We start from the raw sequence: 115343 nt of genomic DNA on the forward strand, positions 1-115343 counted from the left end.
CTTTTGATAGAACCTTCCGCATCGGCAGCATTATGTGCACGATTCATCAGTCTCAAATCTTCGTCGAAGAAACTTTGCGTTCCGATTGACAGTCGATTAATTGGCGAATCTGACAATTGTTTTAAAAAGCTTTTATCCAAATCATCAGGATTTGCCTCTAAAGTAATTTCAATATCAGCATTAAAGCTAAAATATTTCAAAACCTCATCAATTAATGCCTTGATTTCATCACCAGAAAGAATAGAAGGTGTTCCACCACCGAAATAAAGAGACTGCAAATTTTTATTTTGAAGTTCATCCTTTCGCAGAAAAATCTCTTTTTTAATTGCAGCAATCATTTCATCTTTAAAATTCAAAGACGTTGAAAAATGAAAATTGCAATAGCTGCACTTCTGTTTGCAGAATGGAATGTGAATGTAGATCATAAAAAAAGCTCTGAAAAATTCAGAGCTCAAATTTATTTAAATTATATCAGATTAATATCTAAATCCTCTATGATTAATAAAGTTATCAAAGTTGTAACCTATACCAAGCATAAAGCTGTTTCCACCGTACTCCTGAATGTCAGACATTCCAAGGTTATAAGTAGCTCCTATCATAAATTTGTTGAATCTTACTTTCACAACTGGTGAAATACTCAACTGCTGGTTGTCAAATCTGTTTTGAACACCTCTGTAGCTTACTCCGAAAGAGAATGCGTTGATGTCATTTGAGAATGTAGCCATCAGGTTCAAATCCATCATTCTAGTAGAATTGGTATTCAAATTGATTAAAGCTGAAGGAGTAATGGCAATATTGTCTGCGATTTTCCAGTCGTATCCTAAATTCAAGAAGAATTTGATCGGCGATGGCTCGTAGTTATTAACGATAGATTCGTCATTGCTTAATGCAATATCGTTTACCGAAATGCCTCCGAATAATCCTTTATACGTTGCTGCTAAACCGAAGTTTGCATACGCCATAAAGATATTACTTTCGTTTCCTTGCAATAATGGATCGTAACCATCTTCAGTATTAATTTTAGAATAATCAAAATTCATATTGTAAAAGTTAACACTTGTACCAAAAGAAAACTGATCTTTTCTTTCACCATCGCTGCTTAGAGGGATGAAGTAAGAAGCTCCTGCTGTAATTCCTCCCGCAGAAATAGGGCCGTTGCTATCTCTAAAAACGGAAATACCCGCTCCCACTCTATCAAAAATGTTAGCATTAATCCCCACCGACTGAACGTTCGGAGACTCGCTAAATTTTGAAAATTGTTGTTGATAGTTTAGATTAAGCTGTACATAGTCCGTTTTACCATATTGTGCAGGGTTGAACAGGAACTCACCATCTAATAGATATTGCTGATAGTATGGTAATGATTCTTGTGCTTTGTACGCATTAGACAAAAGAGCTAAACATACGATAGCATATAGTTTTCTCATAACAAATCTTGATTTCAATTCAACAAATATAAAAAAATTCTCAATATATTTTTAGTTTTCTAAATAATTTCTCCATTTTTTTACGGCATCCGTCATATCTTGAGGCATTGGGCTCTCAAAATACAATTCCTTTTTTGTAGTCGGATGTATAAATCCTAAAGTATGGGCATGAAGTGCATGTCTCGGCAGAATTTCAAAAACATTTTTCACAAAGTGCTTGTACTTAGGTAGGTTAACTCCTCGAAGGGCGATGTTTCCTTCATATCTTTCATCATTAAACAGCGTATGTCCGATGTGTTTGAAGTGAGCACGAATCTGGTGAGTTCTTCCGGTTTCTAGTTTACATTCTACCCAGGTCATGTATCTGAATCTTTCTAAAACTTTATAATGCGTCACAGCATGCTTCCCTTGGCTTCCGTCTGCATAAGTATACATCTGCATCCTGTTTTTGGGATGCCTGCCTATATGACCAGTTATGGTACCTGTGTCTTCTTTTACATTCCCCCAGACAAAAGCCCAATACAATCTTTTGGTTTTTCTTTCGAAAAATTGCTTGGCAAGAAAACTCAATGCATACTCATTCTTAGCAATCACCAAGAGCCCTGACGTATCTTTATCGATTCTGTGGACTAAACCTACCCGGTCCAAATCAGATTTTTCTCCCTTCTTATCAAAATGGAAAGCTAAGGCATTAACTAAAGTTCCGTCCCAGTTTCCGAATCCCGGATGCACCACCATTCCCGGATCTTTATCTACCACAACCAAATCATCATCTTCATACACAATATTGATAGGTATATCCTGCGGAATGATCACATTCAATCTCGGAGGATGTGCAAGGAGTAATGAAATATGATCTCCCGGCTTTACGCGGTAATTTTGCTTTACAGGAATTCCGTTGACCACAACATTTCCTGCTCTGCACGTCTGAGAAATTTTATTTCTTGAAGAATTCTGACGGAAATTTAAAAGAAATTTATCGATTCTTAAAGGTTCCTGCTTGCCGTCAACTGTAATATTCACGTGCTCGTACAACCCTTTGTTTTCCTCATCAATATCAACATTGTTAGGGTCTAATATGTCTTCGTCTAAAAAATCTTCGTTATCGTCTGTCATCCTGTTCTTTTTACATAAAAGGCTCCAACAGTTTATAGTTGAAGCCTGAATTTTTATAATAAAGTTATTAATTAATTTATGATAGCTTTCTTAGCTTTTGGTTTTTCTGTCGGCGTTACAGTTTGTTTTCCTGTATTGTCTGCCGAACTTGTTTTAGGCTTCACATCTGTAGCTTTAGCAGTGCCTACAGGTTTTGAAGTCGAAGTTCCTGAAGGTTTTAAAGTTTCAGTCTTTGGAACTTCTCTTTTAGGAGTTACCGGCGGCGGAGTTTCATTTACCGGTGCATCCTGAAAGTTAGGAACTTCTTCATATCTGATAGGAGGCAATGTAGTATCTACTTGCATTCGGTAAATAGAATTCAACTGATCTATTCTTCCCCGTAATTCTGCTGGCGTTTTCTTACTTGCCCATAGATCGATCTGCATTCCCTGGTCTCTTGCATCACCTGCTGCCGGATCCTGATAATATACAATGTCAGATTCGTCGCTGCTTCCATCTTCGTGTTCTACAACACCTACTTCAAAGAGGTTTCTGGCAATATATGCTTTGGCTTCTTTTACTGTAAGACCCACCACATTCGGTATGGTAATATTTCTCATCGGCCCGGAACCAATCACTACATCAATAATTGAAAATCTAGGTATTAATGAGCCTGGTTTTATAGTGTTTCCTTTGAATAAAACTCTGAGAACAGCATCTTTCTGAATACTCGGCTCAAAAATAGTATCTCCTACTTTCAATCCCACCTGGTCTAATCTCTGGAATGCCAAACCTGAATATTTATTGATTACATCAGGAACAGCTACAGGAGCCCAGCTTCTTGGGTTCACTTTCAACTGAATGGCTCTTCCGTCTTTCACACGAGATCCCGGTGACGGATATACCTGAAGTACCTGAAAAGGCCTGTATTTCGGATTATAGGTAGCACTGTCTACTTCGTAGTCTAGTCCGGTGTCTTCTAATATTTTGACAGCATCGTGTACAGACTTATTCACAACGTTTGGAACAGGAATTTCCTGACCATGATTGGTATGATACTCCAACCAGCGAAATGTAAGCCATACCAATCCCATGAAAACTGCGACTGCTACTACCAAATTAATTAAAACTTTCCAATTGAAAAGTGATTTAAGCATACTTAAAAATACTTGAATTATACGGCAAATATAGCTAATAATTTTAGAATGCACTTTTTATTTGGCAGAATTAGTATTTGATTTCAAATTTTCTGAAATTCAATTCATGCATGATATAATTTCATTAAATTTGCCTTAATTGATATAAACTTATATGAGCAAAAAACACGTTGCCGTAGTGATGGGGGGCTATTCTGACGAATATGTAGTTTCCTTAAAAAGCGGACAATTGATCTACGATTCTTTAGACCGAGATCTCTATAATGTATATAAAGTAGTCATTCTGAAAAACGAATGGTATTTTTTAGATGAAAACGAAACTAAGCTTCCGATTAATCAAGGAGATTTTTCGGTGACATTACAAAATAATGAGCAATTAAAATTTGATGTCTGCTTCAATATCATCCACGGAACTCCCGGTGAAAATGGAATTTTGCAGGCGTATTGGGATGCTATCGGGCAATCTTATACCGGCTGCGATTTTTACCAGAGTGCTTTAACGTTTAATAAAAAAGATACTTTAGCCGTTTTATCCAAATACGGAATTCCTTCTGCGAAAAGTGTTTATTTAAGAAAAGGTGAAAACATCAACGTTGATGAAATCATTGAACATCTTGGGCTTCCACTGTTTGTAAAACCCAATCAGTCGGGTTCTTCACTGGGGATTTCAAAGGTCAAAGAAAAGTCTGAGTTGATCGCTGCGACTGAAATAGCTTTTAAAGAAGATGATGAAATTTTAATTGAAAGTTTTTTAGACGGAATGGAAGTTTCCGTGGGCGTAATTGATTTTAAAGGTGAAACGATCGTGTTAGGAATTACAGAAATTGTTCCACAAAATGAATTTTTTGATTATGAAGCCAAATATGAAGGGGCTTCGGAAGAAATTACCCCCGCCAGAATTGATGCTGAGACTACCCAAAGAGTAGAAGAAATTGCAAAAAGAGCCTACGAATCTTTAGGAATGAGCGGCTTTTCGAGAAGTGAATTTATATTGATGGACGGCGTTCCTTATATGTTGGAAATGAATACCAACCCGGGATTTTCACCGGCAAGCATCCTCCCCCAGCAGGCAAAAATTTATGGCATTTCGATTAAAGATCTCTGCGGAAATGAGGTTGAAAAAGCTTTACAAAAAAGAACTAGATATTAGAAGTTAGATATTAGAGTAGATAATAACTCAGAATTGATAACCCACAACTTATAACTTTATTTGCGCATGAAAATTGCTGTTTTTCCGGGATCTTTTGATCCTATTACATTAGGACATTACGATATTATTGAGAGAGCTGCGGCACTATTCGACAAGGTAATAATTGCAATCGGGCAGAACTCACAGAAAAAATACATGTTTCCGCTTGAGAAAAGAATGGAATTTATACAAAATTCTGTCGCTGAGTTTGCAAATGTTGAAGTAGACCATTTTGAAGGTTTGACCATTGATTTCTGCTTTGAAAAAAATGCCCAGTTTATCCTCAGAGGATTGAGAAATCCTGCCGATTTTGAATTTGAAAAAGCAATTGCTCATACCAATCGTACTTTAGCCCACAAAAAATTGGAAACCGTTTTTCTGTTGACCTCATCAGGAAAATCATTCATCAGCAGCAGCATTGTGAGAGAAATCATCAATCACGGCGGAGAATACGAATTGCTGGTTCCGGATGCTGTGCGAGTTGAAAAATAATCGATAAATGATCGCTGATATTTGATTCTCAAACCTCAAATTTATCAACTATAAATAATCAATCATCACCTATATACGATGCACGAACAGCTCAATTTTGCCATAGAAATTCTCGGTACAATATCGTTTTCGATGTCGGGAAGTTTTGCTGCAATGCAGAAACGGCTTGATCCGTTTGGCGTATTGATTATTGCATTCGTCACTTCAGTCGGTGGCGGTACGGTGAGAGATTTATTGCTCGATATTCCTGTTTTTTGGATGCATGACTTGTTGATGTGCGGTTTAATTTTAGCGACCAGTGTTTTTTCGATGGTATTTAAATCGATTGAGAAAAATTTCAAAGTCACTTTATTTATTTTCGATAGTTTCGGGTTGGGATTATTTACGATTATTGGCGTTCAGAAAGGTCTGAATCTAGATATCCATCCTCTAATATGCATTGGGCTGGGCACGATTACCGGCTGTTTCGGCGGAATAATCAGGGATATTTTATTAAACAGAATCCCTCTGATCTTTAGAAAAGAAATTTACGCCAGTGCATGTATTGTTGGCGGATCAACGTTTTTGTTGTTTACACATTTTACAACCCTTTCTTATACCTTTATACAGATTTTCACGATATTAATGATTGTAAGCGTGAGAACTTTAGCCGTAAAATACCAGTGGCAAATTCCAAAATTCTATGGATATGAAAGTAATTCAGAAATGTAAATGACGCATAATAAAAATGCACCAAAACAATTTGGCGCATTTTTATTTCGTGTAATGGATGTTATTTTAAAACTTTCCTCTGTTTCTCATATGAGGATTGTGAATATGCTTCTGCATCGTTGGCATTTTCAGCTGTTCTTTCATCATTTTGATCTGATCGGTCATCATTCCTGCCGTGTCAAGTGCTTTTGCTTCATCCAAAAGTCTTTGCCCTTCCTGTCTTCTTCCTTTAGAGATTGCTCCTGCAGCTAGGTTTAAAGTAGCCATTGCTCTATCGTGCTTCATATTTAGACCATATTCTAACGCTTTTTTCATCAAAGGTTCTACTTTTGTTGGATGATCCTGAGCCAAAACCAAACCTTGCAAGTAATGGTAATAGCCATATTGGGTTTTATGAAGCTCTGTTTTATAATTCTTAATATTGTTTAAAAATTTTGAAGCTTTTAGCATATCCTGTTTTCTCAATTGCCAGAAGGCCAGAAGGATATTTTCATTTTTAAAGAAAAGAAAAATAGGTAAAGCTGCCAAAAGGAAGACAACAACTCCCCAACCTTTTTCCCTTGTGTAAATCATCATATATAAACCTCCCAAAATAAGAAGTGCCCCAACTACGATTTTTATGTATTTATTCATTATTAAAATTTAGAAGTGCAAAGATAAAGAATTTAGATATTAGAAGCTAGTTGTTAGAAGTTAGAATTACGAGAACTATTCTGTCTTTATTTTTTCATACGTTTGAAAACAGAAATCATATTGGTTTTTATCATCTTTCTCATGAAAAACTTCTTCAGACAGCTTCCACATTTTCGGGTCAATCTTCGGAAAAAAAGTATCAGCTTTTAATTCTGCTTTGACCAAAGTAACCTCAAGCTTATCGGTAATTTCGATGGTTTGCTCATAAATATTTCCGCCACCAATGATAAATATGTCTTCATCAATTTTTTTTGCAAATTTTACTGCTTCTTTTATACTTCCTACAATGAGAATTCCTTCCTGATACCAATCTTTCTTTCTTGATACAACAATATTGGTACGGTTTGGAAGTGGTTTACCAATACTTTCGTAGGTCTTTCTTCCCATAATAATCGGATGTCCCGATGTGAGATCTTTAAAATGTTTTAAATCTTTCGGCAGATGCCAAAGCAGCTTATTATCATAACCGATTTCATTTTTCTCCCCCATCGCAACTACAATTGTTGTCATTTTATTAATTTTCTGCAAAATTAGAACATAATTTGTATATTTGGATAGAACAACAGAACTAAAAAAACAAATAAAAAACTCATTTATGAAAAACAAAGGTTGCCTGAGCGCCGGAACCATCGGTATCGCTCTCCTTATTATCGTTGCTGTATTATTTTTCTGGGGGAAAAGCGGGTACAACAATTTCGTCACAAAAGAGCAGACTGTCAATACAAAATGGTCAAATGTAGAAACAGTTTATCAAAAGAGAGCCAATCTGATTCCTAATTTGGAAAGAACCGTAAAATCATATTCAAAATTTGAGCAGGAAACATTGACCAGCGTTATAGAAGCACGGTCAAAAGCTACATCAATCAATATTGATCCTACAAATATGACTGAGGCAGATCTTGCTAAGTTTCAGGCAGCACAGGGAGAATTATCTGGTGCTTTAAGCAGATTGATGGCCGTTGTAGAATCTTATCCAAATTTAAAGGCAGACCAACAGTATATAAACTTCCAAAGAGAATATACGGCTATTGAAAACAGCATCCGATCAGAGACTGTTTACTATAACAGTGCTGCTCAGGATTACAATACTTCAATCAAGACTTTCCCGAATAATATTCTGGCAAATTTCACTAACTTTAAAGAAAAGCCATACTTCAAAGCAGCGGCAGGTGCAGAAAAAGCACCGGAAGTTTTCACAGAATAATGAGCCAATTTCTTACAGATCAACAGATAGCTTCTCTAGTGGAAGCTATTCAGTCGGCAGAAAATCATTCCACCGGAGAAATTCGTGTGCATATAGATTCTACTACCGAAAATAATAATGCGGAAAAAGCTTTTGAAGTTTTTAACAGACTCTGCAAAGATCAGACAGCAGAGAAAAATGCTGTGCTCTTTCATGTGAATTTTGAAAAAAAATACCTTACCATTATTGGTGATACAGGCATTCATGTTAAGGTACATCAGTCTTATTGGGATCATCTTCATGATTATATCACTTCAGAATTTGCAAAGGGCAATTACTATAAGGCGTTGAAAAGTGCCATTCTCGAAACCGGTCTCGAACTCAAAAAACATTTTCCTGTAACAGGAGAAAACTACAACGAACTTCCCAATGAGATTACGTTCTCTTAAAATATTGCTGTCATTTTTATCGATATGCCTTTACGCTTTTGTATCGGCACAATACGCCATTCCAGCAAAACCATCAGTTTTATATCCTGTATATGATGAAGCCAATCTTCTCACTCAACAGGAAAAAACTGAACTCAACAACAAGCTCATTAAATTTGCAGATTCTACCTCGACGGAAATTGAAGTTATCATTATTCCTTCAACCAAAGGAGAAGACATCAATTATCTTGCAACGATGTTTGGAGAAAAATGGGGAATCGGCCAAAAAGATATAGACAATGGAGTTGTCTTCTTAATAGCCACTGAAGACAGAACCATGTCTATCCAGCAGGGACGGGCTGTTGAACAGTATTTAACTGCATCAGTTTCCGGGCAGATTTTAGATTATATCGTAACCCCAAATTTTAAACAGGGAAAATGGTATGAAGGAATCAATGGTGGAACAACTGCAATTATGGAGGCAGTGCAGGGGAAATTTAAACCTTTAGCCAATCAGAAAAAATCTGGTGACACCAGTACTTCAAAATTACTTCTAATCGGATTTGTCATCTTCATTATTCTCATTATTTTCTTCAGAAATAAAGGTGGCGGTGATGACGGAGACATTTTGTTAGGTCGAAGAGGGCGCAGAAATTATCCTGGCGGCTTCTTTCCGTTTCCGGGAAGTTTCGGTGGCGGAGGCTTTGGCGGCGGAAGTTCAGGCGGCGGCGGAGGTTTTGGCGGCTTCGGTGGTGGCGGAAGTTTTGGCGGTGGTGGAGCATCTGGTGGATGGTGATTACAAAAACATAATACACAATTCTATAAAATACAAACAATAAAAAAAATTATTTTAAAATGAAAAAAAGTATCAAATTATTAGTACTGCTTTTTTGTCCATTGGTTTTTAAAGCGCAGGTTGGGATTAATACTTCTGACCCGAAAGCAATGTTTCATGTTGATGGCAGCAAAGACAATGGTGCTACAACTAATGTTATTCAGCAGCTTAATGATTTTGTCGTTAAAAATGATGGAAAGGTAGGGATAGGAACTGCTAATCCTACAGATCTTTTAACTATTGTCGGAAACGGAGATGCGGACGTCAATGTAGGTCTTTTCTCGAATGGCAACATCAATCAGTTTATCGTTTATCACAATGTCTTATCTGATGGCACACCAGATTCGCCGCAAACTGTAGGTAATTCCAGAAGCATTTCAGCTTTTGAAGGGTATGCATATAAGCAAACAATTACACAACCTGATCTGATGGCATCTGTGGTTATGAGGACGGGAAGAAATTCCGGAGGAGAAATCTGGTTTGGAACTTCCCCCACCAACACAAGTAACTATACCAATCATTACAATTCGTCTATTGACAACAACGGAAACATGGCATTAGGCATAGACCCAACCTTAAGAACGGCAAAAACAAAACTTGAGGTAAACGGTGTCATCAGTTCTACCCCTCAGACATTGACGAGTAATGGATCACAGATAACGAGTACGGTGGTCAATGTACAGCCGGCAGCTCAAGATGATGATTTTATTTTGCCGGATCCAACAAAAACTCCTGGCGCCATTATTTTTGTGAGGAATATAACCACAACTACCGCTGAGATTATGACGCCAGTCGGATCAATCATCGATGCATCCAGAGTTGGCGGAAGTAACAATTTATATATGGTAGGACTTGATAACAATTCCAGCAAAACCAAAACGATGATGTTTATAAGTGACGGATCAAACTGGACAGCCTTTAAACCAAGTAATTAAAACTAATAAAACAAAGCCATAATAATTGTTATGGCTTTTTAATTATACGATTTACCCTTTTAAAAACTATTATTTTTCTTTATATTTACTGAAAACAGGTTATATGAAGAAAACGCTGGTAGTTTTTGCGCATCCTTATCTGGAACACTCAAATTCAAATGTGGAGTTGATCAACTTCTACGTTCGCCATCAGCATTATACCTTAAGGGACCTTTATGAAGAATATCCCGATTTTCATATTGCAGCTTTCCGTGAACGAAAACGCCTGCAAAATTATGACCGCTTTATCTTTCAGTTCCCAATTATTTGGTTCGGAATGCCACCATTGCTGCGACTTTGGATCGACGAAGTTTTTGACAGAAATTGGCTTAATGATGGAGAACAAAACCCTTTGGAAGGCAAAGAAGTCTATATTGTTGTCACAACTGGAGGAAAAGAAAGGTCTTTCAGCAAAGAAGGCACATATCAATATACCATTGACGAACTAATCAGCGGCCTGATTGTTTCTCTCAAAGTATTTAAGGCCAATATCAAAGACATCATCATTGTTTACGAAGCCAATAAATTATCAAAAAAAGAAATCATTTTACATAAACAAAAATTTATTCAACTTTTAAATCAATAGATGGAATCTACACTAGCCATGAATACCCTGCTCTTTCTCGGCGTTGCCATTATTATGGTACCGTTGGCGAGAAAACTGGGCCTAAGTTCTGTCATCGGCTATATTTTAGGTGGAATTATTATTGGCCCTTACGTTTTAAAATTAACAGGAAAAGATGTTGACGACATTATGCACGCCAGTGAGTTTGGGGTCATCATGCTTTTGTTTTTGGTCGGGCTGGAACTTGAACCGAGAAAATTTTGGGAGATGCGGAAGAAAATCTTGGGTCTCGGGATGACTCAGATGATCCTTACGATTTTACTACTGTTTCTCATCTTCATCACATTCGGCTGGAAAACCGATAAAGCTATCGCAATTGCTATGTGTTTTGCGCTGTCATCAACAGCCATTGTTCTACAAACATTACAAGAAAAAAATAATTTTAAAACCGTTGCCGGAGAAGCATCTTTTTCTACACTCTTATTCCAGGATATTGCCGTGATTCCTATTTTGGCATTATTGCCTCTTCTTGCCAACTCGAAGGTGGAACAGAATGAAAACGAAGTACAGGTTTTGATCCAGAAACTTCCTGAATGGCTGCAGGCAGGTACCGTAATCATGGGCGTTGTCATTCTTATTTTATTAGGCAGATATGTCTTCGTTCCATTTTTAAGATATGTTTCAAAAGCGGGAATGACAGAATTATTAACCGCCTCTTCTCTATTTCTGGTGATTGGGGTTTCAGAATTAATGATTTCCATTGGGCTTTCTCCCGCATTAGGAGCTTTTCTTGCAGGTGTAATGTTGGCTAACAGTGAGTTCCGGCACGAGCTCGAAGCACAGATTGATCCCTTCAAAGGATTACTCCTTGCCGTTTTTTTTGTAAGTGTAGGGTCTACGATGAATTTTAATGTGATCGCAGAAGATCCTCTGTTTATTTTCTCGACAGTTTTTGCTGTCCTTGCTGTGAAATTTGCTGTACTTTTTTCCATAGGCAAATTTTTTAAAATGGATAATCCGCAGGGTTTATTTTATGCTTTTGCACTTTCGCAGGTAGGTGAATTCGCTTTTGTATTGATCAATTACGCATCAGATTTATACCTTTTGAGTGCAGAACTGAATGCTCAAATGATGGCAGTCACTGCGATAACCATGTGTATCACTCCATTTCTTCTGATTATTAATGATAAGCTGATCACCCCTGTTTTCATCAAAGGAATTCCAGACGAAAAAAGCGATTTTGATATTTTAGAAAACAATATTGCGCATAAAAAAATCATCATCGTGGGTTTTGGTCATTTCGGAAGTACGGTCGGACGTTTATTAAAAGCAAATAAAATCACTGCCACAGTTCTAGACCGAGATTCTGACCGTGTGAAATTATTGAGAGGATATGGCTTTAAAGTGTATTATGGTGATGCCACAAGAATTCCTGTTCTAAGAGCCGCGGGAATTGAAGATGCCAAAATTTTAGTTTTATGCTTGGATAGCTCCGGTGACAATAAATTTATTGCCGAACTGGTAAGTGAGCATTATCCTGATGTGAAAATATTTGTAAGGGCAAAAAACAGAATTGATGCCTATTCATATCTGAATAATGGTATCGACAATATTTACCGTGAAACCTTAGGAACCGCCGTGGATATGGCAGTCGACGTTTTGCACGAAACAGGAATGAGAAAGTATGCTGCAAGACGGCTTGGCCAGCGTTTTATGGCGATTGATAAAGCTTCTATCAGGAAACTGGCAAAGGCTGATGATGAAGATGAAATTCGTTTATTCACAACAAAAGAGCTCCTCCAGCGCGAGGAAGAGCTTTTGGCCTATGACAATCTTAATTTTGATGGTAAAAACTGGGAAGGTTCGTCATCATCCGCAGAAGAAGACGATGAGGAAAACACCAATTAATTTATTGAATAGAAACGCTTCCGCCGCTGCTTTCTTCTTTTTTCACCATTGTTACATTACCTTTTTTATAAACGTTTACGCTGCCCCCAGAAGAAGCCTCTGCATCGACAGTTGAACTGGCGCTCACTTCTAAACTTGCCCCGCTTGAGGCATCTGCTTTAAGGTTTTCAACCGTAACTCCTTTACCGTCAATGCTGCTTCCTGAAGAAGAGCTCATCTCTGCATTTTTAGATTTCCCGGAAATGGCAATACTTGCAGCCGATGATGCATCAACATCAAGATCTACAGCCCATATTTTGCCTTCAAAACTGCTGCTGCTGTCAACAGATATTTCCATGTCGTTTGCTTCCAGATGACCTTTGATATTTGCGGCACTTGAGGCTTCGATATCTGTTTTTTCCTGAGTAAATTTATCTTTTACAGTAATACTTGCCGCAGAATTGGCAATCAACTTCATAAAATCTCTAGCATAGATTGTAGCTTTTACATTATTCGTATTCATCACACGAAATCCGGTTTTGTAATGAATATGCACTTTTCCGCCTGTTATTTCCACCAAAACTTCATCAATAATATTGGCAGGAGCAGAGATCACTACTTTTTCAATATCAGATTTAATAATTTCAGCCTCGATAGCCTGAGAAACTTCTATTTCGTCAAAGTCTCCATTAAATTCCTTTTGCTTCAGCGGTCCGTGGTCTTTGTTGGTAACATCGGGAAGCCAGTTAGATTTTTCACCTTTTTCATTGCAAGAAGAAAGAATAATCATTCCGGCAAGAAGTAAAATTGCTGTACATTTCATGTTTATTGCTTTTGGTAAGTTTAGTTTTTAATATCTTTATACTTTAATAACAACTAATGTATGAAATCTCTTACAATTAGCCACTAAAAAATAGCTAAGAGATTGAATATGAACAGCAAAAACAATAAGTAACTGCGTATGAAAAACATTTCATCAGTATTGTTAATTTCTGCTTTGGCATTTAATTACTCATGTACCACAATGAAAACAACCGATATCAAGCAGGAAATTCCTGTACCGGATTCCTCGCTTTCGTCAAATCCGTTTATGAAAAAAAGTAAGCTTCAGTATGAAGCTCCGGAATTTGACAAAATTAAAAATGAACATTTCAAACCTGCTTTTGAATTTGGTCTAAAACAGCATGACGCTGAAATTCTCAAAATTGCCAACAATTCTGAAGCAGCTACTTTTGAAAATACAATTGTAGCATTAGAAAAAAGCGGCGAAGTTCTAAAAAGAGCTGTTACCATTTTTTCAAATCTGACAAGCGCAAACACAAACCCTACTTTACAGGCTTTGGATGAAGAATTTGCCCCGATTTTTGCCGCGCATTCCGATAAAATGTATCTGAATGAAAATTTATATGAAAGAATAAAAGCTATTTCAGATAATGGCTTGGATTCTGAAAGCAAAAGATTATTAAAATTTTACAAACAGAATTTTGAAATCGCAGGAGCCAATCTTTCTGCTGCTGACAAAGAAAAACTAAAGCAATACAATCAGGAAATGGCTTCATTATCAACCCAATATTCCAACAAATTGCTTGAGGCAAGAAAAGAAGGCGGGATCATCATCGACAATGTAAAAGAACTGGACGGACTTTCTGCTGACGAAATTGCCGCAGCTGCTGCCGATGCAAAAACTGCAGGGAAAGATGGAAAATATCTTTTAGCACTTCAAAATACGACACAGCAACCTGTTTTACAAAACCTTACCAATAGAGCGACCCGTGAAAAAGTTTTCAAAGCTTCGTGGATGAGAGCCGAAAAAGGCGGGAACAGCGATACAAGAGAAACGATTGAAAAACTAGCAAAATTAAGACTGAAAAAAGCGCAGATTTTAGGCAAAAAAAGTTTCGCTGAATGGAAACTGCAGGATCAGATGGCAAAAAACCCTGATGCAGCGGTAAAATTAATGAATCAACTGGCAACTCCGGCTGTAGAAACGGCAAAACGTGAAGCAAAAGATATTCAGGATTTGATTGATCAGCAAAAAGGTGGTTTTAAATTAGAACCTTGGGACTGGAATTTCTATGCAGAACAGGTGAGAAAAGCAAAATTTGATTTAGATGAAAACCAGATCAAGCCTTATTTTGAAATTACTACGGTTTTGGAAAAAGGCGTTTTCTTCGCAGCTGAAAAATTTTATGGATTGACTTTCAAAAAAAGAACCGACCTTCCGGTTTATCATCCCGATGTAGTAACTTACGAAGTTTTTGACCATAATGGAAAATCTTTGGCAATTTATTATCTTGATTTTTACACCAGAGATTCTAAAAATGGTGGTGCTTGGATGAGTAATTTCGTTGAACAGTCTTATTTATTAGGAACAAAACCTGTAATTGTCAATTGCTACAACTATCAGAAACCGGCTCCCGGAAAACCTTCACTGATCAGCTATGATGATGTGACAACAATTTTCCACGAGTTCGGTCACTCAATCCATGGAATGTTTGCCAATCAGAAATATCCTTCGCTTTCAGGAACCAATGTTCCGAGAGATTTTGTGGAATTTCCTTCGCAAATTAATGAACACTGGGCTTTAGATCCGGTAGTTTTAAAAAATTACGCAATACATTACGAAACAAAACAGCCTATTCCGCAGACTTTAGTCGATAAAATAAAGAAAGCGGCTACATTCAATCAAGGTTATATGACCACCGAATTGGTTTCTGCCGCGGCTTTAGATATGGATTGGCATTCTGTAACGAACGAAGGACAATTGCTTCCGGTTTTAGATTTTGAGAAACAATCTTTGAATAATCACGGATTTACTTTATCCACCGTTCCTCCAAGATATCATACTCCTTATTTTGCACACATTTGGGGCGGAGGATATTCGGCTGGATATTATGCTTATTTGTGGTCTGAAACATTAGACAGCGATGCCTGGGAATGGATTTCAAATAACGGCGGACTGACCAGAGAAAATGGTGACCGTTTCAGAAAATATATTCTTTCCGTTGGAAATTCTGTTGATCTGAATCAGGCATTCAGAGATTTTACGGGGCACGATCCGGACATCAAACCTTTATTAAGGAACAGAGGTTTTATTAAATAACAAAATATCTCATATGATCTCAAACTTTGGAGTAAAGGTATTATTCTTTTCATCCATATTAATTCTGACTTGTTTTACGATGAGCAATAAAGGATTCGAAGACAGGTCAGACTCTTTTTATCATGTAAAATCTGATACTATCTCTGATTCATTGATGATTGAAAGGGAAAAATGGATGGCAGAAGAACAAAAATATTTAGATTCTGCTTGTCTATCAGAAACCCAAAAAGCAGAAGAGGATATTAAAAAGAATAAGCTGGTGTTCTTTCATTATTTCGGATTGGTAGAAGAATATAAAGGGAATACAGAAATGAACGAATTATTAAAAAAATATAATATTGGAGTTGATTCTGCATTAACTTATTGTACTGTACCTCCTCACCTTCAAAATTGTTATGCTCAGATAATGAGGAAAGAAATTGATAGGAAATTTGGTGCAACATTCATTGATTCACTGCGCACAACAGCAGAAATACAATACATAAAGAAAAATCCTGATAAAGTATATAGATTCGAAGAATGCGATTGGGTTTCAAGATATCCGGGTGATACATCGTACGAAGAATTTAGTAAAAGTTATGAAAGAGATTTTTGGAAAGGCGTAGGATATCCTGATGATTTTGAATATAGAAAAGATAAAGACCTCTATTCTTCCATGGGAGCTACTTTTGTGTTATATAAAACGGGGAAAATTTCAGATCTAAAAATTGATATTACCTTTCAGAACAAAAAAAATTATAAATACTCATCTTACTTTATCAGTCAATTAAAAGAATTCGTTCAAAAGACAAAATGGGTTCCTGCAAAAAGTTCGGGAATAACTGTAAACAGTGAAATGAGAATAACTTTATTTTTTAAATAACTTATGAAAAAAATTATTTTAGGCGCATTAATTTTGGGATTCGGAACGATCTACGCCCAAAAAGCAAAACCACAGGCCAATAAAATCGATCAAAAACTTGTCGGTTTATGGAAAGGCGGAGAAAAAGATCAGCAGATTGACGGAATGGAAAAACTATGGGTCATGGATAGGAAAGAAGATGGTACTTTCGTGCTCTTATTTACAACGGTTCAGAACTGCCAGGTTAATCAGCAAGTAGAAAAAGGACAATGGTGGATTGAGAATAACAAGTTTCATGAGCTGCATTTTGATTCAGGCAAAACAGATGTATACACTTACGAATTATTAGATAAATCCCATATAAAATTTAAATCTACAGAACAGGCATTAGAAATGGCATCCAGCGAATACACATTTATCGACACAAAAATTGAAGAAGAAAATTAAGCAAAATATATGAACTGTCCCTGCTGCTCAGGAAAATCTTACGAAGAATGTTGTAAACCTTATCACACCGGAGAAAAAAATGCTCCTACCGTAGAAGCTTTAATGCGTTCCAGATTTTCTGCATTTGCGATTCCAAACGGAGCCTATTTAATGGAAACCACACTTCCTGAAAAGCGAAAACTTCATAACAAAAGTGAATTACAGGAATGGGGAGAAATCAATGAATGGACAAAACTGGAAATTGTAAAAACTCCCGCACTCAATCAGGTTGAATTTAAAGCTTACTATACCGATGAAGATGGAAAACCACAAATTCATCATGAGTTTTCAGTTTTTAAGAAAATTCAGGCGCGATGGTATTACGTATCGGGAAAGTTTTTAAAATAAATCACCAAATAAAAATGCCCGGAAAATCGGGCATTGATATTATCTTACTGCTCTTAGTGAGCTTCGTTTCCATCAATTCCATGAGGATGGCCGTGCTGTAGCTCTTCCTCTGTAGCAGGACGTGTATTTACAATTTCTACCTGGAAATCCAACGTTTTCCCAGCCATCGGATGGTTAAGGTCTGCCACCACAACTTCCGGAGTTACTTCTACTACAAAAGCCTGGAAATTATTCCCTTCATTATCCGTAAGAGGTAAAATAGCTCCCAAAGGAGGAGTTCCTGCTTCATTGAACATATCGATTGGTAATTGTGCAATGGCTTCAGGGTCTTTTTCACCATAAGCTTCGTCGGGCTGAATTACAAAGGCTGCTTTATCGCCTGCTTTTAAACCAAGAATGTTTTGTTCAAATTTTGGAATCATCATTCCCAAACCATATAAGAATGTAAGCGGATTTTCTGCTGTTGTTTCTTCTACAAGAATCTTACTTCCATCCTCTTCGATTGTGTGAAGTATGTAGCTTACAGCTACAACATGATTGTTTTCGATTGTCATATTTTTTCTTTTTGTCGTGATGTTTTTCACGATTAATGATACAAATATACTGCTTTTGAAATCATTGACTGCCCAAATATAGTAAAAGAAACCTCAGAACAGCATCAGGTTGATCAGCCTTTTTTTGCTTCGTTTTTCTTTTTCTGTCTCAAAACATACAGGTACAAACTTTCTACTTTTGCTCTTGCCCAATCTGTTTTTCTTAAAAACTTCAAAGAAGAATTGATACTTGGATTGTCTGTGAAGCATTTGATATTAATTTGCTCGCCCAGTTTTTCAAATCCATGATAATATTCTACCAATTCTTCAAGAATTGCATCGAGACGCTTTCCGTGTAAAGGATCTTTTGATTTTTCTTCCATAACGCAGTAAAATTAAAATATTTTATCTGACTTAGCGACTAAAATTGTTTAGAGTCTTAATCTTTAGTATTTTTGACGAAGGTATTTCTTTGCAAAAAGCACCTATAAAAATTACTCATCAGCGAAAAAATATGAGCAAAAATAACGAAGCCAACAGAAAGAAAAACAAAAATAAAATCGATCAGAAAAAACGGAAGATACAGAATGCGGAAGCAGAACGAAAAGCACGTTTAAAACAAATTCGGGAAGATTTTAAGGCAAAAGAAGCGGGAAATCCCATATGAAATCTTAAATTAATGACCTGACAGTTCTAAACTCCGCTAGGTCTGAATTCAAAAAAATTGGATATCATTTCAGCAGTTGTTGGCTATTCTGCATACTTTTTTGAATCAGTTTTATTATCATTATTTCTATTCAGAATATTTTCTGCCATTTTTTTATAGTCTTCGGTCTTCATAACAACAGTTTGGTTATTTGAATTCCAAATCGTTGTAAATTTTTTAGAAATCGTAATATAACTCTCCCAATTTGTAAGATTCTGATAAAGCATCAGTGTGCAAATATCTGTTGGAGTCATAGTCTGCCAATTTTCAATAACATGAGAATGGATCCCACTAACCGTTTTTCCCACTTTTTCATCGGTAATGTTTTGAGTGATCAAACTGTTATGAAGCTTTTCCACATCTTTAACTTCATTTATATTGTTAAAAGTGATCAAGTAATCATTTCCAAAAACAACAAGATTATTTACAGTCGGTCCTGTTAAAACATAAACCTTTTTGATGTTTTTTTTGATGAGAGGTACAATATTAAAGTTTGTATTTTTATAATATTTGAATATGGTATCTGTCTTAATTGTAGCTAAAGCAATTTGTCTTATTGTAAAATACTCAGTTTCTACGGGTGTGAAATCCCTTTCTTTCAAATCAAGCTTTGCATTTTGCGAATTATAATTGGTAGGGAAAGCAATCGTTGCTAGAACCTTGTTTTCTTTTGAAAAGAAAATACATTTTGGGACTGATTCATCAATATAAGAAAAATATCCGCCTACATTTTCCATTTTTTCATAATTAGCCCTGAAAATATCTGTTCCGTACCAACTTGCCATTTCGCTACGATATAAAGCAATTCCTTCTTCATTAATTTCTTTGGAGAGCCTTTCAAGATTTTGAGCCTGAAAACAAATCGCAAGTAAAATAAAAAATGCAGCAATAATATTTTTCATATGATTAGTTTTTCCAAAAATAAGGAATAACATTTTATTTAGAAATTTTACTTTGCCTTTTTAGTTTCTTACCTTTACATTATGAAAATTCTTCATACCGCCGATTGGCATTTGGGTAAGCGTCTCGACCGTTTTTCACGTCTTGAAGAACAGGTTTTGGTCCTGAACGAAATTGTAGAAATTGCTGACCGTGAAAAAATTGATTTAGTCTTAATTGCAGGCGATCTGTTTGACAATTTTAATCCGGGTGTTGAGGCGACAGAACTCTTTTATAAAACTTTAAAGCGCCTGTCATTAAACGGGAAGCGTCCTGTCGTTGCTATTTCAGGAAATCATGACTCTCCGAGCCTTATTGATGCACCCGATCCTTTGGCCAGAGAGTGCGGAATTATTTTAATAGGTCATCCGAAAGCAAAAGTGCAGCCTTTTGAACTGGAACATTTTAAAATTTCAAAAACAGCTGACGGTTTTATTGAGCTGGAATTTAAAAATCTAAGTTTTCCTGTCAGGATTCTGCATACACCTTATGCTAACGAAGTCCGTTTAAAAGAATATTTCGGTGAAAATAAAGAAGAACAACTCAGCCATGTTTTATCTGAGAGCTGGAGACAAATTGCTGACGAATTTTGTGATAAAAAGGGTATCAATCTTTTAATGGCACATCTGTACATGAATAAAAAAGGGGCGCCACTCTTAGATGAACCGGAAGGTGAAAAACCTATTAAAATAGGAAATGCTGATCTCATTTGGTCAGACATCATTCCGCATCAGATTCAATATACGGCGTTAGGACACCTGCATGGTTTTCAAAACATCGGAACTGCAGAAAAACCTGTTGTTTATGCGTCTTCACCTTTGTGCTATAGCTTTAGTGAGGCCGGCCAGACAAAATACGTCTCTATTATTGAAGCGGAACCTAATAAACAGGTTACACTTGATAAAATGGCTTTAAAAAACGGAAAATGCGTCATTAGAAAAACGTTTGATTCTGTTGATAAAACGATTGAATGGCTTCAGGAAAACCCCAATTCTCTGGTTGAACTTACTTTAAAAAGCGAAACATTTTTAAAAGCCGAAGAAAGAAAACTCATCTATCAAACTCACAGCGGGATTGTACATCTGATTCCGAAGGTTAAAAATGAGGAATTTAATGAGAATCAGCTGAGTGAAATTAATCTTAATCAGGATATTCTGGCATTGTTTAAAGATTATTTTAAATCTAAAAATGGTGGTCAGGAAGCCAATGACGATATTATCGGCTTATTTAAAGAAATTGAAAACTACTAACCTATGATTCCTATTCAGTTGACTTTAGAAGGTCTTTATTCTTATCAGGAGCGTCAGAAAATCAATTTTGAAGATCTTACGCAGGCAGGTCTTTTCGGAATTTTTGGTTCGGTTGGTTCGGGCAAATCTTCTATTCTGGAGGCGATCTCGTTTGCTTTGTATGGTGAAACGGAACGTCTCAACTCTAGAGACAGACGCGCCTACAACATGATGAATTTGAAATCAAACAAATCATATATTGAGTTCGATTTTATCAACTTTGAAAATAAAAAATTTCGTGCTACAAGAGAATTCAGGAGAAATTCTAAAAACTTTGAAGATGTAAAAGCTCCAACTGTAACGTTCTACGAATGGAAAAATGAAAACTGGATTCCTTTGGATCATTCCGATTCTGAAAAAATTGTTGGTTTAAGTTATGCTAATTTCAAACGTACGATCATCATTCCACAAGGTCAGTTTAAAGAATTTTTAGAGCTCGGAGCGACCGACCGCACGAATATGATGAAAGAAATTTTCAGTCTTCAGCGTTTTGATCTACAGAATAATGTTTCGGCTCTGAATGCTAAAAACAGATCTGAACTCGATCAGTTGGAAGGCCAGTTGAAAGGTTTTGAAGGCATTAACGAAGAGCAGATTTCTGTACAGAAAGAAAATTTAAAGCTTAAACGACAGAAATTTGAAGAAATAAATATTCAGTTTAAACATATTGAAGAAAAATACCAGCAGCTTAACAATTTAAAGGCTGATTTTGAATTACTGAAACAGAAAAAAGATAATTTTGAAAAACTATCTAATCAGAAAAATGAAATAGATCAGTCAGAGGTGAAAACCGAATTATTTGATACAATTTTCAGGATTTTTACGCCTATTATCAGTGAAAAAAATAAACTTCAAAAAGAAATTTCAGAACAGAAGCAAAATAAGGCCAATCAGCTTAAGATTTTACATGAAACTGAAATAAAATCTGAAAACATCAAAAATAGACTGGCTGCGATTCTTCCAAAATTTGAAGCTTTAGAGAGATCTAAAACTCAGGAAAATGATTTGGGTTTGATTATAAAAATGCTGCAGTTCTCTGATGACATCAAATCTTTACGAATAAGAACAGAAAAAGGATCTGAGAAAGTAAAAGAGGTTGAGGTAAAGCAAAATTTAATTCAGAAAAAAACAGAAGAGCTGACTACAATTGGTAATGCTTTAAAATCTCAAAAATTAGATTCCAATGTTTTAATCAATGCAGGAAATTGGTTTTTGGAGCATAAAAATATAACAGAATCTGCGAAAAGCCAGAGTGCAAAAATTAATGATTTTCAGGCTAAAATTGAACAGTTGAATGCTGATCTCATACCTTTTGCAATTAATTCTGAAACTTTCCGGGAAGATTTTAAACTGAAGGCAGAAACTTTAGAAAGTGAAGCTAAAAAACTGTCTGACAAAAAAAATCAGCTCGAGGTGCAGCAAAAGCTAGCGCATTTTGCCGGAGATTTGCACGACGGAGAATCCTGTCCGCTTTGTGGTGCGCTTGAGCATCCGAATATTGTGGAATTTGATGACGTAAATTCTGAGCTGGCTGCGATGAATAAACAGATTCAAAACAATAAAAACCAATCGGATGATATTCAGAAAAAACTTTCTGAAATTGAAAAAATCGTTGACCGCAAAAAGATTTTTGAAGAACAGCAGAAAGCAGAGCAGGAAAATTTAAATCAGATTAAAATCAAAATTGAAAATCACAGAAAGAATTTTATCTGGACAGATTTTAGTGCTGAAAATGAAAAAGAATTTGAGCAGAAACGCCAGAAATCACTTGAAGTTGAAAAACAGATCGACGAAATAAACCAACAGATTATTGCACTGCAGAAAGATCTGGAAAAAGAACGTGAGCATATAGAAAAGTATAAAAAAGCGTTAGAAGAATTTAAGCTGGATGAAGCAAAAAAAGGTGAACAGATCAAAACGAACGAGACGAATCTGAAAATTTTAAGCTGGGATGATTATCAGCAAAAAGAAATAGCCGAAATTGAAAATATTTACCAAAAACTCGCGCAGTCTAATCTCGAAACCGAGCAAAATTACCGGCAGTTATTAAAAGATGAAAAGGAAATTTCACCAAAATTGGCCGAACAGAAAACAATTGTCAGTCTACTTGAAAAAAGAATTTCTGAACTGGAAACTGAAATCTCAGATAATGAAACTATCTTAAAGGATGCATTAGCTGACAATAATTTTCAGGAATTACATCATGTTCAGACTATATTATCACAGGAAATTAACGTTCAGGAAGCCAGAAACAGAATCCAAAAATTCAGAATAGATTTTGAAACACTGAAAAATGGAATTTCTGAACTTGAAAGCAAATTAAGAGATTTTTCTTTTGATGAAGAGCAATTTTCCGAAGTCGAAAATCATTTAAAAACTGTTGAAAATGAGTTGAAAACCGCAAATGATTCTGTTGTAAAAACTACTTCTGAAATTGAACGGCTCGAAAAAGAATTTATAAAAAAAGAAAATTTATTAAAAGAACTCGCTCAGCTTCAGAAGCGTGCAGATCATCTTAAAATAATGACCAATCTCTTTAAAGGAGCGGGGTTTGTACAGTATGTTTCTTCAATTTATCTTCGTCAGTTATGCGATCACGCCAACATTCGGTTTCATCGGATGACCAGAAATCAGCTGAGTCTGCAGCTGAATGAAAACAACGATTTTGAAATCATCGATTACCTGAATGAAGGCCGATGCCGAAGTGTAAAAACGTTATCCGGCGGACAGGCATTTCAGGTTTCGCTGAGCCTCGCTTTGGCTCTTGCAGAAAGTGTACAATCTAATGCTCAGGCAGAAAAAAACTTCTTTTTTATTGATGAAGGTTTCGGAACACAGGATATAGAATCAGTGAACATTGTTTTTGAGACACTGATGAATCTTCAGAAAGAAAACAGAATTGTCGGCATCATTTCTCATGTTGAAGAACTGAAAGAGAAAATTCCGGTTTCGCTCAATATCAGAAAAGACGAGGAAAGAGGAAGTTTGATTGAAATCGTTTAAAATACTAAATAAAAAGCCCTTTCAAAACCTAAATTCTGAAAGGGTGAATATTTGAAGATTTTCTATTTAACTTTCGGAGCCACTTTTTCACCAAATAATTCAATTGATTTCATCATGATATCATGAGCCGGATCTCCTACATCCATATGACCGATAAATCTTGTAATCCCGAAAATTTCTTTCATATAATTGATTTTATCAGCAACATGATCTGCATTCCCTATAAATAAAGCTCCTTCTCTGGCTTTTCCGCCATCATACTGCATTTTTGTATACGGTGCCCAACCTCGTGACTTTCCTATCCTATCCATTTGAGATTTGTAGGTGTCGAAATATCCTTCAATTACATTTGCATCTTCACTCACAAAAGTATGTGAATGAACGGCAATCTGCATTTGAGATTCATCATGACCTGCTTTTACATATTCCTGTTTGTAGAAATCGATTAAGCTTTTAAACTGAATTGGCATTCCTCCAATAATGGCAACCACCAAAGGCATTCCTAGTTTGGCAGCGCTCAAGACCGATTGCGGTGTTCCGCCGACAGCTCTCCAAATTGGAAGCACTCCGTTATTTTTTGCCCTTGGATAAACCGTCTGGTTCTGCATCGGAGCACGGAGTTTTCCTGACCAGGAAACATTTTCTTCTGAATTTATTTTTAGTAATAATTCTAATTTCTCGTCAAACAATTCTTCATAATCGTTCAGAGAATATCCGTACAAAGGGAAAGACTCAATGAAACTTCCACGTCCTACATATATTTCTGCTCTTCCGTCAGAAATTAAATCTAAGGTTGAAAAATCTTCATAAACTTTCACGGGCTCAGACGAACTGAGAACTGTTACGCCACTTGCTAATTTTATATTTTTTGTAATGCTTGCTGCTGCTGCTAAAACCATTTCGGGTGATGAGACAGCGTAATCTGCACGATGATGCTCACCCATTGCGAAGACATCAATTCCTACCTCATCCATCAGCTTTACCTGCTCAAGAATTTCACGGATCTTGATTCCCGCGTCTCTATATTTTCCTGTAGTCTTGTCAAAAGCCAGGTCTCCGAACATTCCTATTCCTAATTCCATATTGTTGATATTTATAGGACAAATTTAGGGTTATGGTTGTTTAAAAACATTGATGTTTGATAAGAAAGAACTCAACACCAATAGCTCAAATATTTCTCACAACTGCATAATTAATTTTTGTGGTGTTTGTGAATCCATTAGTGATATTTGTGTTTCAAAAGAAAACCCAGCCTAGTTTAGGCTGGATTTGATATAATTAAATAGTTTTAATGCCAAAAGCCATTCGCCATTTACTTCTTCAGATTCTGATCAAAATAGTCAGTCACTTTCTGCATGAGGTGTACCCTGTCTTTCCCGATTACATTGTGCGGATGTCCCGGATAAACGAAATAATCTAATTGTACTCCGTTATCAACAGCAGATTTAATGAATTTCATCGAATGCTGCCAAACTACAACATCATCCTGCGCACCGTGAATCATCAGTAATTTCCCTTTTAGATTCTGAACTTTATCCAACAGGTTTGATGCTGCATACCCCTGTGGATTTTCCTGCGGAGAATCCATGTATCTTTCCCCATACATGATTTCGTACATACTCCAGTCGATTACAGGACCGCCTGCAACTCCTACTTTGAAAACATCAGGCTGACGAAGCATAAAACTGGTCGTCATAAAACCTCCAAAACTCCACCCATGGATCCCCAACTTTTCTGAATCTACATAAGGAAGTGATTTTAGATACTTCACACCCTGCATCTGGTCGTTCATTTCTGTCGTTCCTAAATTTCTGAAAACAGCCTGCTCAAATTTCATTCCCCGATTAGACGAGCCTCTTCCATCCATTGTAAAAATAATGTACCCGTTTTGCGCCATATATTCATACCAAAGGTTCCCAGAAGCCGGAAAGCTATTGGTTACTAACTGCAAATGAGGACCATTGTAGAGATAAACAATTGCAGGATATTTTTTATTCGGATCAAAATCAGTCGGAAGAATAATTTTCCCGTACAGTAAAGTCCCGTCGTCTGCTTTTAGATTAACGTTTTTAATTTCAGGACGATCATAATTTTTCAGTGGATTTTCTGAGGTCAAAAGATTTGTAGATTTAAGGGTTGCCGTATTGATTATATTGACTACTTTCGGCGTATCTGTGTTACTGTACGAGTCATACAAATGGCTTCCATCACTGCTCAAAATTGCAGTGTGCATTCCTTCTGCCTTATCCAATCGCTGTGTTTTGAATGTTGCCCAGTTGATTCTGTACAGATGTCTTTCTGTTGGACCATCTTGGGTAGAAACGTAGTAAATTTCTTTTTTCTTTTCATTAAATCCTAAAATATCAGTTACCAACCACTCTCCTTTCGTCATCTGGGCAATCAATCCTTTTTCCAGACTGTAATGGAATAAATGATTATAACCTGTTCTCTGGCTCTGCCATATAAAATCTGTATTGGAATTTGGGAAGAATAATAAAGGATGTTGAGGCTCTACATACTTGCTGTCGGTTTCCTCAAACAGAGTTTTGACAAAATTTCCTGTAACAGCATCGTATTGATTCATTTTTAAATGGTTCTGGCCTCTGTTTAAAACTCCGACAAAAATAAATTTAGAATCCGGGCTCCAGGTAATTGCTGTTAAATACTGGTCTTTTTCACCTTCTACCTGTAAAAAAATAGTCGAGGCATTTTTTATATTATAAATCCCTAAAGTTACTTCGTGGGAAGTTTTACCTGCCATCGGATATTTGATGTTTGTATTGACTGCAGGAGTTACAGACCAGTCGATTACAGGGTAATCTGCAACCATACTCTGATCCATCCTATAAAAAGCGATATTTTCTGAGTTTGGGGAAGGAAAAATTCCGCTGTCTATTCCGAACTCATTTCGGTGAACATTGGAAGCACCGTTGAGAATATTTTCATTGGTATCATTTGTTACCGCAATCTCTTTTCCGTCTTTGTTGATGAATAAGTTATTTCCTTTTGTATATACCAAAGTCTCGTTATCAGCGAGTGTTTTTACGTTAGCCGGATTATCTCCCAATGCTGCAGAATGCTTCACCTTCCAGTCGCTTCCTGATTTCTCTACCCAATACATTTGATTATTGAATGAAAAATAAGCACTTGAATTACTTGTAAATTTTAAAGGTGGAATACCTTTCAGCTTTTTATCTGTGAAATTTTTGTTCAATTGCGTTAAAGAGATTAAAGTATCTTGTTTGCCGGATTTTAAATCCGTTAAAAGATAACCGCCTTTCACCGCCTGAATATATGATTTGTTATCTGCCGACCATGCAAACTGGGAGATATTTTTTACCGCCAAATTGCTTCTCATCCCATTGACAGCTTCTGCCATTGTAAATTTTTGAGTCTGCGCAAAGGCCGTCCCTCCCAAAAAAAACATTAATAAAGAAAATGTATATAATTTTTTCATTGTATAAAATTGAATCTGCCAAAAATAAGAAATAAATGTCATTCGTTAAAATATGTTAAAGACGAATACTGTAATCAATAAATTTAACTATTAAAATAAGTAAACGTTGAGATCAGTTAAGTTAAGCTTCGCTTTTAAAAAGAGTGGTGTATTAAAATTCTTGTGATATTTTTTAATTAAATTTTACAGATCAAAAATCACCTAAAAGTTCAAAATAAACCTACAAATTGAAGAAAGCAAAGACATATACATGAAGTATTGCTTTACTCTCGTGATGATAAATCAAATTACTTTCGTCTGAAGGTGTGCCTTCTAAATTCATATTAATGAACAATTTCAACTAAATATAAATTGATATACTACTCTCATAGCCCTGATAGAAGCGGCATCCTTTTTTCGGCGGGCGCAGCGAAGCGAAGACCGCCGAAAAAGATACAGCGGATAGCAGGACGAAGCTCCCAAAAAAAATGATTCATAAATAATAGAAGCTTAATTTAAATAAATTACATTAAAAATCATTTCTTATCCTAAATCAATGAATCAGTTATCATTCTTGGCTTAGATTTGCAGTATAAATAACAACAAAAAATAAATACAATGGCTACAAAATGGAATTTAGACCCAGCTCACAGTGAAATTACTTTTAAAGTAAAACACATGATGATCTCCAACATCAAAGGTAACTTCACCAACTTCACTGCAGAAATAGAGGCTGAAGACGATACTTTTGCCAACGCAAAAACAACAGCTACCATTCAGACAGATTCTATCTCTACGCATAATACAGACAGAGATAACCATCTGAAATCTGCAGAATTTTTTAACGTAGAAGCTAATCCTACCATTACATTTGAATCTGATGCATTAAATAATTCAGTAACTGGAAATCTTACCGTTAACGGCATTACAAAACCAATCACTCTCGATGTAGATTTCGGAGGAATCAATGTAGATCCTTGGGGAAATACAAAAGCAGGTTTTTCTTTTGAAGGAAAGATCAACAGAAAAGAATTCGGATTGAACTGGAATGCAGCTCTTGAAGCAGGAGGTGTAATGGTAGGTGAAGATGTGAAGATTGCAGGTGAACTGCAGTTTGTAAAGCAAGCATAGTAAATTAAATATAGTTTTTGAGATTCGGTGGTTTGCTATAATCACCGGATCTTTTTTATTTTAAAAAAATACAGATCATGCAACTCAACGACTTACAAAATATCAGTGATCAGTTTAAAAACACTCAGAAAATGCCCGTTCTTTTTCTTGGTCACGGTTCGCCCATGAATGCAATTGAAGAAAATCAATTTGTTCAGGGTTTTAGGAATGTGGCAAAAGAAATTCCGAAACCTAATGCAATTCTGTGTATTTCTGCCCACTGGTTTACTCGAGGAACGAAAGTTACTGCGATGGATATGCCCAAAACGATTCACGATTTTGGAGGTTTTCCGCAGGCTTTGTTTGATGTAGAATATCCGGCTCCTGGAAATCCCGCGCTGGCAAAAGAAACGGCGGAACTTTTAGCTCCTGTTTTCGTTGAAGAAGATCACAACTGGGGTTTAGATCACGGCGCATGGTCTGTAATCAGACACATGTATCCTAATGCCGATATTCCGGTCATCCAAATGAGCATCGATTATACAAAAGCGTCGCAGTATCACTTTGATTTGGCTAAAAAATTGGAAAAACTGAGAGAAAAGGGAATTCTGATTATCGGAAGCGGAAACATCGTTCATAATTTAAGAATGGTCGACTGGAAAAACATCAATACTGTTGGGGCTGGCTGGGATTGGGCAGTTGAGGCAAGAGAGAAAACCAACAACTGGCTTTTAGACGGAGATTTTCAAAATCTAATTGATTATCAAAAACAAGGACTTTCGTTGCAGTATGCGATTCCAACCCCCGATCATTATCTGCCACTCATCTATTCTTTAGGCTTAAAAGAAAAGTCTGAAGACCTTATTTTGTTTAATGATGATTTAATTGCAGGATCATTGAGTATGACGAGTGTAAAGATTGGCTAATTGTATTTTAATATAAAAAAAAGCTTCCATTTCTGGAAGCTTTATCATTATATTTCACGTCTTATTAAAAATTTACAACAAATGTTCTTTCATTAATCAATTCAGCAATTGCCAAGATATCTTTTCCGATCAACCGATCATCTTCAAGTTTATCAACTTTTGAACGGATGATTGAAAAGTTTTCTTCAATAATTTTTGAACATTTCGCAGGTCTTCTGAACTCTAAACCTTGAGCCGCAAACATCAATTCAACTGCTAAAATATTCACTAAATTACCAAGAACCTGATTAAATTTTCTTCCGGAAATACTACCCATCGAAACGTGATCTTCCTGACCCAAACTTGTGGGGATAGAATCTGCAGAAGCTGGGAAACAAAGCGTTTTATTCTCAGTAACCAAAGCTGCAGAAGTATATTGAGGAATCATAAATCCTGAATTTAGTCCCGAACTTTCGGTTAACAATCTTGGTAAACCGTATTTTCCTTCTAATAGCAAATAACTTCTTCTGTCTGAAATATTTCCTAACTCAGCCGCGGCTAAAGTTGCATAGTCTAAAGGCATCGCCATCAATTGTCCGTGGAAATTACCTCCAGAGATCGATTCTTCAGCACTCAAAACAATCGGATTATCGGTTACAGAATTCAATTCTGTTTCTGCCATCAGTTTTAAATGTTCAAATGCATTTCTGCTTGCGCCGTGAACCTGCGGAACGCATCTCATAGAATAAGGATCCTGTACTCTGTCACAATATTCGTGTGATTTTAAGTTATCGGAATTCTTTAAAAATTTCAGCATTCTTGCTGCTACTTTTTTACTTCCTTCAAAAGGTCTGATATCGTGAAGTTCTTTTTTAAAAGGACTTGATGAACCTCTGTATGCCTCTAAACTCATCGCTGCAGTCATATCTGCCAAGTCTAAAATATAATCAAATTTCTCAAGACCCTTAATGGCATGAGCAAGAATAAACTGAGTTCCGTTGATTAATCCCAAACCTTCTTTCGGGCCTAAAACCAAAGGTTCGAGATTGTGTTTTTCAAGAATTTCAGCAGTTTCAAAGATTTCATTTCCAACCCAGACCTGACCAAGACCCAAAAGAGGTAAAACCAAATGTGACAAAGGTGCCAAATCTCCTGAAGCACCCACAGAGCCCTGCTCCGGAACAACCGGAATGATATCTTTTTCAAGCATCAGAATCAGTCTCTCAATCACCTCCAGAGAAACTCCTGAAAAACCTTTAGACAATGCATGAACTTTCGTAATCATCATGATTTTTGAAAATTCTTTATCGATCGGTTTACCAACTCCGACTGCGTGAGAGATAATTAAATTATACTGCAGCTGTGCTGTTTCGTCGGCAGAAATTTTAGTATCACAAAGAGGCCCAAATCCTGTATTAATACCGTAAACACAACGATCAGACTCAACAATTTTCTTTACATTATCCTGAGATTTTAAGATCTGCGCTGTAGCAGTTTCATTTAATTTTGCTTTATTTGGGGTTTTACAAATTTCCAAAACATCATGGAAACTCAAAACATCTACTCCGTATATCATTTCAAAAAATTTGCTTAAAAATACGCATTTTGAGCAGAACTGAAAATGCAAAACTGAGGTCTTAATTTATTTTTAAAAACAAGCAAATTATTTATTATTTTTACGCCCTAACATTAAAACTAAATGTATGAAAATTAAAGCTTTATTACTGGTACTTTCTCTTACAAGTGTATTCTCATTTGCGCAGGAAAAGATAAAATATTCCAAAGAGCAAAAAAAAGAGATGAACCAATATCTGTTTAATGAAGGTTTCAATACGGCGTCTCCAAAAAAAATATCTACAATTATACTGAAAGATAATAATGAATATCAAGGCTACAGCAAGTCTTGGGAGAAACAGAAAGGTCAGATTCTTTCTATTACCATCGAAGACGCCGATACAGGAAATACCAAGAAATTTGAAGCTAAAGATATTGCTGAAATGTATTTATATGCCAATGATGCAGAAAAGAATGTAAAAGCAGTACAATTTATTTCAAACATTAGAAATTACAGTACTAAAAAATTCAAAAAACAAACCTCAGACGAACGTATTCACTTCGTTAATCAAACCGTTTCACTAAAAAACAAGAAAGAAAGTAAAGAATTTCTGATGCAAGTAATTAATCCTGATTTTGCCGAATCAATTGAGGTTTATCATGATCCGTTTGCTTCCACCACGGCTACAACGGGTTTTGCAGGAGCCCCGGCTTTTGGCGGCGGAGTAACAAAATCATATTATGTGAAAAAAGGTGATAAAGTAATGTGGCTTCACAAAGATGATTTTGAAGAAAACTATGATTTCTTATTTGGCGACAATGCAGAATTCATGAAAAAATACCCAAAAAAATCTGTTGAGTGGGATTATTTCAGCTTTTTGGTAAATGAGTATACCGAAATGGCAAACGGTTAAATATTTTTAATTTATAAATTTAAAAGCTGTAGAATTTCTGCAGCTTTTTGTTCTTTTAAATAACAGCAGGATTCCGTAATTTTGTTATATGAATCCTTCTTTAGAATTACAGCTCAAAACTTTACCATCAGAACCCGGCGTTTATCGTTATTATGATAAAAACGGAAACCTGCTGTATGTAGGAAAAGCTAAACATTTGAAGAAAAGGGTTCTTTCTTATTTTAATAAAAATCTGTTAGGCTCAAGAATCAAAACCATGGTCGGCAAGATTTACCGGCTGGAAACTACTATTGTCAACAGCGAGTATGATGCGCTTTTATTAGAGAATAATTTAATAAAAGAACATCAGCCTTTCTACAACGTCATGCTGAAGGATGACAAAACCTATCCATGGATTTGTATTAAAAATGAAGATTTTCCAAGAATATTTCTGACAAGAACTAAAATCAAAGACGGTTCGGAATACTACGGACCTTATGCGAAAGTACGTCCCGCAAAAATCCTTCTTGACACGATTAAACATATCTATAAGCTTAGGACCTGTAATCTTAATCTGGCTCCGAGTAAAATTGATGACGGAAAATATAAGGTCTGCCTCGAGTTTCATATTAAAAACTGTGAAGGACCTTGCGAGGGTTTAGAAAGTAAAGAAGACTATGATGAGAAAATTGATGCAATTCGTGGAATTATCAAAGGTGATTTTCAGACTGCAAAGAAATATCTGGTCAATCAAATGATGAAATATGCAGAGAATCTTCAGTATGAAAATGCGCAAATTATCAAAGAGCGGCTTGATATTCTGGAGGATTATCAGGTGAAGCATACTGTTGTCAACCCAAATATTGATGATGTAGATGTTTTGGGAATGACAAGTGACGAAACTGCAGCGTACGTTAATTATTTTAAAATCAGAAATGGAAATATCATCCAGAGTTTTACTACTGAGATCAGAAAGATCATTGAAGAAAGCGATGAAGATATTCTTGAAGAAGCTTTGATCGAAATCCGTCAGAAATTCAATTCAGACTCAAAAGAAGTTCTTATTCCGTTTCATTTGACGGTTGAAATTCCGAATGTTAAACTCATCGTTCCTAAAATGGGCGACAAAAAACGCATTGTTGAGCTTTCTGAAAAAAATGCCAAAGAATACAGAATCGAAAAACTAAAACAGGTACAGATTGTAGACCCGGAAAGGCATTCGAACAGAATCATGGCTGAAATGCAGAAACTTCTTAGGATGCCTGTGGAACCGCGTCATATTGAAGGTTTTGACAATTCCAATATTCAGGGAACCAACCCCGTTTCAGCTTGCGTTGTTTTTAAAGACGGAAAACCCAGCAAGGCAGATTACCGGATTTTTCACCCAAAAACCGTTGTAGGCCCAGATGATTTTAAAACCATGGAGGAAGTAATTTTCCGCCGTTATAAAAGAATGCTCGATGAAGGCGACGATTTACCCCAACTGATCCTGATTGACGGTGGAAAAGGGCAGCTCTCTTCAGCAATAAAAAGTTTAAAACTACTCGGATTATACGGTAAAATTACCATTGTAGGAATTGCCAAAAGACTGGAAGAAATTTTCTTTCCGGAAGATCCAATCCCTTTATATCTGGATAAAAAATCTGAAACCTTAAAAATTCTGCAAAGGGTACGTGACGAGGCCCACCGTTTCGGAGTAAGACATCATAGAACAAGACGAACCAATTCTACCATAAAATCTGAGCTTGAAGAAATTCCTGGTGTTGGTGGAAGAACGATAGAAATGCTTTTATCTAAATTAAAATCGGTTAAAAGAATCAAAGAAGCCAATCTTGAAACCTTGGAAGAGATTCTTGGAAAAAGCAAAGCCAAAATAGTGTATGAATTTTTTAATCAATCTTAAATTAAAAGTCAGCTCGAAATCGAGCTGACTTTTATAATATTTTTTAATTAGGAATTATACTCCACCCATTACATACATATTTTCCATCGTCGGTGCCACGCTTCCACCCTTTTTCTCAAGTGTAATGGCAAAAGCCTGTGCATTGGTAATATTTGAAAGAGCAATTCTTGTATCCTTATCTTCAGAATACATTCCTGCACTTACAGGTTTTCCATCTGCAATTGCCCAAAGCTGATATTCCATACCTTCAGGTGCTTTTGGAAGGTTGTTTACATTTAAATATACATCTTTAGACTGTGTATCCCACAAAACAGTTGCCTTAGATTGTGGATGTTTCTCAACACCTGCCAAAACAATCTTTTTCATATTAGGATTTGCTACAACATCTAATTTCTGCTGCATATTCTGCATTGCAAGATTTTTAGATTTCGTTTCGCTTTCCAGCTTTACTATTTTGTCATTGAATTCAGCCTGGCTGTTCATCCAGTAAAGATTTGCGCCAATGCTTATAAAAAACAGGATTGATGCTGCAATTGCAAAACTTCTCCAGCTGTTTTTTGTATCATTCTGAATTTTCCTTACGTCTCCCTCAACTTCTGTTCTTTGTAAAGCCTCAATAGGCATTATCGGCTTTTCGATGTTCGATTCAACAGTTTCCTGTTGTTGTTGAATTTTAGCCCAGATTTTAGATTTCAAATCATCCGGTGGGGTTACTGCCTGCGCAGTGGCAAGCATTTCAAAAGTTTTTTGAGCTTCCTCAAAAGCTTCTCTTACTTCATTATTGTTCTTCATCACACACTCCAGAATACCTGCTTCCTCGGGAGAAGCATGACCTAGAATATAAGATTCTAGTATTCCGGATGATATGTATTCTTTACTATTCAATTTATTGATAATCTTTTAATAAATCTTTTAATCTCATTAATGCATTACGCATTTTCGTTTTTACAGTACCTAAAGGCATATTCAGTTTTTCTGATATCTCACTCTGCGTATAACCCTGATAATAAGCAAGCTCTATGAGCTCCTGTTTATCAGAATCTAAGGTTTCAAGTACATTTTTGAATCCGATAAAATCAGATTGATTAGTCGTTGAAAGTTCCGCATTGTTATATACGAAATCAGGTAATGATTGGTTTTTTAACTCGTTCTGAAAACTTTTAGATTTTAAATAATCAATGGCAGTATTTCTGGCAATATTGATCATCCAGGTATAAAAACGTCCTTTTGCGGTGTCATATTGATGGATAGAATTCCAGATTTTCATGAAAACATCCTGAATAATTTCCTCTGTATATTCTTTTGACTGTACAATTCGAAGAATCACACCATATAATGCACCAGAATAATGGTCATATAAGTGGTGAAAACCTGATTCGCTTTTTTGTCTCAGCGAAGCAATAAGTTCGTCTTCCGAATAGATAGTTTTTATATTGATTATTTTTCAAGTCAAATTTAATGAAATAAACTGAACATCAGTAAAAATCTTTCAAAAAATTTATCTCGTATATATTTATAAACAGTTATTATAAAATTTAATTAAAATGAAAAATACAATTGCGAAAATACTTTCCGCATTTCTGCTGATTCTGATGTTCGGAAATATTTCAGCACAGTCACAAAATTTTAAAGCTAAAAACCCCTACTACTCAAAGACGAATACAACTCCATTGAAAGTAAGCAATGCAGAGTGGAAGAAAATTCTTAAGCCTGAATTATACCAGGTTGCGAGACAAGGCGCAACAGAGATGGCATTTACAGGAAAATACTATGAGTTTGATGTAAAAGGAACTTATTATTGCTCGGTTTGTGGAAATGCGCTGTTTCTTTCAACATCAAAATTTGCTACAACCTGCGGATGGCCTTCTTTTTACGAACCTTTGAGAAAAGATGGTGTGAAATACAAAAAAGATAATTCTCACAATATGGAGCGTACAGAAGTACTTTGCGGAAGATGCGATTCTCATTTGGGACATATTTTCGATGACGGACCCAAACCTACGGGAAAAAGATTCTGTATGAATTCGGTTTCTTTAGAATTTACCCCTAATCAAAAAGCTAAAAAATAAAATTAATTAATTGATTTACAGTCTAATAAAAAAAATATTTAAACTTTTTAAAACTAAAATCAACAGACTGTCGTAGATACCAATAACAGAGAAAGAAACTCACAACTCAAATAATAATAATTTAAAAAAAAATAAAAAATGAATACAAGATCAAAATTCGTAGCGTTAGGAATGGTTGCTTTATCTTTTGCATTAAGTGGAAATGCAGCAGCACAGAAAATGAAAGAAAAGACGGTAATGGTTGGCGGAGCACCAATGTATCCTTCTAAAAATATTGTTGAAAATGCAGTAAATTCTAAAGATCACAAAACATTGGTTGCAGCAGTAAAAGCAGCAGGTTTGGTAGAAACTTTACAAAGCGCAGGACCTTTCACGGTATTTGCTCCTACCGATGCAGCTTTCGCAAAATTACCAGCGGGAACTGTAGAAAATTTAGTAAAGCCTGAAAATAAGGAAATGCTGACTAAAATTTTAACATATCATGTTCTTCCAGGAAAATACAGCTCTAAGCAAGTTTGGGCGGCAGTAAAAGCGGGAAATGGAAAAGCAATGATGAAGACAGTTGCCGGAGAAGAGCTAACGTTCTGGACAAAAGGAAATGACTTATATGTAACCGACGCAAAAGGTAACAAAGCAAAAGTAACTATTGCTGACGTAAATCAGTCAAATGGTGTTATACATGTAATAGACACTGTTCTATTACCATAGTTTTAGTTTTTTATGGTTTATTTTAAGGAAGCCTTATCTGGATTACAGATAAGGCTTTTTTTATTTTGCTGTGAAAACTTCTTTTGTATATTCGTCATTTCCTTTTGGCATTTCTATTACGATATTGCCGTTTTCGAAATATCCTATAGTAGAATCTCCTGAATCCAATTTCACTCTAAAGACATCTCTTTTAATTGCTGCCTTGAAAGTAGCAAATGGAATTGAGCTATTCTCTCTAACCAATATAAACTGATTATTGTTGATTTGTATTTTTTGTAAAGTTAATTTTGCATTGACGAATTTTACTGATTCATTTGAGGAACTTTCTAATTTCTGAGTTGAAACTTCTTTTACAGGTTCTGAAGGTTGTACTTCCTGAACAGCAACTTGTGTCGTCTCAGTTTCTTTTGGAAAAGAAACCGGAACTGCAACTAAAGCTTGTTTCAAAGCATCCTGAAAACCTGCTTCAAATTCTTTAATTGGTGTACTCGCTTTTTGACTCGCAATAACTTTACCGTTACAATCTTTGAATTCTAAAACAACCTTGTTTCTTAAAAAACCACTATCGTTGATTACGTCTGCATTCAAAACGCTGCATGGATTTGAATTTGCTTCCGCCGTCCATTGGCTTCTGTTTCCTGAAACAACTACATATTGTTTTTGTTTAAGAGTTTTAGAAAGCAACACATCCAATTTGTATTGATCGTTTTTAAAGCCGCTAAATTTCTCTGGAAGGGCAATATATTTATAATCGGAAACCTTTTGGGCGTACGAAAACGTAATGCAAAGAGTTGCTATAATTGTTGAAAGTTTCTTCATTGTAATTAATTTAAAATAATTATGAATTTTTTAATCATTTCTAAATTCTCCCATATCCAATTTCAGCGAAAAAAAGTTAGAAAAGAAATTAGATCCTCCGATTCCTGAATTGCTGATGGCATAATCAAGAGTTAGACCTCTATATCTGATTCCTAAACCTGCACTCGGCTGAAAAGAAACTTTTCTCTGTAAATCTTCAATATCTGTAATCGACTGAAATCTGTTGACCCCCAATCTCACAAAAATCATTTTCTGGTACCCGATTTCAGCACCTGCATATGGTGTGATACTTGCGAAATCCGTAGATACAAGCGCAGCCGTTTTAGCAAAATCAACATTGATTCCGGCTTCCGGTAAAATGTAAACACTGCTGTTGATTTCAAACAATTTACTTGCACCCGCATTCAGCTTTGGCATTGTCAATTCCATCTTATCTGATGGCGCAGGGTTGAATTCTTCACCATTTACCACTGCTGATAATTCGTTTTGATTAATGCTCCAGAAATTCACCGTTGTAGTAGCGTCACGAAGCATACCTCCGAATTTCCAGCCGTTGTCTGCCTTATAAATAGCTCCGACATCAAAACCAAAACCGTAGCCGCTAGCAAATTTCCCTACATTTCTGTACACAATTTTTGCATTCACACCGACATCTAATTTAGGATTTCCACCGGGATTGAATGCATAAGAAATAATTCCCGCATAATCTGACTGCGAAAATTTCGTGATTTTATCATAATCGATATTTCCCTCGGTATCAATTAATTGAGTTGTATTCAAGATATTATCAACACCCAATCGCACAATTGAAATTCCAAAAACTCCTTCATCCAAAACTTTTGCGTAAGCCAGATAATCGTATTTCGCAATCGATTCAAAATATTCTGCGTGCATTGCTGCTCCCTGCCAGTCTTTTTTAATTCCGTTCAGACCTGCGGGATTCCACATTGGTGAATACACGTCATCCTGATTGGACAACACTGCGCCACCCATTGCTAAACCTCGCGCTCCTGCGCCAATATTTAGAAATTCGTTAGAATATTTCCTGATAATCTGTGATTGAAAAATCCCAAATAAAAGGGAAAATAGTAGTAAAAGATATTTTTTCATCATGTAAATTCGATGCTTAGTTAATTTTTTGTTTGTTTCCTGGTTTTGATCAGAGCATTCGCTACAATCGCCAAAATCATAACGATTGATGCCACATAAAATACAGGGCTCATGTGTTCTGATTCTCCAAAGATAAAAAAAGCTAGTATAATTCCGTAGACTGGTTCTAAATTTACTGTTAAAATTAATGTGAAAGGCGAAATATATTTCATCAGCTTCACCGATTCCAGCATTGGGAAGGCTGTGAAAACACTTGCCAACAAGCATATTAACGCCAAATCCCTGTAATTTATTTCATTCATTTGAAATATTTGCCCTGAAAATAAATAAAATATAAACAAAATGAGCCAGCCGCTGAAGATTTCGTAAAATATAATATTTCCGGGACTGGTTTTCCCAAATAATTTTCCATTAAAGACAGAAAATAAAGTCCCGAAAACTGCGCAAAGTATTCCGAAAAAAATACCTTCTTTATATTGAAATTCTGTTTTAAAAATAAGAAGAATACAAGCAACAATAACGATTCCCATTAAGACTTCCGACACATCAACTTTTCTTTTAAAAACCAAAGGCTCTAAAATGGCAGCAAATAAAGTTGATAACGACAAACAGCTGAGCGCAATCGAAACATTGGAAACTTTAATGGAATAAAAAAAACAGAACCAATGTATTGCCATTGCGAAACCTACGGCAGCCAACTGAAAAAAAAGTTCTTTCGAAACTTTAATGCTTTCTTTCTTGATAACCCTGATGAAGACAAATAAAAATATTGCGGCAAACAGCATTCTGTAAAATACAAGAATTTGTGCATTCGCAGTAATCAGTTTTCCTAAAATTGCAGTAAATCCCCACAAAAAAACAATCAAATGCAATCTGAAAAGCGCTAATTTTTGCATGTCTGTATCTATCAATTTAAAACAAGCAAATTTACAAATAGCTTTCAGTAAAACATTACTATTTTATGCTTTAAATTAACCTTCAATAAATTTAAATTAAATTATATCTGATTCACAAAAAACCCTGAAAGTCTATTCAACTTTCAGGGCCTTCAAATAATAAACTATTAAAAAAATAAACTAGGAACAGAGGATTTATAACGGAGTAATCAGCTCCTTTCCTCTTATGTAAAATTATAAAAAAAACAAACATAAAAAAACTTAACTGTGTTAAATATTTCATAATTTTATGATTTTCAATGCGTTGAATCATAAAACTCGGTACTATTCTATTTTTTTTAAAAGTAGTATCTTAGGCACATTAAAATAGTAATTTCATGGATATTGAATTCAACAAAAGAGAAGATCAAAATAAACTCAAATTATCTGAAATAAATCGTTTACTTTCTGAAATAAAAAAAGGGGGTGGAGAAAAAAGACTGCAGAAGCTTCGCGATGAGGGGAAAATGACAGCAAGAGAAAGAATAGATTATCTTCTCGATAAAGATTCGGATTCTATAGAAATTGGTGCTTTTGCGGGATTTGAAATGTATGAAGAACATGGTGGATGTCCTAGTGGCGGAGTTGTAGTCGTAATGGGGTATGTTTCTGGGAGACAATGTCTGGTTGTAGCAAATGATGCTTCTGTAAAAGCAGGTGCTTGGTTTCCGATTACCGGGAAAAAGAATTTGAGAGCGCAGGAAATTGCGATGGAAAACAAGCTTCCAATTATTTATCTGGTAGATTCTGCAGGGGTTTATCTCCCAATGCAGGACGAAATTTTTCCTGATAAAGAACATTTCGGAAGAATTTTCAGAAATAATGCAAAAATGAGCGCAATGGGAATCATTCAAATTTCTGCTGTAATGGGAAGTTGTGTTGCAGGTGGAGCGTATCTTCCTATTATGAGTGATGAAGCCATGATCGTTGATAAAACAGGTTCCATTTTCCTTGCAGGAAGTTATTTGGTAAAAGCTGCGATTGGTGAAAGCATAGATAATGAAACGCTGGGCGGAGCAACCACTCATTCTTCTATTTCCGGAGTGACAGATTATAAAGCCAAAGATGATCAGGATGCTTTAAACAGAATCAAAAACATCATGAAATCTATCGGAAGCTACGAAAAGGCAGGTTTTGACAGAATTGAAAGTTTTCCTCCGAAGGAAAATATAGAAAATATTTTCGGAATCATACCGGTTTCAAGGGCTGATCAATATGATACGCTAGAAATTATAAAGTGCTTGGTTGATAATTCAGAATTTGAAGAATATAAATCAGACTACGGTAAAACCATTATATGTGCCACTGCAAGAATTGATGGCTGGTCTGTAGGAATCGTTGCCAATCAGAGAAAACTGGTTAAAAGCGGCAAGGGTGAAATGCAGTTTGGCGGGGTTATTTATTCTGACTCTGCAGATAAAGCAACAAGATTTATTGCCAACTGTAACCAAAGAAAAATACCTTTGATCTTTTTACAGGATGTGACGGGTTTCATGGTAGGATCAAAGTCTGAGCATGGCGGAATCATCAAGGACGGTGCAAAAATGGTCAACGCAGTTGCCAATTCTGTGGTTCCTAAATTTACCATTATTACAGGAAATTCTTACGGAGCAGGAAATTATGCCATGTGCGGAAAAGCATATGATCCTAGACTGATTGTGGCTTGGCCATGGGCAGATTTGGCAGTCATGGGAGGTTCTCAGGCGGCAAAAGTTTTAGCCCAGATTCAGGAATCTACATTAAAAAAGCAAGGAAAAGAAATTACCGAAGAAGCACATCAGGAAATTCTTGATTCTATTTCAAAGAGATATAAAAAACAAACCGAAGCCACTTATGCAGCGTCAAGATTATGGACAGATGCGATCATTAATCCTACTGAAACCCGCAAATGGATTTCAATGGGAATCGAAGCCGCAGATCATTCTCCAATTAACGAAAAATTTAATTTGGGTGTGATTCAAGTCTGATCAATGCATAACTTTATAATTTTTAGCCTCACCTTAAAAGTGGGGCTTTTTATATTATGTTAAATAGTCCTAAAGATTTATAAACTGTCTTAAAGCCATACTATAAGGGTAAGATTGTTGTTATATAATAGAGAACTAATAAGCGCTCCAACCTCTTTTTAATTACTAATCCCAAAAGGAAACCTATGAAAAGATATTTTGCAGTATTTATTGCCTTATACACCACCGTTTTATTATATATGATGTTTTATGCTTCTGGTCGGGAGCCTTCCGGAATTTCTTATCTACAGCTCAAACCATTTATCACCATACAACATTTTTTTACAGGAAATGATGTAGACAAAGAAGCTTTTCTTGTCAACATTATTGGAAATGTTTTTCTTTTCTGCCCATTTGGCTGGTTAGGATTATGCATCAATAAATTTGACAAATTAGTACCAATTACCTTGCTTTTTCTTATTGGTATAAGCATTATAGAATCTGTACAATACATTACAGGAAGAGGGGTTGCTGATATAGATGATATATTTTTGAATACTTTAGGAATGTTGCTTGGTTATTTCTTATTTAAATACGCAACCTGGAAGAATATTGCAAATATCAGATTCCATTTCAACCTTTTGGAAGATAAAAAGCATGTTTTAACAGTTTCTTAAAGCATTTAAAACTTTACTAATTATCACTTTCACTATCATCAGGAGCTTCTACCCTTTCTCGACTGTATCTTTTTTGTTGTCTGTGCTTTTTCCAAAGAACACAAAAGGATGTCGTTTCAATCGGGTTAGGGTGAGGTATATTCCCTCATGCGGTGTCAAAAATATTAAAATCTCTGATTTAGGTTTAGGTTTAGGTCATCACGTTTTTGTATTGGACTTCATTCTAATTGATAACAAAACAATTCTTTATTGGTCAACGTAAACGGAGTTTTATGACAGGTTGTAAGCGAAAGATTCTTTACCCCGCAGAGCCACGAAGTGGCGAGCTGTTCATAGAACATAGATCATATTGATTGATTGATTGATTGATTGATCAGTTAAGATGATCAAGCTCCGGAGGAGCGGCCTGTTAAAGTCGGCTGGACATAAAAAAATCTGCTATTTAAATATCAAGATAATTTTTGCCTTTGTGTCAGCTTTAAATTTAGCTTCAGTTTATTTCAAAAAAAAAGCTCCTTTATCGTTTGATAAAGGAGCTTTAAAAAAAAGACTGGCGGCGACCTACTCTCCCGCTTTCGCAGTACCATCGGCGCTGGTGGGCTTAACTTCTGTGTTCGGAATGGGAACAGGTGAGCCCCACCGCTAAAACCACCCTAAAGGTTGTATATAGCTGTAAGCATTAGGTTTTAGGCCTTAAGCTTATGGCTTTTTATCGATAAAAATGTTCACAAAGAGAGAACCTTGATTGCGCAATTAAGCGTTGCCAATTAGGCAATAAATCTACGGGTAATTAGTACTACTCGGCTATGCTGTTACCAACTTTACACCTGTAGCCTATCAACGTCGTCATCTCCAACGACCCTTAAAAGATGTCTCATCTTGAGGCGAGTTTCGCACTTATATGCTTTCAGTGCTTATCTCTTCCAAACGTAGCTACTCAGCGGTGCTCCTGGCGGAACAACTGATACACCAGAGGTTTGTTCAATTCGGTCCTCTCGTACTAGAATCAAGCCCTCTCAAACATCTAACGCCCGCAATAGATAGAGACCGAACTGTCTCACGACGTTCTGAACCCAGCTCGCGTGCCACTTTAATGGGCGAACAGCCCAACCCTTGGGACCTTCTCCAGCCCCAGGATGTGACGAGCCGACATCGAGGTGCCGAACCTCCCCGTCGATGTGAGCTCTTGGGGGAGACTAGCCTGTTATCCCCGGAGTACCTTTTATCCTATGAGCGATGGCCCTTCCATACGGAACCACCGGATCACTATGTCCTGCTTTCGCACCTGATCGACTTGTAGGTCTCACAGTCAAGCACCCTTATGCCATTACACTCTACGCACGGTTACCAAGCGTGCTGAGGGTACCTTTGAAAGCCTCCGTTACTCTTTTGGAGGCGACCACCCCAGTCAAACTACCCACCACGCAGTGTCCTTCTAAAAGAAGTTAGGCTCCAAGTAAGTAAAGGGTGGTATTTCAACGTTGACTCCACAAACACTAGCGTGCCTGCTTCAAAGTCTCCCACCTATCCTACACATTACTTACTCAAAGTCAATACGAAGTTATAGTAAAGGTTCACAGGGTCTTTTCGTCCCATTGCGGGTAAACGGCATCTTCACCGTTACTACAATTTCACAGAGCTCATGGTTGAGACAGTGCCCAGATCGTTACACCATTCGTGCAGGTCGGAACTTACCCGACAAGGAATTTCGCTACCTTAGGACCGTTATAGTTACGGCCGCCGTTTACTGGGGCTTCAGTCAAACGCTTCGCATTGCTGCTAACGCCCTTCCTTAACCTTCCAGCACCGGGCAGGTGTCAGACCCTATACAGCATCTTTCGATTTAGCAGAGTCCTGTGTTTTTGATAAACAGTCGCCTGGGCCTCTTCACTGCGGCCAGCATTGCTGCTGGCGTCTCTTCTTCCGAAGTTACGAGACTATTTTGCCTAGTTCCTTAACCATGATTCACTCTAGCACCTTAGGATTCTCTCCTCGACTACCTGTGTCGGTTTTGGTACGGGTTGCTTCACTTCGGCTTTTCTTGGAAGCACTTTCCCTGCAGCAGCTTCGCCCGAAGGCTAGGCCTTGACTATTCCGTCAGTCTCCAGCAGGTACGGCACTCCGTCCCCTTTTTAGTGTGAGCAAGTATGGGAATATTAACCCATTGTCCATCCACTACCCCTTTCGGGTTCGCGTTAGGTCCCGACTAACCCTCAGCTGATTAGCATGGCTGAGGAAACCTTAGTCTTTCGGTGAGCGGGTTTCTCGCCCGCTTTATCGTTACTTATGCCTACATTTTCTTTTCTGTACGCTCCACAATATCTCACGATACTGCTTCTGTGCGAACAGAATGCTCCCCTACCAGATACAACCCAAAGTTGTAAATCCATAGCTTCGGTACTCTATTTATGCCCGATTATTATCCATGCCGGACCGCTCGACTAGTGAGCTGTTACGCACTCTTTAAATGAATGGCTGCTTCCAAGCCAACATCCTAGCTGTCAATGCAGTCCAACCGCGTTGCTTCAACTTAATAGAGATTTGGGGACCTTAGCTGTTGGTCTGGGTTCTTTCCCTCTCGGACACGGACCTTAGCACCCGCGCCCTCACTGCCGTGGAACATTTATTAGCATTCGGAGTTTGTCAGGAATTGGTAGGATTTGACTCCCCCGCATCCAATCAGTAGCTCTACCTCTAATAAACTTATACACGACGCTGCACCTAAATGCATTTCGGGGAGTACGAGCTATCTCCCAGTTTGATTGGCCTTTCACCCCTACCCACAGGTCATCCGAAGACTTTTCAACGTCAACCGGTTCGGTCCTCCACTTTGTGTTACCAAAGCTTCAACCTGCCCATGGGTAGATCACAAGGTTTCGCGTCTAATCCTACTAACTAAGCGCCCTATTCAGACTCGCTTTCGCTCCGGCTCCGGACCTGAAGTCCTTAACCTCGCTAGTAAAATTAACTCGTAGGCTCATTATGCAAAAGGCACGCCGTCACCCAACTTGTGGGCTCCGACCGCTTGTAGGCGTACGGTTTCAGGTTCTATTTCACCCTTCTATTCGAAGTGCTTTTCACCTTTCCTTCACAGTACTTGTTCACTATCGGTCTTTCAGGAGTATTTAGCCTTGGAGGATGGTCCCCCCATATTCAGACAGGATTTCACGTGTCCCGCCCTACTCATTTATCACTTATGTATGCCTTTCATATACGGGGCTATCACCCTCTATGGCTGTTCTTTCCAGAACATTCTATTAAACATATAAAAGCTTTTGGGCTAATCCGCGTTCGCTCGCCACTACTTACGGAATCTCTTCGATTTCTTTTCCTCAGGGTACTTAGATGTTTCAGTTCTCCTGGTTTGCTCTCCTTGCGGAGTGACATGTCTTCAACATGCCGGGTTGCCCCATTCGGACATCTGCGGATCAATTCGTGTGTGCCGATCCCCGCAGCTTTTCGCAGCTTACCGCGTCCTTCTTCGCCTCTGAAAGCCTAGGCATCCGCCATACGCCCTTAACGATTTCTTTCCTAATTATTAATTAGTTCAGTATTTTTTGCTCAGTATTACTACCAAGCTATTTTTGTAAACTCAAACGCTTAATTGCGCTCGGTTTTCTCTTTGTGATATTTTTACCGTTAATGTCAATGATCTTATGTCTTTCTGAAAGTCTGATAAACGGATATTTGTTTTGGCTCTATCCATCGTACTTTTAAATCAAACTCGCAAAACTGTGGAGAATAAGGGAGTCGAACCCTTGACCTCCTGCGTGCAAGGCAGGCGCTCTAGCCAGCTGAGCTAATTCCCCCTCTAGGTAAGATTAAATGATTAAAAGATTTAATAATTAAAAAATTAACAATCGCTAATATTTTAATCTTTCAACTTTTTAATACTTTAATCCCTTCAATTAGTAGTCTCGGGCAGGCTCGAACTGCCGACCTCTACATTATCAGTGTAGCGCTCTAACCAGCTGAGCTACGAGACTCTCTCTAATTAATAATTATTAATTAATAATTGTTAATTATCTCTCTTCCCTAATACTAATTTCTAGTGGGTTTTGTATTTTTATAATATAAGCAACCGAGTAAAAACTAAAACGTTTTCTTTTAAGCAAGTATATGATACATTTAAGTATCTTTTTTTGTTTAACGTCTAAGGACGCTCTAAAATGAGATGTTCCAGCCGCACCTTCCGGTACGGCTACCTTGTTACGACTTAGCCCTAGTTACCTGTTTTACCCTAGGCAGCTCCTGTTACGGTCACCGACTTCAGGTACCCCAGACTTCCATGGCTTGACGGGCGGTGTGTACAAGGCCCGGGAACGTATTCACCGCGCCATGGCTGATGCGCGATTACTAGCGATTCCAGCTTCATAGAGTCGAGTTGCAGACTCCAATCCGAACTGAGACCGGCTTTCGAGATTTGCATCACATCGCTGTGTAGCTGCCCTCTGTACCGGCCATTGTATTACGTGTGTGGCCCAAGGCGTAAGGGCCGTGATGATTTGACGTCATCCCCACCTTCCTCTCTACTTGCGTAGGCAGTCTCACTAGAGTCCTCAACTTAATGCTAGCAACTAGTGACAGGGGTTGCGCTCGTTGCAGGACTTAACCTAACACCTCACGGCACGAGCTGACGACAACCATGCAGCACCTTGAAAATTGCCCGAAGGAAGGTCTATTTCTAAACCGATCAATTCCCATTTAAGCCTTGGTAAGGTTCCTCGCGTATCATCGAATTAAACCACATAATCCACCGCTTGTGCGGGCCCCCGTCAATTCCTTTGAGTTTCATTCTTGCGAACGTACTCCCCAGGTGGCTAACTTATCACTTTCGCTTAGTCTCTGAACCCGAAAGCCCAAAACGAGTTAGCATCGTTTACGGCGTGGACTACCAGGGTATCTAATCCTGTTCGCTCCCCCACGCTTTCGTCCATCAGCGTCAGTTAAGACATGGTAACCTGCCTTCGCAATTGGTGTTCTAAGTAATATCTATGCATTTCACACGCTACACTACTTATTCCAGCTACCTCTACCTTACTCAAGACCCGCAGTATCAATGGCAGTTTCATAGTTAAGCTATGAGATTTCACCACTGACTTACGAGTCCGCCTACGGACCCTTTAAACCCAATAAATCCGGATAACGCTTGCACCCTCCGTATTACCGCGGCTGCTGGCACGGAGTTAGCCGGTGCTTATTCATACTGTACCTTCAGCTACCCTCACGAGGGTAGGTTTATCCCAGTATAAAAGAAGTTTACAACCCATAGGGCCTTAGTCCTTCACGCGGGATGGCTGGATCAGGCTCTCACCCATTGTCCAATATTCCTCACTGCTGCCTCCCGTAGGAGTCTGGTCCGTGTCTCAGTACCAGTGTGGGGGATCACCCTCTCAGGCCCCCTAAAGATCATTGACTTGGTGAGCCGTTACCTCACCAACTATCTAATCTTGCGCGTGCCCATCTCTATCCACCGGAGTTTTCAATATCGAATGATGCCATTCAATATATTATGGGGTATTAATCTTCCTTTCGAAAGGCTATCCCCCAGATAAAGGCAGGTTGCACACGTGTTCCGCACCCGTGCGCCGCTCTCAAAGATCCGAAGATCTTCTACCGCTCGGCTTGCATGTGTTAGGCCTCCCGCTAGCGTTCATCCTGAGCCAGGATCAAACTCTCCATTGTATGTTTGTCTTACGCTCACTCAAAGTTTTGACGCTTTAGTTTTTCCTTACTTGGTTGTTATATCTATTTTTCAATGATCTCTTCTCTTCCGCTCCCCCGGCCACCCTTTTCTGTCGTTGGGCTTTGCCGTATTTGCGTGTGCAAAAGTAATAATTTATTCCGAAACAGCCAAATGTTTTTGTGAAAAATTTAAAGTTTTTTTAGTAACCCTAATCTCCCATTTACAACACCTAAACTTCCCTACTCCTGCGCTCCCTTTATCGGGACTGCAAAGATATAAACTTTTTCTTTCCTCACAAATTTTTATCAACTAAATTTTTGCAATTCCCTAAATTTATATCCAAATAGGATCTTCTTTAAACGCCCGCTTTAAGGCTCTCCTGCGCTACCAATCACTCTCGTTTTCAGTGGGGCAAAGATAGGGCATTTTCTATATCCACACAAATTTAATTAACATCATGTTGAAGTTTAATTCATATAACAGCATAAGACACTGAAAGTCTGAGAGAAAAATTTAACGTGGAAGGTTAGGTGAAGGGGGACAACGAATGCTGGTTTGAGGGTTTGAGAATATGGGGGATCGTGCTATAAGCACTGAAGGGCGCTGGGTAACCGTTGGTTAGGCCGCTCTTTTCTTCATGAATTTCTCTGCTGCAAACAGGGCGCTCCTCCAGAGCTCATTGTGGAAAAGTAGTGTATTTGAGCGGTTCCCGGAAAGATCGCACCTGAAAGGATCTTCTTAATTAGATGATTTATTAGTAACCTTTGTGTAAGAAGCTTTGCGTGCAGCTCTCTACGGAACCCAGCTTTCATTTATAAATCATGATGCAAATTGCTCTCCTCCGGAGTTTATGTATTGCCGGTGATCTGGCTACAGATATTTTATGTTTGTAAAGATCAGGCTTTCAGATTTTTCCAAATTAACAAATGAACGCGCTCCGCAGGAGCGCAATGACTACAGGTGATTTTCTAAAACACGATGAAGATGCCGCTGTTTTCTCTGATAAATAATCTCTGCAGACATGGTGCTTCTACGGAGCTTATTACAAGGATGAACTGAAATTAAAAAAATTTTAGTCGTCTCAAGGTAATATTCAAAGAGTCGTATATAAATATGACTGATAAAATTGCTGGGTCTAATTAAATTTAGTGGTAACAATGGTAATTTTTATCGCCTCCCCCCTAGCCCCGATCGAAGCGGCATCCTTTTTTGCGGTGGCGGAGCGCAGCGGAGACCAACGCAAAAAAGATACAGCAAAGAGAGGGAATGAGCTCCTCAAGAAAGAATAAAATTATACCTTCTTATTTATTCAAAAATATCGTCTGACTAACATCTTATATATATAGTATCCAATAAGACAACCGAGAGTATCTGCAACGATGTCTAATGTTTCCATAGATCTGCCGAGGTGCATATCTTCCTGAAGAATTTCGGTAAGAAATGCATAGATAAGGATGATCTGAAAAAAATATATAAATCTGATTCTCGGGAAAGCGGCCATAAATGAAAAACCGAGCATGGCAAATATTCCTAGGTGTAATACTTTATCAATACCGTTGAACATGAAAAAGTATTCGTGGTTTTCTACGCCCGGACGCAGAAGCATATAAGTAAGAAATGCCCAATAAATGGGCAGTATCTTTATAAATATGTTTGAAATTTTATCCAAGAATTGCCTGGTATTCTTCTGCTGTAAGCAATTCTGATTGATCTGCACCGTCAGCAATCTCTAATTTGATAATCCAGCCATTTCCATAAGGTTCGGTATTTAGCAATTCCGGCTGGTCTTCTAAGGCCGCATTGAACTCAATCACTTTTCCTGAAATCGGCAAGAATAAATCTGAAACTGTTTTTACAGCTTCTACACTTCCGAACACATCTCCGCCATTGATGTCATCATCTACCGTATCTACGTCTACATAAACGATATCTCCCAACTCTCCCTGTGCAAAATCTGTAATACCTATTGTAGCGACATTACCTTCGATCTTTACCCATTCGTGATCTTTAGTGTACTTTAATTCTGATGGTGTGTTCATTTTAATTTTTTATTTAATACTGACAAATTTATTCAAAATTGATATATACTCAAAGAAAATAAATGATTATTTGATGAGTTGCATAGTTGACAGTAATATGTGCATTCTGTCATTAGTATTAATGTCAATAAAAATCCCTTTCTGCAATTAGAAAGGGATTATGATATTTTAATTAGAAACCTCCTCCTGAATCACCAAAAGTAAAAGTCGCTGAAAGACCAGCTCTAATGGTTGACAATGGAAAGGCCGTTGAGATTTTGTATTTTGAAGTCATTTGCTCATAGAATACTCTTAAATTAAGATTTTCTGAGACATTGTAATCAGCAGATAATTTAATGTTCATTAATTTTTGGCCTCCTGTCACCTGTGAATCATCCAGCAAAATATTCATAATGCTTGTACGGCTGTCGCGAAGTGAGATGTCTCCTCGTATATTAAGATCGCTACCTTTTCCTCTGCCACCTCTCGTGTTGCCCATGTTTCCTAATCTGAAGTTTCTGACAATATAACCTAGCCTTACCACGTATTCTGTGTTTGAATCTTCCGTCAATGTGTGGTTGACTAGCCCTAACAATAAGGTTCTCATTCTGTTATACTGTAATCCAAACTGCATATTATTCCTCATCGTCACATCGATTCCGATCAATGGTGAAAATGCTTCTACATAACCTACCTGAGCAAATGTGTACGGATTGATGTAATCGTCATTGACATCTCGGGCACCTTCACTGCTGTTGAAATAATCAATGCTTGATTGAATTCCAGTGGCGGTATATGTCGCATTGTAACTGTGTAAAATATCAAATTTACTGAACTGACCGCTAATCATCGGAATGTTTTTCAATCCAGAATACACAATTCTCCAGTTAGGTATTGGTAATCCTGCTTTTTTAGGATTTCCTAATCTTTCCGGAGTCTTACCTTCTACAGCTGCGCGGAATGCCGGAATTAACACATACGCATTGGCAATACTATAACCATCTGTGAAACCATCTGTACCCGGATTTACTCCTAACTGCTGGGATATCAATCTTGCATTTTGCCTGATCGATTCGTAAACAGCCTGCCCGGTCTGGAAAGCGGTACTTACCAGAACTACCGAATTGGAGTAACTTACCAAATCACTTCCAAAAGTTAGATTTGGATTTGAGAAACCATCACTATCCCGGAAGTTGAAACCTGTCTGTGAAAAGTTCCTATTATAGGTTTGCAATACATTAAAATCTATCCTGAAATCATTAACCGGCATCATTTGCAAGTTTGCCCTCAGCTCACGGGTTGACATTTTAACATACGGATCAATCATAAATTCTGAATCACTCACCCAGCCGTTTTCGATTACGGTACGTCTGATGTCTGCCTGAGATCCTAATAAGAACCCGATTGTTGGCCCGCCCAAAGTCTGTCCATAACCGTAACCATTTGGTGCAGATAATAATCCCGGAAGAACGGTACCATTGTTTTCGGAGTAATTGACATCCAACTGCTTGAATGACGTCAGTACAAATGCTGCACTCTGTAATGCGGTCAATCTGTTTTTAAACTTATAGCTTTTAAACTTATATCGTTTTTTATCCCAAGCCTGCGTGTAAGCGTTATTTAAAGAATCCATCTCCTGCTTGCGCTTCTGAAGCGTAGTCGACATCTTTTTAAAATACGCAAACTGACCAAAGAATTTCGGAATATCAGCAGTTGCTGTTGCCTGAATAATATTGGTATTCTGACCGATTGAGCCTAAACCTCCGTCGGGACTAAATAACAAAGCCGTAGATCTTGCATTCCAATTGTAAGTAAAGCCGTATTGTAATTCTGCATCAATAAAATCTAAATACGGAATAAGCTGGAACGGCAATTTGTAGTTCAACTGCACTCTGTGGTTATACAATACCGGTCTTCCGGCTCTGAACATATTTCCAAAGATGGAAGAATTATCCATTGTATTAACATCCACATTATCGTTAAGCGTTCTTGTCAGGGAGTTGATTTCAAGTTTTAAAGATTTGGTAAAATTAAATCCTAAACCATACTGCCATCCAAAATAGAAATTTCTGTTTTTAATCGCGGCAAAGTCATCACCTAGATTTCCGCTTAAAATTGCATCGATGTTTCTAAACTCAAGTTCGTTGTAATTTCTGTCTAATTCTGTTCTGAAAGATATTCTCGTAGGCACCGGATTAAAGTTAAATTCTTTGATCCATCTTAGGTATTTCGTAGACTTAGCAGTGTCACTGATCATTTTATTGAACGGCTTAATAACCCACGGTTTGAATGTATAATTGTAATCAAGAAATCCTCTGAAGTATTGTCTGTAATTTTTCTTGGTATAGATATCTCTGTAATAATCATCATTATATACAGCGGTAAGAGAGAGGTTTTCCACATCGTAGAATCTCGGCTTGCTGTTTTCTTTTACTCTTTCTTTACGCATATTCACAACACCTAAACTTCTTTGCTGTGTATATGTTCTTGCTACTTTTTTCAGTTCTTCTCTGTTGGCCGCTTTGCTGAATTCGACATCGGTATCCAAAGGATTGTATTTGGGATCTTCGATGGTTTGTGAATAAGAGTAGTTCAACGGAATTTTCACACCTGTTTTTTCAGGTAAAAACTTATCTACATTCACTTGTGTATTGACACTGAAGGCCGATTGTGTAGATTGATTTCTCTCAGCAGGTTTAGAATCTATATTTCCAAAACCTACTGAAGTGTAAGAACCGCTTGCATTGACTACCGCAAAATCTCCTAGATTGAAATTTAAGCTTGCATTTCCTGCATAGCCGCCGTCGTTTTCAATTTCTGAAAGACGGATTTCGTTGACCCATAGAACCCTTCCTTTATCATTTATTCCACCACGCTGATTATTTCTTATTCCAATCATAACAGTTGAAACATTACCTAACGAAGGTCTTCCTTTTATATAAATTCTTTTATTAGAATCACCATATGTTAAATCTTGAGTTCTATTTATTATAGGAATAGATGAGTTTTTATCACGTCTTAGTTTGGCATCTACAAAATCTTGAATATCAAAATTTACTTCATTTTCAGCAGGCCAGATTTCTAGAGGTGAAGTTGCATTATTTGGAGTATACTTTAAAGATGCTTCATATTCATAATAATTATCCGTTGCATCACTACCGAAGCGAATAAAAAATTTAACATCACGATCATAAGATGAAGATGTGGGTGTATCTAAATTTTGTCCATGTACGAAAAGCTTCAGTTTCTTATATCTTCTCATATCTAAAGCAACATTTTTGAAAACACCTCGTGCTTCATCACTCATGTTTTTCACTTTTAAATAAAGAGATGCTTCGTTCTGTCTCTGAGCTCCTGCATTACCACTTAAAACCTGTCTGTCAATTCCCGGAGGTAAAACATATGGTGGCTGGTTTAATGCATTTTCTTCAATATTTACACTTCCAACTTCAAAATTGTCATTCAATGTTATTAATCCGGGAGTTCCTTCTGTTGGAGAATCAACCGTTGGACTAAAAATTTTATTCGGATATCTTCTCCAGTCTGATCTAACCAAATCTAAAGTCCCGAATCTTAGGGTAGAAGTCTGCTCAAATCCTGTCATTAATAATCTTGCAAATCTTACATTATTCAACACAGAAGCATCTTTGTCACCACCAGCATTCGGTTCAGCATATTTAGAAACCGGAACTCTGAACAAATACCATTTTACATCATCTGACTGACCATTTTGGAAAGTAGCATTAACCGTTTTTACATCAACGATATTATTTTGACCCAAAGTTAAACTTGCCTGATCAAGATTTACTACATATTCGTTATAATTTTCGCTCTGATCTAAGTTGTAATCTCTGTTGATATCTTCTGCATCCGGAGTCTGTGAAGCCACTTCCAGAGAATTGCTCTGAGAGTTTCCTTCCGGCCCCCTGAAATATTTGTATCTCTGCACGATTGATGCTGCCTGACTTCCTGTAAATCTGTCAGACATATAGAATATAAAATCATCAACTGCAGGGTCAGTAATATTCAATACCGGATTGACAAATGTGTTCCCGAATTTTAATGATTCCTGATCTGAAGTTAAACCGTCATATCCTGCATCCTGAATCGTACGATCAGTTCCTTCACTTGAAAATGCGTACAAGATCGGTGGCTGTTTTGGCTGTATACCAAGATTTGAGTTTGATGTAGAAGAAGTTTGCCCTGGAGTCGGCAATCCATTCTCGTACTGCATCAATCCGTCTTTGAGGATATCTTCACTTACGTTTCCTAACTGAAGTAAAAGTTTAGGATTTGCTCCCAAATTATTTCCGTCGGCATAAGGATCCATCATCCAGAATTCGACGTACTCAATATTCGAGTTTACAAAGTTGGAAACCTGAATCGGTCTCATAATTCCTGCCCATCTCTGCTGCACCGTTTCTGAATTCGGATTAACGTTATAAGGACCTTTTTCTAAAGGATAATAGGAAATATCAAAAGTGTTGGTGAAAGTCTGCTCTCCCGCTACGAAATCTCTGTTGTTAAATATCTCTGAAAACTGAACTCTTCTTGACGCGTGATTGGAAACCGACTGTGCTGTAATTCCTGCCGGAGCTTTACCTCCCACACCCCAGAATCTCGGGTCAATGTTATACCAGGATAACAAACCTCTGCCGTTACCGTTTGCTACATTATCATTGGCGCCCGCTCCTGCAAAAATCGGATTACTCTGATTTTTTTCGGGTTTTGAAGCCAAACTCCATGCAGCAGGTTCTTTTAATGAAATTTTTGAGGTGGTCTGCTCAAAATCATCAATGTATGACTGATCGTTTGTCCCTTTATTAATTCCTGGAAGTAAATAGGCGGCCTCCATTTTGAAATTTAAATTGGATGGTGCCTCGGTATTGATTCCAGGGATTTTATCCGTCAATCTTGTCAGAAAAGGAAGCTGATTGTTGTACATCATATTTACTCCTGCCATCGTATTGTTGACGGCTTCCTGACCGTAATTTACTTTTTGGGTAAGCGGAGATTCAGAATAATTAACTACTGTTCCACCAAAAATAAAATTTTCACTGACTCTTCTTTCTAAATTTAATCCTAAAAATCTCTTTCTCTGGGTATTGAATGTCAATTGATTTTCCAGCGAAATATTAATTGCCTGACCAGACTGTTTAACATTTTCATTAATGATTGTCACTGTTCCAAGCATGTAATCTACAGTATAGTCTACACCTTCTGTCAGCTGTACCCCGTTTGCAGCTACTTTTACCGAACCTTGAGGAACATTGACTGCTCCTAAAGAAATTCCTTGTCCCTGAGAGCCTTTGTATCGCCCTTCCATAGTGTATCGCTGGGCAAGATTGCTGGATGTTGCTACCTGTTTTTGCTGGGTATATAAATCTGTAAAGACGTATTGGGGATTGTTGCCTACCAAACTCGCCATGTAACTTCCGAAAGGCTCTACTTTGGTATAAATCAGCTTTCCTAATTCCGGACGAATGGTAATTCCGTTGACAAAATCGAAGACTCCGTCTCCCAAAACTCCGTTATTGCTCTGTAAATCGCCATTGACATTCAGTCGATCCCAGTTTAATAATTTCAACAAATTGGTATCCTGAACAGGAGTATTCGGCAAATAATTGACCTTACCTCCTGTTTGTGCATCTCTGTAATAGATATTTAAAATGAAGCCATCCTGATCTACCTGCCCTGCGTCTAATGCATAGATGTTTTTCATCATCAATTTCCACATGGGTGATGTGGTTTTTACGGTAGTATTCGGCTTTAGAACTTTGGTTACCAAAACCGGACTTTCCTCTGAAAATTCTCCAACTTTGTATACCTGGCTGGTTCCGTTTACGGTATATGAATAAGATACTGCTAGAAGCTGGTTGTCATTCAATCTTTGATTTAATGAAATATATCCTAACTGTGGGTGAAAAGTAAATTCGTTGGTACTTAATCTTCTTGCTTTTCTATTATAAATGAACTGTTCGCCATCAGTATATGCTTCAGTTCCACCATTAGCGTTCGGAAGAACCTGTCCGCTGATGGTATTATATGCAGAATTGGCATCACGCAAGCCTGCACCTAAACCGGTAACTGCAGAATAAATACCGTTTTGTGAGTTATCCGGCAAGCCTGAAGCTCCATCTCCCAAGTCTCTGATTCCGACAATACTTTTCTGATAGGCTAAATTTGAATTCCCCTGGTCTAAAACCCAAACCTCCATTCTGCTGATGCTGATTCTGGAATTGATCTGAGGATAATTCAGCAATGCATTATCATAGTTATTAAGAAAATAGTGCCCTATAAAATAATGCTGATTATCTTCGTAGTCTATCGCATTTACTTTAAAAGTATTCATCACGCCGCCGCCCTGTACAACGATATTTCTAGCTTCACCCTGCTGCTGGGAAAGCACGACTGTTCCAAAAGTTTTTCCTAATTGAAATTCGGTTTTGATTCCAAATAATGATTCTGAACCACGAATTAAACTGGTAGAAAGCGGCATGTTGACATTACCAAATTCAACTCTTTTGATTATTTTATCTTCACCACCGGCACTAGGTTTATTGACATCGCCCAAACCTTTTGTCTGAAGGTCTTTCCAGCTTCCTTTTGCCTGCCAAACCAAGTTCATACGGTTCTCAAATGCAAAACCGCTTTGGGTATCATAATTTGCTTTTAGCTGAAGGTTTTCACCCACTTTTCCAACGAGTCCCAACTGAATTCTCTGGTCGATATCGAAGGTAAAGCTCGTTCTGTTTTGAGGAAGAATTAGGGGATTATCAATTTTTTGATATAATCCGGCAAAGTCGAAAGAAGCGTACCCTGAAGGTATAATCTCAATTTTATTACTCCCAAAAATGCTTTCAAAAAGTCTGTTATTGATTGTCAGAGAAGGAATCAAACCTCTTCTTTGAGCTTCGGAAGTATCTTTTCGGAATAATAAACTGTAACGCTCAGATTTATCTTTATAATAAGCTCTTGCCTGCTGAGCTGCCATAAATTCTTTGTAATCTTCCGGCGACATCGCAGTAGGCTGTCCCACTACAGTATTTCCAATTTTAGGATACACATAGTACATCCCTGTTTTTATATCGTAATAGCCTTCGTAATACGTAGGATCAGTTACTTTATAATCCTTTTTTATAGAAAAGCCTTGTGGATTTTCCTGCGCAGACACATTTATTGACAAGAATAAAAATGACAGGAATATGTATATCTTAAGAAACTTATTATTTTTCACCAAAAGTTAAATATTTTTTAAAATTTGTTTTACCAATTCTTCAACAGAAATCTCCGGATCTTGCTTAATAATACGATCAGCAATTTTCTCACTCATTCTCTTAGAAATCCCTAAAACTTCTAATGCAGATAACGCCTCATCCTTACTTTTATTATTTATCAGCGCAGAATTATTTTCTTCTGCACTGCCGAATTTCTGTACTTTATCCCTCAAATCAACGATGATTCGCTCAGCTGTTTTTGTTCCCAGACCTTTTGCTTTCTGAATAACGGCACTGTTTTTGGAAAGTATGGCTGTAGCGATCTCGGAAAGACTTAAGGTGGACAGTAATATCAGTGCTGAAACGGCACCCACGCCATTAACACTTATTAAGAGATTAAACATTTCTTTTTCAGAACGGGTCTTAAAACCGAAAAGCAAATGTGCGTCTTCGCGTATGATTTGCTGAATGAAAAGCATGGTTTCCTGATTCAGAATCAGGGTTTGTGAGGTCATTAAACTGATGCCTACATAGTACCCAACGCCATTGACATTGATTACCACATAAGTCGGTGTAAGCTCCTGAACAATTCCTTGTAAAGAAAATATCATCATTAATTTTTATAACTTCCAAATATAGTAATTTAAACTAAGTAATAAATTCATTTAACACAAGAATGATATTTAACTTTTTTTGTCATGGCAAAGACAATGATTTGATTTAAAAAACAAAAAAACTCCAAAGTAAGTTGGAGTTTTTTATATAACTGAAGTGATGATTTTATTTCTTAGCTTCTCTTCTTTGCGCATCTAAAACCGCAACCGTTGCCAGATTCACAATCTCATCAACACTTGAACGCATCTGTAAAACGTGAACAGGTTGTTTCAGTCCCATCAAAATGGGTCCTATTACTTGTGCAACCTTCATTCCTCTAATAATCTTATAAGATAAGTTAGCAGATTCCAAATTCGGGAAGATAAATGTATTTGCAGGAGTTGTTCCTAATTTTGAGAAAGGATAATCACTCAAATGATCAGCATTCATCGCAAAATCAGGCTGAATTTCTCCGTCAACAATCATTTTCGGGAATTTCTCATGAAGAATACTTACCGCTTTTGCTACTTTTTTTGAAGTATCCGAAATGGCTGCAAAATTTTCAAAACCTAACATAGCAATTCGCGGTTCGATAGCGAAAGATTTAACGGTATATTCTGCCATTTTAGCAATATTTACCAAATCTTCAGCCGTAGGATTTTGATTAATGGAAGTATCTGCAAAGAAAATCGGTTTCTTTTCAGATAAAATCATCATCATTGCCGCTACTTTTTCAACCCCTTTATCTTTGTCGATTATTTCCAAGACAGGTCTTAAAGTAGAAACGTAATTTTTAGAAAAACCTACTATCAATCCGTCTGTATCGCCATGTCTAAGCATCAACGGACCAAAATAATCTCTCTGGCGAACGTATCTTTTTGCTTTGTATTCGTTCATCCCTTTTCTTTGACGAAGTTTCCAAAGTGTTTCCCTGTATTTTTTTCTGTTTTCTTTCTGATCGTCGTCACTCGGATCAATGATGGGAACATCAATATTGATTCCGAAGCGCTCCATCTGCTCTTTGACGTATTTTTTATCACCTAAAAGACTAGGATAAGCTATTCCTTCTTCATACAAAATCTGAGCAGCTTTCAAAACATTATATTCTTCAGCGTTCCCTAAAGTAATTCTTTTAGGATTTGCTTTTGCACGGTTTTGCATCATTCTTACCAATTTCTCATCTCTTCCCATTCTGTCGAGAAGCTGAGTTTCATATTCGTCGAAATCTGCAATTGTTTTTCTTGCGATCCCGCTGTCAATCGCTGCTTTAGCAACTGCGCTTGAAACTTTAGTAATTAACCTGTTATCAAATGGTTTAGGAATAAAATATTCTCTTCCGAACTGTAAATTCTGAACGTTATATGCTAAAATTACCGCTTCAGGAACCGGTTCTTTAGCCAAATTAGCAATTGCATGAACGGCTGCCAGTTTCATTTCTTCATTAATTCCTTTTGCCTGAACATCCAATGCTCCACGAAAAATATATGGAAATCCAAGTACGTTATTCACCTGATTAGGATAATCACTTCTTCCAGTCGCCATGATCACATCTTTTCTGGTCGCAAGTGCCAAGTCGTAAGCGATCTCAGGATCGGGATTTGCCAATGCAAAAACGATCGGGTTTTCTTCCATGCTGCTCAACATTTCAGGCGTCATCACATTTCCTTTAGACAAACCAATGAAAACATCAGAGCCTTTTAACGCATCTTCTAGAGTGTCGATATCGGTATGGGCAACGAAATCTATTTTTTCGGGGGTAAGATTTTCTCTTTTATGGTTGATGACTCCTTTGCTGTCGCACATCAATACGTTTTCCCTTTTCAAACCTAAAGAAATATAGAGATTGGTACAGGCAACAGCTGCCGCTCCTGCTCCATTGACAACCATTTTTACTTCTTCGATTTTTTTGCCGGCAATCTGAAGCGCGTTAATTAAAGCAGCTGCAGAAATAATTGCCGTTCCGTGTTGATCATCATGCATCAACGGAATATCCAACTCTTCTTTTAACTTCTGTTCGATATAAAAAGCTTCAGGGGCTTTGATATCTTCAAGATTGATACCACCGAAAGTGGGAGCGATTCCTTTTACGATCTGGATAAATTTATCCGGATCTTTTTCGTCAATTTCTATATCAAAAACATTGATGTCAGCAAAGATTTTAAACAAAAGACCTTTTCCTTCCATTACCGGCTTTGAAGCTTCCGCACCGATGTCGCCTAAACCGAGAACTGCAGTTCCGTTTGAGATTACGGCAACCAGATTTCCTTTTCCTGTATAATCGTAAACGGTTTCAGGATGGTGATGAATTTCCATACAGGGCACGGCAACTCCCGGAGAATATGCCAGTGACAAATCTCTTTGCGAAGAGTGCGGCTTTGAAGGAATGACTTCAATTTTTCCTTTCGGTTCTGCTTTATGGTAATCTAACGCGGCCTGATTGAAATTTTTTTCGTCGCGGTGAGTTTTATTCGACATAGAATTTTCTGTTTATTTAAAGTATATATTTAATATGGTAGCTGACTAAACTTTCGATAGGTTTTTGTACAACGTGTCCCACATTCAGTTGAAGTTCTGAAGCTACAGAACGTAGAATATTTTCGTAATAATAAGCAATTGACCCGATAAAATTAATTTCGGATTCTTTGGATTCTTCATATGGAAGAACCTGGTATTCGAAGAAATTCTTCATCTCTTCGGAAACCATCTTTATAAAATAGGGATGATCTTTTCGTTCGACCACAAATTTATTGAAATCTGCCAGGAAAGCATTCGGCCTTGTCGTGTGATACATATTTATCAGCGCTTCATCAATAGTGAGGTGATAAGTTTCTTCAAATTCGATATGAAGATCTTGGGGAAGCTTCTGCATAAAATATCTACGTACCAATTGTTTTCCAATAGCACTTCCGCTTCCTTCGTCACCGATTAGAATACCAAGTGAAGGAAGTTTTATTTTTAAATTTTCGCCATCAAAATAACAAGAATTGGAACCAGTACCCATAATACAAACGATTGCAGGTTTACCATTATATGCTGCATATGCTGCTGCAGCCAAATCTTCTTTTACGGTGATTTTAGCATTAATGAAAACTCTGCCTACTTCATGTTCGATAGTATCGCGATTTTGCTTCACACCACATCCTGAACCATAGAAATAAATCTTGGTAATAGAGTTTTTTACAGTTGTTAAGCTTGTATTTTTTTCTATTTCCGGAACAATAAGTTCTCTGCTGATAAAATTGGGATTGAAGCCAATGGTTTCAGTTTTTAGGAATACATTTTTGAATTCGTCTAAAATTACCCAGTCTGATTTTGTAGAACCACTATCAACAATAGCAATCATAATTCTTATTTTAAGAGTGCTAAATTATGAATTTATCTTTAAATAGCCCTTAAAAACAGATAAGGATACCCTCTTAATGATTAAGCTCAGCTTTTGATTTCGGTTTTATTTTCGTTAAACTGTATGAGCCAGTCCTCTATCTCTTCTTCAAGATAGGAAGTTTGCATTACCATGGCATTTATAAAGTCATCGGGAACAGAATTGCCCTCTGTATTTTCAAGATTCCAAAGTTCATTAGACATATTTTCATACTCTGAGTAGACTCTTTTGAAACGAGTATTTTCTTTTTCCAAAGCTTCAATATTTTTCTGTTGAAGCTGAAATTTCCTGTATTTGTTTTGAGATTTCATACAAATATTTTGATTATTTTGATGTGTAAAATTTGAGCGAGCTGCCTCAATCAATTAGTACAAGATAGAAAAACCATCAACAGAGTAAGTTGAAAATGAATTTATTATCAGGTATGTCTCCTTTTATTCTAGAAATTAAATTTAGAAATTATTTTGATGAGAAAAAAAACTTTAACATCTTTTTTCACTGTTTAACATATAGTTATAAATTTGCACATTACTAGATTACATGAGAGAACTATTGCTGCGCCACAAACAAGTCCTGTTTTTTATCATTGCAGGCGGACTGAGTGCTATTGTTGAAATTGGAAGTTTTAAGATATTGAGCACTTATCTTCCGCAATTTATATTAAATGAGAAAAATTTCAATGGTATACATTATCCGTTAAGTAATATATTCTCTACGAGCTGTGGTATTTTATCGAATTATTTTCTCAGCATCTGGTTTGTTTTTGAAAGAGGAAAACATTCTAAAAAGAGAGAATTTGTATATTTCATGGGAGTTTCTTTTGTTTCAACTTTAGTGAGTTTATTTTTCTTCCAGATATTCTACAGTTTTATATTTAAAGATAATATTGATTTAATTTTTTATACCTTGAGTCCCGAAATGATCAGTAAAATCGCTGCGATTCTGCTGGTTTCCATTCTTAACTATTCGGTGAAGAAGAAAGTAATTTTTAATGGTTGATTTGTGGTAAAGATTTTAAATTATCTCTGGAGGTTTTGGCTGATTGTGCTGGCATTTTTGCTGACGATTATTTTGGGGTTGCCCGTCTATCTCTTTTCTCTTAATGAGAAAACTTATAAATATGCTTATATTTTTATCCGAGTATGGTGTTACGGAGTTTTCTACGGAATGGGTATGAGATATGAACTCATTAATCTCACTGACAAGAAAATCGATAAAAACACACAATATGTTGTGATTTCGAATCATACTTCAATCATGGACATTATGCTTCCGTGCATTTTATTTCCTAATCACCCACTTTGCTATGTCGGCAAAAAAGAACTTGTGAAAATTCCTATTTTTGGGACGATTTATAAAAGAATTTGTGTGATGGTTGACCGAAACAGCCCAAGAAGTCGTGCCGATGTGTACAGAAGATGTGCCGAAAAGATGGAAGAAGGAAACAGTATTGTACTTTTCCCGGAAGGAGGTGTTCCTGATGATACATCAGTAGTTCTCGATCAGTTTAAAGACGGAGCATTTACTTTATCTTCCAAGCATCATTCGCCGATTGCAGTATTTACTTTTATTGGTTTAAAAGAAATGTTTCCGTTTGATAACTCAAAAGGCTATCCCGGAAAAGTGAAAGTATATTTTAATGATATTATAGCTCCGAGTGATTCTCCAAAGGATTTGAAATTGTCTTCATTTGAGACAATAAAAAAAACTTTAACTGAACGTAGTTAATCAAAGAAAAAAATTATATTTGTTGTTAAGATTTTTTAAAAACAAATATGTCTAAAACAACTCAACCAACTAATTACCCCGCACTTTATACACTTATACTGGTGTTTTTCTTCTGGGGATTCATCGCAGCAGGGAACAGTATCTTCATTCCATTCTGTAAAAACTACTTTTCACTAGACCAGTTTCAGTCACAGCTGATCGATTTCGCATTTTACACCGCCTATTTTCTTGGTGCATTATTCCTTTTTATTGCCAGTACAATAAAGGGTATCGACATCATTGGAAAATGGGGCTATAAAAAAAGTATTGTGTATGGGCTCCTACTTTCCGCTGTAGGTGCTGCAATCATGATTATCGCTGTAAAGAGTAATGTATATTACGGGATGCTCATCGGCTTATTTGTAGTAGCATTAGGTTTTTCTATCCAGCAGACTGCAGCAAACCCATTTGCTGTACTTTTGGGTGATCCAAAAACAGGAACCAGCCGACAAAATCTTGCAGGAGGTGTAAATTCTTTTGGTACTTCAATCGGTCCTATCATCGTGGGTCTTGCTCTTTTCGGAACGACGGCTACCGTTGATAACGATCAGATCAAACATTTACCTTTAGACAAAGTAATTTTATTGTATACCGCAGTTGGAGCATTATTTTTAATCGCCGCCGGAATCTTTTATTTTTCTAAAAAACTACCTGCAGGAATTTCTACAGAACCAATGGAAAAGGCAGGAAAAGCAAGAAAAAATCTGATTGCAATGACTGCTTTAGTAATTATCTGTTTCATTCCTGTATTTGCAAGTTATAACTCTGATGCTGCTAAAAAAATTGAAGTTATCAGTAATGAAATAACAGCTTTAGACAACAGCAAAAAAGCTGAAACTAATGTTGCAAATATTGAAACGATTCAAAAAAATATTGACACTAAAAAGGTAGAATTACAGGAAGTAAAACATCCATTAGAAAAGCAAAGAATGTACTATTTAGGTGGCGCATTGTTAGCTGTAGTTCTATGTCTTGTTTATGCAAATACAAGTTCTAAGAAAAACCCTGAAGGATGGGGCGCTATGAAATATCCTCAACTTGTTTTAGGAATGCTTGCAATCCTTGCTTATGTAGGAGTTGAAGTTGCCATCGGAAGTAATTTGGGCGAACTTTTAAGTTTACCGGAATTTGGTGGTCATCAATCATCTGATTTAGCTCCTTATATTTCTATGTATTGGGGAAGTTTAATGATTGGTAGATGGACAGGAGCAATCAGCGTTTTCAATTTGAATAAACAACAGCAGATGATTGCAACGATTATCGTTCCTTTTGTGGCATTTTTTGTTATCATTGGAATTAATATGATTGCGCAAAAGGATATGTCGCATTTATATTATTATGCAATTTGTATTGTAATTCAGGTGATCTTATTCTTAGTAAGTAAAAATAAGCCGGCTTTAACTCTGATTATTTTCGGATTATTCGGAGTAACCGCAATGGTTATTGGTTTGCTTACAACAGGTAACATTGCTATTTATGCATTCCTTTCCGGAGGTTTGGCTTGTAGTATTATGTGGCCATCTATTTTTACTTTAGCTATTACAGGATTAGGAAAATATACAGCTCAAGGTTCCGCATTTTTAGTAATGATGATTTTGGGAGGGGGTATTATTCCACCATTACAAGGGAAGCTTTCTGATATTATTGGTATTCACAGTTCATATATCATTCCGGTATTATGTTTTGCTTATATCACTGTTTTTGCTTACATGGCAAGAAAAGCTTTAAGTAAGCAGGGAATTAATGTTGACGTTTTAGAGTCTGATGGTGCGCATTAATCAATCAAAAACATATCATAAAAAGAGATTTTGGGCAGCTATTTTAGTTGTCCAAATTCTTTTGTTTTTTATATGTTCAAAGTTGCGGATCATGGTTTCCTTGTTTGAAGACTTCTTTGAAATTCAAAAGAAAACCCATCAGCTTGTATTCTCATGGATTCCTATTTCAATTGGAGATGTATTGTATGTATTATCCGGTATTTGTATTATATATCTGATCATTTTGTGCTGTCGTAAAAAAAACAGAAAAGCTGCAATCATTAAAGCTTTAGTTCTTATCAATATCTTTTACTTCACTTATCAGATTTTTTGGGGAATGCTCTATTTTCAGACACCGATTATTCTCAAACTTCCGATAGCAGAAATTACATTAGAAAAAAGAAAAAATTTAGCTTTAAAATATTTAGAAAAGTGCAAACAGACAAGATCTTTGGTAAAAGAAGATGATCAGGGTGTTTTTAAGGTTAATGATCTGAAAAGTATACAGTCAGAAATTCTCAGGCAGCAAACTCAAATTCCTTCTTTTATTACAGATAAAAAAAGTGCTGATATCAACAGTTTTAAGCCAAGCTTATTTAAAAATGTGATGAGTTTTACAGGTATTTTAGGATATTATAATCCTTTTACTTCAGAAGCTCACTATAATGCAGATTTACCTTCTTCTTACCTGCCGTTTACGCTGGCTCACGAAAGCTCTCATCAGCTTGGATTTGCCCGTGAGCAGGAAGCAAACTTTATTGGATATTTAATAGGTATCAATTCATCAAATTCTGAACTTAAATACAGTACAGAATATTTTACATTAAAAAGTCTATTAAACTCTATTGTTTATGAAGATAAAAAGTTTGTCGATGATTTGCTTAAAAATTATTCTACAGCCATGAAGCGAGACCGAATGTATGAAAGAAAGTTTGTAACTGAACATCAAGGATGGTTAAACGATTTTTTTGGTTTCACCAACAATCTCTTTCTTAAAAGTAATCAACAGGAAGGATCTGTGACTTACTCCTATTTCGTCGATCTGCTTATGCATTACGAAAAGTAAAATATAAAAAAAGAATCGTATCCTAAGATACGATTCTAAAAACACAAATGATGAAAAAAAATTTATTACCTTGACTTGTTCCCTCATTCAAGGCTTGGTAAAAGTACAACAATATTTTTAATTTCAAAATTATAAATGATCTTTTATTTCAATTTTAAGAAAACTTTATGATTTTTTAAGTTTGATGTTAAAATAATTCCCAATTTGATGATTTACAACTTTTTTATGATTTTTTCTCTATGGATAAAAATCAACAAACAAATCAATTAGATATTAAAAAATAAACAAAAACTTACAACATTTATTACATTATAAATCCAATATAAAATTACAATAAAAAATAAAAATTCAGAAAACAATAATAATTCACTAATTGATATTATTTATAAATTTGAGACAATACGTTTTTGATTAGAAAATCTTTTGAATTATGACTTCAAACATGTTTTTTAAAAATGATATTTATAAATTTATAGTGAGAGTAAATGGTGGTGTATAGCATGTAGAAATGCTATTAAATATAATAAGAAAAACCCCTATAAAAAGGGGTTTTTTGTAGCGAAGACGGGAATTGAACCCGTGACCTCAGGGTTATGAATCCTGCGCTCTAACCAACTGAGCTACCTCGCCGGTTTGGTGGTGCAAATATATAAAATATTTGACATTCACCAAAATTATTTTAGATTTAAATACGTCAAAACATCGCCTACATGGTCTGGTTTACTGATAATCTTGTTGTTAGCATCTAAAATAAAATAGCTTGGTGTAGCATGTACATTATAGGTTTCTGCATAGGTACTATTCCAGCCTCGTAATTCCGAATCATTTATCCAAGGGAATGCTGCAATTTTCTTGCTGTAAGAGTCTTTATCAGAGTCTAATGAAAGACCGATCACCTGAATATTTTTAGCTTTTAGTTCATTATATTTTTCTAAAAGTTTTGGAAGCTCAGTCTCACAGTGAGAACATGTTGAAGACCAAAAAACGACCACTTTTTTATCTGCCTTTACATCAGCGATCGATTTTGCCGTTGTGTTTACCACAGACTGAAACTTATAATTTGGAAATACTGCTCCAATTTCTACATTGGCATTTGACTTCAGCGTAGATGCTAATCTGTCTGTAATCGTACATTTAAGATTTTTTGCTAAAGACAAATATTTATTTTTAAATTCGGTCATTTCATAGACATCAAAAATATCAATTAATTCAGATAGCACAATTTGTCCGCGTGGTGTTTCAACTTTCAATCGGGCGAGTAATTTATCTACAGACTGCGTAACGTTTGTATTTCCGCCATCATTTAGGTAAGCCACTAAAATAGGCCTTACCAACGAGGAAGATTCTAGCATATCATTAGATTTATCAAAAAAATCAATAACTTCATCCTGAGTAGCTTTCTTAGTGGTATCAGTGGTTAAAAATTTAGCATAATTAGTATTGTAGTAGGAAATAAAAGGATGTTTGGCAGCATCAATAGTTGAAGATCCTGAAAGCCTTCCCATCTCGGCGATTAAAGCCTTCCCAAAGTCTGTATTGTCTTTATAATAATCTTTGATTTGCGACAATGCAGGAAGTATCAGTTCTTTTTTCTGAGATGACTCCTGAATGGTACTCATCAACTCATTGGCTTCGTCCTGGTAGATTATATTTTTAATTTTATTATTCTGGGTTTCAAGTTTTATGCTGACGTTTTTATTTTCAGAAATAAAACTGATGCTGTTATTGGTATTTGGAAAATAAACTTTCATCATCCCTGAATAGTTTTTCGGGTACTTAAAAATCCAGGAGTTGTTTTTGTTTTGTTCTTTTGTAACTATAATATCTTTTGAGCCACTGAGTGTGTATAAAATTGCTTCCTGCTCTTTAAAATCTGCCGGAGTCTCAACGTTGACTGAAAACTGTGCATGTAATGAGAATGCACATAAAATCCCTGATAATACGAATATTTTTTTCATCCTGTAAAAATAAAAAAACTCCCTGACTAATCAGAGAGTTTAAAATATTTTAATATATAATTATATTTTTTGTGTCTTATATTTTTTAGCAAAAAAGGCAATCAGTAGAATTGCTGCAAGTGCTAAAATATAAACATACATATCAATCGGCGAGGCTGGTCGGCCAGGACCAACACCTCCAACACCACCACCAGGGTTCGGCGGCTGTGCATTTGCAAACAATGCTGCAAAAATAAAAACGAGGGTTAAAATTTTATTCATCTTTTTAAATTGTGCTTTACTTTAATATTTTAGTATTAACGGTTTCTCCTTTATCAGAAACAATTTTCACTATATAAGAATTTTTCAGTGAGTGGTCTAGTTCGATCACAAAATCTGAAGAGGTATTCACTGATTTTTTAGAGATCACAAGTTTACCGCTCATATCAAAAACTTCAATATCTGCCTTCTTCCAGTAAGGATCAAACCTAACGATATAATTGGTAATTTCGGGATTGTAAATTACCATTGTTCTGGAAGGTTTAGCAGTGGTGGTTTCAGTATTTAAAACACTATCCGGCAAACCGTAATAAAGGTCGTATTCCGACCCAGTAACAGGAATTACAGCATCCTGACTGGCTGCCATCACCGTTCCATTCGGAGCTTTGTAATAAAATCCTATACCGGTAGATAGTTGATGTGTTCCTGTATTTACCAATTCTGCATTTTCTCTAATTTCAAACTTGTACGATTTAATAGTATTAAGATCGTAATTTACCAGCTTGATATTTTTTCCTTGGAAAGTGTTTTCATTAGCTTCATTGATGTACAACCAATATAGAGAAGTAAAATTGTTATCATACCCTCCTGTTAGAGCTTCTTCAAAAGTTCCTAATATACTGCTTGAGCTATTGGTAACCTGAGTCAGAGCATTAGATGAATGTCCTGTTGAACCATTAGGGTATACAACATAATATGTTCTTCCAACTTCATCGCCATTTACATCAAGACCAATTACTCCCAGTTGTTTTACAGTACCTGTATCTACATTTTTATTTGCAGTAATACCATAATCTGTAGTAGCTGCTCTAGGTGTATAATTAAATCTTCTTAGATTAGCAAAATTAAGAAGATTATTAGGATTAACCGCTGTATTATTGTTAAGTTTTATAACAAAAGTTCCCAAGGGTCTTACCATCATATCTCGAACATCTCCTGTCGGTACACCCGACGCAAATGTGATAAATTTATATGAGCTAGAACCGGTACCACCCGCTTGAGTTGTTGTTACTCCTGAAACTTCTAATCTTAATCCACGGATCGTGGTTAGGTTTATTCCGTCACCAATTACAGCTGCCTCGGTGATTGCAATTCTAGAAAGATCAAGATTGGTCATAAATGGATTAGCAAACTGGTATATATTTTTACCATATGTTCCCTGCCATACGCCTGAACCAGCATCGAAAGCATCCTGAAGGTAAGTATTATATTTTTCGTTATACTGATTTGTATTATTGCCGTTTGTACCAAAGGTTACAGTAGAGCCAGCATTTTGTAAAGTTACCGTAGTTCCAATATCTGTCAATGGTCGCCCTTTAAGAGTTCTTGTTAAGGAGCTAACATTAAGTCCTAAACCTCCCAGCATATAATAAGCTGTTCCCGGGTTGGTCACTCCTAATTTTGTTGTAACAGGAACATTTTTAGACACTACCGTTGCGTTATCCCAAGTAAGAACTTCATTTTGAGAATATCTCGTATTTGAGAATGTTTTCCCTAATTCTGTACTTAGCGTGGATACTGTTTTGTCATAAAAAGGTAGACCTATCTGCTGATAAGTACCATGATTAATAGCTCTAAACTCCTGATCTACAATACCGGTAATATTTGTCTGAGGAATACCCGAAATAAATAGCTGTCCATAAGTATAAACTGAAGACACTCCCGGAGAATTGTAGGATGCATTTTCATTAAGCTTATTAACAAAATTGCCGCCTCCGGTGGCTTCTGTTTTATCGGCATTTGCCGCATCAATAGTCTTAAATGAATCTGTGGCACTACCTGAAACCATAACATTACCATGATTTTCAAGTACTCCAGTACCTTTCATTTGCATTCCGCCACCATTATAAACGAGGGTACCTTTGCTCACATACATATTAGCAGTATCGCCTACATGTAATAGAATATTCTGAGCATGAACAGAATAGCTAAGTGCTATAAGTCCTATAGTAAATAAATTTTTTTTCATTGTGCATTATATTTAGGGTTAATACAATCTTCACCTGCAAAGATATAACTTTTTTTGAAAAAAAATATAAATTTACTTATTAATCAAAGTATTATCATCCGTTAATATGATTTCTTCGTCTTCACCTATTGAAAACATGTAGTTTTCTAGTACTTTTTCTGTAGTCCCTCGTAATCCTCTAGCTCCTAAACCTTTTTCCATTGTTTCCTCTACAATTTTATCAATAGAGCCTTCTGTAAATATCAACTTTGTTCCGTCCATCTTGAAGAGTTCTATAAACTGATTAGTGATAGAATTCTTTGGCTCTGTCATGATTCTGATCATAGTTTCTTTAGTAAGTTTTTCCAGATAAGTAATGATCGGAAACCTTCCGAGAAGTTCAGGAATTAATCCGAAAGAACGCAGATCGATCGCATTAAGATTTGTCAATATATAATCATCTTCATTTGCTTTGTTGATTTTTTCTGAGCTGAAACCGATCGCCTGCTTATTCAATCTTCTTTCGATAATTTCTTTGATACCATCAAAAGCACCACCTGCTATAAAAAGAATATTCTGCGTATTCACCTGAATATATTTCTGATCCGGATGCTTTCTTCCTCCCTGTGGTGGTACATTCACGATGCTACCTTCAAGAAGCTTCAACAAACCCTGTTGTACTCCTTCTCCGGATACATCCCTTGTAATACTTGGATTATCAGATTTTCTTGCGATTTTATCAATTTCATCAATAAATACAATTCCTTTTTCTGCCTTTTCTACATCGTAATCTGCCACCATCAGAAGTCTTGACAAGATGCTTTCTACATCTTCACCCACATATCCTGCTTCAGTTAAGATTGTTGCATCTACAATACAAAAAGGAACATTCAATTCTTTGGCAATTGTTTTTGCCAATAAAGTTTTACCCGTTCCTGTCTCACCAATCATAATGATATTGGATTTCTCCAATTCAACCTCTCTGTTTTCGTCTTTTGCGTGCAACAGTCTTTTGTAATGATTGTAAACAGCGATAGAAAGCTGCTTTTTTGCCTGATCCTGACCTATTACATACAGGTCAAGAAATTCTTTTATCTGTTTAGGTTTTTTTAATTCGTCTATGCTTTCTGCAGGAGAATAACCTGCCGGAGAAACGCTTTCTTTAACGATAGAATGTGCCTGCTCGATACAGTTTTCGCAAATAAATCCGTTTTGTCCCGAGACCAGCATTTGCACTTCATTTCTTTTCTTGCCACAGAAAGAACATTGGTTTGCATTCATTTTAATTTAAATATAAGTAAAGAAAGTCGTAAAAATTACCTTTTTACGACGTCTTATTTTGTTAAGAATTAATTATTGAATTTTGTATTTCTCTGTATTCTTCCACAGATAATTTCAGGCGCTCATTTTTGAAGTTCATATCCTCCACCTTCTGCAGCGGAATCAGATGAATATGGGCATGTGGAACTTCAAGACCCACAACCGCTACTCCAATTCTGATGCATGGAATTGCACTTTTCACTTTCTTAGCTACTTCCTGAGCAAAGCCCCAAAGGTTTTTATATTCTTCGCTCTCGAGATCAAAAATAAGATCAACTTCTTTCTTGGGAATAACCAAAGTATGCCCCTTCACCAAAGGCATAGCATCCAGAAATGCAATAAAATGATCGTTTTCTGCAATTTTATAGGCCGGAATTTCTCCACTGATGATTTTTGCAAATATTGAGCTCATTATAGAAATTATAGTTAGGTGTTACGAATACAAATTTTATTAAAGAGTAATTTCTAATACTTCAAAAGACAATTTGTTACCGTTTGGTAAAACGATCTCAGCATTTTCACCGATGACCTTTCCTAGCAATCCTTTTGCGATAGGTGTATTGACAGAGATTTTTCCCGTTTTCAAATCACTTTCGTTATCTGGTACCAGTTTAAAAATCTGCTCTTTTTTGGTATCGTTATTCATCAGCCTCACTGTAGTTAAGATCGAAACTTTTGAGGTATCAAGCTGGGTTTCGTCGATTACTTTAGAAGTTGTGACAATATCTTTCAGTTTAGAAATTCTCATTTCCAGCATTCCTTGTGCTTCTTTGGCTGCGTCATATTCTGCATTTTCAGACAAATCTCCTTTATCTCTTGCTTCTGCTATCTGCTGAGTAATCTTAGGTCTCTCTATCTTTTCCAATTGCTCAAGCTCGGCTTTCATTTTTTCTAATCCTTCCTTAGTTACATAGCTCGCCATAATTTTTAAAATTTAGTTTTAGTATAAAAAAATAATCCGACATTTGTCGGACAATGTTTTTGCGCGTTAATCGTTATTGTTTTACAAATATATAAAAATTTATATTGAAATGAAAAAAACTTTCTCAATCATATCATTTTTCATCTTATTGACTTTCAGTTTATTAAACATAAACTCATGTGGCAGCACAGAAGACACGGTAAGTTGTTTTCCGGACTCACCAATTAGTGTTAATTTAAATTTAAATCTGGCAGCATATAATGATTTAAATTATGTAGGACAGCCAATTTACATCGACGAGCAGCAATCGGGAACACGCGGTCTTATCGTGGTAAGAACTGCAGATGTTCCGGCTTCATTTAAAGTGTATGACAGAAATGCTCCTCATCTTTGTCCTGAAAACAATACCACTCTTGAAATTAAAGATAACATCAGCATCATATGTCCGAAAGACAATGCAACATGGATTTTAATCACAGGTCAACCAACAGCAGTTTCTTCTGTTCCACCAAAAACTTACTTTTGGAGCTATGATGCGGCAACGAAAAATCTAAATCTTTATAATTAATGAAAGTTGTTATTCAAAGAGTATCGGAAGCAAGCGTGCAGGTTGAAGGAAAAATAGTCGGGGAAATAGGAAAAGGACTTATGCTTCTTATAGGAATTGACGATAATGACGAAAAAACCGATGCCGACTGGCTCATTCAAAAAATTTTAAATCTCAGAATTTTCGGTGACGAAAATGACAAACTCAATCTTTCGATTACAGATATAGCTGGCGAAATTCTCTGCATTAGCCAGTTTACGCTGATCGCTGATTACAAAAAAGGAAACCGTCCTTCATTTATCAAAGCTGCAAAACCAGACAAAGCAATACCCCTGTTTGAGTATTTTAAAAGTAATATCACAAAATCAGGATTAAAAACCGAAAGTGGAATTTTTGGTGCAGATATGAATGTGGCACTTATAAATGACGGCCCGGTGACTATTGTTATGGATTCGTTGACAAAAAATTAGCACTACACATCTTTTCCTGTAAATTTTTCTGTAATATCGGCAGATTTTTGCTCGTATTCATATATTATATCACATATAAATGAAATAGTTACAAAATGTAACATTTATTTATACATAACTTAAAGCTTTGTAAAGTAAATTATCTGCATTAATAAATATTTATTGTTGCATTATATGCAAATATTTGGCTAAATTTATAGTCCAAATCAAAAGTTATGAAAAAAACATATTCACTATTTATTCTCTTGTTAGGGATGAATATATCAGCGCAAGTTGGAATTAACATAAACAATCCTAAATCTAGCTTACATATTCAAAAGCGAACTGAACTCACCTTTCCGGATGGCATTATTCCTCCTAGGATATCGGGTGACTCTTTACGAATGAAAGCAGCCGCTTACTCTGCTGCCCAAAATGGTGCGATTGTCTATGTAACAAGTCCGGTAACCAATCCTGATCCGCTTACAGAACCTAAAACTCAGGACGTAGGAAGCAGAGGTTTTTTTGTTTATGATGCAAATTATACACATCCCAATACCTCTAAAGGAGTCTGGAATAAGGTTATGGAAATTGAAACTGAGTCCACAAGCGGAACTTATGCACTCAAAGCCTCCGGAAATGTTGCTCTCATCAGTTTATCGTTGAATTTATTAGGTTCTAATGTTAACTATATTCCTTTAACCAATACTTCAACTGCAATTTTTAATGTTGAAATTCCATCTTCACAAATAAGCAGTAACGTTTATAATGTGCCTTCAGACGGCATATACTACATTAATTATAGTTTCAGAACAGGACAGGGTGTTTCAGCAGAGTTGTTAACAGGAGCCCGCCCTGGACTTATTATTACAAAAACAGCCGGTGCTGCAACCACTGCATTAGATTACAGGTATTTTGGCAGCGTGAATCTTCTAGATCTGGGAAGTATTTTAGGTATTGGGTTAGTTGTAGCTAATGTAACATTAACACAAGGGCAAATAAGCCATATTTATAAATTAAAAGCCGGAGATATTTTAAGATTCGGGATCGTACAGGGCGGTTTAAGTTTAGGTGCAATTACAGATAAATCAGCAGAACTATCGATTTACAAAATCAGATAAATTAAAATTATACAATAAAAAAGTGCTTCCAAATTTTTAGAAGCACTTTTTATATTTATTTCAATATCTTATCTTACCGGAACACTGCTGAAATTTAAAGCTATTTTAAGATTCATATCAGAACTTGTCTGATTTTTAAGTTCGTAAACCGTTCTTACGGTAACGCCTGTACTTTTTACAACCTCATCCAAAAATCCTGTGTCGCTGTTCAAATCTAAATTTAAGCTTGATGCGCTAGATCCAATATCAGATCTTGAAGCCACTAATTGTTCGGCCGTTCCGCTCGACGATATATAAACTTTTACCGATTTTAAGGCACTTAAATTACCACCTACAGGCGATACGACAGATATTTTAGCATCTGAAATGCGAACATCTTTTATCTGTGCATTATTATTCCCGCCAAACCACGTCTGCACGTTGGTAGCGGTTGCTGTTGAAGATACCTCTTTATTTGCAGGAACTCCGGTCGAGATCAAAACATTTGCGGTATAAGGAAATGTGTTCTGGATAACCGACTGTACAGTTCCGCAGCTTACCAATGCTGCCGAAGCTATAATTGCTGTTGAAAATATATTTTTCATAAATAGATATTATTTTAAGGTGTATTTTATTGAGCATTTACTGCAGATTATGAAATATGAAATATTTCGCTAAAATTAATTTTATAATTATTGATTTGCAGAAACTATACCAAAACTATTCTATGGTCACCGAAAAGCTACCCGTAGTTTTTCCGTGTGCCATATTATTTTTCCCGATGATCAACCATACTTCTCCCGGTTTCGGTACATCGTAAGTAATCTCTCTCATGAATGGACCATCCATTTTCCCGTCTGGTAATTTAATCTGGTTGAACCTGATATTAAAATCCTTCTGCTTGGTGTCAATTTTTGCCGATATTTTTGATTTATTAAAATTGGCTATTTTTAAAATCAGCTTATCATGCTTTTCTGTAAATTCTTCACCGATGGTAAAAGGAAGACGCTCACCATCAGCCATTCTTATAATTACCCTATCTTTTTCTTCACGCATAACCCCGGTTCGCAGTACCTCTTTTGTAACTGCAGCATTATTGATTAAAGAATCTCTGGTCTGCGTATCGAGAGATTCCAGATCAGACTGTGGAGATGGCTGGTCAGTCACGACTATAGAATCTTTCATCGTTGTTTCTGTAACAGGCACTTCTTTTTTGCAGGAAAGGATGATTAATGGAATAAATAATAAAACTGACTTTTTCATAATAATATATTTAGAACCCAAAAGGATCTTGTAAACTTTACTCATTTACTGTTTCGTAGTAAAAGATTTTCGAAAGAAACGTATCTGACCTTTCGGATTTTACCTTTTCTAAAACATCTTTTTTCAGCTGTGTGTTTTGTTTTTCTTCGGCATATTTCAGTAAATACTTTTCACCGAAGTTGACGGATTTTAAATGATAGTTCGCATCAAAATTATTCCGCCCGATATTCTGAGAAGTAATAATTCCGCCCCAATTGATATAACTGCAAGCCAAAACTGTTCCATAAAAATACCACACCATGGTATTAAATAGAAATATATTTCTTTTTTTCATCTGGATCTTGATAAAAGTCATTACCAAACCAATCAGCGATAAAATAAGGAATGCACAAACACCCAAACGTTTGTAAGTATACCCGTAATTGATGATGTATTCAATATTTTTCAGCATTGCAGAAACCACCAGAACAGCATTAAGCACAATCCAAACTTTAACTAAAACTTTCATTAGTCCTGCTTTCGGATCAAAATTGAAATTAGATTTAAAATAAAACATAATTACTAAAATCGCCATGACGATTGACATAATCACTGCACCTACTCTTTCATGAGTTTCTTCAGATAACTGATTCGGGGATTTAACCTGTTCATAAAACTGCTCATAATTGAATGTGATAATAAAGAATATCAGTAATATATTTAATGAAAAGAAGGAAATCACACCGCTCATCCTTTCAGAATTTAGATCCAGAAATGAATAGGTCGGTTTCTGAATGGTATCTTTTTCTGAAAAATCATTGCCAAGAATATCATTTTGTTTGTAGATCAATTTTTCCACAGTATAGTTCCAATAATTGAATGCGATAAAAAATCCCAAAACAGAGATACATAACAGCTGCCAAATATTAATATCAATTTCATAATCTGTAAAAATACCGGCAAAGTGATCACTTCCTGCAGAATAAATACCAAAGAAAATTGAAATTAAAACTACTGGAATTACGATAAAAGCTAAAGTTTTCTGCAAAAGACTTGAAGTATTTGTTTTGGGAAGCCAGGAATCAAAATTGAAAAAACGGCAGATAAATGTGAAACAATTGACGACAAAAACAGGAATCAATAGAAGAATCTTCATTCTTCTGTTTTTTGATCGGTAGGACAAAAGTAAAACTGAACTTACAACCGCTAAAAGTGATGGAAAATCTCCGTACCAGGCAAAAGCAATACTCGAAATTACACTTGTGCCCAATAGAATAAGGAAAGTTTTTGTTCTGTTTCTTTCTGGAGTTTTAAATAAAGTGAGAACTGAATAAGCAATCCCCAAAATTCCGAGATTGAGACCCACATTTTCGTTGTAAAATACAATAATGAATAAAGCGGTTGTAAGAAATATATAGTGATGTGTTTTCATAATTTTAAGGTTGAGGTTAAAGCTGAGATTGAGGTTAATAAAAAACCTGAATTTCTTTGTTTCTGAAAAAGTCTTTGACATGTTCGTAATTTTGCCAAAGAAGCTCTTCAAAATCAACATGATAAAATGTTCTCATATCTCTTCCTTTTTTGTAGGCACTGATGTACATTTTGTAATATTCCGGAAGAATGGCAATCCCCAAACCTATTGCTGCCAAAAGATGAGCATTGGCTTTTCCGTTTCCGAGAAGCAGGAATTGCATGGCAATCTCGTCTTCGAAGTTAGTTCCAAAATCAGTGAGGAGATGATGCACATCATGGTTTTCCATTTTGGGGATCATGGTAAAGCCGTGGCGTTTGTAGAATTCGCCCAGTTTTCTACCCAGAGAATCTTCCTGAAACTCCAGCAGCTGTCTTTCGTTAAACTGCCACTGCCTTTTTTTCTTTTTAAAATACTTCCTATACAATTTTTGAGTTTTGTCATAAACGAAAAGCAGGAATTTAATGCGTATTTTTTTCATAATTTAAAGATTTAGGAGTGACATTCCGATGAAATAATATAGAATTGCAAATGGAATATTGATACAGATAATTGCTGATGCTTTCATACAAATTTTAAGTTGAGCATTATTAGCTAAACCATAAGCGATCAAGCCTATAACTAACATCAGATTAATGACTGTACCAATCAGTAAAAGAAAGTATCCAGTTAATGCAAATACATCATTTTTAGAAATAATGTATCCAAAAAGACAAATATTTCCGAGTATAAATGAAACCCAAAAGAAAATTTTCGCTAATGAGATGATTTTTTTGTTGTCCATATTTTAAGCTTGAGTTAATGTAAAAACAGTGATTTCGGGTCGAACCATAAACCGTACCTGAAAAGAGTGCCCGATTGCACGGTTGATATAGAGCATTCTTCCATCACTCAGATCAATTTCACCGGAAACATATTTTCTATTATTTACTGGAAGAATCGGTGTAATAACTCCGGGAATTCTGCATTGACCGCCGTGCGTATGACCACTCAAAATCCAGCCTTGATAGCCGTTCCACACATTTTTGTCGCAAACATCGGGATTGTGACATAGTACCAGATTAGCTTTTAAAGCATCATAATCTTTCATTACTTTCATAGGACCAAAATTGGGAGACCAGAGATCATCGAAGCCGATAATATTCAAACCGTGACATTCGATTTGTTCGTTATTAAGCATCCTCACTCCTGAGTTTTGAAGAATTCTGCAAATTTCTTCTGACGAACCTAAATCTTTCCAGGCTTTACCATAATCATGATTTCCAAGAATCCCGAACGTTCCCAACTTGCCATAAACTGCTTCTGCCATTACTTTTTTCAGATCTGAATGATCTTCTGGCGTCCCATGATTTACAAAATCTCCGGTGTAGACTACAAAATCAGGATTAAATTGTTGTGCCTTTTGAAAAGATTCAATTAAAAAATTCCAGTCAAAACGATTTCCAACGTGCAGATCTGAAATCTGCATCAGGATTTTACCTTCCAATTCTTTCGGTAGATTTTTAACCGGAAGTTTTCTTTGCACAAATTCTACCCAGAACGGCTCGATCTGCCAAGAATAAAATAAAGGAAATGCACCAACTACAGAAAGCTGAAAGAGCCGTTTGAGGAAATGTTTTCTTGTCATGATACTTTATGAATCAATTAACTTCCTGCGATAGGAGTTCCGAACAAGCCAACTGCCATTTCTACCCAAGTAAGAACCAAAAGAACTGCTATAATTGCGCATATAAGTATTTTGTAGGTCTTATTTTTAACAACTCTCTGCACCATATCGATAATAAAAGCAGTCCCGAACAACAGTACAGCAGCAATGATAAAGTCACTTGCCGTCCAGTCAAATTCACTTGAAAAAATGTTTCCCAGGATAGGAATGCATAGCAATGCTGCGGGAATTGCGTAAATAAACGCTGTTTTTTGTTTTTGTGTAATCACTTTTTTAATTTTAGTTATTATAAAGTACTTTGCATTTCAAAGTCAATTTTCAAAAAAAATATAAGTTATCTTCCTATTAATTTTTCCAAAGCATCCAGATGTTCTGTAAATGCCGTCCTTCCTGTTTGTGTAACTCTATATGAAGTCTTTGGTTTTTTACCCACAAATTCTTTTTTAACTTCTATATACCCTGCTTTTTCTAAAGCATTGCTATGACTGGCCATATTTCCATCAGTAATTTCTAGTAAACCTTTCATTTCGGAAAAATCAACCCAGTCGTTGACCATAAGAACAGACATAATGCCCAATCTTACACGGCTTTCGAATTCTTTGTTGAGTTGACTGATGTTAATCATTATAATTTAATTACTTTTCTTTAAGTTAAAGTTTATCAGAAAGATCCTTTTAAAAACATATAAAAGTATAATCGACGCAAGTAGTGATATAATGCCAACCATTATAAACCATGAGCCTGAAATATCATCTCTTTTTTCAGAATAAAATTTATAAGCATTTTCTAATTTTATTTTATCGTAAGCCTTACTTAATGCTTCTTTGTTATCGAATTCCTTTAATTCTTCTGTATCAGTATTAAACGAGAAAAAACTGTCCGAATCTTTTTTTCCTAAAATAATATTGTTTCTTTCCTCGATGTCAGTTATATCAGACACTAAAATTTCTCCATTATCGTGCTTAGCAATAAATGCAGTTTCCGGCAAATTAATAAATAATAATTCATATTTATTTTCTAAAGGAACAAACCAAGCGTCGCCCACTCCCATATCCACATTTTTTATTTCGGAAACAAAAACTGACCCTAAAAAAGCAAAAATATATAAGCTGTAGAAACCAATAAATGGTGCACTAAAACCAATAAAAAGTTTCCGCTTTTTCTTTTCACCCTTATCTAAAAAATAAATTAAAAGCAAAGCTACTATCCCAATGATAAAACTGAGAATAAATATTGCTATAAAGTGAAAAAAAATTACAAATAACAATCCCATTACTTATACTTCTTATGCATAATCAATCCATACACAATATGCAAAACACCAAAACCTATCGTCCAGGCAATCAAACCCCATCCGAGAAACAGAAAAGAGATCAGCCCTAAAATAATCTGGCAATAACCTAAATATTTTATATCTGTCAATGTATACCGTTCTGCGCTTACCAAAGCCAAACCGTAGAATATTAATGTCGCAGGAGCAATTCCTACAAAAAGATGATGGTACAGTAAGATAAGACAAAAAAATCCGCCTGTCACCAATGGAACTGCAAAGGTTATCAACAGTCTTCTTGTTGTCGCATCCCAAATTTTCAGTCCTTTCTTTTTGCTTTTACTGGCTGTGAAAAAATATCCGCTTAAAAGTGCTGCCACCAAAATCAGCGCTCCGGTAATGACAAGCTCTATTACCAGGTCTTTCCCGAAAATGTTTCTGTCACCATCGAAATAATCAATGCCTTCTCTTTGAAAAGCATAATACACATATGAGGCTCCGATGATAGCGGCAAGTCCGGCAACAACTCCTGACAAACCGCTGAGTGAAATAAAACGGGAAGACCGCTCCATCATGTTGCGAATGTGTGATAAGTCTTCGTGATAGTTTTTCGATTCCATATTAAAAGAACTTTGAATTGCAAAGTTATATTTTATTTTCAGATAGCAAAACTTTTATTCAAATAATTTGTTCAAATTCTTAACTTTAAAAAAATATATTGAATGGATAAGGAAACTTTACGATCAGAAATCTTCAGACACTTAGATGGCGTTGTAACCGCAACAGTGGTAGCTTCATTAATGAAAAAAGAGATCATTGCCTATATTATTGAACGCACGCAAATTACTCTGGAACAACTTTCAGAACAGTTCAATGCCAATGATGGTTATTTAAATGTTGCAATAAGAACGCTGGCTTCCCAAGGATTTTTAGAATATGACTTAGATCGTGATAAAGATGAAATTATCATTTCAGCAAATACAAACACTCCAATACTTCAAAAGTACAGTCTTCTTTATCTTAAAGTGATTCCTTTTCTTACGCATTCTACAGATATTAAAAACCAAATTACCGAAATTTCATTTGTAGAAGAATTTTCACGGTTGAGCGATTCTGTAAAAAATCATTTCGGAATTGATTTATCTGAAAACGCTGAAGAAAAAATGATTCAGGAGCAGATATTAAAGCATATTGAAGGCTGCATTATCGGGCCGGTCATCGTTTATTTGGGAATGACCGGGATGTTCCACAAATATTTTATGGAAACTTCTTTTCAGGCGGCCGAATTTCACAAAAATTCAGAAAATTTTGAAGTTATTTTAGATTTCCTTACTTATTTAGGATGGTTTAAAAAGACCGGTGACAATTATAAATTTACAGAAACCGGAATTTATTTTGCCAAAAGAGCAGCATCATACGGAGTCACAGTTTCTTATCTCCCTCTACTGAATAAAATGGACGAGCTTTTATTTGGAGATGCTTCAAAAATACGAGAAATCTCTGAAGGGGAAGACGAAATTCATGTTGACCGTGCTATGAACGTATGGGGAAGTGGCGGTTCGCATTCTAATTATTTTAAAGTGGCCAATGATTTTATTATCCAGATTTTTAATCAGCCGATTCACTTACAGCCAAAAGGTGTGCTCGATATGGGCTGCGGAAACGGCGCTTTTATTCAGCACATTTTTGAGACGATTGAAAGATATACACTTCGCGGAAAAATGCTGGAAGAATATCCGCTTTTTTTGGTAGGTGCAGATTATAATCAGGCTGCATTGAAAGTGACTCGGGCAAACCTCATCAATAATGATATCTGGGCAAAAGTCATTTGGGGAGACATTGGCAATCCCAAACAACTGGCAGATGATTTAAAAGAAAATTATGAAATAGACTTATCAGATTTACTCAATATCAGAACCTTTCTCGATCACAACAGAGTCTGGAAAGCACCCGACAATCCTCAACCCGACAAGATAAGCACCTCAACCGGAGCATTTGCATACCGCGGGAAAAGACTTCCGAACAATCTTGTGGAAGAAAGCCTGAAAGAACATCTTGAATTATGGCTTCCGTATATCAGGAAAAACGGGCTCCTGATTATTGAGCTTCATGCTCTGGATTCAGAATTAACTTCTAAAAACTTAGGAAAAACACCTGCAACAGCTTATGAGGCGACTCATGGTTTTTCAGATCAATATATCCTGGAAGTAGATGTCTTTAAAAAAATCTGTTTAGAAACAGGATTACAGATCGATAAAGAATTGTTCCGAAAATTCCCTGATTCTGAGCTGGCAACGGTATCCATTAATTTGCTGAAAAGTTATTGAGAAGCTTGTAAATTTTGCTTTAAAACAATTTGTCAACTTTATTGAGTTTTAAAACATATAAAAAACCATTCTGAATGTCAGAATGGTTTTGTGATTTGGTGTGGTCATTAGTTCGGAAGTTTAGTCCCTGAAATTTCAAATGGGAAACTTACTCTTTGTCCGCCGTCATCCAGATTCACCCATGTAGAGCTTGCAACTACAAATTGCTGCGCATTGTTGATTTTGCTGGCATCATGAGGAAATTGGGGATAAAAATGAGTTCCGGCAGAAGTCTTCGAACCCCATTTTATCCAATAAGTACCTGCAGCAAGATTAAGATCAGGAGCATTGATTTTCATTTTATAAATTTTTCTGGTCGTATTATCGGTTTGTCCCTGTAGTATTCGGTACCATTTGGTTTCTTCAGCAGACGCATAACGATTGGTGGTAATATCTCCATATATTTTCACTGCTCCGGCAACAGAAGGATCTGATGAATAGATTTCAAAATAGAATTCACTGACAGGAAAAGCTGCTCCGGAGAAGCCCGTTTGGTAAGCGTAAAAATAGAAATTCTGAATATTCCATTTTTCTCCTGCAGGGACCTGAAAATCGTCTGCAAGCATACGGTCAGTAATCGTTCCGTTAAGTCCCCACGTACTCTGAGGCGCTTTTACCTCACTCCATGTATATCCTGCCGGAACAGGAGTTCCTGCGGTTGAAGAATTACCCGTACTCATTCCGGTAACAGCACTGTAAGTAAATGCTTCCGGCTGCGGAATTACTTCATCATCGTCATTTTTACAGCTTAATACTAAAGTGGCCACTGAAAACAGGCATAAAAAAAATCTTGATTTCATAATAAAAAGTTTTATAAATTATTTGATACAAAACTACTTTACCTGAACGCCTATTTTTAAAGGAAAAACACCCTTTTTAGGGGGTGCCTTTCCTTTTTATGTTAATGTAAATAAGTCTTAAAATATTACTTATTCAATTTTATGATATTTATTTTGCTCTCAGCCTTTCTTTAATGGCTCCAATACTTTTTTTCGCAGATTCTTCCAGAATAAGACTTGCGCTCATATGAATTCTGGCAGGCATCAGTTCATCAAAATGTTCTGTACCTTCCCACGAGACTTTTTTAATTAAAGCTAAAGCGTCTTCACTTCTTGATGCAAGAGTATTCAAAAACTTCTCAAGTTTAGAATCCATTTCAGCAACGGTTTCTGAAACTGAATGATAGATATTATGCTGCTCTGCCCATTCTGCCGATCTGAAGTCTGCATCAATTGCCATCGCAGAAAACTGAGATTTTCCTATCTTTCTTTCTACGTAAGGGCCGATCACAAAAGGACCGATTCCTAAATTGATTTCCGTTAAAGCAAGTGAAGAATCTTTGGTTGCAAAACAGTAATCTGCACCGCAAGCTAAACCTACTCCACCGCCAGTTGTTTTCCCCTGAACTCTCACAATAACGATTTTTCCACAATTTCTCATCGCATTCAGCACTTTTGCAAAACCTCCGAAGAATTTAGTAGAAGCTTCAAGCTCATCAATTGCCAATAATTCGTCAAAACTTGCACCTGCACAGAAAGCTTTTTCGCCTTCGCTTTTTAGCAGAATAGCCTTTACATCATATTTTAATCCTTCCTGTAAAATGGTTTGAGCTAGTTTTTCAAGAATTGCTCCAGGAAGGGCATTGCTTTTTTGGGTTCCGAATGTGATCTCGGCAATATTGTTTTTAATTTCTGATGTTACAAAATCGTTCATCTTTATAAATATAATTAGATTTATTGATTACAAAAATAGTTTAATCCTGATAAAAACTTGTGAACAAATACAGGTTTCTTAAGATGCAATCTTAATTAGCATTTTAAATACTTTTATTCTTCAATGCTAAAATATACTTATCAATATACAAATCCTTTTCTCTCGACTTATACTGCTGAATATATCTCGGATGTTCCAAAACCGTCATTGTATCAAATAGTTGGGCTTCCTGATTGAGTTGAGCAATAAAATCTGCATTTTTTTTTCCGAGAATAAAAACTTCTGACGTATTAAGGTTTAAACTAATGTGCTTTCTTAAAGAATCAATCATAAAATCTTTAACATCATCAAAAAGCCTTTTGTCATCATAATAATTGGCATTCAGCCAACCGGTTTTTGATTTTCTCACAATTGCCAAAGGAAAGGGAGAATTGATATAAAAATTTTTATAAAAATCATCGGCACCTCCATATTCTACAATCATATCATACATAAAAACAGAAGAAATCTCATGCGTATGCGACGATTCCATTTTGATTCCGCACACACTTTCCAGACGTTTGGTATCAGTAAACGGTACACCGGTCACTCCCGCTCCTTTGCGACTAGGATTGATTCCTATGATAAATTTCCGTTCATCAGAATCATTATAATATTTGTGATAAAACTTCTGCATAACCTCTAATGTTTCAGGATTATCCAAATAAGGATTCAATACCATAAAATCTTCGGGTAGTTCTCCCGAATAGTGCAGATTTATATTGAAATCGATTACTTTGTTTGCAAAAGTTTTATTCATAACTATTCGTCTTTGTCCTGGCACGATTTAGTTCTTAAATACCAAAAACTGAATTTACTATTCAGTTTTTGGTATTAATCATTTAAAATTAGACACAGCGTGCTATTCTGAATCATATTTTTCCTCTTGTTCCAAGCCTCTGATAAAGGTTTCAAAATCTTTTGCAAGAAAAATTTTCTTATAATCATTTTCCTGATCTACATGCACAACTTCCGGTTCGCCGTCTTTACCACATTTTGAATAATCAAGTAAAATCATATCATGACCTGCAGAAGGACAATCTGCAATATAAACACCTATTGCAGGATATCCCCATTCATCAATCATGAATTGACTTCCTAATGCACCGCAAAGAGAATTTGTTTTGGTTCGTCCTATTCCCAAAAATCCCGTGATTGCGATATGATCTTCCGCCCATGAATTGCTCTCATCAGTAGGAAAACATGATTTGTTGACAAGTCCTCCGTTTTGAGTTTTCATTAATTCAATGTAAGAATCAGGAAGTTTATAACCGAGCTGTTTTTCGATCGATTCAATCATTTCCTGATCAAGCGCATCTTCTATATAATCTCTAGAAGAATAACTGCATTCACTCCAAAAATTTGTGAGATCAAAGTCTTTGAAAAATTTAAATTCCATGGTATTTTATATTAGAAATGAGTGCCTTAATTAGCTGCTCCAAAATTAATTATTTTATTTTGAATTAAATCTATTAAAAACACCTAAAATACTGTGTAAATTACCCTTTAGAAAGAATCTAAATTGCCTATTATAAACTAAAAACTTAATTCTAAATAATAAATCCCTTTCAACAAAAACTGAAAGGGACTATTATCTTATAAAATGAATTAAATCAATCCGAATTGTTCAAAATGATGTGTAAAATGTTTTCTTTGGAAAAGCTCCATCATTTCTTTATTTAAATGTCCGAATCTTGGATTATAATGTTCTGCAAAAGGATTTTCTTTGAAATAAACGGTAAACTCTTTTAGAGTTTCCATTAACTGAGTTTTAGCAGCATCGAGATTTTTATTTTTATTCTGAGGAACTTCACCTTCTTTCCATAAAGGATATTGCGCTCCCGGACGAATCTTTTTGTCGGTGTACAACCAATCCTGAAGTTTTTCTAATTTTTCTTCTGGAATTTCATCAAAATCTTGTGGCTTTAAATCACCAAAACCGTTTCTTAAAACTTCTTCCAAATGCTCAACCATCAATTGCGGAGTGAAATCTCCAAAAAGAGGTTGCGTTTTTTCAGTCAGACCATTTAATTTCTTCTGAATATTTTGAACTTTAAAATCAATAAACTCAGAATGTTTTGCTACTAAAGTCAAAATCGTCGCCACACAAACCACCTCATCTCTTTGATTGATAACTTCCACCAACCATTTTACAACACCTGAAGGAATATTTCTTCCTTTTACACCACGGTTGATTTTTTCTTTCGCCGTTAAATAAACCGTAATTGTATCTCCTGCGTAAACCGGTTTGAAGAACGAACAGTTTTCTAATCCGTAATTGGCAATAACAGGTCCTTTTTTTCCCGAAACAAACAAACCTGCCGCCGCAGAAAGAATGAAATATCCGTGAGCAACGGTTTTATCGAAAATAGTCCCTGATAAGCTTGTGGCGTCTGTATGAGCATAGAAATGATCCCAAGATACATTGGAGAAGTTCACAATATCTGCATCAGTCACCGTTCTACCCGCTGTTTCCAATGAATCTCCAACCTCAACTTCCTCAAAATATTTCTGGAAAGGATGTTTATCTGAATATTTTTTCTCAGCACCTTGCTGGTAGACTTTGGTAATCGCCGTCAAAATATCCGGCGAACCTTGAATTGCTGTTTTCTGAAGGAAGAAATGAAGACCATTTAGTCCGCCCATTTCCTCACCGCCACCTGCTCTTCCGGGACCTCCATGCATCAAAGTCGGAAGCGGAGAACCGTGACCTGTACTTTCTTTCGCATTGTCTCTGTTCAAAACGAAAATTCTTCCGTGCTGAGAAGCCATTTTCCAAGAAGTTTCTGCAACGAATTTCTCATCGTGAGAAACAATTGAACCTACCAAACTTCCTTTTCCTCTTTTTGCTAACGCTGCCGCTTCTTCCGCATCTTTGTAAGGCATTAAAGTAGAAACCGGACCAAATGCTTCGACATCGTGAGAGATGTTTTTGGTGAATGGAGAATCATTTAAGAACAATTTAGGAGACATAAATGCTCCGTTTTCGTAATCAGCATCTACCAATTCGTGCTTTCCGTCGTAGATCAATTCGTTTTCAGTTTTCAGAATATCTACTTTTCTTAAAACTTCGTCGTACTGCTGTTTTCCAACCAAAGAACCCATTCTTGTTTCTCTGCTTAAAGGATTTCCTATTTTCGTCTGGTCTAAAGCTTTAGATAAAGCATACTGAACATCTCCAATCAGGTTTTCAGGAACGATAATTCTTCTGATTGCCGTACATTTCTGACCTGCTTTTGTAGTCATTTCTGTACGAACTTCTTTGATGAACAAATCAAACTCAGGGGTTCCCGGTTTTGCATCCAATCCAAGAATCGAACAGTTTAAAGAATCGGCTTCCATATTGAAACGAACCGAATTTCCAGAAACAGAAGGCAAAGATTTTAATTTTCTGCCTGTTGTTGCAGAACCTGTGAACAATACAGAATCTCCATCCTGAACATAATCTAATATATTTCCCGGCTCACCACAAACCAATTGAAGTGCACCTTCCGGAAGTACTCCACTTTCAATCATATCCTGGAAAACCGCATTCGTCAAATAAGAACCATAAGGAGACGGTTTTACAATCGAAGGAACACCCGCCAATAATGAAGTGGATAGTTTTTCCAACATTCCCCAAACAGGAAAGTTATATGCGTTGATTTGTACAGAAACGCCTTCACTTGGCGTTAAAATGTGAGTCCCCAAGAAAGTTCCGTTCGCAGAAATTTTCTGAGTTTCCCCATCTACCCAAAACGGAGTATTCGGAAGCATTCTCTTCGCCAATCCTGAATAAGTGAAGAAAGTACCAAAACCTCCTTCAATATCTACCCAAGAATCTGCGTGAGTTGCACCCGTTTTATATGATAAATCGTAATATTTTTTCTTTCTTTCTAAAAGGTAAAGCGCCACTTTTTTCAACATTTCTCCACGATCGTAGAATGTCATGGATGAAAGATTTTTATAACCAACTGTTCTACCGTAATCAAGAGCCTGTTCAAAATTAAGCCCTTCCGTATCCGAAATGGCAACCTGCTCTCCCGTCACGGCATTATATAAAGGAATCCCGTTTCCGGAACCTTCGATCCATTCGCCGTGAATATAGTTTTTTAGTTTTTCCATATAGTTTTTTACTTTTTATTCTTTTGGAGAAACCTAACGGGTTTTGAAAACCCGTTAGGTTTGGTTCAGCTAACAATTAGTCTATTAAAAAATCATATTCAATATTAGATTGGTGATAGTTTTTAAAAACATCTAACGAATCAAAATATTGCATGATATCTGTTCTATTCAATGTACTTTCTTTCTCAGGATTTAGGTATGAATTATATGAAGAATGCTTCCATTGATCAATTTTATTTACAACTCCGTGATTGATTGGATTATTATGGATATAGTGCAGAACATTTAATAAATATTTTTCATCTGATATTTTCTTTCGTTTAACAGTATTAAGAAAAAGTGCTCCTTTTCTGTTATACTTTTTATTAAATGCTTTAGCGTAAGAATTCAAAAAATTGCCAAAGTTCTTCATTAAATATTGATGTTCAGCTTCACAAGATATGTCATTAATATTTTTAAATCTTAATAGTAAATGAAAATGATTCGGCAACAGACAATACGCATAAATATCTGCAATTTGGATTATATATTTATCTAACTGCTTCAGAAAAAATTGATAATTTGTTTCTTCACGGAAAATCAATTCTTTCCCATTTACATGAGAAAAAATATGATAAACAGATTCAAACTCAAAACTTTCTGTATTAATCATTTTATTAATATTAAAAAACCTAAAGGGTTTTGAAAACCCGTTAGGTTTGGGGATCATAAATTATTTCACATCGTCCCAAATACTGTAATCAACAACCTTCGTAGGAATTTGCTGAATATATTCTGTAAATGGTTCACACAGTTGGATCGCATCTTTTCCTTCTCTCGCTAGTTTCTGATAGAGTTTTGTTCCTTCCGTTTTCCATTTGATCATTTCATCAGAAACATCACGGATGATTTTTGCAGGACTTCCAACAATAAGTTTTCTCGCATCACATTTGAAGTTTGCAGGAACAAAAGCCAAAGCTCCAATAATGCATTCATCACCGATTACGGCTTTGTCCATTACGACTGAATTCATTCCCACCAAACAGTTTTTACCGATATGCCCGGAATGAATAATTGCCCCATGACCAATGTGTGCAGATTCTTCCAAAATGGTTTCAATCCCCGGAAAAACATGAAGCGTACAGTTTTCCTGAACATTGGCACCGTCTTTAATAATAATTTTACCCCAGTCACCACGAATTACAGCATTCGGACCGATATATACTTCTTCACCAATTTCTACATTTCCGATAATTACCGCCTGCGGATGAACATAAGCGGTTGGTTTTATGATGGGACGAATTCCGTTATATGAGTAGATATTCATAATTTATTTTTCTTATTAAATTCTTTGTCTTGAAACAAAAGAACCAAAAGGTCAAGACTGTAAACTTTAATGCTGCAAATTGAAAAATCTCCTAAACAGTTTAAAACTTGAACAACGTTCGCAAACTTATCGTTTGTGCTCAAACATAAAACTTTTCTTAACGGTAATTTTGAAATTTGCTTAACGCTAAAAGTTTAGATGTCGTTTTTAGACACGTTCAATTACCATTGCGTAACCTTGACCGACACCGATACAAAGCGTACACAAGGCATATTTTTTATTTTGTTTTTGAAGTTCCAAAGCTGCAGAACCAATAATTCTCGCTCCGGAAACTCCAAGTGGATGACCGATTGCGATAGCCCCTCCATTTGGATTTACTCTTGAATCATCATCTTTCAACCCTAAACTTCTTGTTACTGCTAAAGATTGAGCAGCAAAAGCTTCGTTCAATTCAATAACGTCCATATCATCTAAAGAAAGATTCAGTCTTTTTAATAATTTCTGAGTCGCTTCAACAGGACCGATTCCCATGATTCTCGGTTCAACACCGGCAACGGATGAGCCTAAGATTTTAGCTTTTGGTTTTAAACCATATTTTTTTACGGCTTCTTCACTTGCTAAAATCAGAGCGGCTGCTCCATCGTTCATTCCTGAAGCGTTTCCTGCTGTAACAGTTCCGCCTTCTTTTCTGAAAGCCGGACGAAGTTTCCCTAATCCTTCCATTGAAGAAGTTGGCTTGATAAACTCATCTTTATCGAAAATTTTTGGATCACCTTTTTTCTGAGGAATTTCAACTTTTACAATTTCTTCTGCCAATCTTCCGCTTTCCTGAGCTTTTGTAGCTTTTCGTTGAGACCAAAGTGCAAATTTATCCTGATCTTCACGGTTGATGTTGTGCATTTCTGCTAAATTCTCAGCAGTGTCGCCCATCGCATCGACGCCATACATTTCTTTCATTTTGGGATTAACGAATCTCCATCCGAAAGTAGTATCAAACATTTGACTGTCTCTTCCAAAAGCTGTACTTGGCTTTGACATTACGTAAGGTGAACGCGTCATGTGTTCTACTCCACCTGCAATATAAATTTCGCCTTCACCAGAAGCAATCGAACGGAAAGCATTGGCAACTGCCGACATTCCCGAAGCACAAAGTCTATTTACCGTTTCACCTCCGATTTTGTATGGAAGTCCGGCCAATAAAAGTCCCATTCTTGCAACGTTTCTGTTATCTTCACCCGCCTGATTGGCACATCCGAAAATAACATCTTCAATTTCCTCAACAGGAACCTCAGGGTTTCTTGCAACAATTTCTTTAAGAACGATTGCCGCCAAATCATCGGCTCTTACTTCTGATAAACCTCCACTTAATTTCGAAATAGGAGTTCTGACATAGTCTATGATATATACGTTGTTCATTTTTATTTGCTTTAGGCTTTAAACCTTAAGCAGTAAGCTTTGACAGCTTCAAAAAGCCTATTGCTTACTGCTTAAAGCCTATGGCTATTTATAATTCTGTTACTTTTTTTCCTATTTTATAAACTGTCCCTACAAATTTCGCAACCAATTCTTCATTTTGATTGGTAATTTTGATGTCGTAGATCGCTGTTTTTCTGGTATTATTCACCAAAATACTTTCTGCTCTAAATATGTCACCCTCTTTTCCGGCTTTGGTGAAATTGATAATACAGTTTAATGCAACAGCGGCATCTCCGGAATTGTTGGACGAAAATGCCAATGCAGAATCTGCAAAAGCAAATGTAACGCCTCCATGAACTGTTTTTAACCCATTAATCATATCTTTTTTGATGGGCATTTCTATTAAACAATAATTTTCTTTAACATCGATCATTTTGATATTCATCCATTGAGAAAAATAATCCTGATCGAACATATATTCTGCAACCTGTGTTGGTGTCATAAATTTCTAATTTACCAATGTAGTGGTTTACTATGAGATGCTTCGGCAAGCTGGGCATGACAAGTAATTGTTATACTGTATATTATATATTATTACATTTTACGGAGTAATGGGCTTTGTCTATATCTTTCTTCCTGATATTCTTCGTAAAGATTTTGTAAAGTTTCAGAGATTTTTGAATAACCGATTTCTTTTCCCCAAGCCAATAATCCTTTTGGATAGTTTACCCCTTTCTGCATTGCCAATTCGATGTCTTCATCACTCGCAATTCCCAATCTTTTTGCTTCAACCGCCTCGTTGATCAACATTGAAATAATTCTTAAAAATATTTGTTGATAAAGAGCATCGTCTTTTTCTGCGACAGGTTTTTCTGCGCCTTCAGAATAATCATAGAAACCTTTTCCTGTTTTTCTGCCGTGAAGTTTGGCTTCGGACATTCTTTGCTGAAGAAGAGATGGCTTGTATTTAGGATCGTAGAAATAATCTTTGTAAACGGTTGTTGTTACAGAGAAATTCACATCAACACCAATGAGATCCATCAATTCGAAAGGTCCCATTTTGAAGTTTCCTACTGTTCTCATCGCTTCGTCAACCTGTTCGGGAGTTGCAATGTTTTCCTCAACAATTCTTAACGCCTCCCCATAGTATGGACGAGCGATTCTGTTGACAATAAAACCTGGAATATCTTTAGCAATTACAGGAACTTTGCCCCAATCTTTCATGAGGTTATACATTTTTTCGGCTAAAGATTTCTCAGTAATTAAAGACGGAATAATTTCAACCAAAGGCATTAGAGGAGCCGGATTGAAAAAGTGAATTCCAATAAAACGCTCGGGTTTTTGTAATTCTGCACCAAGAGAGGTGATGGAAATGGATGATGTATTGGAAGCGATAACACAGCTTTCAGAAACATGATTTTCTAATTCTGTGAAAACTTTGGTTTTGATTTCTTTGTTTTCAATGATGGCTTCGATAATTAGCTCACAATCTTTAAAGTCCTTCAATTCTGTAGCGATGGAAATATTAGATAAAATTTCGACCATTTTTTCAGATGAAATTTTTTGTTTATCAACCAATCTGGTTAATGTTTTTTCCAAACCTACGGTTGCTGTTTCTACCTGTTTTGCGTTGGCGTCGTAAACCCAAACTTTACATCCGTTCGTTGCGGCTACTTGTGCGATGCCAATTCCCATCGTTCCGGCACCGATAACTCCTATATTCATAATCTAACAGTGTATCAATGTAACAACGTAACAATTATCGTTGAACTGCTACATTGGTACATTGTTATATTAATTCTTATCTTCCTTTATATTCAGGTTTTCTTTTTTGTAAAAAGGCACTTACACCTTCTTTAAAATCTTCTGTTTCTGCTGCTTCCTGTTGTAAATCACCTTCTAATTCCAATTGTTCTTTCAAAGAATTATTGTAAGAGTTTGCAAAAGCTTTTTTGGTTAATTTTAAACCAACAGTTGGCATGTTTGAAACTTTTTCTAAAATTTCCATTGATTTTGAATTGAATTCCTCTTCAGTGAAAACTTCAGCTACCAAACCGTAAGATTTTGATTCTTCAGCAGATAATTTTTTGCCTGTAAATGCGAGATAGTTTGCCAATTGTCTTCCTAATAGCTTAGGTAAGAAATAAGTTCCGCCAGTATCAGGAATCAAACCGATATTGGAGAATGCTTGAGCAAAGTAAGCCGTATTATTCGCTAAAACAAAGTCACAAATCAGTGCTAACATTGCACCAGCACCAACTGCTGGACCGTTGACCAAAGCAATGACAGGCTTTTTGCAATGCGTAATTTCCATTACCAATGGATTGTAATAATCGGTTACGATTCTTCTTATAATATCTTCATCATGATGGTCATTACCCTGAACAAAAGCGTCATCTAAATTCTGGCCTGAGCAAAATGCTCTTCCTCTGCCTGAAATCGCTACACATCTTACTGTAGGATCATTGCTGCATTCGTTTACAAAATCTTTAAGATCTCCCAAGGAAGGCTTCGTTAAAGCATTCATCGTATCAGGTTGATTGAGGTAGGCAATTTTTAATTTCCCATCAAAATGCGATTCAATATCGAGTTGTGTATACATAGTTTTAATTTTTATGATTAATGTAAATTTACGTATAAAAATGTAGCAATGTATCAATTTATCAGTATAACAATATTTACTGCATTCAAAATTATCACATTTTTACATTGCTGAATTGTTACATTAATTTAGTGGCATTTAAAATAATCAAAGGGTTCTAAACAGTCTAAACATTGATATGAAGCCTTACACAATGTTGATCCAAATCTGCTGATCTGTTTTGAATTCATCGAACCGCAACGCGGACATTTTTTCGGTTTCCCGATGTGATGTTCATCTGCTCCTTTTTCGGGAGGTGAAATTCCGTAAACCCTCAGTTTTTCTCTTGCTTCATCAGTTAACCAGTCTGTCGTCCAGATCGGAAACATTTTGGTGACTACTTTCGCATCCCAACCGTTTTCTTTCATGATCTTGATAATGTCTTCCTCAATGGTAAACATAGCGGGACAGGCAGAATACGTTGGCGTAATAGTTATTTCACAAGAATTCTCGCTAGTAACTTTCGCTTCTCTTACAATGCCCAATTCCACGATATTGATCACCGGAATTTCCGGATCGGGAATGAGTTCTAATATTTCTAAAGGATTTTTCAATCTTTTTAATCTGATTTTTTTTTCGCAAAGTGCGCAAATTTTTTTTGACTACTAAATGTTTTTAAGTTCGCAAAGGCGTTTCACTTAGCAAAGTCAACAAAGAATAAAATTTTCAATGACAGTCTAAAATTTCACTTTAAAAATTTTTACATTGATAAACTACTACATTGTTACATTCGAAAGTTTACCAAGTACAACCCGGATACGCTCTCTGCATATACTGCAATTCACAAAGCATAAATCCGAAATATTCTGTATGATAACCAGTTCTTGATTTTGGCTGCATGAATGGATTTGTTGAATATTCTAAACCGAAATCTGCAAAATCCTTTTCTGTGATTGAAATAAACTGGTTGTACAATTCATCAACATTTGGAGTGATATTTAAAGCAATTAAATCATCTTCACCTTCCGTTTTTGCGAATAAACCTTTTGTGTATTCCCATACATTTTCGATGGCTTTGTGAATACGCATCTTACTTTCTTCCGTTCCCTGGGCGAAAATTTTCATCCAGGAAGCAGCGTGAGTATAATGATACCTTACTTCTTTTAAAGATTTTTGAGCAAGAGCAGAAAGTTCTTCATCTGCGGAATTTGATAATGCTTCGTACATCAATTTCTGATACACCGCGAAAACATACACTTTAAGAATCGTTTGTGCATAATCTTCATTCGGAAGTTCTGTTAAATGAGCATTCAGATATTCATGTTCGTATCTTAAAAATGCCAAATCATCTTCACTTTTACCGTTATCGGCAACTCTTGAAGCATACACATAATAGTTGTTTGCCTGACCTAATTGATCTAAAGCAATGTTGGTCAATGCAATATCTTCTTCCAGATAAGGACCTTCACCACACCATGCAGACAAACGTTGTCCCATAATGAAACTGTCGTCTGCCAATTTTAATAAATAATTATATAATGGGTTCATTATTTTAGCTTTTGGCTTTTGGCGTCTAGCTTTTGGCAAAATTACCAGCAGCTAACAGCCAATCACTGTTTTACATATTTTTTACATCGTTAGGAATATCGTAAAATGTCGGGTGACGGTATAGTTTATCATCAGCCGGATCGAAGAATGCTTCTTTATCGATTCCTTCTGAAGTTACGATATATTTACTTGGAACTACCCAAACAGAAGTTCCCTCTTTTCTTCTTGTATAAACGTCTCTTGCGTTCTGCAGAGCCATTTCTGCTGTTGGCGCCTGTACAATTCCAACGTGTTTGTGAGATAATCCCGGTTTAGTCTGAATAAACACTTCCCACATATCTAAATTTGCCATAATTATTTCCTTTTAAATCCTTTTGGTGTTCCTAGTTCAGCTTTATCATAAATATTAAGATATAAATAAACTGAATCTTTTTTTCCGCTATACGTCACCCAATATTTATCCAACAACCCCATATTTCCTAGAAATCCATTCTTTGTTTTAAATTCACAACAGCTACCAACTCTACCATAAGAAATTTCTTCACCATTTGGACCTTCCAAAGAAGATAGATATCTGTGAGAATTTGTGGGGCTAAGATCTCCTGTTTTGATCGGATTCTTTTCAGCATAACCATAGGTCTCGTCAAAAACACTTGTTGCACTGTTTGTGGCTGTGCAAGCTACAATGAGGGAGAATGAGAAAAGTAGAAACACCAGTTTTTTCATTATATATCCTAGTTTATATTTTTATTCTGTTTTTCTGCAAAAGCAATCGCCGCTTCTTTTACCCAAAGGTTTTCCTCCTGCGCTTTTACTTTTGTCTGTAATCTTTTCTTGTTACAAGGTCCATTACCTTTTAAGATTTCCATGAATTCATCCCAAGGAAGTTCTCCGAAATCGTAATGCTGTCTTTCCTCATTCCATTTTAAATCTTTATCCGGAACGGTTAACCCTAAAAATTCAGCCTGAGAAACCGTAACGTCGATAAATCTCTGACGAAGACTGTCGTTACTTTCTCTTTTTACTCTGTAATTCATAGAAATTTTAGAGTTTGGTGAACTGTCGTCATTCGGACCAAACATCATTAAAGCCGGCCACCAGAAACGATTTAAGGAAGCCTGAGCCATTTCTTTCTGCTGTTTTGTACCACGGCAAAGCGCCATTAAAATCTCATACCCCTGTCTTTGATGAAAAGATTCTTCTTTACAGATTTTCACCATCGCTCTAGAGTAAGGGCCATAAGAATTCCCCATCAACATGACCTGATTCATGATTGCCGCACCATCAACCAACCAACCGATTGCACCAATATCTGCCCAGCTCAATGTCGGATAATTGAAAATACTCGAATATTTCGCTTTTCCTTCCAACATATCCTCGTAAGTCGCATCTCTGTCGGCTCTGATGGTTCCGTTTCCTAATGTTTCCGTTGCAGAATACAGGTATAAACCGTGACCGGCTTCATCCTGAACTTTAGCCAAAAGAGCCATTTTCCTTCTCAATGAAGGAGCCCTGGAAATCCAGTTGGCTTCCGGCAACATTCCGACAATCTCAGAATGAGCGTGCTGTGAAATCTGACGAACCAATAATTTTCTGTAATCATCGGGCATTACATCTTTTGGTTCTACTTTATTTTCGTCGTGTACGTATTGTACAAATTTTTCTAAGTCCATAATTTGTCTTTTTGTAAAATGTAAAAAGTATTGCTATATTCATGAATACTTTTTACATTAAATCGTTAATACAATTTAAACATCATAATTTAGCATCACCACATTCGTTGTTGGATGACACTGGCAAGTCAGCACAAAACCTCTGGCTACTTCATCTTCGGTAAGCGCGAAATTTTTTTCCATGAAAACTTCTCCTTCGAGAACTTCCGCTTTACACGTACAACAAACTCCTCCTTTGCAGGCAAAAGGCACAGGAAGATTGTCTTTCAATGCTTTATCTAAGATACTCTCTTTTTTTGAATTCAAATGGAACGAATATTCATCATCATCAATAATGACCGTTACCATACTTTCGATATTAGCAATAGCCTTGAATTCATCGCTCATTTCCGCAGAATCTTCTTCATCCGGAGCCGAGAAATATTCAAACAAAACCTGAATCGCAGGAACTTTCTTCTCTTTTTTCAAATAATCAGAAATCCCTTTGATCATATCAGAAGGCCCACAAATGAAATAAGTAGCTTCCTTCACGTCGATGTCTGTATATCTTTCAAATAAATGATTTAATTTTGCAGGAGAAATTCTTCCTTCAAAAATCGGGTCTTCGTGTTTTTCACGGCTTACCAGATAAACCACTTTCAGTCTACCATTGAACTGCTCTACCAACTTATCGATCTCAGCTTTTTTCATCACATGATTCATGCTTCTGTTGCTGTAGAAAAGATAGGCGTTTGAATTAGGTTCCTGATAAAGACTTTCCTTCAAATTAGAAAGAATCGGGCTGATTCCACTTCCTGCTGCTAATCCAACGTAAGTTTTTGTATTGCTTGGATGATAAGAAGTATTGAAACCGCCCATCGGAGGCATCACTTCCAAAACCTCATCCATGTGAAGATGCTCATTGAAATATCCCGAGACCTTTCCGTTTTCTAAGAGTTTAACCAAAACCTCCAAAGTATTACTTTTTTCGCTCGGTGCATTACAGATAGAATAGGAACGGCGCTCTTCGTTACCGTTTACCATTAATTTAAAATTCAGATATTGCCCCTGTTTGAATCTGAACTTATCTTTCAGTTCCTCAGGAATTTCCAATGCTACATTCACTGCATCATTGGTATCTTTCTGAACTTTTACAGTTTTTAATTTATAAAATGAATTCATTTTTTATACGCTAAATAAAACTAACTAACATTTGTTAGGTACAAATATAAAAATATTTTCCCCGATAACAAAATTATTATAATTCTTTGATTTTCTATGATTTTCCTATAAGACCAAAAAGTATTTTATCTCTTATTTCATCTGTAATTTCTACGGTAGATTCTATATTTCTTTTGAACCAGAAATAAGAATTGTTTAAGGTATGGAGAATAAATCTCGTGGTAAAAGCTGGTGATTTGAGTTCCCAATTTTCAGCCTCGTAAATTTCTGTCAACAACTTTTCTACCTCGAGCTGATAATTTTTTCGCATTTCGATAAATTCGAGAAGTCGACCATCCAAATGCCTCCATTCGTTTGAATAAATATGAGTGACATCGCGGTTTTTCAGAACCACAGACAAATGTTTATCAATAAATAAGTTTAATTTTTCTTTTGGAGGAATATTGGTATTTTTGATTTCCTGAAGTTGTGTAAAAAATTCATTGGCAATTCCGAAGCAAATCCATTCAAGAATTTCTTCCTTAGAACGGATATGCGCATACAAAGAAGCAGCTTTAATATTCAGCTTTGTTGCTAAATCACGTACAGAACTTCCCATGTAACCTTTCTCTTTGAAAAGTTCTACTGCAATATTCAGTATTTTTTGCTGTTTTTCTCTAAGCTCCATATATAAATCTAGCCAAATTTATCATAAAAAAGTATGGCAGTACATAATTTTATCGATAATCTACAAATGTATTATATTTTCTTCCTTATTGGAGTTTCCAGGATTCAAAATTAATTTTAAAGTGGCTAAATTCTATGGTAATACTAATTAGATTTTGTACAGACTTAATACAAATCTTTAAAACAGTGACACAAATTCTTTACAAGCAAATAGATTTATTATAGTGGTTTCGCTAAAATATTAAATCTATCGCCGGATCCGGCTCCGAAAATTACTCTGAAATTATCTGCAGCTTGATTTGCACAAATTCCTGCACCTTTCAGCACTACGGTGTAACTTCCCGCCGGAAGTACTATTTCTGTAGTCGAGTTTAACTTAAATGTATTCACAGAACCTCCTGCAACACGATTTGCAAATGCAAGACCATCACTCGCATATATTGTATTGACTGGAATACCACTTGATGCGGGCGCGCTCGTAAACTGTAAGACAGAGGCAACTGCCCTCTCGTTCCCATCGCTGATTGTACCTCCTGATGCATTTCTTACATCCGCAGTAAGCACTGATGAAAAAAACACCATTGATCTCTGGTTCAAAGTAAAAGAGACTGTTAATAAATTACCTGTCACTACATAACCCCCAACAGCAGTAACATTTAATGTAGTTCCGGTAGTAATTGCATCACTTTGAGGTGCAAAATAGCTGAATCTTTCTTCACCTTTCTTAACAGAAGTATCCCCGGAAGTATTTACATACAAAGGATTTGTAGTATTTGCAGCACTAAAAACTGTAGAATTATTTGTACTGTTGAGACCGTCTATTCTTACTGTAGGGGCTATGAGGGGAATACTCGTTGTACCAATATTGCTAACTAAAACATTTTTTACACCACTTACATGTAATTTTTGTTGCGGATTTTCCGTGTTTATCCCCACATTTCCACTTTGACCGTAGTTCATGTTGAAAAATATTCCTACAGCAAATAAAGACAATTTTTTTATGTGATTTTTCATTATCCTATTAATTTTATTGTATTGGATACGCAACAACGCTTACATTGTCGTTTCCACTTCCGTTAATAATTCTTATTGGGATCTGGGTACTCTGAGTTTCAATCGATGATATAATTTGCATAGTATAATTGCCTGCCGGCAGAGACAACATATCTTCAGAGTTTGCGTAAAGGAGACCTGTGGCGGAAGAGCTGTTTACAGAATTCGCGTACGCTTTCAGTGATTCCCCGAAAAAAGCATCTGCAGCGGTAGAAACACCTGTAGGCGCAATAGAAAATCTGAATCTTGTACCCCATAATCTATTAGCGCCATCTGTAATTACAGATCCGTCCGATGCTTTGTAAAATTGAAAACTTGTAGTAGCTCCAAATTTCACAATAGAAGGCGAAGTAAGCACAAACGAGAAAGATCGTAAAACAGTATCGGTAGAGGTTGCAGATGGTTGATTAATAGTGATTGGTACCGTTATATAATCTTTCTCAGAATTTGCTAATGTAATTGGATCTATCATAATCAGAGGAATTACTACTGCATGAGATAAAACAATATCTCCGTTATCCGTTGCAGATACGGGTCTCAGTTTATCACTTATACCTTGATTGACGTTATTCAATCCGTCAATTCTGATCGTTGGCGTTACCAGTTGCGCTATCGTTCCTGAAATGGCATTTACGGTTGAATTTCCAGATATGTGCAGGGCTTTTTGCGGACTAATAGTTTGAGTACCGATTCCAACCTGAGCAAACGTATTTATATATACATTTATCATTATTAAGCTTAGAAATAATTTTTTCATTTTTTAATAATTTGCAGGTGTTAAACTTACGTGCATTTGCTGGGCAGCTTGTAAAGAAGCATTTACTGAGATACCCATAAGTGCATCCGTCGAAAATGCGTAAAGAACGACTGTATAATTACCCTTCGGAAGGTAAAGATCTTTTCTGGGTTCTAAATAAAATACACCCAAGAGTTGATTGGGACCTGAAGACGTACTATGAGCTATACTGGTCTCTCCGAATAGAACATCGGTCGCAACACCGGACGGTGCTGATGTAAACTTGTAATAAGAGCCGAATATACGGGCTTGCCCGTTCCTCAACACAGGATTTGTCGTGACATCATTTGTTACTCCAATTCCTACTCTTGCGTCTATATGCATAACAGAAGGATAATCTAAAGTAAAACTATAGCTTGAAACAGCCCCTTCTGTGCCCCCAGGAATTGAGGTTGAAGCAAAAGCTGGTGATACATAATATTTATTGGTCTGGTTATTATCAAGAATAACGAGATCGCCATTATTCGTTGCAAAAACACGCTTTACAGACGCGGCATCTTCGTGAGCAGTATTGTTCGTATTATTCAAGCCCCCAATTCTTGCTATGGGTTGTGATATACCAGAACCGCTACCGGAAATATGAAGGGTTTGCTGAGGAGCAGTATTATTGATCCCAACTTGGGCAAATAATACTGCATTGCAAAATAAGATGATGGGGAATATTGGTTTAAATTTTTTTTCCATAATTGTGTTATTTGTCTGCAAATATAAAAATTTTTCATACATAAGTAATTACTTAAGATTATTTTTAATTAATTACTTAATTAACTGCCGAATTAATTATAGTAAAACAATAAAATTCGGTAAAAATGACATGTTTACAATAATTTTATTGGAAATATCGGAAATTTTGTCCTTAAAAATTATAAATTCAACAATAGAATACTTTTTGCGATAAGATAACAGAATTAAATAATTAAATAAGATTGAGAACATCAGAAATCAGAACACTAGCTTTTGAAAATTAGCACTTATCAGACTCTTATGGTCTGAAATCTGATGTTTGAAATCTTTATTGACAAGTAAAAATTAAAGAATCAAATACATATAATATGAACTTAAATCAATATACAGTAAAATCACAGGAAGCCATTCAGGCCGCTCAACAAGTGGCAATGGAATTTGGCAATCAACAAATAGAACCCCAACATTTACTTGAAGGAATTTTTCAGGTCGATGAAAATATATCGCCTTTTTTATTAAAAAAATCTGAAGCAGATGCCACTTTAGTGAGAGAGCGCAACAGAGAAAATTTAGAAAAACTTCCGAAAGTACAGGGAGGAAATATTTACCTATCTCAATCTGCAAACAAAGTTTTATTGGATGCACCTAATATTGCTAAAAAAATGGGTGATGAATTCGTTACCATTGAACATTTATGGCTCTCACTGTTAGAAACAAATTCCGAAGTTTCTAAAACATTGAAAGATATGGGTGTAACCAAAAGTCTTTTAGAAGGAGGAATTAAAGAATTAAGAAAAGGCTCGAAGGCGACTTCTGCTAGTTCGGAAGAAACCTATCAATCTTTAAATAAATATGCTAAAAACTTTAATGAATTAGCAGCTGAAGGAAAACTTGACCCAGTAATCGGTCGTGATGAAGAAATCAGGAGAGTTTTGCAGATTCTTTCGAGAAGAACGAAAAACAATCCGATTTTAATCGGTGAACCCGGCGTTGGTAAAACTGCGATTGCTGAAGGAATTGCACACAGAATTATCAGCGGAGATATTCCTGAAAATCTGCAGGATAAAACCTTGTATTCGTTGGACATGGGAGCATTGATTGCCGGTGCAAAATATAAAGGTGAATTTGAAGAAAGGTTAAAATCTGTCGTAAATGAGGTAATCAAATCCGACGGACAAATCATTCTTTTCATCGACGAAATCCACACCCTGGTGGGAGCTGGAGGTGGTGAAGGTGCAATGGATGCAGCGAATATCTTAAAACCTGCTTTGGCAAGAGGAGAATTGAGAGCAATTGGTGCAACAACTTTAAATGAATATCAAAAATATTTTGAAAAAGATAAAGCATTAGAAAGACGTTTCCAGAAAGTGATGGTGGAAGAACCTGATACGGAATCAGCAATCTCGATTCTTCGAGGAATCAAAGATAAATATGAGGCGCATCACAAAGTAAGAATTAAAGACGAAGCAATCATTGCAGCTGTGGAAATGTCTCAACGATACATTTCAGACCGGTTTTTACCGGATAAGGCGATTGACTTGATTGACGAAGCTTCTGCTAAGCTGAGAATGGAAATCAATTCAAAACCTGAAGAACTGGATGATCTCGACAGAAAACTAATGCAGATGGAAATTGAACTGGCAGCCATTTCAAGAGAAGGAAGCCAAACAAAAATTGACCATTTAAAGGAAGATATTTCTAAAATTTCTGAAGAAAGAAATGAAATTAATGCAAAATGGCTGAAAGAAAAACAGAAATCTGAGGATTTAACCTCTATTAAAAAAGATATCGAATCTCTGAAATTAGAAGCTGAGAGAGCTTCAAGAGCAGGAGACTATGCGAAGGTTGCCGAAATTCAATACGGGAAAATAAAAGAAAAAGAAGATGCTTTGCAGAAACTAGAACTGGAAATGCAAAACCATCAGAATGAATTGATTAAAGAAGAAGTAACTGCAGAAAACATTTCCGAAGTGATTGGAAAATGGACAGGGATTCCCGTTACAAAGTTGCTTCAATCCGAAAGAGAAAAATTATTACATCTTGAAACTGAGCTTCATCACAGAGTTGTTGGTCAGGAGGAAGCAATCCAAGCGGTTGCAGATGCGATCAGAAGAAACAGAGCGGGATTGAGTGACGAGAAAAAGCCAATCGGAAGCTTCCTGTTTTTAGGAACCACCGGAGTTGGTAAGACAGAGCTGGCAAAGGCTTTAGCTGAGTTTTTATTCGACGATGAAAACAATATGACAAGAATTGATATGAGTGAATATCAGGAAAGACACAGCGTGTCTAGGCTTGTTGGTGCGCCTCCGGGATATGTGGGTTATGATGAAGGCGGACAATTGACGGAAGCGGTAAGAAGAAGACCTTATTCTGTAGTGCTTTTAGATGAAATTGAAAAAGCGCATCCGGATGTTTTCAACACACTGTTACAGGTTTTGGATGATGGTCGTTTAACGGATAACAAGGGCAGAGTCGTGAATTTCAAAAACTCGATTATCATTATGACTTCGAATCTCGGTTCACATATCATTCAAGAGAATTTTGAGAATATTACAGAGGAAAATCAGGATGAAATTGTAGCTAAAACAAAAATTGAAGTTTTTGATCTTTTAAAACAAACGCTACGTCCGGAATTCCTGAACAGGATTGATGAGACGGTATTGTTCCAGCCTTTAAGAAAAAAAGAAATCGGAAAAATCGTTCAGTATCAGTTGAGAGGTTTTAATGATTTATTGCTGAAAAGAAACATTTTGATGACCGCGACACAGGATGCGTTAGATTATCTGACCAACAAAGGGTACGACCCTTCTTTCGGAGCAAGACCTTTGAAAAGAGTGATTCAACAGGAAGTTTTAAATAAATTGTCAAAAGAGATTTTGGCAGGAACTGTAAATGACGGCGACAGAATTACCTTAGATTATTTTGAGGAGACAGGTTTGGTTTTCAGACCGACAGAAAAGTAAGTAGTTTTTTTCATATATTATTTTGTAATGAGTGCTGTAGATTTGATCTGCGGCACTCATTTTTAATATAAAACTTATTTAATATTCACCAATTCCACATCGAAGATAATCGTTGCGCCTGGAGGAATTGCGCCTCCGGCTCCGTGATCTCCGTAACCTAAATCTGAGGGAATGTAAAATCTGTATTTAGATCCTTTGCTCATGAGCTGGATACCTTCTGTCCATCCTTTTATCACGCTGCTTAGATTAATATCCATTGGCGCGCCTCCGTTTTTGTCGGTAGAGTCGAAAACAGTTCCATCCATCAATTTTCCGGTATACTTTACCTGCACAACGTCTGTTGCTTTTGGTTTTGTTTTACCGTCACCTTCCTGCAAAACCTCATACTGCAAACCTGAAGCAGTAGTTTTTACTTTAGGGTTAGTTTTATTTTTTGCAAGAAATTCCAGACCTTTTTTCTTATTTTCACCTGCCTGTAATACAGCTGCAGATTGCTTTTTTTCATTTTGCTTCTGCATGAAATCCTGCATAAAGGCAGTCATTTCCTCAGCCGGCATGAGTTTCTTTGTTCCGTCCATCTCTTCTTTGATAGCCCGGGCTAAAAGGTCTGCATCAACCTTGAAACCTTCCTGTTTCATATTTTGGGCAATACTCAGACCTATATAATAAGAAGCTTTCTGGTCATCTGTATATTTACTGTCGACCTGTGTATCACTTTTCTGAGCACACGAAATACTGAATATTGCTATGCAAAATAATGCGATAGTCTGTTTTTTCATTTGATAAATTTTTTATGTAGATTAACGAATTAAATAATCGCTGCAAATCTATTATTAATTGTAGAAATTTGCATGTTGTACAAAAACATTTTTCTATTACAAGTTTTTCAAATTATCTTCAGGCGTATAATCCATAAAAATTCCACCATCCAAAAGAACAGATTTTACTTTCTTTTTTGTGGAAATAGAAATCATCGCTTTTTTCTGATCATTCTCCCAGATTTTTGGTGTAAAGTGAGTTTTTTCAACCGATTGGTCTTCATAAGTCACAACTACATCAAAGGGAACTGCAAAACCTCCGATATTATCAACTTTTAAGATCAGTTTTTCATTCTGCTGACTTGAGTTTGTTACTTTCAAATCAATATAATTGTTTGTATAAAACCAATTGTTAAAAAACCAGTTCAGATTTTTCCCAGATCCTGTATTCATCGAATAAAAATAATCCCACGGGATAGGATGTTTCCCATTCCAGTTATCCATATAATGGTGCAACGCTTTTTTGAATAGATCATCTCCCAAATAATCTTTTAAAGCTAAATAAGATAAAGATGATTTTACATAAGAATTATTGCCGTAACCCGCTCCGCTTACCTGTGTACTCATCGTGATGATCGGCTGATCCTGTTCTGCTGAAGCATCGTTGATCCACCTTTTGACACGGAAGTTTTTATAGAATTTTTCGGCGGCGTCTCTTCCGTTTTCATCAATTCCGATCAAATATTCCAAAGTGGTTGCCCAGCCTTCATCCATAAAGGCATAGCGAGTTTCGTTAATCCCCATGTAAAAAGGAAAATAGGTATGCGCAATCTCGTGATCTGCTGTCAGTCTCGCATCCTGAAAATCATCGGGAATGCTTGTATCGTTGATCATCATCGGATATTCCATATCTGCATATCCCTGAATTGCCGTCATTACGGGATACGGATATTCTACACCCGGCCAGTTTTCTGAAAACCATTTTAAATTGTAGCGCATCCATTCGACATATTTTTCAAAATCTTTTGATCCTGCCTTGTAACCCGCCTGTACGCTTGCTCTTTTGGTTTTCAACTGCACACTCGAGCCGTCCCATACATAGTGATTGCTTAATGCAAAACAAAAATCTGTAATATTATCAGCTTTAAATTTCCAGACGTTCCATTGATTATTTTTTGTGACTTTCCCGGATTTCATTTCAGCTTCGCTGGCAATGTGAATCACTTGATCACTCTTTAAAGAAGATGTAAATCTTTTCAAATATTCAGGCTGCAAAACCTCTTCAGGATTAAGGAATTCACCTGTTGACCAAACCACATAATTTTTCGGGGCCGATATTGCAAATGAATAGTCATTAAAATCGTTGTAAAATTCCTGGCGGTCAGAATGTGGGAGCATATCCCAGCCGTTATAATCATCATACACAGAAATTCTCGGGAAAGAATAAGCGACATAGAAAGTTTCCGGATCAATCTGTCCTTCTCTTCCGCTCTGTACAGAGAGAGGATATTCCCACTCGATTTTTATTTCAGTTTTGGTTTTCGGTTTTAAAACTTTCATCAGTTTTACCTTTTCTACAGTCCCCCAATCACTACTGTTGATTGAATATTTTAAATCATCAATAATGAAAGAATTAATTTTTAAACCTGAAGATAAAAAGTCTTTTGAAACCGATCCTGACCTTGGAGATTCTGGTTTGTGCAGATTATTTACAAATCGAATAGCCAGCTCACTCAGATCATCGGGACTGTTATTGCTGTAAACAATCGTTTCTTTTCCCGAAACTGTTTTTGTTTTTGCATTTACTCTTACCTCAACATTATAAACTCCTCTGTTCTGCCAGTAATTTTTTCCCGGAGCTCCGGAAATACTGCGTGTCTCGTTTTCGTAGGTTTTTTTAATATTTCTCGGCATGTACAGTTCCTGAGCGGAAAATTGCCATGAAGCCAAGAAAAGTAAGCCTAAAAATATTCTTTTCATTTTATATATTCTTTTTTTAGAACTGCAAATCTGCCAAGACCGGAAAATGATCTGATGGATACAAAAGATTTTCCCGCCTGTCGTTGATGTGTCTGTGAGATTTTATATTAAAGCCTTTTACAAAAATATAATCAATTCTGTTTTTTGGGATTTCGTTGACATTGAATCCTGTGAAAGTTCCTACAGGACCGTAATGCTTCTCTTCCGTATTATAAAAAGTATCCTGTAGATTTTGGGAAAGAATTTTTACAGGTTCTGTATCTTCGGTCAAATTAAAATCGCCGGTTAAAACCAAAGGTAAATTTTTCGGGTTGAGTTCTTTGGTTTTTATCAAAATCAATTCTGAGGATTTTATTCTTGCCAGATTTCCGATATGATCAAAATGAATATTCATTGCCAAAAATTCTTTCTGCGAAATTTTGTCTTTAAAAATTGCATATGTACAGATTCTGTTCAAAGCCGCGTCCCAACCTTTTGAGGGCTTTTCAGGAGTTTCAGAAAGCCAGAATGTTCCGGATTTTACCACCTGAAGTTTTTTAGTGTCATAAAATATAGCAGAAAATTCGCCCTTCTCTTTACCATCATCCCTTCCTACACCTATATAATCGTAATTCTTTAAACCCGTTTTAATATCTTTCATCTGCTCGGGAAGAGCTTCCTGAACACCGAAGAAATCCGGATGATAATATGTCAACAAATCAGCAACATCCTTTTTTCGGTTTGGCCACGCATTTTCCTTATCTGAATCTACATTAAGTCTGATGTTAAAACTCATCACTTTAAGTTTCTGAGAAAAACCAAATGCAAAAAACATCAGCAGTACGACTGAACATCTGAAATTCATAAGTATTTTCAATTTAATTTTAAACAAAAATAAAACTTCTCTTTTACAGAGAAGCCTTATTATATAGATTATATTATTAAAACCATCTAATTCTTATTTTAGGTTTTATTTCTTCAACAATCTTCTTAGTTCATACCCTCCTTTTTTATTGGATAAATAAAATTTAATTTGATTTTTTAGCTTTAATCATTGCTTCCAGAGCGTCCCACATTTCCTGCGGAATATCTTCAAGCATATTAAATTCACCTGCCCCCTGAAGCCACTCTCCTCCATCGATCGTTACCACTTCTCCATTGACAAAAGATGAAAAATCCGAAACCAGATAAGCGGCTAGATTAGCCAGCTCCTGATGCTCTCCTACTCTCTTGAGCGGATTTTTTTTTGCCAGATCAAACTGATCTTTCATATTTCCCGGAAGCAGCCTGTCCCAAGCTCCTTTTGTAGGAAACGGTCCCGGCGCAATGGCATTGAAACGGATATTATACTTGCCCCATTCCACAGCTAAAGATCTTGTCATAGCCAGAACCCCGGCTTTCGCACAAGCTGACGGAACAACGTATGCAGAACCTGTCCAGGCATAAGTGGTGACGATATTGAGAACAGTTCCGGGTGCTTTAGAATCAATCCAGTGTTTCCCGATAGAGAGGGTACAGTTTTTTGTTCCTTTTAAAACAATATCCAAAATAGAATCAAAAGCAGAATGGGTTAATCTTTCTGTTGGAGAAATAAAGTTTCCGGCTGCATTATTCAATAAAATATCAATTTTTCCGAATTCTTTTAATGTTGCTTCTTTCATTGCTTCTACCTCGTCCCAATTTCTCACATCACAGGCTACGCAAAGAACTTTTCCGCCTGTTTCTTCCTCCAGTTCTTTCGCAGTTCCTTGTAATTTCTCCAAATTTCGGGAAGTGATCACCACTTTTGCACCCAATTGCAGAAAATATTTGGTCATTGCCTTGCCCAGACCGCTCCCGCCGCCTGTAACGATGGCCACTTTATCTTTTAGAGCATCTTCACGAAGCATAGGCTGTGTATATAGATTCATATATTTTATTTTTTCTAAAAGTAGTAAATATTATACGGATGGGCCTTAAAATAATAATGTCATAAATAACAATCATTCCGTAATTTTCAAGAAACAGCTATTATCCATATCAAAACAACCTGACAAATAATTGCCAGGCTGCTTATCTATTGAACAAGATTAAATTTATTATGACGCTGCTACAGTTCCTTTAAAAGTAAGAGCTTTAGGAGTTTTACTATCGCTTGTAGTTACATTTACTGTTTTTACAAAGGCACCTGCATTAGCTGCATTGTAGCTAGCTTCAACAAATCCTTTTTTACCAGGAAGAATCGGAGTTTTTGTATAGTCTGCAGTTGTACATCCACAAGATGGAGCAACATTCTCAATGATAATCGGCTTTGATGATGTATTGGTAAATTCAAATCTGATTAATTTTGGTTTTCCCTGAGGAATAGTACCTACATCGATTGTTTCTGCTTTCCATTTCACCGCATCTGCAAGAACTTTCACGAAAGAAGTACCTTCAGTAGGAAATACATTGGCGTAAAATGGTGAAAATGCCATAACTGCGAGTAAAGCTGTAATTTTTAAATTTTTCATGATTATAAATTTTTAATTAATTATTTAAAATTGAAGAAACGATTATGATATTTCAACATAGCAAATGTAAAGATGAAATTTATGGGATATTGTTAATCGCTTTCAAACATTTGTTAATAAGTTGTTAATGATAAAAGATTAATAGATATTTTTGGATAATATTGCTTGTGAAAATGGAAATCAAAAAACTCAATATCGTTATTACTCTAGGGCTTGTTGCCATTATCGGTATTTTGATCGCCCAGCTTTTGTGGACAAAACAGGCATACAATCTTGAGGACAAAAAGTTTAACCAAAAAGTAAACATTGCACTGATGGAGGTTGTAGACAAGATGTCTGAAGGGAAAACCTCTTTTACAGAAAATCCTGTGCAGATTGTTGCCAATGATTATTACGTTGTCAATATCAATAACGAATTTCATCCTACAGTTCTTGAACATTATTTGAAGACAGAATTCACAAGGCTTCAGATCAATACCGACTACGTTTACGCAGTGTATAATTGCCACAGCGATCAGATGATTTACGGAAAATACATGACCAGTCATCAGGAAGAGCCCAGTGAAAAAGTGATTAAATTTCCTAAGCATAAAAATCTTACCTATTATTTTTCAATACGTTTTCCGGATAAAACAACTTATCTGATCAGCTCACTTCGTTTTTGGTATCTGCTGACATTTGCGCTTATTATCATTTTGCTTGTGTATGTTTATTCAATTTATACCATCATTCAACAAAAAAAATTCTCTGAGCTTCAACGTGATTTCATCAATAATATGACCCATGAGTTTAAAACTCCACTATCGTCAATTCTTCTGGCAACCGAAGCTCTTAACAAACAGGAAATTGTGCAGCAAAATTTGAAACTTCAAACCTACACTTCAATTATTATCGATCAAAGTTACAAGCTCAATAATCACATAGAAAAAATACTCAATATTGCCAAAAATGATTCTGCCGGACTATCGTTAAAGACTGAGAAAATTTCACTTCTTCCTTTTATTGAAGAAATTGCACAAAATATGCAGCAGAAGAATGAGAACCTGAACATTGATCTCAATATCGAAAATAATGCATTTGTGATTGCAGATAAATTCCACTTTACCAATATCATTTATAATATTATAGACAATTCAATTAAATATTGCGAAACAAAACCTAACATTATTATTTCGTCAGAAAAAGATTCAAAAGGATTATATTTAAAGTTTAAAGACAATGGAATAGGTATTCCTGCGAAAAACATCCCTCATATTTTCGATAAATTTTACAGGGTGCATACGCAGAAAAGTGATGAGATTAACGGTTTTGGCTTGGGACTTTTTTATGTAAGAAAAATTGTTCAGCAGCATCACTGGAAAATATCTGTGGCGAACAATAAAGATTTGGGAATTACCACCACTCTGTTTTTTCCGTTTTAAATAAGTGTAAACAATGGATAAATCTAAAATTTTATACGCAGAAGACGACACCACGATAGCATTCCTGATTCAGGATAGCCTGGAAACGTATTATGAAATTGAGCATTACAAAAACGGAAAATCTGCGCTTGAAGCTTTTAATAATAAAGATTTTGACATATGCCTTTTAGACATTATGATGCCAGAAATGAACGGATTTGAATTGGCACAAAATATTCGTGAAAAAAATTCTGAAATTCCGATCATTTTTATTTCTGCTAAAGCTTTAAAAGAAGACCGAATAAAAGGTTTAAAAATCGGAGCCGATGATTATCTGGTAAAACCTTTCAGCATTGAAGAACTGATGTTAAAAATTGAAGTTTTCCTGAAACGCTCTAAGAAAACAGAATCATCATCAACAAAATATACGGTCGGTAAATATCAATTTGATCCTAAAAACTACACTTTACAGGATGCCGGAAATATTATTTCTCTTACACAAAGAGAATCTGAACTGCTTCTTTATTTTATCCGACACAAAAATACCGTTCTGAAAAGACAAGATATTTTGAAAGCCATCTGGGGTGATGACGATTACTTCATGGGACGAAGCCTTGATGTTTTTATTTCAAGACTGCGAAAAGTTTTTTCGGACGAGGAAAATATTACCATTGAAAACCTTCATGGGATTGGCTTTCGATTTTCTGAAAAATAAATCTTGATCTATTTGTTTTATTTATAAACGATGTGCCTTTGTATATCTTTAGAGAAATGTTTCTCTTTCCTAATCTTTGATAATTAAACGCAAAGCAACACAAAGTTTGTTAGCTTTTTCCAGCATTAAGTTAACAATAGCGTTCATTTAGATTTGAAAATGATAATTTATTATCTTTTGTTTTTAATTAATTTTATCGTTTTCAAAAATCTCTCATTCATGAAAAATTATACTATTCGCCTTTTTATATTTTTTTTGTTTTTTAGTTTAAATGGTAAAGCCCAATCTGAAAAATTAATTCAATACGCTAATCCATTGATCGGAACGGAAAAAATGGGACACACTTATCCCGGAGCAACCGCACCTTTTGGAGCCATACAACTAAGCCCCGAAACCGATACCATTTCTTATGAACTGAATGGCAAATACAACGGCGAGGTTTACAAATATTGTGCAGGATATCGCTATGAAGACAAAACAATTGTAGGTCTCAGCTCAACACATTTTAGTGGCACAGGACATTCTGATTTAGGAGATTTTCTAGTAATGCCGACTGTGGGAAAATTACAATTGAATCCTGGAACTTCTACAAATCCCGAAAATGGTTACCGAAGCAGATTCTCCCATCAAAACGAAAAAGCAGAAGCAGGATATTATAAAGTAAAACTAGATGATCACAATATTTTAGCTGAATTAACTGCAACAACAAGAGTCGGCGTTCATCGATATACCTTCCCGAAATCTGATCAGGCACATATTATTTTGGATTTGATGGCCGGAATTTACAATTATGACGGCAAAAATGTCTGGACTTACGTTCGTGTAGAAAACGGAAATACTGTTACAGGCTATCGGCAAACAAACGGTTGGGCAAGAACCAGAATTGTTTATTTTGCAATGAAATTTTCTAAGCCTTTTAAATCTTACGGACAAAAGAATTACGACGGAAAGCAAGTTTACAATGGTTTCTGGAGAAAATTTGATCAAACTAAAAACTTTCCTGAAATCGCAGGAAAAAACTTAAAAATGTACTTTGATTTTGATACAAAGGAAAATGAAGCGATTGAAGTTAAGTTGTCGATTTCCCCTGTAAGTCAAGCAAATGCATTAGAAAATTTAGAAAAAGAAACCGGAAATTTATCTTTTGACCAGGTAAAAGCACAAACGCAGGAGAATTGGAACAGAGAATTAAATAAAATTGTCATCAGAAGTTCTGAAACCGACAAAACCAACTTTTATACGGCGATGTACCATACTTTTATCAGTCCGACAACGTATACCGATGTCAACGGAGAATATAAAGGTTTAGATCAAAATATTCACAAGGCAGAAGGTTTCACCAACTACACAACATTCTCAATTTGGGACACGTATCGCGCGCTTCATCCATTTTTCAACATTATTCAGCCAAAACGAAATAATGATATGGTGAAATCGATGATGGCGCATTACAATCAGTTTTCTATGAAAATGCTGCCGATCTGGTCACATTATGCGAATGACAATTGGTGTATGAGCGGCTATCACAGCGTAAGTGTAGTTGCAGATGCAATCATTAAAGGAAATTATGACGGCGATGCAAACGATGCTTTGAAAGCCTGTGTAGAAACCGCCAACAAAAGAGATTACGAAGGCATCGGACTGTACACTGATAAAGGATTTATTCCTGCAGAAAAAAGCGGAACTTCTGTTTCTAGTACATTAGAATATGCTTATGATGATTGGGCAATTGCTCAGCTAGCAAAACATTTGGATGAGACAGAAATTTACAATCAATTCATCAAACGTTCTGAAAACTGGAAAAATAATTTTGATAAAACAATCGGATTTATGCGACCTCGTTTGGCGGATGGGACTTTTAAAAAAGATTTTAATGCACTGAGTACACACGGACAAGGCTTTATTGAAGGAAATTCATGGAATTACAGTTTCTTCGTTCCTCAAAATCCAGATGAATTAATGAAAATGATGGGCGGAAAGAAAAAATTTGCCTCAAAATTGGATGAATTGTTCACCATGCATTTACCAGACGAGTTTTTTGCAGATACGGAAGACATTACAAGAGAAGGAATTATTGGCGGTTACGTTCACGGAAACGAACCGGCGCATCATGTCGCTTATTTTTACAACTGGGCAGGACAACCGTGGAAAACACAGGCACAGGTAAGACGGATTTTAGAAATGCAATACAAAGCAACTCCCGATGGATTGGGCGGAAATGACGATGCCGGGCAAATGAGTGCATGGTATATTTTGAGCTCGCTTGGTTTTTATCCTGTTGCTCCGGGTTCGGAGGATTATGCGATTGGAAGTCCGGCAATTGATCATGCAGTTCTAAATTTAGAAAACGGAAAAATATTTGAAATTGAAGCCATCAACCAAAGTCCGAAGAATATGTATGTTGGAAAAATTCTTCTAAACGGAAAAGAAATTAAAAACTTTACGTTGAAACATTCTGAGATTATGAGTGGTGGAAAATTGAGTTTTTATATGAGTTCGAAGGCGAGGAAATAGGTTTACTTAAACATGTCTTGCATTGATATTTTTCACTAATTTTCAAAAATAAATTCTGAAAGTATTCATTAAGAATAATGAGAAAGTGGGTTAAGAGTCTTTAAATAATTATCTCGCAGATTGAGCAAATTTAGCAGATAATTCAACTAAAAATATCTGCGTTATCAGCTCAATATGCGAGAAAAAATCTAACTAACTTTTGGCTAATGCTTTATGAATTACTAAATTAAAAACGAGCTAAAGTCCGTTCCTATCAAAAAATTTATTTTTGAATTATAAGAGAAAATTCTAAAAAACATCTTCCCTGATATTTCGTTTGTGCGTTCTGCCCCATTCCGAAAGCGACATGATAACCGTTTTTAGGGTTCGGCTATAATCTGTCGAGATATATTCCACAACAACAGGAGTTTGCTCTGCGTGAACAATTCTTTTGACAAAACCATTTAATTCTAAATCTTTCAACTCGTTCGAAAGTACTCTTGCCGATATTCCGACAACAATTCTCTGAAGCTCATTAAACCGAATACTTCCATGTTCCTGCAACGCGATAATGATTTTCAGCTTCCATTTTCCACCGATCACATAAAGCGCATCTTCCACCGATGAAAGATTTTGTGAACATCTCTGAGCTGTACAATTCTCTTCTGAATTATCAAATTTTTCCATAACTCTATATCATGAACTAACCCAAAGGTTACTACTAACCTTTTGTATACTACTAACTTTTCACAAGCAAATGTACATAATTTTGTCAGATAATTTAAAATTTAAAATATGAAACAAATTTTGCACATTATCTCAAGCCCGAGAATAGAAGTATCTGCAAGCAGAAAATTAGGAAATTCAATATTAGAAAAAATTCAGGAAAAATATCCTGACAGTATAATAAAAGAGCGTGATCTGACAAAAAATCTTGTTCCTCTTTTGGAAGAAATTCACATCAATTCATTTTTTACTCCGGCAGAAAGCCGTTCTCCGGAACAGGAAATTATCAATCAATATTCCGAAGGATTAATTTCTGAATTACAGGAATCTGACATTATAATCGTTGAATCGCCGATGTATAATTTTTCGGTTCCGGCAACATTAAGAGCATATTTTGATTATACTTCAAGAGCAGGATATACCTTTCAATACAGTGAGAAGGGTCCTGAAGGATTGCTGAAAAACAAGAAATTATATATCGCTTTTTCTTCGGGGAATATATATTCTAAAGGTCCTTATCAGGTTTATGATTCCAATGTACCGTACATCAAAAACGTTTTTGGCTTCTATGGAGTTACCGACGTTAGTGTTTTTCGTGCAGAAGGTCTATCCATTCCGGGAATTCAGGAAAATGCACTGGAAAATGCTATTGAAAGCATTATGATTGATTAATATTTAATTAGTTGTTAATAAAAACAAGGGCCTTTCAAAATTTGAAAAGCCTTTGTTTATGTATTATTCCTAAGCTTCAAAAAGCAATCGCTCCCCGAATTTTCCCTCACTGATTTTTCCGTTATCGTAAACCAGATTTCCGTTAACAAAAGTATGTGTTACTTGAGAATGGAAATTCATCCCTTCCAACGGACTCCAGCCACATTTGTAAAGGATATTGTTTTTTTCAACCGTCCAGTTTTCATTTAAATCAACCAAAACCAAATCTGCTTTATATCCTACCCTAACAAAACCTCTTTTCTCAACTCTGAAAAGAATAGCCGGGTTATGGCACATTTTTTCAACGATTTTCTCTAAAGAAATCTTTCCGTTGATATGATTTTCAAGCATGACAACCAAAGAATGCTGAACCAAAGGTGCTCCAGAAGGACATTTAGTGTAGACATTCTGTTTTTCTTCCCAGGTGTGAGGT

The 115343-nt window shown here is 36.2% G+C and carries 106 protein-coding genes, 3 tRNA genes and 3 rRNA genes (2 of these 112 running past the window's edge); 37 read left to right on the top strand and 75 right to left on the bottom strand.

The window, feature by feature from the left end:
• The 4 genes from hemW to K0U91_RS03585 form a co-directional block, all read right to left on the bottom strand.
• Positions 1-425: the 5' portion of a radical SAM family heme chaperone HemW gene (gene hemW / locus K0U91_RS03570; RefSeq protein WP_220180435.1), read on the bottom strand. It extends 700 nt beyond the left edge of the window; 425 of the gene's 1125 nt are visible here — the first part of the coding sequence; its start codon is at positions 423-425; its stop codon lies off the left edge, out of view.
• A gap of 51 nt (positions 426-476) precedes the next feature.
• Entirely contained in the window at positions 477-1427 is a 951-nt protein-coding gene (locus K0U91_RS03575) for a PorP/SprF family type IX secretion system membrane protein (RefSeq protein ID WP_219970641.1), read from the bottom strand.
• 51 nt (positions 1428-1478) lie between these two features.
• Positions 1479-2543, bottom strand: a complete 1065-nt coding sequence (locus K0U91_RS03580) for an RluA family pseudouridine synthase (protein ID WP_220180436.1) — start codon at positions 2541-2543, stop codon at positions 1479-1481.
• Between the two features lie 71 nt (positions 2544-2614).
• Complete coding sequence (locus K0U91_RS03585) at positions 2615-3679, bottom strand: PASTA domain-containing protein (protein ID WP_219970639.1); 1065 nt, start codon at positions 3677-3679, stop codon at positions 2615-2617.
• 154 nt (positions 3680-3833) lie between these two features.
• On the opposite strand from K0U91_RS03585, the gene K0U91_RS03590 reads away from it, so the two are divergent.
• From K0U91_RS03590 to K0U91_RS03600, 3 genes are all read left to right on the top strand, one after another.
• A complete protein-coding gene (locus K0U91_RS03590) occupies positions 3834-4829 on the top strand; it encodes a D-alanine--D-alanine ligase (RefSeq protein WP_220180437.1) in 996 nt (331 codons plus the stop codon).
• 66 nt (positions 4830-4895) lie between these two features.
• The gene (gene coaD, locus K0U91_RS03595; protein WP_220180438.1) at positions 4896-5360 is read left to right on the top strand and encodes a pantetheine-phosphate adenylyltransferase; all 465 of its coding nucleotides are present in this window, start codon (positions 4896-4898) and stop codon (positions 5358-5360) included.
• Positions 5361-5438: 78 nt separating this feature from the next.
• Complete coding sequence (locus K0U91_RS03600) at positions 5439-6071, top strand: trimeric intracellular cation channel family protein (RefSeq protein WP_220180439.1); 633 nt, start codon at positions 5439-5441, stop codon at positions 6069-6071.
• A 66-nt stretch (positions 6072-6137) separates the two neighbouring features.
• On the opposite strand, the gene K0U91_RS03605 is transcribed toward K0U91_RS03600, so the two are convergent.
• Together K0U91_RS03605 and K0U91_RS03610 are read right to left on the bottom strand one after the other, a co-directional pair.
• Positions 6138-6704, bottom strand: a complete 567-nt coding sequence (locus tag K0U91_RS03605; RefSeq protein ID WP_220180440.1) for a DUF2892 domain-containing protein — start codon at positions 6702-6704, stop codon at positions 6138-6140.
• Between the two features lie 75 nt (positions 6705-6779).
• The gene (locus K0U91_RS03610) at positions 6780-7274 is read right to left on the bottom strand and encodes a dihydrofolate reductase (RefSeq protein ID WP_220180441.1); all 495 of its coding nucleotides are present in this window, start codon (positions 7272-7274) and stop codon (positions 6780-6782) included.
• Positions 7275-7359: 85 nt separating this feature from the next.
• Between K0U91_RS03610 and K0U91_RS03615 the strand changes: the two genes are divergently transcribed.
• From K0U91_RS03615 to K0U91_RS03640, 6 genes are all read left to right on the top strand, one after another.
• A complete protein-coding gene (locus K0U91_RS03615) occupies positions 7360-7968 on the top strand; it encodes a LemA family protein (protein WP_219970631.1) in 609 nt (202 codons plus the stop codon).
• Positions 7968-8396 carry a TPM domain-containing protein gene (locus K0U91_RS03620; protein WP_220180442.1) on the top strand — a complete coding sequence of 143 codons (429 nt, stop codon included), beginning with the start codon at positions 7968-7970 and terminating at the stop codon, positions 8394-8396. Before K0U91_RS03615 ends, K0U91_RS03620 begins: the two co-directional genes overlap by 1 nt.
• The gene (locus K0U91_RS03625; protein ID WP_219970629.1) at positions 8377-9171 is read left to right on the top strand and encodes a TPM domain-containing protein; all 795 of its coding nucleotides are present in this window, start codon (positions 8377-8379) and stop codon (positions 9169-9171) included. Before K0U91_RS03620 ends, K0U91_RS03625 begins: the two co-directional genes overlap by 20 nt.
• 59 nt (positions 9172-9230) lie before the next feature.
• Positions 9231-10145, top strand: coding sequence for a hypothetical protein (locus K0U91_RS03630; RefSeq protein ID WP_220180443.1), 915 nt, complete (start codon positions 9231-9233; stop codon positions 10143-10145).
• A 103-nt stretch (positions 10146-10248) separates the two neighbouring features.
• Positions 10249-10770: an NAD(P)H-dependent oxidoreductase gene (locus K0U91_RS03635; RefSeq protein ID WP_220180444.1), complete on the top strand. Its 522-nt coding sequence runs from the start codon at positions 10249-10251 to the stop codon at positions 10768-10770.
• Positions 10771-12657 carry a monovalent cation:proton antiporter-2 (CPA2) family protein gene (locus K0U91_RS03640; protein ID WP_220180445.1) on the top strand — a complete coding sequence of 629 codons (1887 nt, stop codon included), beginning with the start codon at positions 10771-10773 and terminating at the stop codon, positions 12655-12657.
• A gap of 1 nt (position 12658) precedes the next feature.
• Here K0U91_RS03640 and K0U91_RS03645 read toward each other — a convergent pair whose 3' ends face one another.
• The gene (locus K0U91_RS03645) at positions 12659-13459 is read right to left on the bottom strand and encodes a head GIN domain-containing protein (protein WP_220180446.1); all 801 of its coding nucleotides are present in this window, start codon (positions 13457-13459) and stop codon (positions 12659-12661) included.
• 138 nt (positions 13460-13597) lie between these two features.
• Here K0U91_RS03645 and K0U91_RS03650 point away from each other — a divergent pair, with 138 nt between their 5' ends.
• From K0U91_RS03650 to K0U91_RS03665, 4 genes are read left to right on the top strand one after another with little or no spacing between them, the layout of a single operon-like run.
• Positions 13598-15739, top strand: a complete 2142-nt coding sequence (locus tag K0U91_RS03650) for a M3 family metallopeptidase (RefSeq protein ID WP_220180447.1) — start codon at positions 13598-13600, stop codon at positions 15737-15739.
• 13 nt (positions 15740-15752) lie between these two features.
• Positions 15753-16601 carry a hypothetical protein gene (locus K0U91_RS03655; protein ID WP_220180448.1) on the top strand — a complete coding sequence of 283 codons (849 nt, stop codon included), beginning with the start codon at positions 15753-15755 and terminating at the stop codon, positions 16599-16601.
• A gap of 3 nt (positions 16602-16604) precedes the next feature.
• Entirely contained in the window at positions 16605-17027 is a 423-nt protein-coding gene (locus tag K0U91_RS03660) for a hypothetical protein (RefSeq protein ID WP_220180449.1), read from the top strand.
• 9 nt (positions 17028-17036) lie between these two features.
• Positions 17037-17414 carry a YchJ family protein gene (locus tag K0U91_RS03665; RefSeq protein ID WP_219970617.1) on the top strand — a complete coding sequence of 126 codons (378 nt, stop codon included), beginning with the start codon at positions 17037-17039 and terminating at the stop codon, positions 17412-17414.
• 53 nt (positions 17415-17467) lie between these two features.
• Here K0U91_RS03665 and K0U91_RS03670 read toward each other — a convergent pair whose 3' ends face one another.
• Positions 17468-17968: an FKBP-type peptidyl-prolyl cis-trans isomerase gene (locus tag K0U91_RS03670; RefSeq protein WP_219970615.1), complete on the bottom strand. Its 501-nt coding sequence runs from the start codon at positions 17966-17968 to the stop codon at positions 17468-17470.
• A gap of 113 nt (positions 17969-18081) precedes the next feature.
• Positions 18082-18330: a VF530 family protein gene (locus K0U91_RS03675; RefSeq protein ID WP_219970613.1), complete on the bottom strand. Its 249-nt coding sequence runs from the start codon at positions 18328-18330 to the stop codon at positions 18082-18084.
• A gap of 131 nt (positions 18331-18461) precedes the next feature.
• Here K0U91_RS03675 and K0U91_RS03680 point away from each other — a divergent pair, with 131 nt between their 5' ends.
• Positions 18462-18614: a hypothetical protein gene (locus K0U91_RS03680; RefSeq protein WP_220180450.1), complete on the top strand. Its 153-nt coding sequence runs from the start codon at positions 18462-18464 to the stop codon at positions 18612-18614.
• An 83-nt stretch (positions 18615-18697) separates the two neighbouring features.
• Here the strand turns inward: K0U91_RS03680 and K0U91_RS03685 are convergent, their stop codons facing one another.
• Positions 18698-19555, bottom strand: coding sequence for a hypothetical protein (locus K0U91_RS03685; RefSeq protein WP_220180451.1), 858 nt, complete (start codon positions 19553-19555; stop codon positions 18698-18700).
• Positions 19556-19636: 81 nt separating this feature from the next.
• Between K0U91_RS03685 and K0U91_RS03690 the strand changes: the two genes are divergently transcribed.
• On the top strand, positions 19637-20842 hold the full coding sequence (locus tag K0U91_RS03690) for a metallophosphoesterase family protein (RefSeq protein WP_220180452.1): 1206 nt from the start codon (positions 19637-19639) through the stop codon (positions 20840-20842).
• Between the two features lie 3 nt (positions 20843-20845).
• On the top strand, positions 20846-23884 hold the full coding sequence (locus K0U91_RS03695) for an AAA family ATPase (protein WP_220180453.1): 3039 nt from the start codon (positions 20846-20848) through the stop codon (positions 23882-23884).
• A gap of 62 nt (positions 23885-23946) precedes the next feature.
• On the opposite strand, the gene K0U91_RS03700 is transcribed toward K0U91_RS03695, so the two are convergent.
• Together K0U91_RS03700 and K0U91_RS03705 are read right to left on the bottom strand one after the other, a co-directional pair.
• Positions 23947-24966 carry an LLM class flavin-dependent oxidoreductase gene (locus K0U91_RS03700; protein ID WP_220180454.1) on the bottom strand — a complete coding sequence of 340 codons (1020 nt, stop codon included), beginning with the start codon at positions 24964-24966 and terminating at the stop codon, positions 23947-23949.
• A gap of 230 nt (positions 24967-25196) precedes the next feature.
• Complete coding sequence (locus tag K0U91_RS03705) at positions 25197-27341, bottom strand: S9 family peptidase (RefSeq protein ID WP_220180455.1); 2145 nt, start codon at positions 27339-27341, stop codon at positions 25197-25199.
• 597 nt (positions 27342-27938) lie between these two features.
• Here K0U91_RS03705 and K0U91_RS03710 point away from each other — a divergent pair.
• Positions 27939-28451, top strand: a complete 513-nt coding sequence (locus tag K0U91_RS03710) for a YceI family protein (protein ID WP_219970602.1) — start codon at positions 27939-27941, stop codon at positions 28449-28451.
• Between the two features lie 77 nt (positions 28452-28528).
• Positions 28529-29356 (top strand): 4,5-DOPA-extradiol-dioxygenase, encoded by an 828-nt coding sequence (ygiD, locus tag K0U91_RS03715; protein ID WP_220180456.1) that lies wholly within the window; start codon positions 28529-28531, stop codon positions 29354-29356.
• A gap of 64 nt (positions 29357-29420) precedes the next feature.
• Here the strand turns inward: ygiD and hutH are convergent, their stop codons facing one another.
• Positions 29421-30911 (bottom strand): histidine ammonia-lyase, encoded by a 1491-nt coding sequence (gene hutH / locus K0U91_RS03720; protein WP_220180457.1) that lies wholly within the window; start codon positions 30909-30911, stop codon positions 29421-29423.
• Positions 30912-31038: 127 nt separating this feature from the next.
• On the opposite strand from hutH, the gene K0U91_RS03725 reads away from it, so the two are divergent.
• Both K0U91_RS03725 and uvrC read left to right on the top strand, forming a co-directional pair.
• Positions 31039-31803 (top strand): hypothetical protein, encoded by a 765-nt coding sequence (locus tag K0U91_RS03725; RefSeq protein ID WP_220180458.1) that lies wholly within the window; start codon positions 31039-31041, stop codon positions 31801-31803.
• 88 nt (positions 31804-31891) lie between these two features.
• On the top strand, positions 31892-33685 hold the full coding sequence (gene uvrC / locus K0U91_RS03730; RefSeq protein WP_220180459.1) for an excinuclease ABC subunit UvrC: 1794 nt from the start codon (positions 31892-31894) through the stop codon (positions 33683-33685).
• Between the two features lie 54 nt (positions 33686-33739).
• Here uvrC and K0U91_RS03735 read toward each other — a convergent pair whose 3' ends face one another.
• Positions 33740-34570: an anti-sigma factor gene (locus K0U91_RS03735; RefSeq protein WP_220180460.1), complete on the bottom strand. Its 831-nt coding sequence runs from the start codon at positions 34568-34570 to the stop codon at positions 33740-33742.
• Position 34571: 1 nt separating this feature from the next.
• Positions 34572-35012, bottom strand: a complete 441-nt coding sequence (locus tag K0U91_RS03740; RefSeq protein ID WP_259429447.1) for an RNA polymerase sigma factor — start codon at positions 35010-35012, stop codon at positions 34572-34574.
• Positions 35013-35277: 265 nt separating this feature from the next.
• Between K0U91_RS03740 and msrB the strand changes: the two genes are divergently transcribed.
• Positions 35278-35754: a peptide-methionine (R)-S-oxide reductase MsrB gene (gene msrB / locus K0U91_RS03745; protein WP_258561911.1), complete on the top strand. Its 477-nt coding sequence runs from the start codon at positions 35278-35280 to the stop codon at positions 35752-35754.
• Positions 35755-35892: 138 nt separating this feature from the next.
• A complete protein-coding gene (locus tag K0U91_RS03750; protein ID WP_219970589.1) occupies positions 35893-36462 on the top strand; it encodes a fasciclin domain-containing protein in 570 nt (189 codons plus the stop codon).
• 60 nt (positions 36463-36522) lie between these two features.
• On the opposite strand, the gene K0U91_RS03755 is transcribed toward K0U91_RS03750, so the two are convergent.
• From K0U91_RS03755 to K0U91_RS03765, 3 genes are read right to left on the bottom strand one after another with little or no spacing between them, the layout of a single operon-like run.
• Entirely contained in the window at positions 36523-37281 is a 759-nt protein-coding gene (locus K0U91_RS03755) for a hypothetical protein (RefSeq protein ID WP_220180462.1), read from the bottom strand.
• A gap of 30 nt (positions 37282-37311) precedes the next feature.
• Entirely contained in the window at positions 37312-38391 is a 1080-nt protein-coding gene (locus K0U91_RS03760) for a putative type IX sorting system protein PorV2 (RefSeq protein WP_456318808.1), read from the bottom strand.
• 20 nt (positions 38392-38411) lie between these two features.
• The gene (locus K0U91_RS03765) at positions 38412-39287 is read right to left on the bottom strand and encodes a DMT family transporter (protein WP_220180464.1); all 876 of its coding nucleotides are present in this window, start codon (positions 39285-39287) and stop codon (positions 38412-38414) included.
• Positions 39288-39664: 377 nt separating this feature from the next.
• Here K0U91_RS03765 and K0U91_RS03770 point away from each other — a divergent pair, with 377 nt between their 5' ends.
• Both K0U91_RS03770 and K0U91_RS03775 read left to right on the top strand, forming a co-directional pair.
• On the top strand, positions 39665-41293 hold the full coding sequence (locus tag K0U91_RS03770; protein ID WP_220180465.1) for an acyl-CoA carboxylase subunit beta: 1629 nt from the start codon (positions 39665-39667) through the stop codon (positions 41291-41293).
• 185 nt (positions 41294-41478) lie between these two features.
• Positions 41479-41949, top strand: coding sequence for a VanZ family protein (locus K0U91_RS03775; RefSeq protein ID WP_219970584.1), 471 nt, complete (start codon positions 41479-41481; stop codon positions 41947-41949).
• A gap of 548 nt (positions 41950-42497) precedes the next feature.
• On the opposite strand, the gene rrf is transcribed toward K0U91_RS03775, so the two are convergent.
• The 12 genes from rrf to K0U91_RS03835 all read right to left on the bottom strand — a co-directional run bounded on the left by rrf (position 42498) and on the right by K0U91_RS03835 (position 61157).
• Positions 42498-42605: ribosomal RNA gene (rrf, locus tag K0U91_RS03780) — 5S ribosomal RNA — on the bottom strand.
• Between the two features lie 114 nt (positions 42606-42719).
• Positions 42720-45479 (bottom strand): 23S ribosomal RNA (locus K0U91_RS03785).
• 205 nt (positions 45480-45684) lie between these two features.
• A tRNA-Ala gene (locus K0U91_RS03790) sits at positions 45685-45758 on the bottom strand.
• Positions 45759-45861: 103 nt separating this feature from the next.
• Positions 45862-45935: transfer RNA gene (locus tag K0U91_RS03795), tRNA-Ile, on the bottom strand.
• A 181-nt stretch (positions 45936-46116) separates the two neighbouring features.
• Positions 46117-47634: ribosomal RNA gene (locus K0U91_RS03800) — 16S ribosomal RNA — on the bottom strand.
• The 16S, 23S and 5S rRNA genes sit together here with 2 tRNA genes alongside, the layout of an rRNA operon.
• A gap of 1310 nt (positions 47635-48944) precedes the next feature.
• Complete coding sequence (locus tag K0U91_RS03805) at positions 48945-49241, bottom strand: VanZ family protein (protein WP_259429453.1); 297 nt, start codon at positions 49239-49241, stop codon at positions 48945-48947.
• A 55-nt stretch (positions 49242-49296) separates the two neighbouring features.
• Positions 49297-49674: a glycine cleavage system protein GcvH gene (gene gcvH / locus K0U91_RS03810; RefSeq protein ID WP_219971691.1), complete on the bottom strand. Its 378-nt coding sequence runs from the start codon at positions 49672-49674 to the stop codon at positions 49297-49299.
• A gap of 172 nt (positions 49675-49846) precedes the next feature.
• Complete coding sequence (gene sov, locus K0U91_RS03815; RefSeq protein WP_219971689.1) at positions 49847-56890, bottom strand: T9SS outer membrane translocon Sov/SprA; 7044 nt, start codon at positions 56888-56890, stop codon at positions 49847-49849.
• Between the two features lie 6 nt (positions 56891-56896).
• Positions 56897-57481, bottom strand: a complete 585-nt coding sequence (gene ruvA / locus K0U91_RS03820; RefSeq protein WP_220180700.1) for a Holliday junction branch migration protein RuvA — start codon at positions 57479-57481, stop codon at positions 56897-56899.
• A 169-nt stretch (positions 57482-57650) separates the two neighbouring features.
• Complete coding sequence (locus tag K0U91_RS03825) at positions 57651-59939, bottom strand: NADP-dependent malic enzyme (RefSeq protein WP_219971687.1); 2289 nt, start codon at positions 59937-59939, stop codon at positions 57651-57653.
• Positions 59940-59955: 16 nt separating this feature from the next.
• Positions 59956-60807, bottom strand: a complete 852-nt coding sequence (locus K0U91_RS03830; RefSeq protein ID WP_220180610.1) for a BadF/BadG/BcrA/BcrD ATPase family protein — start codon at positions 60805-60807, stop codon at positions 59956-59958.
• Positions 60808-60893: 86 nt separating this feature from the next.
• Positions 60894-61157, bottom strand: coding sequence for a hypothetical protein (locus K0U91_RS03835; protein WP_219971684.1), 264 nt, complete (start codon positions 61155-61157; stop codon positions 60894-60896).
• A gap of 229 nt (positions 61158-61386) precedes the next feature.
• On the opposite strand from K0U91_RS03835, the gene K0U91_RS03840 reads away from it, so the two are divergent.
• The 4 genes from K0U91_RS03840 to K0U91_RS03855 all read left to right on the top strand — a co-directional run bounded on the left by K0U91_RS03840 (position 61387) and on the right by K0U91_RS03855 (position 65436).
• A complete protein-coding gene (locus K0U91_RS03840; protein ID WP_219971683.1) occupies positions 61387-61845 on the top strand; it encodes a GtrA family protein in 459 nt (152 codons plus the stop codon).
• A 3-nt stretch (positions 61846-61848) separates the two neighbouring features.
• Positions 61849-62574 (top strand): lysophospholipid acyltransferase family protein, encoded by a 726-nt coding sequence (locus K0U91_RS03845; protein ID WP_220180611.1) that lies wholly within the window; start codon positions 61849-61851, stop codon positions 62572-62574.
• A gap of 47 nt (positions 62575-62621) precedes the next feature.
• Positions 62622-64391 (top strand): MFS transporter, encoded by a 1770-nt coding sequence (locus K0U91_RS03850; protein ID WP_220180612.1) that lies wholly within the window; start codon positions 62622-62624, stop codon positions 64389-64391.
• Between the two features lie 91 nt (positions 64392-64482).
• A complete protein-coding gene (locus K0U91_RS03855; protein WP_258561922.1) occupies positions 64483-65436 on the top strand; it encodes a DUF3810 domain-containing protein in 954 nt (317 codons plus the stop codon).
• Positions 65437-65992: 556 nt separating this feature from the next.
• On the opposite strand, the gene K0U91_RS03860 is transcribed toward K0U91_RS03855, so the two are convergent.
• From K0U91_RS03860 to greA, 7 genes are all read right to left on the bottom strand, one after another.
• A tRNA-Met gene (locus K0U91_RS03860) sits at positions 65993-66066 on the bottom strand.
• Between the two features lie 44 nt (positions 66067-66110).
• A complete protein-coding gene (locus K0U91_RS03865) occupies positions 66111-67394 on the bottom strand; it encodes a peroxiredoxin family protein (protein WP_220180613.1) in 1284 nt (427 codons plus the stop codon).
• A 60-nt stretch (positions 67395-67454) separates the two neighbouring features.
• On the bottom strand, positions 67455-67655 hold the full coding sequence (locus K0U91_RS03870) for a signal peptidase (RefSeq protein ID WP_258561923.1): 201 nt from the start codon (positions 67653-67655) through the stop codon (positions 67455-67457).
• A gap of 16 nt (positions 67656-67671) precedes the next feature.
• Positions 67672-69621, bottom strand: coding sequence for a T9SS type A sorting domain-containing protein (locus K0U91_RS03875; RefSeq protein ID WP_220180614.1), 1950 nt, complete (start codon positions 69619-69621; stop codon positions 67672-67674).
• A 72-nt stretch (positions 69622-69693) separates the two neighbouring features.
• A complete protein-coding gene (gene clpX, locus K0U91_RS03880) occupies positions 69694-70881 on the bottom strand; it encodes an ATP-dependent Clp protease ATP-binding subunit ClpX (protein ID WP_219971678.1) in 1188 nt (395 codons plus the stop codon).
• A 61-nt stretch (positions 70882-70942) separates the two neighbouring features.
• Positions 70943-71332, bottom strand: coding sequence for an HIT family protein (locus tag K0U91_RS03885; protein WP_220180615.1), 390 nt, complete (start codon positions 71330-71332; stop codon positions 70943-70945).
• A 39-nt stretch (positions 71333-71371) separates the two neighbouring features.
• Positions 71372-71842, bottom strand: a complete 471-nt coding sequence (gene greA, locus K0U91_RS03890; protein ID WP_219971676.1) for a transcription elongation factor GreA — start codon at positions 71840-71842, stop codon at positions 71372-71374.
• A gap of 109 nt (positions 71843-71951) precedes the next feature.
• Between greA and K0U91_RS03895 the strand changes: the two genes are divergently transcribed.
• From K0U91_RS03895 to K0U91_RS03905, 3 genes are all read left to right on the top strand, one after another.
• The gene (locus K0U91_RS03895) at positions 71952-72410 is read left to right on the top strand and encodes a hypothetical protein (protein ID WP_220180616.1); all 459 of its coding nucleotides are present in this window, start codon (positions 71952-71954) and stop codon (positions 72408-72410) included.
• A complete protein-coding gene (dtd, locus tag K0U91_RS03900; RefSeq protein ID WP_220180617.1) occupies positions 72410-72859 on the top strand; it encodes a D-aminoacyl-tRNA deacylase in 450 nt (149 codons plus the stop codon). The genes K0U91_RS03895 and dtd overlap by 1 nt, the downstream gene beginning before the upstream one ends.
• A gap of 215 nt (positions 72860-73074) precedes the next feature.
• Complete coding sequence (locus K0U91_RS03905) at positions 73075-73959, top strand: hypothetical protein (RefSeq protein WP_220180618.1); 885 nt, start codon at positions 73075-73077, stop codon at positions 73957-73959.
• A gap of 68 nt (positions 73960-74027) precedes the next feature.
• Here K0U91_RS03905 and K0U91_RS03910 read toward each other — a convergent pair whose 3' ends face one another.
• The 10 genes from K0U91_RS03910 to K0U91_RS03955 form a co-directional block, all read right to left on the bottom strand.
• On the bottom strand, positions 74028-74543 hold the full coding sequence (locus K0U91_RS03910) for a hypothetical protein (RefSeq protein ID WP_220180619.1): 516 nt from the start codon (positions 74541-74543) through the stop codon (positions 74028-74030).
• 115 nt (positions 74544-74658) lie between these two features.
• Positions 74659-75201 (bottom strand): hypothetical protein, encoded by a 543-nt coding sequence (locus K0U91_RS03915; protein ID WP_220180620.1) that lies wholly within the window; start codon positions 75199-75201, stop codon positions 74659-74661.
• 37 nt (positions 75202-75238) lie between these two features.
• A complete protein-coding gene (locus tag K0U91_RS03920; RefSeq protein ID WP_220180621.1) occupies positions 75239-76612 on the bottom strand; it encodes a DUF4153 domain-containing protein in 1374 nt (457 codons plus the stop codon).
• A 34-nt stretch (positions 76613-76646) separates the two neighbouring features.
• Positions 76647-77132, bottom strand: a complete 486-nt coding sequence (locus K0U91_RS03925; protein ID WP_220180622.1) for a Coq4 family protein — start codon at positions 77130-77132, stop codon at positions 76647-76649.
• Between the two features lie 3 nt (positions 77133-77135).
• Positions 77136-77435, bottom strand: coding sequence for a hypothetical protein (locus tag K0U91_RS03930; protein ID WP_220180623.1), 300 nt, complete (start codon positions 77433-77435; stop codon positions 77136-77138).
• 3 nt (positions 77436-77438) lie between these two features.
• Positions 77439-78278, bottom strand: coding sequence for a metallophosphoesterase (locus tag K0U91_RS03935; protein WP_220180624.1), 840 nt, complete (start codon positions 78276-78278; stop codon positions 77439-77441).
• Positions 78279-78295: 17 nt separating this feature from the next.
• The gene (locus K0U91_RS03940; protein WP_219971663.1) at positions 78296-78586 is read right to left on the bottom strand and encodes a hypothetical protein; all 291 of its coding nucleotides are present in this window, start codon (positions 78584-78586) and stop codon (positions 78296-78298) included.
• Between the two features lie 65 nt (positions 78587-78651).
• The gene (locus tag K0U91_RS03945) at positions 78652-78942 is read right to left on the bottom strand and encodes a winged helix-turn-helix domain-containing protein (protein WP_219971661.1); all 291 of its coding nucleotides are present in this window, start codon (positions 78940-78942) and stop codon (positions 78652-78654) included.
• A 6-nt stretch (positions 78943-78948) separates the two neighbouring features.
• Complete coding sequence (locus tag K0U91_RS03950) at positions 78949-79590, bottom strand: hypothetical protein (protein ID WP_220180625.1); 642 nt, start codon at positions 79588-79590, stop codon at positions 78949-78951.
• Positions 79590-80207 (bottom strand): hypothetical protein, encoded by a 618-nt coding sequence (locus K0U91_RS03955; RefSeq protein ID WP_219971658.1) that lies wholly within the window; start codon positions 80205-80207, stop codon positions 79590-79592. Before K0U91_RS03955 ends, K0U91_RS03950 begins: the two co-directional genes overlap by 1 nt.
• A gap of 102 nt (positions 80208-80309) precedes the next feature.
• Here K0U91_RS03955 and K0U91_RS03960 point away from each other — a divergent pair, with 102 nt between their 5' ends.
• Positions 80310-81914: a class I SAM-dependent methyltransferase gene (locus K0U91_RS03960; RefSeq protein ID WP_220180626.1), complete on the top strand. Its 1605-nt coding sequence runs from the start codon at positions 80310-80312 to the stop codon at positions 81912-81914.
• 107 nt (positions 81915-82021) lie between these two features.
• On the opposite strand, the gene K0U91_RS03965 is transcribed toward K0U91_RS03960, so the two are convergent.
• The 21 genes from K0U91_RS03965 to K0U91_RS04065 all read right to left on the bottom strand — a co-directional run bounded on the left by K0U91_RS03965 (position 82022) and on the right by K0U91_RS04065 (position 100537).
• Complete coding sequence (locus K0U91_RS03965) at positions 82022-82753, bottom strand: hypothetical protein (protein ID WP_220180627.1); 732 nt, start codon at positions 82751-82753, stop codon at positions 82022-82024.
• Between the two features lie 148 nt (positions 82754-82901).
• Positions 82902-83666, bottom strand: coding sequence for an enoyl-CoA hydratase/isomerase family protein (locus tag K0U91_RS03970; RefSeq protein ID WP_219971653.1), 765 nt, complete (start codon positions 83664-83666; stop codon positions 82902-82904).
• A 103-nt stretch (positions 83667-83769) separates the two neighbouring features.
• Complete coding sequence (locus tag K0U91_RS03975; RefSeq protein WP_220180628.1) at positions 83770-84465, bottom strand: SMUG2 DNA glycosylase family protein; 696 nt, start codon at positions 84463-84465, stop codon at positions 83770-83772.
• 102 nt (positions 84466-84567) lie between these two features.
• Positions 84568-85104, bottom strand: a complete 537-nt coding sequence (locus K0U91_RS03980; protein WP_219971651.1) for an SMI1/KNR4 family protein — start codon at positions 85102-85104, stop codon at positions 84568-84570.
• A gap of 209 nt (positions 85105-85313) precedes the next feature.
• Positions 85314-87809 carry a phenylacetic acid degradation bifunctional protein PaaZ gene (paaZ, locus tag K0U91_RS03985; RefSeq protein ID WP_220180629.1) on the bottom strand — a complete coding sequence of 832 codons (2496 nt, stop codon included), beginning with the start codon at positions 87807-87809 and terminating at the stop codon, positions 85314-85316.
• A gap of 76 nt (positions 87810-87885) precedes the next feature.
• A complete protein-coding gene (locus K0U91_RS03990; protein WP_220180630.1) occupies positions 87886-88461 on the bottom strand; it encodes a transposase in 576 nt (191 codons plus the stop codon).
• Between the two features lie 60 nt (positions 88462-88521).
• Positions 88522-89115, bottom strand: coding sequence for an acyltransferase (locus K0U91_RS03995; protein ID WP_220180631.1), 594 nt, complete (start codon positions 89113-89115; stop codon positions 88522-88524).
• Between the two features lie 207 nt (positions 89116-89322).
• Positions 89323-90531: a 3-oxoadipyl-CoA thiolase gene (gene pcaF / locus K0U91_RS04000; RefSeq protein ID WP_220180632.1), complete on the bottom strand. Its 1209-nt coding sequence runs from the start codon at positions 90529-90531 to the stop codon at positions 89323-89325.
• Between the two features lie 88 nt (positions 90532-90619).
• Positions 90620-91033 carry a PaaI family thioesterase gene (locus K0U91_RS04005; protein WP_220180633.1) on the bottom strand — a complete coding sequence of 138 codons (414 nt, stop codon included), beginning with the start codon at positions 91031-91033 and terminating at the stop codon, positions 90620-90622.
• A 92-nt stretch (positions 91034-91125) separates the two neighbouring features.
• Entirely contained in the window at positions 91126-92256 is a 1131-nt protein-coding gene (locus K0U91_RS04010) for a 3-hydroxyacyl-CoA dehydrogenase NAD-binding domain-containing protein (protein ID WP_220180634.1), read from the bottom strand.
• Positions 92257-92332: 76 nt separating this feature from the next.
• On the bottom strand, positions 92333-93133 hold the full coding sequence (locus K0U91_RS04015; protein WP_220180635.1) for an enoyl-CoA hydratase/isomerase family protein: 801 nt from the start codon (positions 93131-93133) through the stop codon (positions 92333-92335).
• A 128-nt stretch (positions 93134-93261) separates the two neighbouring features.
• On the bottom strand, positions 93262-93726 hold the full coding sequence (gene paaD, locus K0U91_RS04020) for a 1,2-phenylacetyl-CoA epoxidase subunit PaaD (RefSeq protein ID WP_220180636.1): 465 nt from the start codon (positions 93724-93726) through the stop codon (positions 93262-93264).
• Between the two features lie 184 nt (positions 93727-93910).
• The gene (paaC, locus tag K0U91_RS04025; RefSeq protein ID WP_259429449.1) at positions 93911-94660 is read right to left on the bottom strand and encodes a 1,2-phenylacetyl-CoA epoxidase subunit PaaC; all 750 of its coding nucleotides are present in this window, start codon (positions 94658-94660) and stop codon (positions 93911-93913) included.
• Between the two features lie 70 nt (positions 94661-94730).
• Positions 94731-95012, bottom strand: a complete 282-nt coding sequence (paaB, locus tag K0U91_RS04030; protein WP_034679196.1) for a 1,2-phenylacetyl-CoA epoxidase subunit PaaB — start codon at positions 95010-95012, stop codon at positions 94731-94733.
• A 2-nt stretch (positions 95013-95014) separates the two neighbouring features.
• A complete protein-coding gene (locus K0U91_RS04035) occupies positions 95015-95386 on the bottom strand; it encodes a 2-dehydro-3-deoxyphosphooctonate aldolase (RefSeq protein ID WP_219971632.1) in 372 nt (123 codons plus the stop codon).
• 8 nt (positions 95387-95394) lie between these two features.
• A complete protein-coding gene (paaA, locus tag K0U91_RS04040; RefSeq protein ID WP_219971630.1) occupies positions 95395-96333 on the bottom strand; it encodes a 1,2-phenylacetyl-CoA epoxidase subunit PaaA in 939 nt (312 codons plus the stop codon).
• A 75-nt stretch (positions 96334-96408) separates the two neighbouring features.
• On the bottom strand, positions 96409-97494 hold the full coding sequence (locus tag K0U91_RS04045; protein ID WP_220180638.1) for a 2Fe-2S iron-sulfur cluster-binding protein: 1086 nt from the start codon (positions 97492-97494) through the stop codon (positions 96409-96411).
• A gap of 94 nt (positions 97495-97588) precedes the next feature.
• A complete protein-coding gene (locus K0U91_RS04050; RefSeq protein ID WP_219971627.1) occupies positions 97589-98161 on the bottom strand; it encodes a TetR/AcrR family transcriptional regulator in 573 nt (190 codons plus the stop codon).
• 218 nt (positions 98162-98379) lie between these two features.
• Positions 98380-99174: a hypothetical protein gene (locus K0U91_RS04055; protein WP_220180639.1), complete on the bottom strand. Its 795-nt coding sequence runs from the start codon at positions 99172-99174 to the stop codon at positions 98380-98382.
• A 13-nt stretch (positions 99175-99187) separates the two neighbouring features.
• Positions 99188-99970, bottom strand: a complete 783-nt coding sequence (locus K0U91_RS04060) for a hypothetical protein (RefSeq protein ID WP_220180640.1) — start codon at positions 99968-99970, stop codon at positions 99188-99190.
• 3 nt (positions 99971-99973) lie between these two features.
• Positions 99974-100537 (bottom strand): hypothetical protein, encoded by a 564-nt coding sequence (locus K0U91_RS04065; RefSeq protein WP_220180641.1) that lies wholly within the window; start codon positions 100535-100537, stop codon positions 99974-99976.
• Positions 100538-101061: 524 nt separating this feature from the next.
• Between K0U91_RS04065 and clpB the strand changes: the two genes are divergently transcribed.
• Positions 101062-103656 carry an ATP-dependent chaperone ClpB gene (gene clpB / locus K0U91_RS04070; RefSeq protein WP_220180642.1) on the top strand — a complete coding sequence of 865 codons (2595 nt, stop codon included), beginning with the start codon at positions 101062-101064 and terminating at the stop codon, positions 103654-103656.
• Positions 103657-103730: 74 nt separating this feature from the next.
• On the opposite strand, the gene K0U91_RS04075 is transcribed toward clpB, so the two are convergent.
• The 5 genes from K0U91_RS04075 to K0U91_RS04095 all read right to left on the bottom strand — a co-directional run bounded on the left by K0U91_RS04075 (position 103731) and on the right by K0U91_RS04095 (position 108865).
• Positions 103731-104435 carry an FKBP-type peptidyl-prolyl cis-trans isomerase gene (locus K0U91_RS04075; protein ID WP_220180643.1) on the bottom strand — a complete coding sequence of 235 codons (705 nt, stop codon included), beginning with the start codon at positions 104433-104435 and terminating at the stop codon, positions 103731-103733.
• Positions 104436-104531: 96 nt separating this feature from the next.
• Positions 104532-106394, bottom strand: coding sequence for a M1 family metallopeptidase (locus K0U91_RS04080; protein WP_220180644.1), 1863 nt, complete (start codon positions 106392-106394; stop codon positions 104532-104534).
• A gap of 16 nt (positions 106395-106410) precedes the next feature.
• Complete coding sequence (locus K0U91_RS04085; RefSeq protein WP_220180645.1) at positions 106411-107238, bottom strand: endonuclease/exonuclease/phosphatase family protein; 828 nt, start codon at positions 107236-107238, stop codon at positions 106411-106413.
• A 163-nt stretch (positions 107239-107401) separates the two neighbouring features.
• A complete protein-coding gene (locus tag K0U91_RS04090) occupies positions 107402-108283 on the bottom strand; it encodes an SDR family oxidoreductase (protein WP_220180646.1) in 882 nt (293 codons plus the stop codon).
• Between the two features lie 168 nt (positions 108284-108451).
• Positions 108452-108865 carry a DUF1573 domain-containing protein gene (locus K0U91_RS04095; protein ID WP_220180647.1) on the bottom strand — a complete coding sequence of 138 codons (414 nt, stop codon included), beginning with the start codon at positions 108863-108865 and terminating at the stop codon, positions 108452-108454.
• Between the two features lie 173 nt (positions 108866-109038).
• Between K0U91_RS04095 and K0U91_RS04100 the strand changes: the two genes are divergently transcribed.
• The 3 genes from K0U91_RS04100 to K0U91_RS04110 all read left to right on the top strand — a co-directional run bounded on the left by K0U91_RS04100 (position 109039) and on the right by K0U91_RS04110 (position 113494).
• Entirely contained in the window at positions 109039-110286 is a 1248-nt protein-coding gene (locus K0U91_RS04100; RefSeq protein ID WP_220180648.1) for a sensor histidine kinase, read from the top strand.
• Between the two features lie 13 nt (positions 110287-110299).
• Positions 110300-110980, top strand: coding sequence for a response regulator transcription factor (locus tag K0U91_RS04105; RefSeq protein WP_220180649.1), 681 nt, complete (start codon positions 110300-110302; stop codon positions 110978-110980).
• 219 nt (positions 110981-111199) lie between these two features.
• The gene (locus tag K0U91_RS04110) at positions 111200-113494 is read left to right on the top strand and encodes a GH92 family glycosyl hydrolase (protein ID WP_220180650.1); all 2295 of its coding nucleotides are present in this window, start codon (positions 111200-111202) and stop codon (positions 113492-113494) included.
• A gap of 288 nt (positions 113495-113782) precedes the next feature.
• Here the strand turns inward: K0U91_RS04110 and K0U91_RS04115 are convergent, their stop codons facing one another.
• The gene (locus tag K0U91_RS04115) at positions 113783-114160 is read right to left on the bottom strand and encodes a winged helix-turn-helix transcriptional regulator (protein ID WP_220180651.1); all 378 of its coding nucleotides are present in this window, start codon (positions 114158-114160) and stop codon (positions 113783-113785) included.
• A gap of 108 nt (positions 114161-114268) precedes the next feature.
• Here K0U91_RS04115 and K0U91_RS04120 point away from each other — a divergent pair, with 108 nt between their 5' ends.
• Positions 114269-114871, top strand: a complete 603-nt coding sequence (locus tag K0U91_RS04120; RefSeq protein ID WP_220180652.1) for an FMN-dependent NADH-azoreductase — start codon at positions 114269-114271, stop codon at positions 114869-114871.
• Positions 114872-114940: 69 nt separating this feature from the next.
• On the opposite strand, the gene K0U91_RS04125 is transcribed toward K0U91_RS04120, so the two are convergent.
• Positions 114941-115343 carry the 3' portion of a dihydroorotase gene (locus K0U91_RS04125; RefSeq protein ID WP_220180653.1) on the bottom strand. The gene runs 929 nt beyond the window's last position, so the window shows 403 of its 1332 coding nt (coding positions 930-1332); its start codon lies beyond the right edge, outside the window; it ends in the stop codon at positions 114941-114943.

The organism is Chryseobacterium sp. LJ668 (genome assembly GCF_019613955.1).
GTDB lineage: Bacteria > Bacteroidota > Bacteroidia > Flavobacteriales > Weeksellaceae > Chryseobacterium.

Coding starts and splice junctions, on each gene's coding strand:
- K0U91_RS03575 (WP_219970641.1), bottom strand. CDS start 1,427: ATGAGAAAACTATATGCTATCGTATGTTTAGCTCTTTTGTCTAATGCG.
- K0U91_RS03580 (WP_220180436.1), bottom strand. CDS start 2,543: ATGACAGACGATAACGAAGATTTTTTAGACGAAGACATATTAGACCCT.
- K0U91_RS03585 (WP_219970639.1), bottom strand. CDS start 3,679: ATGCTTAAATCACTTTTCAATTGGAAAGTTTTAATTAATTTGGTAGTA.
- K0U91_RS03590 (WP_220180437.1), top strand. CDS start 3,834: ATGAGCAAAAAACACGTTGCCGTAGTGATGGGGGGCTATTCTGACGAA.
- coaD (WP_220180438.1), top strand. CDS start 4,896: ATGAAAATTGCTGTTTTTCCGGGATCTTTTGATCCTATTACATTAGGA.
- K0U91_RS03600 (WP_220180439.1), top strand. CDS start 5,439: ATGCACGAACAGCTCAATTTTGCCATAGAAATTCTCGGTACAATATCG.
- K0U91_RS03605 (WP_220180440.1), bottom strand. CDS start 6,704: ATGAATAAATACATAAAAATCGTAGTTGGGGCACTTCTTATTTTGGGA.
- K0U91_RS03610 (WP_220180441.1), bottom strand. CDS start 7,274: ATGACAACAATTGTAGTTGCGATGGGGGAGAAAAATGAAATCGGTTAT.
- K0U91_RS03615 (WP_219970631.1), top strand. CDS start 7,360: ATGAAAAACAAAGGTTGCCTGAGCGCCGGAACCATCGGTATCGCTCTC.
- K0U91_RS03620 (WP_220180442.1), top strand. CDS start 7,968: ATGAGCCAATTTCTTACAGATCAACAGATAGCTTCTCTAGTGGAAGCT.
- K0U91_RS03625 (WP_219970629.1), top strand. CDS start 8,377: ATGAGATTACGTTCTCTTAAAATATTGCTGTCATTTTTATCGATATGC.
- K0U91_RS03630 (WP_220180443.1), top strand. CDS start 9,231: ATGAAAAAAAGTATCAAATTATTAGTACTGCTTTTTTGTCCATTGGTT.
- K0U91_RS03635 (WP_220180444.1), top strand. CDS start 10,249: ATGAAGAAAACGCTGGTAGTTTTTGCGCATCCTTATCTGGAACACTCA.
- K0U91_RS03640 (WP_220180445.1), top strand. CDS start 10,771: ATGGAATCTACACTAGCCATGAATACCCTGCTCTTTCTCGGCGTTGCC.
- K0U91_RS03645 (WP_220180446.1), bottom strand. CDS start 13,459: ATGAAATGTACAGCAATTTTACTTCTTGCCGGAATGATTATTCTTTCT.
- K0U91_RS03650 (WP_220180447.1), top strand. CDS start 13,598: ATGAAAAACATTTCATCAGTATTGTTAATTTCTGCTTTGGCATTTAAT.
- K0U91_RS03655 (WP_220180448.1), top strand. CDS start 15,753: ATGATCTCAAACTTTGGAGTAAAGGTATTATTCTTTTCATCCATATTA.
- K0U91_RS03660 (WP_220180449.1), top strand. CDS start 16,605: ATGAAAAAAATTATTTTAGGCGCATTAATTTTGGGATTCGGAACGATC.
- K0U91_RS03665 (WP_219970617.1), top strand. CDS start 17,037: ATGAACTGTCCCTGCTGCTCAGGAAAATCTTACGAAGAATGTTGTAAA.
- K0U91_RS03670 (WP_219970615.1), bottom strand. CDS start 17,968: ATGACAATCGAAAACAATCATGTTGTAGCTGTAAGCTACATACTTCAC.
- K0U91_RS03675 (WP_219970613.1), bottom strand. CDS start 18,330: ATGGAAGAAAAATCAAAAGATCCTTTACACGGAAAGCGTCTCGATGCA.
- K0U91_RS03680 (WP_220180450.1), top strand. CDS start 18,462: ATGAGCAAAAATAACGAAGCCAACAGAAAGAAAAACAAAAATAAAATC.
- K0U91_RS03685 (WP_220180451.1), bottom strand. CDS start 19,555: ATGAAAAATATTATTGCTGCATTTTTTATTTTACTTGCGATTTGTTTT.
- K0U91_RS03690 (WP_220180452.1), top strand. CDS start 19,637: ATGAAAATTCTTCATACCGCCGATTGGCATTTGGGTAAGCGTCTCGAC.
- K0U91_RS03695 (WP_220180453.1), top strand. CDS start 20,846: ATGATTCCTATTCAGTTGACTTTAGAAGGTCTTTATTCTTATCAGGAG.
- K0U91_RS03700 (WP_220180454.1), bottom strand. CDS start 24,966: ATGGAATTAGGAATAGGAATGTTCGGAGACCTGGCTTTTGACAAGACT.
- K0U91_RS03705 (WP_220180455.1), bottom strand. CDS start 27,341: ATGAAAAAATTATATACATTTTCTTTATTAATGTTTTTTTTGGGAGGG.
- K0U91_RS03710 (WP_219970602.1), top strand. CDS start 27,939: ATGGCTACAAAATGGAATTTAGACCCAGCTCACAGTGAAATTACTTTT.
- ygiD (WP_220180456.1), top strand. CDS start 28,529: ATGCAACTCAACGACTTACAAAATATCAGTGATCAGTTTAAAAACACT.
- hutH (WP_220180457.1), bottom strand. CDS start 30,911: ATGATATACGGAGTAGATGTTTTGAGTTTCCATGATGTTTTGGAAATT.
- K0U91_RS03725 (WP_220180458.1), top strand. CDS start 31,039: ATGAAAATTAAAGCTTTATTACTGGTACTTTCTCTTACAAGTGTATTC.
- uvrC (WP_220180459.1), top strand. CDS start 31,892: ATGAATCCTTCTTTAGAATTACAGCTCAAAACTTTACCATCAGAACCC.
- msrB (WP_258561911.1), top strand. CDS start 35,278: ATGTTCGGAAATATTTCAGCACAGTCACAAAATTTTAAAGCTAAAAAC.
- K0U91_RS03750 (WP_219970589.1), top strand. CDS start 35,893: ATGAATACAAGATCAAAATTCGTAGCGTTAGGAATGGTTGCTTTATCT.
- K0U91_RS03755 (WP_220180462.1), bottom strand. CDS start 37,281: ATGAAGAAACTTTCAACAATTATAGCAACTCTTTGCATTACGTTTTCG.
- K0U91_RS03760 (WP_456318808.1), bottom strand. CDS start 38,391: ATGAAAAAATATCTTTTACTACTATTTTCCCTTTTATTTGGGATTTTT.
- K0U91_RS03765 (WP_220180464.1), bottom strand. CDS start 39,287: ATGCAAAAATTAGCGCTTTTCAGATTGCATTTGATTGTTTTTTTGTGG.
- K0U91_RS03770 (WP_220180465.1), top strand. CDS start 39,665: ATGGATATTGAATTCAACAAAAGAGAAGATCAAAATAAACTCAAATTA.
- K0U91_RS03775 (WP_219970584.1), top strand. CDS start 41,479: ATGAAAAGATATTTTGCAGTATTTATTGCCTTATACACCACCGTTTTA.
- K0U91_RS03805 (WP_259429453.1), bottom strand. CDS start 49,241: ATGCTTCTGCGTCCGGGCGTAGAAAACCACGAATACTTTTTCATGTTC.
- gcvH (WP_219971691.1), bottom strand. CDS start 49,674: ATGAACACACCATCAGAATTAAAGTACACTAAAGATCACGAATGGGTA.
- ruvA (WP_220180700.1), bottom strand. CDS start 57,481: ATGATATTTTCTTTACAAGGAATTGTTCAGGAGCTTACACCGACTTAT.
- K0U91_RS03825 (WP_219971687.1), bottom strand. CDS start 59,939: ATGTCGAATAAAACTCACCGCGACGAAAAAAATTTCAATCAGGCCGCG.
- K0U91_RS03830 (WP_220180610.1), bottom strand. CDS start 60,807: ATGATTGCTATTGTTGATAGTGGTTCTACAAAATCAGACTGGGTAATT.
- K0U91_RS03835 (WP_219971684.1), bottom strand. CDS start 61,157: ATGAAATCTCAAAACAAATACAGGAAATTTCAGCTTCAACAGAAAAAT.
- K0U91_RS03840 (WP_219971683.1), top strand. CDS start 61,387: ATGAGAGAACTATTGCTGCGCCACAAACAAGTCCTGTTTTTTATCATT.
- K0U91_RS03850 (WP_220180612.1), top strand. CDS start 62,622: ATGTCTAAAACAACTCAACCAACTAATTACCCCGCACTTTATACACTT.
- K0U91_RS03855 (WP_258561922.1), top strand. CDS start 64,483: ATGGTTTCCTTGTTTGAAGACTTCTTTGAAATTCAAAAGAAAACCCAT.
- K0U91_RS03865 (WP_220180613.1), bottom strand. CDS start 67,394: ATGAAAAAAATATTCGTATTATCAGGGATTTTATGTGCATTCTCATTA.
- K0U91_RS03870 (WP_258561923.1), bottom strand. CDS start 67,655: ATGAATAAAATTTTAACCCTCGTTTTTATTTTTGCAGCATTGTTTGCA.
- K0U91_RS03875 (WP_220180614.1), bottom strand. CDS start 69,621: ATGAAAAAAAATTTATTTACTATAGGACTTATAGCACTTAGCTATTCT.
- clpX (WP_219971678.1), bottom strand. CDS start 70,881: ATGAATGCAAACCAATGTTCTTTCTGTGGCAAGAAAAGAAATGAAGTG.
- K0U91_RS03885 (WP_220180615.1), bottom strand. CDS start 71,332: ATGAGCTCAATATTTGCAAAAATCATCAGTGGAGAAATTCCGGCCTAT.
- greA (WP_219971676.1), bottom strand. CDS start 71,842: ATGGCGAGCTATGTAACTAAGGAAGGATTAGAAAAAATGAAAGCCGAG.
- K0U91_RS03895 (WP_220180616.1), top strand. CDS start 71,952: ATGAAAAAAACTTTCTCAATCATATCATTTTTCATCTTATTGACTTTC.
- dtd (WP_220180617.1), top strand. CDS start 72,410: ATGAAAGTTGTTATTCAAAGAGTATCGGAAGCAAGCGTGCAGGTTGAA.
- K0U91_RS03905 (WP_220180618.1), top strand. CDS start 73,075: ATGAAAAAAACATATTCACTATTTATTCTCTTGTTAGGGATGAATATA.
- K0U91_RS03910 (WP_220180619.1), bottom strand. CDS start 74,543: ATGAAAAATATATTTTCAACAGCAATTATAGCTTCGGCAGCATTGGTA.
- K0U91_RS03915 (WP_220180620.1), bottom strand. CDS start 75,201: ATGAAAAAGTCAGTTTTATTATTTATTCCATTAATCATCCTTTCCTGC.
- K0U91_RS03920 (WP_220180621.1), bottom strand. CDS start 76,612: ATGAAAACACATCACTATATATTTCTTACAACCGCTTTATTCATTATT.
- K0U91_RS03925 (WP_220180622.1), bottom strand. CDS start 77,132: ATGAAAAAAATACGCATTAAATTCCTGCTTTTCGTTTATGACAAAACT.
- K0U91_RS03930 (WP_220180623.1), bottom strand. CDS start 77,435: ATGGACAACAAAAAAATCATCTCATTAGCGAAAATTTTCTTTTGGGTT.
- K0U91_RS03935 (WP_220180624.1), bottom strand. CDS start 78,278: ATGACAAGAAAACATTTCCTCAAACGGCTCTTTCAGCTTTCTGTAGTT.
- K0U91_RS03945 (WP_219971661.1), bottom strand. CDS start 78,942: ATGATTAACATCAGTCAACTCAACAAAGAATTCGAAAGCCGTGTAAGA.
- K0U91_RS03950 (WP_220180625.1), bottom strand. CDS start 79,590: ATGGGATTGTTATTTGTAATTTTTTTTCACTTTATAGCAATATTTATT.
- K0U91_RS03955 (WP_219971658.1), bottom strand. CDS start 80,207: ATGGAATCGAAAAACTATCACGAAGACTTATCACACATTCGCAACATG.
- K0U91_RS03960 (WP_220180626.1), top strand. CDS start 80,310: ATGGATAAGGAAACTTTACGATCAGAAATCTTCAGACACTTAGATGGC.
- K0U91_RS03965 (WP_220180627.1), bottom strand. CDS start 82,753: ATGAAATCAAGATTTTTTTTATGCCTGTTTTCAGTGGCCACTTTAGTA.
- K0U91_RS03970 (WP_219971653.1), bottom strand. CDS start 83,666: ATGAACGATTTTGTAACATCAGAAATTAAAAACAATATTGCCGAGATC.
- K0U91_RS03975 (WP_220180628.1), bottom strand. CDS start 84,465: ATGAATAAAACTTTTGCAAACAAAGTAATCGATTTCAATATAAATCTG.
- K0U91_RS03980 (WP_219971651.1), bottom strand. CDS start 85,104: ATGGAATTTAAATTTTTCAAAGACTTTGATCTCACAAATTTTTGGAGT.
- paaZ (WP_220180629.1), bottom strand. CDS start 87,809: ATGGAAAAACTAAAAAACTATATTCACGGCGAATGGATCGAAGGTTCC.
- K0U91_RS03990 (WP_220180630.1), bottom strand. CDS start 88,461: ATGATTAATACAGAAAGTTTTGAGTTTGAATCTGTTTATCATATTTTT.
- K0U91_RS03995 (WP_220180631.1), bottom strand. CDS start 89,115: ATGAATATCTACTCATATAACGGAATTCGTCCCATCATAAAACCAACC.
- pcaF (WP_220180632.1), bottom strand. CDS start 90,531: ATGAACAACGTATATATCATAGACTATGTCAGAACTCCTATTTCGAAA.
- K0U91_RS04005 (WP_220180633.1), bottom strand. CDS start 91,033: ATGACACCAACACAGGTTGCAGAATATATGTTCGATCAGGATTATTTT.
- K0U91_RS04010 (WP_220180634.1), bottom strand. CDS start 92,256: ATGAATATAGGAGTTATCGGTGCCGGAACGATGGGAATTGGCATCGCA.
- K0U91_RS04015 (WP_220180635.1), bottom strand. CDS start 93,133: ATGTATACACAACTCGATATTGAATCGCATTTTGATGGGAAATTAAAA.
- paaC (WP_259429449.1), bottom strand. CDS start 94,660: ATGAACCCATTATATAATTATTTATTAAAATTGGCAGACGACAGTTTC.
- paaB (WP_034679196.1), bottom strand. CDS start 95,012: ATGGCAAATTTAGATATGTGGGAAGTGTTTATTCAGACTAAACCGGGA.
- K0U91_RS04035 (WP_219971632.1), bottom strand. CDS start 95,386: ATGAAAAAACTGGTGTTTCTACTTTTCTCATTCTCCCTCATTGTAGCT.
- paaA (WP_219971630.1), bottom strand. CDS start 96,333: ATGGACTTAGAAAAATTTGTACAATACGTACACGACGAAAATAAAGTA.
- K0U91_RS04045 (WP_220180638.1), bottom strand. CDS start 97,494: ATGAATTCATTTTATAAATTAAAAACTGTAAAAGTTCAGAAAGATACC.
- K0U91_RS04050 (WP_219971627.1), bottom strand. CDS start 98,161: ATGGAGCTTAGAGAAAAACAGCAAAAAATACTGAATATTGCAGTAGAA.
- K0U91_RS04055 (WP_220180639.1), bottom strand. CDS start 99,174: ATGAAAAATCACATAAAAAAATTGTCTTTATTTGCTGTAGGAATATTT.
- K0U91_RS04060 (WP_220180640.1), bottom strand. CDS start 99,970: ATGAAAAAATTATTTCTAAGCTTAATAATGATAAATGTATATATAAAT.
- clpB (WP_220180642.1), top strand. CDS start 101,062: ATGAACTTAAATCAATATACAGTAAAATCACAGGAAGCCATTCAGGCC.
- K0U91_RS04075 (WP_220180643.1), bottom strand. CDS start 104,435: ATGAAAAAACAGACTATCGCATTATTTTGCATAGCAATATTCAGTATT.
- K0U91_RS04080 (WP_220180644.1), bottom strand. CDS start 106,394: ATGAAAAGAATATTTTTAGGCTTACTTTTCTTGGCTTCATGGCAATTT.
- K0U91_RS04085 (WP_220180645.1), bottom strand. CDS start 107,238: ATGAATTTCAGATGTTCAGTCGTACTGCTGATGTTTTTTGCATTTGGT.
- K0U91_RS04090 (WP_220180646.1), bottom strand. CDS start 108,283: ATGAATCTATATACACAGCCTATGCTTCGTGAAGATGCTCTAAAAGAT.
- K0U91_RS04095 (WP_220180647.1), bottom strand. CDS start 108,865: ATGAAAAATTTAAAAATTACAGCTTTACTCGCAGTTATGGCATTTTCA.
- K0U91_RS04100 (WP_220180648.1), top strand. CDS start 109,039: ATGGAAATCAAAAAACTCAATATCGTTATTACTCTAGGGCTTGTTGCC.
- K0U91_RS04105 (WP_220180649.1), top strand. CDS start 110,300: ATGGATAAATCTAAAATTTTATACGCAGAAGACGACACCACGATAGCA.
- K0U91_RS04110 (WP_220180650.1), top strand. CDS start 111,200: ATGAAAAATTATACTATTCGCCTTTTTATATTTTTTTTGTTTTTTAGT.
- K0U91_RS04115 (WP_220180651.1), bottom strand. CDS start 114,160: ATGGAAAAATTTGATAATTCAGAAGAGAATTGTACAGCTCAGAGATGT.
- K0U91_RS04120 (WP_220180652.1), top strand. CDS start 114,269: ATGAAACAAATTTTGCACATTATCTCAAGCCCGAGAATAGAAGTATCT.